Here is a 115,343-nt window from a genome sequence, read left to right as displayed (position 1 = left end):
TACCTCTAGAATCAAGAATTTGTCTTGCGTGAACTTTAATTATAATACTCATTATTTTTGTTTTTTATTAATAAATTATATTTTTTTTTCGAAATTATAAAAATATTTAATACTAAAAACGCATTCTAGTCATTAAACACCTTTATTTATTAACTACATCGTTTTAGGCTTTGCTACTTTTTATGTTCTCTACGAATTGATCAAACAAATATGACGAATCATGTGGCCCTGGACTAGCTTCTGGGTGATATTGAACTGAAAAACAATTTTTATTCTTCATTCTCATTCCCGCAACTGTACCGTCATTTAAATGAACATGAGTAATTTCCAACTCTGGGTGATTCTCTAACTGCTCTCTCTTAACCGCAAAACCGTGATTTTGAGAAGTTATCTCACCTTTACCTGTAATAATATTTTTAACAGGATGGTTAATTCCTCTGTGTCCATTAAACATTTTGTAAGTTTCAACACCATTTGCTAAACCAATTACTTGGTGCCCTAAACAGATTCCGAACAAAGGTTTATTATCCGCTAAAATTTCTTTTGCAACCTGAATTGCTCCGAACAAAGGATCTGGATCTCCAGGTCCATTCGACAAGAAATATCCATCCGGATTAAACTCAGACATATCTTTATAAGTTGAATCGAAAGGATAAACTTTAATATAGCAATCTCTTTTTGCAAGATTTCTCAAGATATTCTTTTTGATACCTAGATCTAAAGCAGAGATTTTATAAGTAGCATTTTCATCACCAACAAAGTATGGTTCCTTAGTCGATACTTTAGAAGCCAACTCCAAACCTTCCATATTTGGAACATTTGCCAATTCTTTCTTCAAATCCTCGATTGAAGTTCCATCTGTACAGATAACCGCATTCATTGCACCATTATCACGAATGTAACTTACAAGTGCACGTGTATCAACATCAGAAATACAGATTAAATTTTGTTTAGCAAAATAATCTTCTAAACTTCCAGATGCATTTGCTCTAGAATAATTAAAACTAAAGTTTTTACAAACTAAACCGGCAATTTTAATACTATCAGATTCAACTTCAGAATCATTAACGCCATAGTTTCCGATATGTGTATTTGTAGCAACCATTATTTGTCCGAAATAAGAAGGATCAGTAAAAATTTCCTGATACCCTGTCATTCCCGTATTAAAACAAACCTCACCGAAAGTTTTACCGCTAATTCCGATAGATTTTCCGTGAAAGATTGTTCCGTCACTAAGTAATAAAATGGCGCTTTGTCGTGTTGTGTATTTCATTATTTAATTTGTATTGTTTTTTAATCAAGTTATAAAACCAATATAAAGGTTTTAAGTATAATTAGATATTTTGCAAATTTACTTCTTTAAAATAGCCCTTCCAAGATTTTTTAAAACTTTCATTCGTAAAAATAAAACCTATCATTTTAAATAAGTTACATTTTTGCAGTTTCAAAAAAATCAAAAAAAAAGGATAAACTAAAAATTAGTTTATCCTTGATTTTTATAGAATGATTACTTTCATAATTATTCAGAAGCTTCTGTAGTCGATTCTGATTCAGCAGCTGGAGCTTCAGGAGCAGTTCCTTCAGCTTTTTTAGCTTTACCACCACGACGGCTTTTAGCTTTTTTAACTTCTTTTTTACCTCCGTTGTAAAGTTCATTGAAGTCAACAAGTTCGATCATCGCCATATCAGCGTTATCTCCCAAACGATTTCCAACTTTAATGATACGAGTGTATCCACCTGGACGGTCACCTACTTTAGCAGCAACATCTCTGAACAAATCAGTTACAGCGTATTTACTACGTAAGTAAGCAAAAACAATACGACGATTGTGAGTCGTATCCTCTTTTGATTTTGTGATTAAAGGCTCAACGAATTGTTTAAGCGCTTTAGCTTTAGCAACAGTAGTATTAATACGTTTGTGCTCGATAAGAGAACAAGCCATATTAGCCAACATAGCTTTTCTATGTCCAGTCTGTCTGCTTAAGTGGTTGATTTTTTTTCCGTGTCTCATGACGTGTTTTTTTTATCTTCATCTTGCTACAATCCACTATGGAGAGCAAAATATGAAGTAAATTATTCTTTATCTAATTTGTATTTAGCTAAATCCATTCCGAAAGTTAAATTCTTCACTGCAACAAGTTCATCAAGTTCAGTTAAAGATTTTTTACCGAAATTACGGAATTTCATTAGGTCATTTTTATTGAAAGATACTAAATCACCAAGTGTATCAACTTCAGCCGCTTTCAAGCAATTTAATGCTCTTACAGATAAATCCATATCAACAAGCTTAGTTTTAAGCAATTGTCTCATATGCAATGACTCTTCATCATACGATTCTGTTTGTGCAATTTCGTCAGCCTCAAGTGTAATTCTTTCGTCAGAAAACAACATGAAATGGTGAATTAAAACTTTAGCAGCTTCAGTAAGAGCATCTTTTGGATTGATTGAACCATCAGTTTTAATTTCAAAAACTAATTTTTCGTAATCTGTTTTTTGCTCTACACGGAAATTTTCGATTGCATATTTTACATTTTTTACCGGAGTAAAAATAGAATCTGTAAAAATTGTTCCAATTGCAGCATTCTGTTTTTTGTTCTCTTCAGCAGGCACGTATCCTCTACCTTTTTCAATTGTTAAATCGAAATTCAATTTGATTTTAGAATCTAAATTACAGATAACAAGGTCTGGATTCAAAACTTGAAAACCTGAAATAAATTTTTGAAAATCACCTGCTGTTAATTGATCTTTACCAGAAACAGAAATAGTAACTGATTCATTATCGATATCTTCAATCTGACGTTTGAAACGTACTTGTTTTAGATTAAGGATAATTTCGGTAACATCCTCAACAACACCTGAAATAGTAGAAAACTCATGATCTACACCTTCGATACGAACAGATGTAATTGCATAACCTTCTAACGCTGAAAGCAAAACTCTTCTAAGTGCATTACCAACTGTCAATCCATAACCAGGTTCTAAAGGTCTAAATTCGAATTTACCTTCAAAATCGGTTGAATCGATCATGATAACTTTATCGGGCTTTTGAAAATTAAATATTGCCATAAATTTCGACTAAGTCAATTATTATTTGTTGTACAACTCTACGATTAATTGTTCTTTAATGTTTTCTGGAATTTGAAGTCTCGCAGGTACAGAAACAAAAGTTCCTTCTTTAAGATCATTATTCCAAGTAATCCATTCATAAACATGACTTGAATTTGATAAAGAACGTTCGATAGCTTCTAAAGATTTAGATTTTTCACGAACTGCAACTTTATCACCAGGCTTAAGGTGGTAAGAAGGAATATTAACAACCTCTCCATTTACAGTAATGTGTCTGTGAGAAACGATTTGACGCGCACCTCTTCTAGATGGAGCAATTCCCATTCTAAAAACAACATTATCTAATCTTGCTTCGCATAATTGTAATAATACTTCACCAGTAACACCTTTAGTTGCTGATGCTTTTTCGAATAAATTTCTGAATTGTTTTTCTAAAATTCCGTAAGAATATTTAGCTTTTTGCTTTTCCATTAACTGAACAGCATACTCAGATTTTTTTCCTCTTTTTTTAGCCATCCCGTGTTGTCCAGGTGGATAATTTCTTTTTTCGAAAGATCTATCATCTCCGAAGATTGCCTCGCCAAATTTACGAGCGATTTTGGTTTTAGGACCAGTATATCTTGCCATTTTAAAAAAAATTTTAAGGTAGAAATTATGAATTCAGGTCTAATCCTTCGATAATCTATGTTCTACCTTGTTTATACTATAAAAATAAAAAATTAAACTCTACGTCTTTTTGGAGGACGACATCCGTTGTGTGGCATTGGAGTAACATCGATAATTTCAGTAACTTCAATTCCACCGTTATGAATAGAACGGATAGCAGACTCACGTCCGTTACCTGGTCCTTTTACATAAACTTTCACTTTTTTAAGTCCTGCCTCAAGTGCTACTTTAGCGCAATCTTCTGCTGCCATTTGAGCTGCATACGGAGTATTCTTTTTAGAACCTCTGAAACCCATTTTACCAGCTGAAGACCAAGAGATAACTTCACCTTTCTTATTAGTCAAAGAAATAATAATGTTATTAAAAGTGGCAGAAATATGAGCCTCACCCGTTGATTCAACGATAACTTTACGTTTTTTTGCAGTTGCTTTAGCCATATTACTTATTATTTAGTTGCTTTTTTCTTGTTAGCAACAGTTTTTCTTTTACCTTTTCTTGTTCTTGAGTTGTTTTTAGTTCTTTGCCCTCTTAAAGGAAGACCAGATCTATGACGAATACCTCTGTAACATCCAATATCCATTAAACGTTTAATGTTTAAAGAAATTTCAGAACGTAATTCTCCTTCAATTTTGTAAAATGAAACAGCATCACGAATTGCTCCGATCTCGTCATCATTCCAATCTTGAACTTTTTTATCTTGGCTTACTTGAGCTTTTTCTAAAATCTCAATAGCTCTACTTTTTCCTAATCCGAAGATGTAGGTAAGTGCAATAACACCTCTTTTGTTTTTTGGGATATCTACCCCTGCTATTCTTGCCATAATTATCCTTGTCTTTGTTTAAATCTAGGATTCTTTTTGTTTATAACGTATAGTCTCCCTTTTCTACGCACGATAATGCACTCGGCACTTCTCTTTTTTACTGATGCTCTAACTTTCATAGTAATTATCTTTTAATATCGATAAGTAATTCTTGCTTTTGACAAATCGTAAGGGCTCATTTCCAATTTCACTTTATCACCAGGTAATAATTTGATGTAATGCATTCGCATTTTACCAGAAATATGAGCAATTACAACGTGTCCATTTTCTAACTCTACACGGAACATCGCATTTGATAACGCTTCGATGATTGATCCGTCTTGTTCTATTGCTGATTGTTTTGCCATAAATAATATTAAGCTACCGCTTTTCTATTTTTACCAGTCTTCATTAAACCATCATAATGTTTGTTTAACAAGTATGAATTGATTTGTTGAATAGTGTCTATTGCAACTCCAACCATAATTATTAATGAGGTACCTCCAAAAAACATTGCCCAAGATTGTTGTACATCCATAATACTTACAACAATAGCTGGGAACACAGCAATCAAAGCAAGGAATAAAGATCCTGGGAAAGTTATTAAAGACATCACTTTATCTAGGAAGTCTGAAGTTTCAGCACCCGGACGAACTCCAGGAATAAAACCACCACTTCTTTTCAAATCATCAGCCATTTTGTTAGTAGGAACAGTAATTGCAGTATAGAAAAATGTAAATACAATAATTAAAGTTGCAAATACAAAATTATACCAAAAACCGAACATATTACTAAATGCTCCAACAATAGATTGTGATGTATCTGATTTTGATAATCCAGCTACAGCCGCAGGTATAAACATAATTGCCTGAGCAAAAATGATTGGCATAACTCCAGAAGCATTAAGCTTAAGAGGAATCCATTGTCTATTACCACCTGCCAAATCCTGCTCGTAGTCACCAGTTGTTGTACGACGTGCGTATTGAACCGGAATTCTACGTACTGCCATTGTAAGCAATACACAAGAAATAATTACTAATAACCATACAATAATCTCAATGGCCATTAACATTAAGCCTCCAGTGTTGTTTGTAACTACAGACTTAAATTCTTGCATAAAAGCTTGTGGTAAACGAGCTAAAATACCAACCATAATCAATAATGAAATTCCATTTCCAATACCTTTATCAGTAATTTTTTCACCAAGCCACATAGCAAAAATTGTACCAGTAACTAAAATGATTACAGAAGAGAATAAAAACTCAGGTGAGTTAAAGCCTAGTAGAAAAGCACTACCAGGCAATGTTCTGTATAAATTGTAGATATAAGTTGGACCTTGAACCAATGTAATAGCAATAGTTAACCAACGTGTAATTTGATTAATCTTTTTTCTACCACTCTCTCCATCATTTTGAAGTTTTTGCAAATAAGGAATCGCAATTCCCATTAACTGTACAACAATAGATGCAGAAATATAAGGCATAATTCCTAAAGCAAAAACTGAAGCTTTAGAGAAAGCACCTCCGGTGAACATGTCTAGGATAGATCCTAAACCATTTTTAGTTTGTCCTGCTAACCCCATCAATTGAGTTGCGTCAATTCCAGGAAGCGTAACGTGTGCTCCAAAACGATATACTAAAAGTAATCCTAAAGTAATTAGAATTCTATTCTTTAGTTCTTCGATTTTCCAAACATTGCTAATTGATTCAATAAATTTCTTCATACAATAGAAAAATTATATTGTTACAGCCTCTCCACCAGCAGCTTCGATAGCAGCTTTTGCAGTAGCAGTAAATTTGTGAGCAGTTACTTTTAATTTTGCTTTCAATTCTCCTCTTCCTAAAATCTTAACGATTTCATTCTTAGAAGCTAGACGGTTAGCTACGAAATCTGTCATAGAAACAGAATCAGTAATCACACCTTTGTCTACCAATAATTGAAGCGTATCTAAATTAACACCTTCGTATTCTTTACGATTGATGTTTGTGAAACCAAACTTAGGTACACGTCTTTGAAGTGGCATTTGCCCTCCTTCAAAACCAATCTTTTTTGAGTAACCAGATCGAGATTTTGCTCCTTTGTGACCTCTTGCAGCAGTGCCACCTTTTCCAGAACCTTCTCCTCTACCTAATCTTTTATTTTGATTGTGCGTTGATCCTTCAGCAGGTTGTAAGTTACTTAAATTCATAACAGTATTTGTTATTTAGCTTCTTCTACAGAAACTAAGTGTTTAACTTTGTTTATCATACCAAGGATAGCAGGATTTGAATCATGCTCCACAACTTGTCCAATTTTACGTAGACCTAAAGCCTCTAAACCTCTCTTTTGAGAAAGAGGGCAGTTGATTTTGCTTCTTACTTGTTTTACTAATAATTTAGCCATAATTTCCTTGAATTAACCTTTAAAAACTTTTTCTAAAGAAACACCTCTTTGTTTTGCAACAGTGTGAGCGCTTCTCATTTGTAATAAAGCATCAAAAGTTGCTTTCACTACGTTATGAGGATTTGATGATCCTTGAGATTTAGATAATACGTCGTGAATACCTACTGATTCAAGAACTGAACGAACAGCTCCACCAGCAATAACTCCTGTACCATGAGAAGCAGGAATTAAGAATACACGTGCACCACCAAATTTACCTTTTTGTTCGTGAGGAACAGATTGACCATTCAAAGGAATTCTCACCAAGTTTTTCTTAGCATCTTCTACTGCTTTCGCAATTGCTTCAGAAACATCTTTAGATTTTCCTAATCCGTGACCAACTACTCCATTTTCATCACCTACAACTACAATAGCAGAAAAACCGAAAGCTCTACCTCCTTTTGTAACTTTAGTAACACGATTAACACTAACTAGACGATCTTTAAGTTCAAGACCACTAGGTTTTACCAATTCTACATTTTTGTATTTAGACATAATATATTAGAATTTAAGTCCAGCGGCTCTTGCGCCTTCTGCTAATGATTTAATACGACCGTGATATAAATATCCACCTCTATCAAAAGTGATAGTATCTATCCCAGCTTTTAACGCTTTCTCTGCAACTAGTTTTCCAACAGCAGCAGCGATTTCAACGTTAGTACCTTTTCCTATTTCTTTTTCTCTTGAAGATGCAGCTAATATAGTAACTCCATTTACATCATCAATAATTTGAGCGTAAATTTCTTTATTACTTCTAAAAACAGAAAGTCTAGGTCTTGCAGCAGTACCACTAACCGATTTTCTAATTCTGAATTTAATTCTCTGTCTTCTTTCAGATTTTGTTAATGACATAATCTTATATTTTAAGCTGATTTACCTGCTTTTCTTCTTAATACTTCACCCACAAATTTAACACCTTTACCTTTATATGGCTCTGGCTTACGGAAACCTCTGATTTTCGCAGCAACTTGACCTAAAAGTTGTTTATCAAATGATGTTAATTTTACGATAGGGTTCTTACCTTTTTCAGATATTGTTTCTAAAGATACTTCTGGAGCAATTTCCAAAACAATATTGTGAGAATATCCAAGAGCTAAATCTAATTTTTGACCTTGGTTTGAAGCTCTATAACCAACTCCAACTAATTCTAGTTCTTTTGTGAAACCTTCAGATACACCAACAACCATATTACTGATCAAAGATCTGAATAATCCGTGTTTTGCTCTATGGTCTTTATGATCAGACGATCTTTCTACTAAAACTTGATCGCCTTCAACAGTTACATTTACGTCCGAAAACTCTTGTACTAGTTGACCTTTTTTTCCTTTTACTGTAATAATACCGTCTTTAACTTCTACAGTTACACCAGCAGGGATTACAATTGGGCTTTTACCTATTCTTGACATCTTATCTAGTGTTTAAAATTAGTATACGTAACAAATTACTTCACCACCTACATTTAATTGCTTAGCTTGTTTGCCAGTCATCAAACCTTTTGATGTAGAAACAATAGCAATTCCTAATCCGTTAAGGATTCTTGGTAATTTTGCAGCACCTGCGTACTTACGTAAACCAGGTTTACTAATTCTTTGGATATCTTTGATTACAGGCTCTTTAGTATCTTTATCATACTTTAAAGCAATTTTGATAGAACCTTGAACTGTGTTCTGCTCAAATTTGTAACTTAAGATATAACCTTGATCAAATAAGATCTTAGTTATCTCTTTTTTAAGATTAGATGCTGGAATTTCAACAACTTTGTGGTTTGCAGCCACAGCGTTACGAACTCTAGTCAAATAATCTGCAATAGGATCTGTATACATATGTATTTGATTGCGATTATGGTTTTCGGGAGATACTCATCTCCCGAACCTTTAATCAATTAAAAATTATTTTTTTGGTTTGCAAAAGTAATAACTTATTGCCAGATTACCAAGATGCTTTTTTCACACCAGGAATTAATCCATTGTTAGCCATTTCACGGAAAGTTACACGTGAAATACCGAATTGACGGATGTAACCTCTAGGTCTACCTGTTAATTTACAACGATTGTGTAAACGAACTGGTGAAGCATTTTTAGGCAATCTTTGTAAACCTTCGTAGTCTCCAGCTTCTAATAAAGCTTTTCTCTTCTCAGCATACTTAGCTACCGTTTTCTCTCTTTTCACCTCGCGGGCTTTCATTGATTCTTTAGCCATGTCTTAATTCTTTTTAAAAGGTAATCCTAATTCAGCCAATAATGACTTTGCTTCCTTGTCTGTTTTTGCAGTAGTAACAAAAGTAATATCCATTCCTGAAATTTTGTTTACTTTGTCAATATCAATTTCTGGGAAAATGATTTGCTCTAAAACTCCAAGATTGTAGTTACCTCTTCCGTCGAATCCAGTAGCTTTAATACCACCAAAATCTCTAACACGTGGCAAAGCAGAAGTGATAAGTCTATCTAAAAACTCATACATTCTTTCTCCACGTAAAGTAACTTTTGCTCCAATAGGCATTCCTTTTCTCAATTTGAAAGACGCAACGTCTTTTTTAGAGATTGTAGAAACTGCTTTTTGTCCAGTGATCTTTGTCAACTCATCAACTGCATAGTCAATAAGTTTTTTATCAGATACAGCTGCACCAACTCCACGGCTCAAAACGATTTTTTCAAGTTTAGGAACTTGCATCACGTTTGTATATCCGAACTCTTCTTTAAGAGCAGCGATTACTCTACTCTTATATTCTTCTTTTAGTCTAGGTGTATATGCCATTACTATAGTACTTGATTAGATTTTTTTGAAAATCTTACTTTCTTATCTCCTTCTACTCTAATACCTACTCTAGTTGTTTCCTTAGTTTTAGGATCAATTAAAGCAATGTTAGAAATTTGAATAGAAGCTTCTTTCTTAACGATACCACCTTGAGGGTTTTTAGCACTTGGTTTAGTATGTTTAGAAACCATGTTTACACCTTCAACGATCGCTTTGTTTTTTTCACGGTAAACACGTAAAACTTTACCTTCAGCACCTTTATGGTCTCCAGCAATAACTCTTACGATATCTCCTGATTTTATTTTTAGCTTTATCATCTTAAAACGAATTAAAGCACTTCTGGTGCTAATGATACAATTTTCATGAATTGTTTTTCACGAAGTTCTCTTGCTACCGGACCAAAAACACGAGTCCCTCTCATTTCACCTGCAGCGTTCAAAAGAACACATGCATTGTCATCGAAACGGATATAAGAACCATCAGCTCTTCTCACTTCTTTTTTAGTACGTACAACAACTGCAGTTGAAACAGCTCCTTTTTTCACGTTTCCGTTTGGAGTTGCATCTTTGATAGAAACTACAATTTTGTCACCAACAGAGGCATATCTTCTTTTAGTACCTCCTAAAACACGAATAGTTAAAACTTCTTTAGCTCCCGTGTTATCTGCTACTTTTAGTCTTGATTCTTGTTGTACCATAATTATTTAGCTCTTTCTAAGATTTCAACTAATCTCCAACATTTTGTTTTACTTAAAGGACGCGTTTCGCTAATTCTTACAGTATCTCCAATGTTACAGTCGTTTTTTTCGTCGTGTGCAACATATTTCTTTGTTTTCAACACGAACTTACCGTATAATGGGTGTTTTACTTTTCTTACTTCAGAAATAACGATAGATTTATCCATCTTATTTGAAGTAACAACACCTATTCTTTCTTTTCTTAAATTTCTTTTTTCTTCCATCTTTCAGCAGAATACAATTATTGTAACTCTCTTTTAGTTAACTCAGTAGCCAATCTAGCAACTGTTCTTCTTACACTTCTAATTTGAAGTGGGTTTGCAATTGGAGAAATAGCGTGAGCCATTTTCAGGTCAGCATATACTTTCTTAGTTTGACTAAGCTTTTCTTGCAACTCCGCTGCAGAAAGATCTTTTATTTCTGATTGTTTCATAATAAATATAAATTATGCTTCGAAATCTCTAGCAACGACGAACTTAGTTTTTACTGGAAGTTTTTGAGCTGCAAGACGTAAAGCCTCTTTTGCAACTGACAATGGAACCCCTCCAACTTCAAACATAATTCTTCCTGGTTTAACAACAGCAGCCCAATATTCAACTGCTCCTTTACCTTTACCCATACGTACTTCAAGAGGCTTCTTAGTGATAGGTTTGTCTGGGAAAATTTTGATCCACAATTGTCCTTCTCTCTTCATGTAACGAGTTGCAGCGATACGTGCAGCTTCGATTTGACGAGAAGTTAAGAACATTCCATCTTCATGCACAGATTTAATTCCAAACATTCCATTTGAAAGTTCATGCCCTCTTTGAGAGTTACCTTTCATTCTACCTTTTTGTACCTTACGGTATTTTGTTCTTTTAGGCTGTAACATTTTTCTTTAGTTTAAAAATTTACTTTCTTTTACGAGCATCTGGTTTACCGCCTTTGTTAAAGTTAGATTTGCCTCTAGGAGCATCTCCACCTTTACCACCACCTGTACCAGATTGTTTTTTGTCCATTCCAGCAAGCGGAGAAAGCTCTCTCTTACCGTAAACTTCACCTTTCATGATCCATACTTTGATACCCATTCTACCGTAAGTAGTGTGAGCTTCAGCCAAAGCATAATCAATGTCAGCTCTGAAAGTTGATAGAGGAATTCTACCTTCTTTGAAACCTTCTGAACGCGCCATCTCTGCACCATTCAAACGACCAGAAATCAAAACTTTGATACCTTCAGCGTTCATACGCATAGAAGCAGCAATAGCCATTTTGATTGCACGTCTGTAAGAAATACGGCTTTCGATTTGACGAGCGATGCTTGTAGCCACAAGATAAGCATCTAGCTCAGGTCTTTTAATTTCAAAGATGTTAATTTGAACCTCTTTGTCAGTAACTTTCTTAAGTTCTTCTTTCAACTTGTCTACCTCTTGTCCACCTTTTCCGATAATGATACCAGGTCTAGCAGTAGTGATAGTAACGGTTACAAGTTTCAAAGTTCTCTCGATGATTACTTTAGATACACTAGCTTTTGATAAACGAGCGTGGATATACTTTCTGATTTTGTGATCTTCAGCTAATTTATCGCCGTAATCATTTCCACCATACCAGTTTGAGTCCCATCCTCTGATGATACCAAGTCTATTTCCAATTGGATTTGTCTTTTGTCCCATGCTGCTTAAGAATTGCTTTGTGTGTTATTGATAGCTCCAAGCACGATTGTAACGTGATTAGAACGTTTTCTTATTCTGTGTGCACGACCTTGTGGAGCTGGACGAAGTCTTTTCAACATCATTCCACCATCTACTCTGATCTCTTTAACAAATAATCCAGCTTCTTCTAAATTACCTTCACTATTTTTTTGCTCCCAGTTGTTGATTGCAGATAATAATAGTTTTTCTAATTTTCTTGAAGCTTCTTTAGAACTGAATCTTAAAATGTTAAGTGCTCTTTCTACCTTCTGACCTCTTACCAAGTCCGCTACTAAGCGCATTTTTCTAGGTGAAGTAGGGCAGTTATTCAATTTTGCGAAAGCGATAGACTTATTAGCCTCTTTTCTCGCATCTGCTGTTTCTCTTTTACGAACTCCCATTGCTTCTTATTTTTTACCTTTATTTTTTGCTCCAGCATGACCTCTAAAAGATCTAGTTGGCGAAAATTCTCCTAATTTGTGACCTACCATGTTTTCTGTTACGTAAACTGGTACAAATTGACGACCGTTATGAACTGCGATAGTTTGTCCAACGAAATCTGGAGTAATCATTGAAGCTCTAGACCAAGTCTTTACTACTGAATTTTTACCACTCTCTACGTTTTCTTGAACTTTCTTATCTAATTTATAATGAACGAAAGGTCCTTTTTTTAATGAACGTGCCATATCTTATTATTTCTTTCTACGTTCTACGATATACTTGTTACTCGGGTTTTTCTTAGAACGAGTTCTGTAACCTTTAGCTGGCAATCCTTTTCTTGAACGTGGATGCCCTCCAGAAGAACGTCCTTCACCACCTCCCATAGGGTGATCAACTGGGTTCATCGCTACTGGTCTAGTTCTAGGTCTTCTTCCTAACCATCTTGTTCTACCTGCTTTTCCAGACACAACTAATTGGTGGTCAGAATTAGAAACAGCTCCAATTGTAGCCGAACATGTCAACAAGATCAATCTTGTCTCACCAGATGGCATTTTAATTGTTGCATATTTCCCGTCTCTTGCCATTAACTGAGCAAAAGTTCCAGCTGAACGAGCAATAACAGCTCCTTGTCCTGGACGTAACTCAATACAAGATATAACAGTTCCAAGAGGAATTCTGCTTAAAGGTAATGTATTACCGATTTCTGGTTGAGACTCTGGTCCAGAAACTAATTTCTGCCCAACTTTCAATCCATTTTGTGCGATAATATAAGTTTTCTCTCCATCAGCATAAGCTAATAAAGCGATAAACGCAGTACGATTTGGATCGTATTCGATTGATTTCACTGTAGCTGGAATTCCATCTTTAGTTCTTTTGAAATCAATAATACGATATCTCTGCTTGTGACCACCACCCGTATAACGCATGGTCATCTTTCCTTGACTATTTCTACCTCCAGAGTTTTTTATCGGCGCTATCAAAGAGCGTTCCGGCTTATCAGTTGTAATGGCGTCATAACCATTCACAACTCTAAATCGCTGACCTGGGGTAATAGGTTTTAATTTTCTTACTGACATTTTTCTATCTTAGATATTGTTGTAAAAATCAATTGTTTCTCCTTCTTGTACTTGAACAATTGCTTTTTTGTATGCATTTGTCTTTCCACTGATTAAACCACTTTTAGTGTATTTAGTAGATCTATCTGGTCTCACATTCATTGTGTTAACAGAAACGATAGTTACTCCATAAGCAGCTTCAACAGCTTTCTTAATCTCAACTTTGTTTGCTTTTTTGTTAACAACGAATCCGAAGCGGTTTAGAACTTCACTTTCTTTGGTTACTTTTTCTGTTACTATAGGTCTAATAATGATGCTCATATTCCTATTATTTACTTAAATTTTCTTCAATTAACTCTAAAGAACCTTCCAAAAGCACTAAATTATTAGCGTTTAATATTGCGTAAGTGCTTAATTCTGAGCTAGTTACGACATTTGAAGCCTTTAAATTACGTGACGACAAATATACATTTTTATTTGACTCGCCCAATACAAATAAAGATTTTTTATTCTCTAACCCTAAAGCTTTCAAAACGTTAATGAAATTTTTAGTGTTTGGCACTTCAAAATTAAAGTCTTCAAGAACTACAATATTTGACTCTTTTGCTTTAATTGAGAAAGCTGATTTTCTAGCCAATCTTTTCAAGTTTTTATTCAACTTAAATGAATAACTTCTTGGTCTTGGTCCGAAAACTGTTCCTCCACCTTTAAACAAAGGATTCTTAACACTTCCTGCACGAGCAGTACCAGTTCCTTTTTGTTTTTTAATCTTACGAGTACTTCCAGTTACTTCAGCTCTTTCTTTAGCTTTATGAGTACCTTGTCTTTGATTAGCAAGATATTGCTTAACATCAAGATATACTGCGTGATTGTTTGGTTCAATTGCGAATACTGAATCAGAAAGTTGAACTTTTCTTCCAGTATCTTTTCCGTTGAAATCTAATACTTTTACTTCCATTACTTCTGAATGATTACGTAAGAGTTTTTGTGTCCTGGAATACATCCTTTAACAACAAGTAGGTTCTTTTCAGCAACTACTTTTAAAACTCTAAGGTTTTGAACTTTTACATTTTCTCCTCCCATTCTTCCAGCCATACGCATTCCTTTGAATACTCTAGATGGATAAGAAGAAGCTCCTACAGAACCTGGCGCTCTTAAACGGTTGTGCTGACCATGAGTAGCTTGTCCAACACCACCAAAACCGTGACGTTTAACAACACCCTGGAAACCTTTACCTTTAGACACACCTTGTACGTCTACAAATTCTCCTTCTACAAAAATTGTAACATCAATAAGATCTCCTAATTTTTGTTCAGTTGCGAAATCTTGGAATTCAACGACTTTTTTCTTAGCAACAGTTCCAGCTTTTTTAAAGTGCCCTAAAGCAGCTTTAGTAGAATGTTTCTCGTTTTTGTCATCGAAACCAAGTTGCAACGCTTCATACCCGTCAACCTCGTTGGTTCTGACTTGGGTAACAACGCATGGTCCAGCTTCGATTACTGTACAAGGAATGTTTTTCCCGTTTTCATCAAAAATACTAGTCATGCCGATTTTCTTACCAATTAACCCAGACATAAATATTAATTATTAATTACTAAAATTCCCTTCAATTTGAAAATAACAGAAATTTCCAAACAGGGAGTGCAAAAGTAGTTATTAAAATTGAATATACCAAACAGTTACAAAAATTAAATCGCTCATAATCAAAATCCAAGCTCAAAACCGACATCAAAAACAGCCCTTTTTATTCCAAATTTTGATCTTATTTGTTCCCCTTACAAACAAACAACGCTTAACAATTAATTAATAAAATCACAACAAAAAAGTCTCGCATCACTTTAAAACAAAGGCATTTAAAGAAATTTAGAAAAAAAATTTCAAACTTAAAATCCCGCAAAAACATGCAACGAAAGGTATTTCTGCAAACAAAAAAAAGCGAGACATTTCTGACTCGCTTTTTATATAAAAAAATATAAAAAAATTATACTTTTATCTCTACTTCAACACCACTTGGCAATTCAAGTTTCATTAAAGCATCAATAGTTTTAGATGAAGATGAATAAATATCAATCAATCTCTTGTATGACATTACTTCAAATTGCTCTCTCGCTTTTTTGTTAACGTGCGGAGAACGTAATACAGTGAAAAGTTTTTTGTGAGTTGGCAACGGAATTGGACCTGTTACAACCGCTCCAGTAGTTTTTACTGTTTTTACGATCTTTTCAGCAGATTTATCTACCAACATGTGATCGTAAGATTTTAGTTTTATTCTGATTTTTTGACTCATTTTCTTAAAATTAAGCGTTACCTTTTGCTTTTTTGATTACCTCTTCTGAAATATTAGAAGGTGTCTCTGCATAGTGAGAGAACTCCATTGTTGAAGTAGCTCTACCAGAAGATAATGTTCTTAATGTAGTTACATAACCAAACATTTCTGATAAAGGCACATCAGCTTTGATAGTCTTAGCACCATTTCTATCACCCATGTCATTCACTTGACCTCTACGACGGTTCAAGTCACCTACGATATCACCCATGTTTTCTTCAGGAGTAATAACTTCGATTTTCATGATTGGCTCAAGAATAACAGCTCCAGCAGCACGTCCAGATTCTTTATAACCCATTCTAGCAGCTAATTCAAAAGAAAGAGCATCAGAATCCACAGGGTGGAAAGATCCGTCTAATAAAGTTACTTTCAAACTATCAACAGCATATCCAGCTAATGGACCTGTTTTCATAGCCTCACGGAAACCTTTTTCAACAGCAGGGATATATTCTTTAGGAACGTTACCACCTTTTACCTCATTTACGAACTGTAATCCAACTGGAACTTTACCATCAACTTCGTCAGCAGGCTCGATTCTAAATACAATATCACCGAATTTACCACGACCTCCAGATTGTTTTTTGTAAGTTTCTCTATGTTGAGCAGATTTAGTAAACGCCTCTTTGTACTCAACTTGTGGCTCACCTTGGTTAACCTCTACTTTAAACTCACGTTTCATACGATCAACTAAGATATCCAAGTGAAGCTCACCCATACCAGAAATAATAGTTTGACCTGAAGCCTCATCAGTTCTTACAGTAAATGTTGGATCCTCTTCAGCTAATTTAGCCAAAGCCATACCCATTTTATCAACGTCAGCTTTAGTTTTAGGCTCAATAGCAATACCAATTACTGGCTCTGGGAACTTCATAGATTCCAAGATAATTGGGTGCTTCTCGTCAGATAAAGTATCTCCAGTTTTGATATCTTTAAATCCTACAGCAGCTCCAATATCTCCAGCCTCAATAAATTCGATTGGATTTTGTTTGTTAGCGTGCATTTGGTAAATACGAGAAATTCTCTCTTTGTTACCAGAACGAGTATTTAAAACATAAGAACCAGCATCTAAACGCCCAGAGTAAGCACGGAAGAAAGCTAAACGACCTACGAATGGGTCAGTAGCAATTTTAAATGCTAAAGCAGCGAACGGCTCTTTTACATCTGGTCTACGAATGATCTTAGTTTGATCTTCTTCTAATAATTCAGCATCATCAGGGTGAATTCCCTCAATACCTTCTTTATCTAATGGAGATGGCAAATATTTACAAACTGCATCCAACATAAATTGAACACCTTTGTTTTTGAAAGAAGAACCAGCAAGCATAGGAATGATCGCCATATCAATAGTAGCCGCTCTTAAAGCGTTGTTGATTTCTTCTTCAGTAATAGAATTTTCATCTTCCATGTACTTATCCAAAAGATTTTCATCATAAGTTGCAATCTCTTCGATAAGAATAGAACGATAATGCTTAACATCATCAACCATATCAGCTGGGATATCTACAACGTCAAAAGTAGCTCCTTGAGTTTCATCATGCCATACGATAGCTTGATTTTTAACTAAGTCCACAATACCTTTAAAATCTGCTTCATCACCAATAGGCAAAGTAATTGCAACCGCATTTGATTTCAACATATCTTTAACCTGTCCGCATACAGCTAAAAAGTTAGCACCTTGACGGTCCATTTTATTTACGAATCCCATACGAGGAACTCTATATTGATCAGCAAGTCTCCAGTTAGTTTCTGATTGAGGCTCAACACCATCAACAGCACTAAATAAGAAAACTAAACCATCAAGTACACGTAAAGAACGGTTTACCTCTACAGTAAAGTCAACGTGTCCAGGAGTATCAATAATATTAAAGTGGTATGGTAATGATTCTGGAATAACTTTACCTTGTACAGTTGGAAAGTTCCAAGTACAAGTTGTAGCAGCAGAAGTAATTGTAATACCCCTTTCTTGCTCTTGAGCCATCCAGTCCATTGTTGCAGCACCATCGTGCACCTCACCAATTTTATGTGACTTTCCAGTATAAAAAAGAATACGCTCAGTTGTTGTTGTCTTACCAGCATCAATGTGAGCAGCGATTCCGATATTTCTTGTATATTTTAAATCTCTAGCCATTTCTTACGAATTAAAATCTAAAGTGAGAGAATGCTTTGTTAGCTTCTGCCATTTTGTGAGTATCCATTCTTTTCTTAACCGCAGCACCTTCTTCTTTAGCAGCAGCTAAACACTCTGAAGCTAAACGTTGTGCCATAGATTTTTCATTTCTTCTTCTAGAATAAAGTATTAACCACTTCATTGCCATAGAAATTTTTCTGTCTGGACGAATTTGCATTGGGATTTGGAATGTAGCTCCACCAACTCTACGGCTACGTACTTCTACGTGAGGCATAACGTTTGTTAAAGCATCTTTCCAGATCTCTAATGAAGTCTTCTCATCATTTTGCTTTTTAGTTTCAATGATATCTATAGCATCATAAAATACTTTAAAAGCTGTAGATTTCTTACCATCCCACATTAAGTTGTTCACAAAACGTGTTACTAATTGGTCGTTAAACCTTGGATCCGGTAAAAGTGGTCTTTTCTTTGCCGCTCTTTTTCTCATGTCTTTTTCTTAAAAGTTTTTAAATTACTTTTTTGCTTCTTTTGGGCGTTTAGCACCGTACTTAGATCTTCTTTGCGTTCTTCCTGCAACACCTGACGTATCAAGCGCTCCACGAACGATGTGATATCTAACACCTGGTAAATCTTTTACCCTTCCACCTCGCACTAATACTATCGAGTGCTCTTGTAGATTGTGTCCTTCTCCTGGGATGTAAGCATTCACCTCATTACCATTTGTCAAACGTACACGCGCAACTTTACGCATTGCAGAGTTTGGTTTTTTTGGCGTAGTAGTGTAAACACGCGTACAAACCCCTCTTCTTTGAGGACAAGAATCTAAAGCAACCGATTTACTCTTCTTAGTGATCTGAGTTCTTCCTGTTCTTACTAATTGTTGAATTGTTGGCATAATTAATACTAAAAATTATTATGTTTATTAAATTCCCGCTTTTTACGGGGTTGCAAATGTATAAAATATTTTTCACTATACAAACGTTAAATCATTAATTTTCAATAACATTATTTAAGCTTATGATTTTACAAACAAAGAATAGATATTTGCAATACTTTTAACAAATGAAAAACCAGCTTTTGAAACTAATTCCACAAATATTCCTTCTTTGCTTCATAAGCCTCTCCTCCCATGCCCAAAATTTTCATTTAACAATAAGAGGAAAAAACAAAGCTGAAACTCAAACAATTGACTCATTAGCCTATAAACCAAATCACATTAATGTAAAATCAATGTTTGACGAAATAAAACTGATTTCAGAAAAACTATCAAAAATCGGATATCTAGAAAACAACATTCAAAACACAATCCAAATAAACGACAGCACTTACAGCTCTGAAATTCAATTAAAACAACAAACAAAATCTATACATATATATATAGGTATAAATAATTCCTTTTTTTACGCCGAAAAAACAAAAAGCGACACCATAATCCTTCCATATATAGAACTCGAAAATTATTTGAACCAAAAAATAATTGACGCCGAAAAACAAGGTTTTGCACTAAGCAAGATCAAACTCGAAAACATCAAAAAAAAGAATTCTGTAATTTATGCAGATTTAAATTTTAAATCTGAAAAAAAACGCATCATAAATTCAATCATTCTTAATTACGCAAATCCAAAAGGGAAAGACTTTTTCCCCAAGGGACACTTAAAGCAACTCAACAAAAAATATCTGAGCAAAACATTTAACCAAGAAACCACGCAACAACTTTACGAGGACATCAACAGTTATGAATTTGTTTCTCAAACAAAATATCCAGAAATACTATTCACAACTGACTCAACCAAAATTTACACTTATATAGAAAAAAGGAAGGCAAATACTTTTGATGGATACATAGGATTTGCAAATGACAAAGATGAAAAAATGAATGTAAATGGATATGTAGACATTTCACTTTTAAACACGCTTCATGCCGGAGAACAATTTTCGCTATACTGGAAAAGCGACGGCAATCAACAAAAAACCTTCAATACAAAAGTTGAGATTCCATATATATTTCAGTCATCTTTAGGAATAAAAGCTCAATTAAACATTTTCAAACAAGACAGCACATTTCAAAACACAAAGACCGCGATTGATCTTGGCTACTTCATAAATTACAATTCCCGAATTTATGCTGGATATCAATCAACTGAGTCGAGCGATATTCAAAATGCAAACAATTCATTTATTAGTGACTTTAAAAATTCTTATTTCACTTCAAGTTTTGATTACAAGAAAACAGACCACAAAAACAATCTTGTACCGAGAAAAGCTTTAGTTAACTGGATTATTGGTTACGGGAAAAGAAGCACAAACAATGATCCTGAAACAGCCGGGACAAGTACACAATTTTATACAAATCTTAATGCATCATATAATTTTGAAATAAACGACAAGAATTTCATTAACATAAATTCACAAAATTTTTATCTCTCAAGCAAAAATTACATTTCGAATGAATTATACCGTTTTGGAGGCATGAATTCTATCCGAGGTTTTTTAGAAAACAGCCTACAATGTAACTTCAATTTTTTAATCCTAACGGAGTATCGATATAAATTTTCAAAAAACATATATATCCACACTATCACTGATTACGGCATCTATCAAGACTTAACATCTACCATCGACCCAAACAAAACAAAAAAGTTAATTGGTGTTGGTATTGGTTCTGTCCTGCAGACGCCCAATGGACTGCTGAGGATTAATCTTACAAACGGAAGTCAAGACATTCAAGAAATACAATTATATAACACTATCGTAAACATATGTTATAATGTTAAATTTTAGTGAGAACGGAAAAAAGTTTAAAGTAATATTAGGATAGTTAACAAATTATTAAGAGTTTTGCGATACTAATTCAAAATATTTAAAAATGAAACTAAAGTTCAATGGATTCTTAGTACTTTTCTTAGTACTAGTGGCGCAACTTACTTTTGCGCAAGAAAGAGCCGTTTCGGGTACTGTTTCTGACAATGCAGGAATGCCTTTACCAGGTGTTAGTGTATTAGTAAAAGGAACAAAATCAGGAACGCAAACTGATTTTGACGGTAAATTTACCATCAAAGCATCATCAAGCCAAATTTTGGTATTTAGCTACATCGGGATGAAAACCCAAGAAGTAGCTGCAAGCTCTACTTCTTTAAACGTAAAATTAGCTGCAGCCGCACAAGAACTTGAAGGAGTTGTTGTTACAACTGCATTAGGTATTAAAAGAGAGAAAAAATCTCTTGGTTATTCTGCACAAACAGTATCTGCTGAACAAGTTGGAACTGTTCCTACAGGAAACTTCACAAATAACTTATCAGGAAAAGTTGCTGGTCTTAGTGTAACTCAAGGTACTAACTTTGGAGGATCTACTAACGTGGTTCTTAGAGGTTACAAATCTCTTTTGGGTGACAACCAGGCTTTATTCGTAGTTGATGGTGTGCCAATTTTGAACAACAACGTAAACAGTAATGACCAAAAAAGTGGTAGAGGTGGTTACGATTACGGTAACGCGGCATCTGATATCAACCCTAACAACATTGCTGAGATCAACGTATTAAAAGGTGCTGCTGCAACAGCTCTTTATGGATCTAGAGCTCAAAATGGTGCGATCATCATTACAACTAAAAAAGGAAAATCTAGAACTGATTTATCAGTTGAATTTTCTTCTTCTTACACAATGTCTACAGTAGACAAAACAACTTTCCCTAAATACCAACAAGAGTACGGAGAAGGTTATTTTGGGCAAAGATTCTCTACTTACAACGGACAACCAAGATCTAGATCTGGAGATGATGCTTCTTACGGACCAAAATATGATGGTTCTTTAGTATGGCAATATGATGCTTTTACTCCAGGTTCTCCTAATTATGGAAAACAAACTCCATGGAAAGTGGCAGAAAATGGTCCAATCGAATTTTTTGATACAGGAACATCTACAATCAACAACATCTCGTTAAATGGAGGTACTGAAAAAGCTACTTACAGATTAACTTACGCAAACACAGACAGCAGAGACATTTTGCCAAACTCATTATTAAGCAAAAACAACTTTAACTTTGCTGGTAGCTACAAATTCAATGACAAATTAAGCTCTACTTTCAACGCGACTTATGTTTCACAAAACACAAGAAACAGAAACTCAACTGGATACGGAGGAAACCAATTAGCTGGTTTCAGACAATGGTGGGCTACAAACGTTGACCTTAACGAGCAAAGAGATCTTTATTTCCAAAGCCGTCAAAACTATACTTGGAATATCAAAAGTGCTGCAGACATTACTCCAGCATACTGGGATAACCCTTACTTCCAAAGATACGAGAACTACAACAACGATAGCAGACAAAGAGTTGCTGCTAACGCTAGTATTACTTACGACGTAAATAAAAACTTAAGCTTTACAGGTAGAATTGGTACTGACGGTTTCAACTTAAAAACAGAAGACAGAATTGCTCCAGGTTCAACTCCAGCAACTCTAGGCTCTAACTCAAACCTTCAAAACCTTCCTGCTCAACCATCTGGATATGCATTAGATTTGTATAACTTCAGTGAGCAAAACTATGATTTCTTAGCTACTTACAAAAAAGACTTAACTGAGGATTTGAATCTTAACTTTTTACTTGGTACAAACTACAACGTACAAAGCAGATTCATTAACCAACAAATGACTTCAGGAGGTTTATACATCCCTGGATTATACACAATCTCTAACTCAGTTTCTGCACCTGCTCTTCCTAGAATCGTAGATACTAGAAAAGAAGTATTAGGTTTATTTGCACAAGCTACGTTAGGATACAAAGGAACTTACTACTTAGAGGGTTCTGTTAGAAGAGATGAGTCTTCTGCTCTTCCAGCTGACAACAATGCATACTGGTATTCTGCAATATCTGGATCTGTTGTTTTCTCAAACTGGTTAAAAGATGTTGAGTTCATCAACTTTGGTAAATTCAGAGCTGCTTATGCTCAAGTAGGTTCTGATACAGATCCAAACCAATTATTAGACAACTATACTGCTAGAACTCCATTCGGAACTCCAGTATATTCTTTCAACACTACTGCTAAAAATCCAAACTTAAAACCACAACGATTAGACAACGTGGAGATAGGTTTGAACATGCAGTTTGCACAAAACAGACTTGGATTTGATGTTGCTTGGTTCCAAAACAAAGCTTTCGATCAAATCTTACCATTACCAGTATCAACTTCTACTGGATCAAACTTCAACACTGTTAATGCTGGTACATTAACTACAAAAGGTTTTGAGGTTACTCTTACAGGAACTCCTGTTAAAACTGACAACTTCTCTTGGGACATTAGCGTTAACTGGTCTAACCCTAACACTAAAGTTACAGAATTGGCTCCAGGTATTGAGAACATCAACATCAACTCTCTACAAGGAGGTATCAGTATCAATGCTCCATTAAACCAAGATTATGGTCAAATTTGGGGAACAACTTACGTATTAGATGATGCTGGTAACAGAATTATCGGTGCTAACGGTGCATACGAAGTTTCTACAACTACTGACAACAAATTGGGAACTTACCAAGCTGATTGGATTGGTGGTATCAACAACAAATTCAACTACAAAAACCTTTCTTTCAGTTTCTTAATTGACATGAAAAAAGGTGGAAGTGTTTTCTCACTTGACCAATACTATGGATATGGAACTGGTATCTATGCTAACTCTGTTGGAAACAACGACTTAGGAAACCCAGTAAGAAATACATTAGCTAACGGTGGTGGTGAAATTTTACAAGGTGTGATGGCAAACCCTGCTTACACTCCAACAAACGGACAACCACAATATGTTACAAATACTACAAGATTAGACAGATCTCAATCTAGCCAAGTTTTAGGTACAGACCCACCTGCTGCTGCATTTGTTTATGACGCTGGATTTGTAAAATTAAGAGAGGTTGTATTGACTTATAATCTTCCTTCAAGCATTTTAGGAAGTGCAATTAAAGGAGCTTCATTTAGCGTAATAGGAAACAACCTTTGGATCATTGACAAAAGCTTACCTTATTCTGATCCAGAAGCTGGATTGTCTTCAGGAAACACTCAAGGTTACCAATCAGGACCTATGCCGACAACAAGAAATATTTCTTTTAATGTCAAAGTTAATTTTTAAAAAAAATGAAAATGAAAAAAATCATAGCAATATTAGCAGTAGGTCTGTCGATGACAGCTTGTGTTAATGAAGATGCAAATACCGATCCAAATAGTGCTTATAGCACTGTACCAGGATCGCTAATCACTTACGCGCAAAAAGAATTAAGCGATTACACTAATACTCCAAGCGTAAATGAGAACAACTTTAGATTGACAATGCAATACTGGCAGGAAACAACTTACGTAAACGAAAGTAACTACGACTTTACGAACCGTAACGTTTCTAACCAAATTTACTCAGACAACTACGTAAACGTATTGAACAATCTTGGTAAAGCTAAAACGATCATTAGTGCTTATGAACCAACTGCAGATGAACTAGCAGCTTGGCCAGCAAACAAAAAGACTCAATTAGCTATTATTGATATCTTGCAAGTTTATACTTTTCAGCTTTTAGTAGATACGTTTGGTAATATTCCTTACACTCAAGCTGCAAACCTTGCTCAATACCCATTACCTGCTTACGATGATGGAGCAACTATTTATGCTGATTTAATTACAAGAATCAATGCTGACATCACTGCTTTAAGCAGTGGAACAGCAAATAGCTTCCCAACATTTGCTGATGGTGACAAAATTTACGGAGGAGATCCAGCTTCTTGGAAAACATTTGCAAACTCTTTAAAATTAAAACTTGCAATTGGAATCGCTGATTCAAACCCAACTTTAGCACAGACTACTGCGCTTGCAGCTATTGCTGGTGGAGTAATGACATCTCCTGCTAGTAATGCACATTTCCCATACTTACCTGCTTCACCAAACTACAACCCTTTATACGAAAACTTAGAGGCTAGTGGTAGAGAAGATTTCGTTGGAGGAAAAACTTTAGTAGATTACATGAATGCTTCTAATGACCCAAGAAGACCAGGTTACTTCACAACTGTAGGTGGCCAATATATTGGTTTACCAATTGGTGAAGGTGGTGAATTTGGAGAGTACTCTCACGCTGGAGATTATGCATACACACCTGACACTCCAGGAAACATCATCACAGCTACAGAGGTTGCTTTTTATGTTGCTGAGGCAAATGCACGTTGGAATACAGCTGCAGCACCAGCAGCTTACAATGCAGCGGTTACTGCTTCAATCTTAGAATGGGGTGGTACAGCAGCTGAAGCTACTGCTTACCTTGCGACAAAACCATACGATCCAGTTAACTGGAAAAAATCAATTGGAGAGCAAGCTTGGGTAGCGATGTACAATCAAGCTTTAGCTGGATGGAATTTCTGGAGAAGATTAGATTTCCCTGTATTACTAGCTCCTCCTACAGCAATTAACAATGCTGGCGGAAAAGTTCCAGTAAGAATGACTTACCCAGTTCTTGAGCAACAAACAAATAACACAAACTGGAAAGCTGCTTCTACAGCTATCGGTGGAGATTTGTTAACTACAAAACTTTTCTGGGATAAATTCTAATTTTAGACCAAAAAACATAATACTAAAGCCACTCTGTTCATTCAGAGTGGTTTTTTTTTATATAAACAATATACCTATATTTGCATCATGGAAAAAGAACATCAAATATTTGGAATTAGAGCCATTATAGAAGCAATTCAGGCCGGAAAAGAAGTCGACAAAGTATTTATACAAAAAGATATTTCTGGCGAATTAATGAAAGACTTAATGAAGGTAATGAAACGTGCCAACATTAATTTCTCTTACGTTCCTGTTGAAAAACTAAATCGCTTGACGCCAAATAACCATCAAGGTGCCGTGGCAACAATTTCACCAATTGGTTTTATGGAATTAGAACAATTAGTTGAATCAACAATTGAGTCTGGCGCAAAACCTTTATTTTTAATTTTGGACCAAATTTCTGATGCAAGAAACTTTGGAGCTATCATCAGAACTGCTGAATGTACGGGCGTAAATGGCATTATTATCCAAAAAGCTGGATCTGCTCCTGTAAATGGAGATACAGTGAAAACATCTGCTGGAGCTGTTTTTAACGTGCCAATCTGTAAAGTCGAGCACATCAAAGATGCTATATTTTATTTGCAAGGATCAGGAATCAAAACGGTTGCCGCTACCGAAAAAACAGATCAAAATATTTACGATATAACCTTAAATGAACCTGTCGCAATTATTATGGGTTCTGAAGATCGAGGAATAAATCCGTCGGTATTAAAAATTGTAGATGAAAAAGCAAAACTGCCAATGTTTGGTTCTATTGGATCATTGAATGTTTCTGTAGCCTGCGGTGCATTTTTATACGAAACGGTTCGCCAAAGAAGCTAAAACTATTGAGAATTAGGTTGACTCATAAACAACAGAATGAATGTCATCAAAAAATACTCATAACATCCTTAAAAGAAATTGTTTAATACTTGTAATTTTCTCAATTACAAGTATTATTCATTCACAAACTACTACTTATAATCAATTCTGGAACGAAATCCAATTTAACCGAACGATCAGTGAAAAGTGGTCTGCCGAATTAAATATTGGAAGCACATACAGCAGTACAGAATCTTCACCTAATTTATTTGAACAGAATATCCAGAGAGTACTTCGTGGCTGGGGACATTATTATTTGACTCCTAGATGGAAATTATCTAGCTTTCTTGCTTATTACAATAACAAAGATGTTCCAGAAATTGGTCAATTTAAATCTCCGGAATGGAGATTTGCTGTACAAGGAATTTATTACTTTCATAAAACCGGCTATACTTTAAGCACCCGCATGAGGCTTGAACTTCGGCATATGAAAAATCAGAACGATGATTATGACAATGTAATTCGCTATCGTCAACAAATTAAATACTTACAGCCAATTAATAGCAAAGTTTTAAGACAAGGTGTTGTTTACGCAATTGCTTCAGACGAACTATACTTCAAATCAGGGGCAAAAGTTACTGGTGAAAGTTTTTTTGATCGAAATAGATTTAATATTGGGGCGGGATATTTATTTGCAGATGATATTCAATTTGAACTAACATATGCCAATGAATTTCTTCCAAGGAGCGATGGCAATCAAACTGTAAATGCAGCATCGGTGACAGTAACTTTCAATAATCTTTTCAAAAATTTAAACAAAAAGTTATTTCACACTCACGAAGAATTGACACCCGAAGATCAATAATTATTACTTCTCCTCTTCTTTCAAAAAACAAGCTAGCTGTCTTATTATAGCTGCCTTGTGCAGTTTAAAAGTATAATCACGAACAAATTCTGTTCCTTCCATTCTAATTTCGGCAACTTGCGCTTCAAATTTAGAAAACGATTCTACATCTTTATCATCAATTAGATATAGAACCTGCATTATAGAATCGTTATTGATATACTGTGTGTCGTAATGTGTGAGCGTATATGTTTTATTATCTGCCAAGTGCATGAGTAAATCGGCCTTAATTTTTTTTCCTTCTTTTTTAGATGGAAATGGCGTTGGCTGTAATGCTATAAAATAATGTTCTTTATCAGTAACAATATTTATTTTCAAAGATTTAGACTTTGTTGTATAGAAAACTTCAGGCTCAAAATAATACATCATCGAACCATCAGCGGCTACTCTGTTTTTAATATCGCATTGAGCAATTATTTTCGTACTTACCAAAACAAGCAAGCCAATAAACACAAAACCTATCTTCTTCATAACAAGCTAAATAAAAGTTGATTTTCATACAAAAATAATCTTTTTTAAGCCAATTCAGAAAACACTGCTCATCTTTTATCCTCTGATTCAGATTTTGTTACGATATAATGCACGGGAAAACTTGAGCTAAAATAGCTATCCTTAAATTCAGATTCTTCTTCGGGTTTTTCAATATTTACAAAGTTTCCGTTTTCATCAAAATGTCTCATAAAAGGATCTTCTTCAGGATTAAAATCAGGTCTTTGCCAATCGTAAACAATAGGTTTGGCATATTCTGGCGTCTTGTAAAGTAATGAAAGCACAAATCCAGTTATCAAACCTGCCAAATGTCCTTCCCATGAAATTGCTGCATCAACATCAGGAAAAACATACCAGATCATTCCTCCATATAACAAAATCACCGAAAGTGAAAGCGCGACCAAACGATAATACCCCGTTTGAATTCCCTTGAAAAAAATAAAGCTAACTAAAACATAAATTAATCCGCTTGCGCCAATATGATAGTTTTCGCGGCCAATAATCCATGTAATTAAACCCGAAAACAAAATTCCGTAACCAATAACCGGAATACTCTGTTTTGGATAAAAATATTGCAAAGCGGCAAGCAAAACCAAAAGCGGAATCGAATTATTATACAAATGCTCCAAATTTTCGTGAATGAAAGGACTAAACAAAACGCCTTGCAAACCCGAAAAATCCCTTGGATAAATTCCGTTTTGGTAAAAATCAAAATCAAACCGAATTTGAAGCCAATAAATGATCCACAAAAAAAGGACAAAAAAAAGTGGAAGTCCAATTACAGCGGTCGAAAACTTGAAATCTTTATCATTCATACTTTTGAAAAATCTGTTCTGTTGATGTCATCAAAAAACTATCCAATTCTAATTTACTGATAATTTGTCATATTATAAAAATGTCTCAGATCGCAACAATCCTTCTCCGAATCATTTGTTTTTAACTTTTAGAGACAAAATCTAAAATTAAAAAACAGTAATTTTGTAATATGGAAGCACCTTTAGCCGAGCGTATTCGCCCACAAAAATTAGAAGATTATGTAAGTCAGAGCCATTTAGTTGGCCCTAACGGATCTTTGACACAACAAATTTCAAAAGGAATTATTCCGTCTTTAATTTTTTGGGGACCTCCCGGCACTGGAAAAACCACTTTGGCACAAATTATTGCGCAGGAGTCAAAACGTCCGTTTTATATCCTTAGCGCCATAAATTCTGGTGTAAAAGACATTCGTGATGTAATTGACAAAGCAAAGCAAAGTGGTGGCTTATTTACTGCCAAAAATCCGATTTTATTTATTGATGAGATTCATCGTTTTAGCAAATCACAGCAAGATTCGCTTTTAGCAGCAGTTGAAAAAGGCTGGATCACTTTAGTTGGCGCAACGACAGAAAATCCAAGTTTCGAAGTTATTCCGGCATTATTGTCGCGTTGTCAGGTTTACATCTTAAATGCGTTTACAAAAGAAGACCTGGAAGCGTTATTGCATCGTTCGATGAAAGTAGATACTTACCTAGCTTCCCAAAAAATAATCTTAAAGGAAACTGAAGCATTATTACGACTTTCTGGCGGAGACGGCAGAAAACTACTCAATATTTTCGAATTGGTCGTAAATGCCTCTGCAGGTGACGAAATTACAATCACAAATGATCGCGTTTTTGAACTTGTACAACAAAACACTGTTTTATATGACAAAACAGGTGAACAGCATTATGATATTATTTCGGCATTTATAAAATCGATTCGTGGAAGCGATCCTAATGGAGCCGTTTATTGGCTCGCACGAATGATTGAAGGCGGTGAAGATGTAAAATTTATTGCCAGAAGAATGTTGATTTTAGCAAGCGAAGATATTGGCAATGCTAATCCGACAGCTCTTATCATGGCCAATAATACTTTTCAAGCCGTAACAACTATTGGCTATCCTGAAAGTCGTATTATTTTGAGTCAATGTGCAATTTATTTGGCAACATCTCCCAAAAGCAATACATCTTATATGGCAATTGGAAATGCACAGCAATTGGTAAAACAGACTGGCGATCTTCCGGTTCCAATTCATTTACGAAATGCACCAACCAAACTAATGAAAGAACTGGGTTATGGCGATGATTATAAATATTCGCATGATTATGCCAATAATTTTGCCGAACAGGAATTTTTGCCTGATGCCATAAAAAAAACGGTTCTTTACAATCCGGGGAACAATTCTAGAGAGAATAGCACCCGCGAATTTTTAAAGAACCGCTGGAAAGATAAATATGGTTATTAAGCCAAATTTTATTTTTAGAATTTAACTGAAACTTTTTCAGAAACTAATTTATCGTTTTGATAGTATTCAAAAAACCATTGATTGTCTTTAGCATTCAAAGTTCCTTGAACTCCATCTTTAATCGCAATGAATGAATCTGGACGTGACGTTTTCAATAATTTCATTACCACTTTTGGTGTTTTGTCAATTAATTGAAATCCGTTATCTGTTGGCTGTGCGTAAAGCAAGTTTGGATCTGTAACATCAGGAACCGGAGTCGCGACAGTTGTCTGTACTTGTGCTTGAGCAGGCTTAGCTGCCGCCGCAACTGCAACTGGAGCTGCCGTAATCATACCTGCTTTTCCGCTAGGAGTAACTGTTTTTCCGCTATATTTATAATGAAGATTGTTGATTGAAATAAAGGCCATATTCAAACTTTCTCTATATGCTATTTCATAATCTTTTTCTTTGCTTTTTCCAACTTCAGAAGTATAAACTACTGTACCGTAACAATCTTTTAGCTCCACAAAAAGTTTAGTAACCAAAAAACCGTTATCTTTTTTTACATCCATATATAAAAGCTGGCAACGATCATTAAGTTCAGCCGGAAGTTCTTCATTGGCATAAAAAGCCTGAAAACCAGCTTTAGTCAAATTTCCTTTGCTTATTGTTGACATTCTGTATTGATTGTCTGATTTTAAGAAATCATATTTTAAAGGCACTATAACCGCTTTGTAATCATTAACAGCTTGTGAAGATTGAGCAGATTGTGCAAACCCAACAACCGAAACAAAAAGTACAGTCAACAAAAATTTAATTTTCATCATTATAAATATTTTTTAAGTTCTAATAAATGGTTTATTTGTTTAATATTTTGAGCAACATCAATTTTTTTCTCATTAAAGAAAATGGCATCCAAACCTGCATTTAATGCACCATTGACATCTGCATCTAAACAGTCGCCAATCATGATACTGTTTTCTTTTGAAGCTTGAGCCAAATTTACAGCATAATCAAAGATAATACTATTTGGTTTTTTTACACCAGCTAATTCAGAATTTGTAATGGTATCAAAATAACCCGAAAGTGATGCATTGTTTATTTTCTTATCTTGAACTTTTGCAAAGCCATTTGTAATGATATGCAATCTGTATTTGGGTTTAAGATATTCCAATACCTCGATCGCTCCATCAAAAAGATGATTGTTATCAGTCAAATATTCAATATAATCATTTGCAATTTCATTGATACTTTCATCTGAAATTTCATAATTCAATGCATCAAAAGAAAGCTTTAATCTGTTGTAACGCAATTCAACATGAGTTATTTCATCGTTTTGATATAACTTCCAACAAGACTGATTGATAGGAATATATTTTTCAATAAAATCCTCAGTTTTGATTTCTGGATATTTTGTCTTGAAAATACGATCAAAAGCCATTTCTGAGTTTTTGTCAAAATCCCAAAGTGTATGGTCTAAATCAAAAAAGATGTCGGTAATAGTGGTATTCATAATCTAAAAAATTCCTTCATCTACAAAACTATAATATTTTGATTCAGTTATGATCAAATGGTCCAAAACTTTAACATCTAAACTTTCACCTACCTGTTTTATGCGTTTGGTAATCTGTATGTCAGCTTCACTGGGAGATAAATTTCCTGACGGATGATTATGACACAAAATCAAGCTAGTAGCTCCATTTTCAAGTGCCAGTTTAAAAACCAGCCTAACATCAACAACGGTTCCTGTAATACCACCTTTACTTAATTGGGACTTTGAAATAACCTTATTAGAATTATTCAGAAAAAGTACCCAAAATTCTTCATGAGCCAATTCACCAATAATAGGAACCATCAATTCAAAAACTAATTTGCTCAATGTAATTTTAATCAACTCCGCTGCATCTTCAGCCCGACGACGACGTCCGAGCTCCATAGCTGCGATAATGGTGATCGCCTTTGCCTCGCCTATCCCTTTAAAATTCATTAATTGCGAAATCGACATTTTCCCTAAAGCGTTGAGACTTTCAGCATTCTTCAAAATTCTTTTGCTTAAATCAACAGCCGATTCATTTCGGCTTCCAGAGCCAATCAAAATTGCAATTAATTCGGCATCACTTAAAACACTTTTTCCTTTAAGCATTAATTTTTCACGAGGCCTATCGTCTTCTGACCAATTTGTAATTGGGAAATGAGCTTGTTCCATAAATTAGATAATTTTTGAAAAGCTAATATATCAAAAAGAAAGAAAAATCGCTCAAAATAAAAAAATAGAAAATATGGCAATTAGATAATTAGAAAATTTATCAATTGGAAAATTCCAAGCTCCAAAAAAAAAGCCGATTGTCTGTAACAATCGGCATATTATCTCATTGACTAATTGACAAATTATCTAATTAATCAAACCTTTAACTTCGTCAAAATTCAATCCGCCGTAATTTCCAGAACTCATTAATAAAAGTGCCGAATTATCTAAATTCAAATTGAACAAATATTCTTTGAATTCAGCTGGATTTGTATAAATAATTAAATCTTTTCTGTTGAATGCTGTAGCAATCTGATCGTAAGTCACTTCTTCTAATTGTTTGATCTTGACAGCATCTGGCGAATAAAATACCACTGCAACATCAGCATATTCTAGCGCACCTTCATACTCTTTCAAAAATGCAGCATTTAAACTGCTGTACGTATGCAATTCCAAACAAGCAACTAAAGTTCTGTTCGGATATTGTTCTTTAACCGCTTTTGTAGTTGCGGCAACTTTACTTGGTGAGTGTGCAAAATCTTTATATGCCACTTTTCCTTTTCCTTCAGCAATTTTTTCCAAACGTTTTGATGCACCTTTAAAACTAGCAATTGCTTCATAAAAATCAGCTTCGTCAACACCCATATTTTGACAAATCCATTTTGCTCCTGCTAGATTATTCAAATTGTGAGCGCCAAAAACTTCAATTGGCATATCGCCTTCGGGAGTTTCTAATAAAGTTACACCATCATTTACGCTATAATTTGGAGTTGAATAAGCCAGTTTACGAATTGGATTCGTCGCTGCTTCGGCAACACGTTTTACTTCTGGATCATTTTCATTATATACTAAAATACCACCGTTTGTAATTTTTTGAATGAAAATTTCAAACTGCTCTACATAATTTTCATAAGTTGGAAACACATTAATATGATCCCAAGCAATTCCAGAAATCAAAGCAATATTTGGCTGATATAAATGAAATTTCGGACGTCTGTCAATTGGCGAAGACAAATACTCATCACCTTCCAAAACCATAAAATCATTTTCTTCAGTAAGATGAACCATCGTGTCAAAACCTTCCAACTGCGCCCCTACCATATAATCTACAGCAATATTATGATAATGCATAACGTGCAAAATCATCGAAGTAATTGTCGTTTTACCATGAGAACCGCCAATTACAACACGCGTTTTATTTTTAGATTGTTCGTATAAAAATTCCGGATACGAATAAATTTTCAATCCCAATTCCTGCGCTTTCAGCAATTCTGGATTATCTGCTTTTGCGTGCATTCCTAAAATGATTGCATCGATATCAGCAGTAATTTTTTCTGGAAACCAGCCTAATTCAGCCGGAAGAATTCCTTTTTTTTCTAATCTTGATTTTGATGGCTCAAAAATAGCATCGTCGCTTCCTGTAACCTGATATCCTTTGTTATGCAATGCTAATGCTAAGTTGTGCATTGCACTTCCGCCTATCGCGATGAAATGTGTTTTCATTTAAAATTTCAATTTATTAAATTCCAAATTCCAATTAATTTTTCAGAATTCGGTTTTGAGATTTTTATTTTAAGCTTCGAATTTTCGTTTCAAATCCTGTGCTTTTTTTGTGTCTTTTAATTTGTTCAAATATAAATTATATAATTTTTGAAACGTGACTTTTGAATTGCCAATTTCATGTGCTTTTTTATAATTTTTTTCAGCCGAATCATATCTTTTAAAATATTCGTCGATTCGTCCTCTGGATAAATAACCGTCAACAGGTGAAAATTGGGCTAATTCATTTGAATATGCGAGTGCTTTTGATTCGCTTCCGCCAAGAATTCCAGGCAATTGCAAATAAATTTCTATCAATGCCCATCTGGCCTGAACGTGTTTCGGATTGAGTTCAATGGCTTTTTCAAAAGCTTCTTTCATATCGCCCACCATTCCAAAAGCTTTGATTCTATTCACTTCTAAAGAATGCATTGCCAAACAGCCTCCATATTTAAAAAAATAATCGGCTACAGTGGGTTTCAATTCTTTTAATTTTTTGAAATATTCTGCACCTTTCACCCAAGATTTTTGGTGCGCCGAAATTTCACCCAAATACTCCAACGTTTTTACATCTGATGGATTATTTTTTAAAATTCCTTCAAAAAGCAATTGGGCTTCACTGTATTTTTTAGACTGAAATAATTTTTCTGCTTTTTCAAAATTAGACTGTGACCAACAGCATATTGGAACAATTAAAAAGAAAATTAGCAACTTTTTCATATATCAAAAATAAGGAAATAAAAAATGCATCATTTGCTTTTGAACAGAAATTAGTAATTTGTACGAAAAATATTTTTAATCGCAAACCAACCTTTTCCACAAAACAATACTCTATACAAGAAAACCGATTTATGAAAAATATATTATTTGTATTCTTATTTCTTTCGACAGCAATTTTCGCACAACAAAACGATAAAAAATGGGATAAAGTTATTGCTCTTGAAACCGAAGGAAAAATAAGATCTGCAAATGAAATTGTCGTCGATATTTACAAAAATGCAAAAGCAAAAAAAGACGAAGAACAAATCATAAAATCCTTTTTCTACCAATCGAAATACATTCAAATTCTTGAAGAAGATGCTCAAACTAAGATTATAAACAATTTAAAACTGACTATAAGCCAAGTTTCTGTCCCTTCTAAAGCTATTCTAAAAATAGTCTACGCAAAATGTCTGAATGATTATTTCTACAAAAGCAATTATCAAATCAGAAGCCGAACTAATATTGAAACGGCCGATGCTGATTTCTTGACTTGGACTGAAAAGAACTTTAAAAATCATATAAATGAGGCAATGGCTGAAACATTGCAAAATGAAAATCTTTTAAAAAATACAATGATAAGCATATATGAAAAGATATTTGATTATACCTATTCAGAAAAATTCAAGACCGAAAATTTGTACGATTATGTTTTAGCCGAAAACATCAATTTTTACACTCAAAAATTATCTACTTGGCAAATTCCTAAAAATATTTTTATTCCTTATAAAAAAGATTTCTTTGGAAATTCTTCGGCATTTACAAAACTGAATTTAGACTTTATAAATGACCAAAATCTTCACTTGGTCATCTCACTTTATCAAAAAAAAGAAAGAGATAATCCGTCATCACAAAATCAATTTGAACGTTTGCTTTTTTGCAAAAATTATTTATTTCAGACAGATGATGATTATTTGAAAGCATTAAATAAAATTCAGAAAAATACCGATAGCAAAACTTTAATTCAAAAGATTCAACTTGAAAAGACTCAGTATTTAATTTCATCAGCATCAAAAAAACTGCATCCAGATTACAATAGTAGAGCACTTGCAACTTTAGACAGCATTATAGACGTCAACAACAATTCAAATGCACGCGAAAATGCTTTCAACCAAAAACAAAATCTACTTTCAAAATCAATTACGGTACAACTTCAAAAATACATTTACAACAATGAAAACACACGTGCCCACATTAAGTACAAAAATGTAGAAAATTTAAAAATTTCATTCTACAAAATCGACCAGAAACAAGTTTTATCTTTCACTGGTTATAGTTTTTCTAGAGATGCTTACGCCGAGGAAATCGCAAAAAACAAACAGCCCGAAATAACAGAAACTTATACCCTAAAAAATAAAAAAGACTATTTTCAGTACTCCACAGAGGTATTGTTGCCTCATTTGAAAACAGGTTCGTATCTTGTTTACTTTGAAACCACAAAAGATACAGAAGGAGAAAAAGCAACCGCTTATGAAACCTTAACTGTAACCAATTTTACAATAGCAGCATCTGAAACCAATGGAATTGAAACATATCAGGTTTTAGATCGGAAAAATGGTAACCCAATCAAAAATGCCACTTTCAAATCACCAAGATTTACTACTATAACAGATAAGAACGGCAAAGTTTCTTATCAACAAAAAAGTAATAACCGAAATTACGAAACGCTTCAAGTTGCCTCTGAAAATGATACTATTACAATTGACAATAGTTACATTAATCGAATTTATTCCTATTCAGCAAATCAGCAAGAAAACTTAAGAGCGAAAGTAGAATTTTATTTGGATCGTGCGATTTATCGTCCAGGTCAAACTGTATATTTCAAAGGAATTGCGATTCAGAAAAATAGCGATAAAACAACCATAGTTCCGAACACTGCTTTTCAAGTTCTTGTTAAAGATCCCAACTCCAATAAAATTGAAGAATTCAATATCACAACAAATGAATTTGGTTCATTTTCTGGAGAGTTCACTTTGCCAAAAACGGGATTAACTGGTTCATTTAAAATTACAGCCGAAAGACCTGCTGATTTTGAAAAAGAAAAGGAGAAATATCCATTCTGGTTAAACACTGATTTCGATTACTCACAAACAAATTTCAAGGTCGAAGAATACAAACGTCCAAAGTTTGAAGTTTTATTTGATCCTAAAAAAGAAAGTTTTCAAGTCAATCAATCCGTAAAAATTAAAGGTTCTGCAAAAGCTTTTGCTGGCAGCAATGTTTCAGATGCAACAGTAAATTACACTGTTACTCGTTATACAAACTACACGAGAAATTATTTTGGAAAAGAAGATGAAGAAGAAATTACCGAAGGCGAGGTTAAAACTGATGCTTCTGGAAAATTCACAATTGACTTTGTTGCCTTGCCTCCTGAAGATGCAAATAAAGCACAATTACCCATTTTTACTTATGAGATTGAGGTTTCTGTTACTGATATTAATGGCGAAACTCATGATTCAGGAACTTCTATAAAAGTTGGCTATCATGATTTGATTTTGGAAGCCTCATTGCCAAATAAAATTCAAACTAAAGACAAAAACAACATTCTATTAACCAGCACAAACCTAAACGGCGAATCCAAAGCTATAAAAGGCGAAGTAAAAATGTATTTTGTTCGTCCGCTTTTGAATAAGTTTAAAACTAGAGAATTAGAAAAACCTGAAATCGAAACCATTTCAGATGAAGATTTCGAAAAATTATTCCCTTTTGAAATCACAGGAAAAGAGTTCTTAGAAGATCCCGAAGAAATTTTAGTGTATTCAAAAAAAGTGGATACCGAAAAAGATAAAACGATTCTCCTGGATTTTATTTCAAATTATAAATCAGGAAGCTATAAAATTGTTTTTAGCGCAAATGACAGTTTTAAAAATTTAATTGAGGCTACAACAAATTTCGAGCTTACGCAAAGCAAAGACAAATACGATTCGAGTAAATTATTTACCATACAACAAATTAATGACGATCCAAAAAAGGATGGCTTTGTTGAATTAAAAGTAACTTCACCAATTTCTGACTTATATATTAACACTGCAGGAAATTATAAAAGCACTGTTTTTTTTGAAGAAACCTATCATCTTCAAAACAATGAACTTATAATTAGAATTCCTCTTAAATCTGAATTTGAAAAGATATTAAAACTAACATTTGAAAGTGTTTTTGAAAACCAAGTTTTTAATGACGAATTAAATGTTACACTAAAAAGTGAAATCCCAAAATTAGAATGGAAAGCGAAAAGTTTTAGAAATAAAATTGAGCCCGGGAGTAATGAAACTTGGTCGTTTCAATTAAAAGCAGAAAACTCTAAAAAAGAAGCCGAAGTTCTTGCCTCTATGTACGACAGTTCTTTGGATAAATTCACAACTAAGGAATGGATGGCGCCGGAAATAAATAGTTACAACTATAATTCTGGCAACAGGAAAACGGTCTTAGGTTTTGGTCAAATATATCAAACAATCAAAAACTTAAACAGTTATATTTCAAAAGTACAGTACACAAATGAGTCGACAAACTTAATTTGGTTTGGTTTTGATTTTAATAATCCAAACAATGCATATCAGCAAAGTCAATATTTAAAACAACTCACTAAAAAAGTACGAAAACCGTCAAACGCAAAACTGATTTCAGGCATTATAACAGACAATACGGGATTACCACTTCCTGGTGTTTCAGTAACGGTAAAAGGCACAAAAAGAACTACAATTTCAAGTTTTGACGGTTATTATGAAATTGATGCCGCTACTGGCGAAGAAATAATTTTCTCTTATATTGGAACAAAAACAACTTCAGCAAAAGTAGGCAAGACTAAAATTATAAATCAAACTTTAGAAGACGATTCTAATAGTCTAAAAGAAGTTGTCGTTACGGCTTATGGCGTTCAAAAAAAACAATCTGTTACTGGCTATGCAACACAGGTGTCAGCTGCACGTATGGTAGTTGAAGAAGATAATGCTGTTTATAATGCTTCACGCATAGATGGGGCGGTTCCAAGGGGAGTACAGATAGTTCCTGGTGATATAAACAATCCTGAATATTATTTTCAAACCAATAAAGTAAAGTTTATTCCTGGCCAAAAAATCACGAGTGGCTTAACCTCAATGGTAATAAACGCCTCAACATTATATATAATTGATGGAGAAATTTCATCTGAAGAAAATTTCAAAAAATTAAATCCAGAAGAGTTGCTTGACATCGACTTTCTAAATCCGGATAAAGCCATAAAAATCTATGGAAGCAAGGGTTCAGAAGGAGCAATACTTATTACAACCAAAAAATCACTAGAAGTATTAAGTCAAGTAAAAGCACGAAAAAATCTATCTGAGACTGCTTTCTTTTTTCCGCATTTAAAAACCGACGAAAAAGGAAATATAAGTTTCAACTTTACTTCTCCTGAGGCACTGACTGCTTGGAAACTTCGTTTATTAGCGCATAATAAAGATGCCGTTTCTGGTTATTTAGAGAAAAGTGTCGTTACTCAAAAAGAATTGATGGTTTTACCGAATTTCCCGAGATTCTTGAGAGAAAAAGATACGATTGTCATTAGTGCCAAAATTTCGAATGTAACCAACGAAATAAAAACTGGAATCGCAACTTTACAGTTTTTTGACGCCACAACCATGCAACCAATTGATGCAAAAATGTTGAATGCAAAAAACATAAAAAACTTTACAATTCCTGCTTTTGGCAACACAACCGCAAACTGGACAATTGCAATTCCTGAAGGTTTACAAGGCGTTCAATATAAAATTGTAGCAAAAGCTGGTAATTTCTCAGATGGAGAAGAAAACATAATTCCTGTTCTGACGAATAATATGCTTGTTACGGAAAGTATTCCGCTTTGGGTTCGTGAAAATTCAACTAAAGAATACACGTTTGAAAACTTAAAAAACAACACTTCAACGACTTTAAGAAATCATCAATTTACTTTGGAATACACTTCAAATCCAACTTGGATTGCCATTAAGTCGCTTCCTTATTTGATGGAATACGAACATGAATGTGCCGAACAGACTTTTGCTCGTTTTTATGCGAATGCTTTAGCATCAGAAATTATTTCGAGCAATCCGAAAATTGCTGCAATTTTTGAAACTTGGAGAAAAAACGGAAAACTGAATTCTAAATTAGAAGAAAACGAAGAATTAAAATCGATAATTCTTGCCGAAACGCCTTGGCTGAAAGATGCACAAAATGAAGATGAACAGAAGAAAAACTTGGCGCTTTTGTTTGATTTAGAAAAAATGAAAACTTCGCAAGAAGCAACTTTCGAAAAATTAAAACAGAAACAAAAAGCATCTGGAGGTTTTCCATGGTTCGATGGCTACGAAGAAAGCGAATATATTACAAGACATATTCTCGCTGGACTTGGACACTTGGCTAAGCTGAGCCAATCTGAAGATAATGAAGAAAAAATAGATGAAATTGCTAAAACTGGAATATCATTCTTAGACAATAATTTTCTAGAGTATCATAAAAATCGAAGTAAAAACCTAAAGGCAACTGACAAATTAATCTGGATCAATCCTCATTCTGATTTGCATTATTTCTATACCAGAAGTTTCTATTTAAAAAAATACCCTTTGTCTGATGAATTGAAAAAGGCTTCAAAATTATACTTAGAAATGGCTAAAAAAGATTGGTTACAATATTCTCTTTACGAAAAAGGATTGACAGCTTTGACTTTAAATCGTTTTGGTGAAAAAGAAACGGCTAAGAAAATCATCGAAAGTTTGAAAGAAACTTCCTCAAACAACGAAGATTGGGGAATGTACTGGATTGCCAATAAAGCGGGATGGTATTGGTATCAGGCGCCTATAGAAACTCAGGCTTTATTAATTGAGGCTTTCGCCGAAGTGACAAACGACACGAAATCTGTTGATGCAATGAAAGTCTGGCTTTTAAAAAACAAACAAACCAAAAATTGGCCCACAACAAAATCAACAACCGAAGCTATTTATGCTTTATTAATGCAAGGAACTGATTGGCTTTCGGTAAAAGATAATACGGTCATCAAATTAGGAGATGAAAAAATTGTAACCAAAAAATTAGCCGAAAATGAAAAAGAAGCTGAAACGGGTTACATCAAACTAAACTGGAAACCTGAAGAAATAAAAAAAGAGATGGCGTCGATCAAAATCGAAAACAAATCTAAAGTTCCAGGATTTGGTGGCGTTTACTGGCAATATTTTGAAGATTTGGATAAAATCAAAAACAATTCGGGTGCAGTTTTATCTGTTTCGAAAGAATTATACCTGGAGAAAAACACTTTAAAAGGCGACGAATTACAAAAAATCACAACTGAAAATTCTCTAAAAGTTGGTGACTTAGTTACAGTTCGTTTAATTATTACTTCTAAAGAAGATATGGAATATGTTCATTTAAAAGATATGCGTGCTTCTTGTTTTGAACCTGTAAACGTTCTTTCAGAATATCAGTATCGAGATCGATTAGGATATTATATGAGTACAAAAGACGTGGCAACACATTTCTTCTTTGACCGAATCAACAAAGGAACTTATGTTTTAGAATATGACATAAGAGTAAATAACATTGGAGAATTCTCAAATGGAATTACAACCATCCAGAGTATGTACGCTCCAGAATTTACAAGTCATACAAAAGGAATTCGAGTGAAGGTTCAATAAAAAAATCCGCCACGAATTCACGAATTTTATTTAATTAATTCGTGAATTCGTGGCGGAAAAAATTCTATAAATTGAGATTATTTAGCGATCGTCAATTCATCAATAATATTTTTAGCTCCAGCGTATTTGTCAATAATCCAAAGAACATAACGAATATCAACGTTGATTGTTCTTTGCAATTTAGAATCAAAAATAACGTCACCAGCCATAGCTTCGATGTTTCCGTCAAAAGCAATTCCGATTAATTCACCTTTTCCATTCAAAACCGGTGAACCAGAGTTTCCTCCTGTAATATCGTTATCTGTCAAGAAATTGATTGGCATATATCCTGCTTTATCAGCATATTGCCCAAAATCTTTTGCTTTGTTTAATTCTAATAAACGAGCTGGCAAGTCAAATTCCTGATCTCCCGCTTTGTATTTTTTAACCATACTCGTCATATCTGTATAGTTGTTGATTTTAGCATCGTTACGAGGATCTGCAGGCAATGCACGAACTTTTCCGTAAGTCAATCTCAAAGTTGAGTTTGCATCTGGATACTTAATTGCGTTTAATTTTGATTCTCTTAAACCTTCAACCAATTTGCGGTAAGCAATTGCAAAACCGTCGTCAGCTTTTGCTTGATCATCCGTTTTAGCACGGAACTTAGTCATTAAATCATTAGAAATAATATACAACGGATCGTGTACAATTGCCAATGGTTTTGGATCTGCTAAAAATCCTAATACTTTTTCTTTAGTAGTAAAATAACTCACCTCAGTTGCTTTTGCAACATCAGCAGTAAAGTCACCATTATTAGCAGCTTTCATTTTTGCAACTTCTGGAGCAAGTCCGTATTCCGAAGCTTTAGAAGCGTATAAGTTCAATTGTGCAGTTAAAACATCTTTTTCTAATGGCGCATAAAAATCCCCATAAATAGTTTCAACCATTGCATTGATTTTAGGAAGCATTTCAGCTTTCTTTGCTTCATTTTCTTTGTAATATGCAATTAATGCGTTTCCTAAATTAGCTGGTCCAGTTGCATAACTAGAAGTACGTAAAAGTTGTGTCAAGTAATTATCGTGACGCGCTTTTAAGTTCGTTTCTCTGTAATAATCGTTGATTGTCGGAATTACGTTTTCGTACTTATCTTTATTAGCAGGTTTGCTAGCCCACTCATAAAATTTATCTTCTTGTTCTGCTTTCGTATCTACTGTTCCAGCTTTTGTTAAAGCGTCAATCATACCTTGACGGTTTTTCCAGTAATTTGCAGTCGAAGCATATTTTGAAGCATATTTCAAACGAACAGTTGCATCTTTATCCATATACTTTTTCATGACATCCATTCCGGTTTTAGCACCTTCAACCCATGCAGGATAAGCATATTTAATATTTTGCTCAATTCCTCCAGCTGGCATCCAACGGTTTGTTCTTCCTGGATAACCTAAGATCATGGCAAAATCATTTTCTTTTACACCTTTAATGCTTACTGGCAAATAGTGTTTTGGTTTCAAAGGCACATTGTCTTTAGAATACGCAGCAGGATTTCCATCTTTATCAGCATAAACTCTAAACATAGAGAAATCTCCAGTTTGACGAGGCCATTCCCAGTTGTCTGTATCTCCACCAAATTTACCAACGCTTTCTGGCGGTGTTCCTACTAAACGAACGTCTGTGTAATCTTGGTAAACAAAATAGTAATATTCATTTCCTTGAAAGAAAGGACGAACAGAAACAGTATATTTTCCATTTTCGCTGTTTTCTTTTTCGATCAAACTGATTTCTTGCTGAATCGCTTTGTTTCTTTCCGTTTCAGTCATTTGATCGTTTACTTTAGATAAAATTCTTTTAGAGACATCATCCATACGAACGAAGAAACGAACAAACAAAGATTTTGGTTTCATTTCTTGGCTACGGTCTTTAGCCCAGAAACCATCTTTTAAATAGTTTTGTTCTGCTGATGAAAGCTCAGCAATTGCACTATATCCACAGTGGTGATTTGTAAGAACTAAACCAGTATTTGAAACGATTTCTGCAGTACATCCTCCATTGAATTGTACAATAGCATCTTTCAAGCTATGGTGATTAATGCTGTAAATTTCTTCGGCTGTTAATTGCAAGCCCATTTTTTCCATATCTCTATGGTTCAATCTTTCGATAAACATCAAAAACCACATTCCTTCATCGGCTCTCATAGGGAAAGCCACAAGGCACATGGTCAAGAATAAAATTACTTTTTTCATGTTATTTTGTTTAAGTGATGCGAATATAGCTCATTTTCGCAAAAAAAATAATCATATCATACAAAAACAAAACATAACAAATCAAAATGTAGATGATTTTGCGAAATTCACAATTTCGGCAAACAACAAAACTATCTTAAAAATCCTGTATTAATCTTCAAAAAATACTTAAAGTATGATAAATTAAATTATTCAAATTTTAAAAATCAAGATAATTTGTAATAATATACATATTATATTTAATTTTTATTATAAATTAATTCTTACAAATATAAATCTGCTAAATTTGTCATCTCATTTAAAATTTAATAAGATGAAAAAACTATTAACAGCAGTTATTATTTTAATTACAACTTTTGCAAGCGCGCAAAAAAACTCGATTTTACTTGGAGGAAACATCGGATTCTCTTCAGAGAAAATTGGTGACTCTAAACTTGAGAATTTTGAATTTTCTCCAAAAGTAGGATATCAATTTGCTGACCAATGGACTGCAGGAGTCGAAGGTGCAATTATGAATGCAAAAACTTCTGGATCTGATTCAACTGAGAGATATAAAATTGGAGGTTTTGTGCGCTATACTGTGCCACTTTCAGATTTATTTTCTGTTTTTGGAGATCTAGGAGCAGGCTACCAATCGACAAACCTAAACGATGCTAAAGGAATGTATGCAAATTTAACTCCAGCATTATTCATCAATATGAAAAGAGGATTCGGTTTAAATTTCTCTATTGGAGGATTAAACTATGATAATCTTGATGGAAAAAACGATCCAAGACAAGAACGTTTTGGATTTGATTTTGGAAAAACCTTGAAAATCGGAATTTCTAAAAACTTCGGATTATAATTTTTAGGGTTTACGCTAGAAAGTAAAAATCCTATGCTTTTTGTTTTTTCGCACAAAAAGTAAAAAACCCGACAATAGAAATTGTCGGGTTTTGTATTTTTATAACTAAACGTTTTTTTTACTCGTTAAGCATTTTCCAAAGTTTATCTTTCAAATCTGTAAGCCCTTGTTGAGCAACAGATGAAATAAACATATAAGGGACATCTTTGAAAGTAACATCTAGTTCTGCTTTCAATTCTGCTTTTAATTCGTCATCCAGCATATCGCATTTTGAAATTACTACCAAACGCTCTTTGTCTAGCATTTCAGGATTGTATTTCGTTAATTCGTTAACCAAAATATCGTATTCTGCTCTAATATCTGTAGCATCAACCGGAACTAAGAAAAGCAACGTTGAATTACGTTCAATATGACGCAAGAAATAATGACCTAAACCTTTTCCTTCAGCTGCGCCTTCAATAATTCCAGGAATATCGGCAATTACAAAAGATTGAAAATCTCTATACGCTACAATTCCTAAATTTGGTTTTAAAGTCGTAAACGGATAATCAGCGATTTTTGGCTTTGCTGAAGTTAACACAGAAAGTAATGTAGATTTTCCAGCATTTGGGAAACCAACTAAACCGACATCGGCCAAAACTTTTAATTCTAAAATTACATCCATTTCAACACCCAATAAACCTGGCTGTGCATAACGAGGCGTTTGATTTGTTGAACTTCTAAAATGCCAGTTCCCTAAACCTCCCTTTCCCCCTTTTGCAAGGATTCTTTTTTCTCCGTCTTCTGTAATTTCAAAAAGTGTTTCACCAGTTTCTTTGTCTTTTACAACAGTTCCTAGTGGCACTTCAATGATTTTGTCTTCTCCATCTGCTCCTGTACTTCTGTCAGAACCTCCGTCTCCACCGTGACCAGCTTTAATGTGACGTGCAAACTTTAAATGAAATAATGTCCAGAGTCCTTTATTTCCAACTAAATACACATGTCCTCCACGGCCACCGTCTCCACCGTCTGGACCTCCTTTTTCAATAAATTTCTCTCTATGTAAATGCGTCGAACCTTTTCCTCCCTTTCCGGAAGAAACATATATCTTAACGTAATCTACAAAATTTCCTTCTGTCATTTTTCTGAATTTCAGATTTTAGATTTTAGATTTTAGATTTCTCTAGCTTCTATTTCTAAATTCTATTTTATTTATTTTTCAGTATCAGTCTAAATTTTCAGCGCAAACTGCGACTGAAAACTGTGACTGAAAACTCTTTTTACTCTTTAAGCGCTCTCACAAGCACTTTGTCAATCTTAACACCGTCCATGTCGATGACTTCCAGAACGAATTTCTGCCAAACCAATTTTTCTCCTTCTTTTGGAATATGAGAAAGCTCGGTCATGATCATGCCACTTACGGTATTTACTTCGTAATCGTTGGTTAATTCGTCTAACTCGAAATACGTCAAGAAATCGTGCAACGAATAATGTCCGTCAACCAGCCATGAACCGTCTTCTCTTTCTATAAGCTGGAACTCGTCTTTATAAAATTCTGATGCATCGCCTACTAACGCTTCCAAAATATCATTCAACGTAATCATACCTTGAAAAACGCCATATTCATCTGAAACCAACGCATAATGTACACCCGTTTTTTTGAAATTTTCCAACGCTTTATAAGCCGTAGTTTGCTCCATCAAATAAGGTGCTTCATACATTATTGAAGCCAAATCAAAATTATCGTTTTCGATATGGGCAAAAATATTTTTTAACGTTACAACACCAACAATATCATCATAATTGTCTTTGTAAACCGGATAAACCGCATGCAAATCCTGAACTACCAATTCTTTGATTTTGATTTTGTCTGCATTTAAAGGCAACATATCTACCGATTTTCGGTGTGTCATTAATGAACTCACTTTTCGATCTCCAATGTGAAAAACACGTTCCACAATATCTTGTTCAATTTCCTGAACTTCTCCAACTTCGGTTCCTTCTTTAATGATGGCTTTAATTTCTTCTTCCGTAACTTTTCCATCGGCAGTTGGTTTTATTTGAAAAATATTCAATAAAAAATCTGTCGAAGTCGTTAAAAGCCAAATGAAAGGTGCCGTGATGATCGAAATGATTTTCATTGGCATCGCCACCATTTTTGCAATTGATTCTGGATAATTTAATCCAATTCGTTTTGGAAGTAATTCTCCCAAAACCAATGAGAAAAAAGTCAGCACTACAACTACAATCCCTACTGCAACTGAATGCGCATATGGCTTTAAAACTGCAAATCCGCCAACAAATCCTTCTACATCTAATGTAATTTTATCACCACTATAAATACCTGTTAAAATCCCAATCAAAGTAATCCCGATTTGCACTGTCGATAAAAACTTGTTTGGCGAATTTGCCAAATCGAGTGCAATTTTGGCGCTTTTATTTCCTTTTTTTGCGGCGGTTTCTAGTCTATTTTTCCTGGCCGAAATCAGTGCAATTTCAGACATAGAGAACACTCCGTTTAATAGTATTAGAAAAAATATTATTAGTATTTCCAATGTTTAGTAGATTCGTTATTTGTTTGGTTCGCTGTATTTAGATATTCTTGTTTTGGCTATTTTTTAAAAAACTAATTTTTCTAAACAAAAAACCGCATTCATTTGGAAGCTTGTTTTATGCTTAGAAAAATAGCTTTTAGGAATCCCGACAGCCATCGAGAATTTTCTACAAATTATCTATAACAGACGTTAATCTTTCTGTAATTTGTTCAATAGTTCCAATACCATCTACGGCATAAAACTTACCTTGTTCTTTATAGTATCCAATAAGAGGAGCTGTTTTCTCATTATATTCCTGATATCTTACACGAATTTTTTCTTCGTCTTGATCGTCAGCTCTTCCACTTGTTTTTCCTCTTTCCAACAAACGTTTTACCAAAATTTCGTCATCAGCTTCTAAAGCGATTGTTGCCGTTACGCTTGATCCAATTGTTGGCAAAAACTTATCTAAAGCTTGTGCTTGATCTAAAGTTCTTGGATATCCGTCGAACAAAAATCCTGCACTTTCTGGGTGTTTTTTTACTTCATCAATTAACATTGCAGTTGTTACTTCGCAAGGAACCAATTCTCCATTGTCCATAAAAACTCTTGCTTTTTTCCCTAGCTCAGTATCATTTTTTAAATTGAAACGAAAAATATCTCCTGTTGAAAGGTGCGTTAAATTGTATTTTTCTTTTAAAAATTCTGCCTGCGTTCCTTTTCCTGCACCAGGCTTTCCAAATAAAACGATGTTAATCATAATTGAAATGAGTGTTGTACTTCTTTTTTCAGAAGTCTTTAAATGAATATTTAGTTGTGTTTGTTTTTAATTATTCTGCTAATTTGTAAACTTCAGTAAGGTTTCTTCCCAAACCGTCGTAATCTAATCCGTAACCGACAATAAATTTATTCGGGATTCTGATTCCGATATAATCTATTTTCATGTCTTTTTTATACGCTTCAGGCTTAAAGAACAATGTTGCGACTTTAAAATGTTTTACATTTTGCGCTTTAAACAAATGCTTTAATTCTTCGATCGTATTTCCGGTATCGACAATATCTTCAATAATGACAACGGTTCTGCCTGACAAATCCTGATTAATTCCGATTAATTCTTTAACCGAATTTGTAGTTTCTGTACCTTCATACGAAGCCATTTTGATAAATGAAACCTCGCATGGTTTTTTATACTTTTTCAAAAAATCGGCAACAACCATAAAGGCTCCGTTCAAAACTCCAATAAAAATTGGTGTATCATCTCCAAAATCATCTTCTACCTGAGCCACTAATTTAGTTAAAGCAAAATCAATTTCTTTAGCCGAAATAAACGGAACAAATTGTTTATCGTGAAGTTGTATCATTATTTTTAAATTTAAAATAATGGACAAAGATACAGAATTACAACTTAACTGTAAATATCAAAATAAACTGTCTGAGCATTTTTAAATACTTTAAGTACATCTTTTCGGAAAAAAACTTTTTAATTTTAGTAAATTGTGGCCTTCAAAACTTTAATACGAACCCTAATGAAAACCACAATACAAATTTTTTCGGCTTTTTTAATTCTTACAGCATGTCACGGACAGGTAAGTAAAGAAGAAAAAGAAGCCCTTTCGAAACAACCTGCAAATGTTGTAAAAACTGCTATTGGAGATATTACACTTCCTCCGCCCTACGCAACCGAATCTAGCCGAAACAACAGTAAGATAATTGGCTGGCCAGAAGGAAAAACACCAATTGCGCCAGAAGGTTTTACGGTTACAAAATTTGCTGACGGTTTTAGCAATCCGCGTTGGAGCTATATTGGTCCAAACAATGATATTTTTGTTGTTGAAAGTGGCACAAGAACAAGCAAAAACCAAATTATAGTTTTGCGCGACAAGGATAAAGATGGAAAATATGAAACTCGCGAAGTTTTTATTTCAGGATTAAACAGACCTTTAGGAATGCTGATTCTTAAAGACTTTTTTTACATTGCAAATACCGACGGACTTTACCGTTATCCTTATAAAAATGCTCCTTTAAAATTAGAAACCCAAGGCACCAAAATTGTTGAACTTCCTGCTGGCGGATATAACAATCACTGGACAAGAAGTTTGCTTGCGAATCCTGAAGGAACAAAAATTTATATTGGTGTTGGTTCAGGAAGCAACGTTGGCGAAAACGGAATGGATAAAGAAATTCGTCGCGCAGCAATTTTAGAAATCAACCCTGACGGAACTGGTGAAAAAATTTATGCTGACGGACTTAGAAATCCAATGGGAATGGATTGGAATCCCGCCAACAAAAAAGAACTTTGGACAGCGGTAAATGAAAGAGATGAACTAGGCGATGATTTGGTTCCAGATTATATTACGAGTGTAAAAAGAGGCGGTTTTTACGGATGGCCGTATTCTTATTTTGGAAGTATTCCTGATCCAAGATGGAAAGGCGAACGAAAAGATTTGGTCAAAAAAGCAATTGTTCCAGATGTTCCGGTTGGTCCACACACTGCTTCTTTGGGATTGGCTTTTTATACAAAAGATGCTTTTCCGGCAAAATACAGAAATGGTGCTTTTGTTGGTCAGCATGGTTCTTGGAACCGATCTGTAATTTCGGGTTATAAAGTTTTATTTGTTCCTTTTAAAGATGGAAAACCTTCGGGAAAACCAGAAGATTTTTTAACTGGTTTTATTTCTGATAATGATAAAGCGGAAGTTTACGGGCGTCCGGTTGCGGTTACAGTTATGAATGATGGATCGCTTTTAGTTAATGACGATAGCGGAAATACGCTTTGGAAAGTTACAGCGAAATAAAATTGTATTTAACCACAAATTGCACCAATTTTTGCAAATTAATTTGTGTGAATCTGCGGAATTTGTGGTTAAAATTTTCATTTTTAAATTTCATTTTTATGATTTTCAAAAAATATTTTCTTCTTCTTTTTGCATTTACTATCATCCAAAATCTAACAGCACAAGAAAAAGAAGTCCAAAATATTGATTCTGTTAAAACTCAAAAACTGAATGAAGTTTTAATAAGTCCATTACATATTAATCGAGATTTACAGAATAGTCCAGCTTCAATTGGCATTTTATCTGAAAAAGAATTACTTCGAAATAATACCACAGACATAAGTAATGTCATTAATACGATTCCTGGTGTTTTTATGCAATCGTCGAATATTACCACAACCCGAATCTCGATTCGCGGAATTGGCGCGAGAACTCCTTATGGGACGAATAAAATCAGAGCTTTTTATGGAAATATTCCGCTGACATCCGGAAACAGCGAAACCATAATTGACGATATCGATCTTCAAAATATCAATCAGTTTGAAGTGATAAAAGGTCCGCTTTCGAGTATTTACGGCGCGGGTTTGGGCGGAGCAATTTTGATTTCGCCTGAAACATTTAATAGAGGAACTTATCAAGCCGAAATCAGTTCTGTTTTTGGCTCTTTTGGATTATTGAAAAACAGAATTGGTTTTAATTTGAATGAAAAAAATGCTTCTTTAAATCTGAGTTATCACAATTTAAAAACCGATGGCTGGCGTGAAAACAGCGCTTACAATCGCGAAGGAATTACGCTTTCTGGAGAATTATTTCGAAAGAAAAATAGTAAACTGACTTACTTTTCTAATTATACCTATCTAAAAGCATACATTCCGAGTTCGATTAACAAAACTACTTTCGACAATAATCCGCAAGCGGGCGCGCCAACTTGGGTTGCTTCAAAAGGATTCAAAGAATACAAATCGACTTTGGCAGGATTGGCTTATGATTTTAAATTAAACGATAATCTTCAAAATTCAACTTCCGTTTTTATCAATTATAAAGACAGTAACGAACCTCGCCCTTTTGATATTTTGCGTCAATATACTTTTGCTTCGGGCGCTAGAACACAATTTTCGGGAGATTTTAAAATCGGAAAAATCAAAAATCAATTTATTGCTGGATTGGAATATTTCAGAGATAATTACAGCGGAAATACTTTTCAAAATCTTTATCAGCAAAATAACGGAAATGGAAGTTTACAAGGCGATCAACTTACAGCAACAGATCAAAAAAGAGATTTTTACAATATTTTTTCGCAGATCAGGACTTTGCTTTCTGAACATTTTGAAATTCAGGCGGGTTTAAATTATAACAAAACCAAATTTGAATTGCAGAATAATTTTCCCCCTTCCGCGAATAATCCGAAAGAGAAATATAATTATGATGGGATTTTTTCGCCACAATTTTCTTTTTTATTTAAACCGAATGAAATCCGAACTTTTTACTTTTCTGTAAGTCGAGGATTTTCTCTTCCTGCAACCGAAGAAACTTTAACGGCAGCAGGAAATATCAATTCTGACATTAAACCCGAAACAGGTTACAATTTCGAATTGGGCGGAAAACTGCATTTTTTCAATAAAAAACTCTACACCGAAATTGCCATTTACCGAATGGAAATTAAAGATTTATTGGTTGCCAAAAGAATCGGAGACGATCAATACGAAGGTGTAAATGCCGGAAAAACGTTTCATGAAGGAATTGAGATTTCGTTAAATCATAATTGGGCAATAAATCGAATTTTCAATTTAAACTCTTACGTAGGTGCTTCAATAGGAAATTATGAATTCAAAGAATTTGTCGATAACGGAAATGATTATTCTGGAAACAAATTAACCGGAGTTCCAGCGAATACGGCAAGTGCAGGTTTTAATTTAAATACTAATTCAGGCTTTTACTTTTCAGCCGATTTCCAGTTTACAGATAAAATCCCAATGAACGATTCTAATGCAGATTATTCTGATTCTTATTCGCTTTTGAATTTAAAAACAGGCTATCAATTTGAGATTTTATATGGATTAAACGCACATTTAGACGCAGGCATAAATAATGTCTGGAACGAAAAATACGCTTCAATGATTTTGACCAATGCAACAGGAGTTGGAAATGCACAGCCAAGATTCTATTATCCAGGTCTACCAATAAACTATTACGGAATTATCTCATTAAATTACTTATTTTAGCGACGTATTAAACATCAAAAACAATGCTTTCCGAACTGCAGAAAAAACTGGATTATGTCAATGCTTATCGAGAAAATCGTCTCAAAACGGCACAGGATGTTTTAGAAAATCCTTCACTTTTTAGCGAGTTGGTTTCGATTTGCTTTTCACCCGAAGACAAAAACAATCATAAAGCCTGTTGGATTTTAGAATTTGTTTCTTACGAAGAATTAAATTGGCTTCAACCTCATCTTGATTTTTTCTGTTCCAATCTGAAAATTTTAAAAGACGAGAGTTCCATGCGTCCTATTGCAAAAGTCGTTCAGCTTTTGGTAAAATCGCATTACAAGAAAAACGAAAACGGGATTCAACTTTCAGAAGAAAACTTGCAAGACTGCATCGAAGCCTCTTTCGACTGGCTGATCAATGATACCAAAGTTGCCACAAAAGCCTATTCTATCAGAACCTTATACATTCTCGGAAATTATTACGACTGGATTCATCCCGAACTCAAAGTGATTATTGATAAAGATTTCGGAGACCATTCACCCGCCTACAAAGCCGTCGCCAAAGAAGTTTTGAAGAAAATCAAATAGTTTTTCAGCCACAAATTACACCAATTTACACGAATTTTTCTTTGACTCGATTTTAAAAATTAATTAGTGAAAATTGGTGTAATTCGTGGCAAACAAAAAAAATCCTTTCTAATCCTTTTATCCCGATAGCTATCGGGAGTGGCAGAAAAACTAAATTTTGGCTAAAAAAAGATTAAAAAGTATCTTTGCAAAAACACAACACAAAATGAATTATTTTTCTTCTGATTTTAAATTAGGAATATTAGGTGGCGGACAATTAGGCAAAATGCTTTTGTTTGACACCCGAAAATTTGATATACAAACTTACGTTCTCGATCCAAGCGACGAAGCGCCTAGTAAAATTGCATGCAACAAGTTTTTTCAAGGCGATCTAATGGATTATGAAACGGTTTACAATTTCGGAAAACAAGTCGATGTTTTGACTTTCGAAATCGAATTGGTAAATCTTGAAGCTTTAACGCAACTAGAAAACGAAGGCTTAAAAGTATATCCATCTCCAAAAACCTTAAAAGGAATTCAGAATAAAGGTGTTCAAAAAGATTTTTACGCTAAAAATAATATCCCAACTGCACCTTTCAAAAGATTTGAGAACCTTGAAAATCTAAAATCAGAAATCGTTAATCAACAATCAACAATCAAATTGCCATTTGTTTGGAAATGCACCGAATTTGGTTACGATGGAAACGGAGTAAAAATAGTTCGCCAGATTTCAGATTTAGATACATTGCCAAATGTAGAATGCATTGCAGAAACTATGGTTCCGTTCAAAAACGAATTGGCGGTAATTGTAGTTAGAAATCCATCAGGCGAAATGAAAACGTATCCAGTTGTAGAAATGGAATTTCATCCTGAAGCAAACCAAGTTGAATATGTAATCTGCCCAGCAAGAATTGATGATAAAGTAGCAGAAAAAGCGAGAGCAGTTGCCTTAAAAGTTTCAGAGAATTTTAATCATGTTGGTCTTTTAGCAGTTGAAATGTTCCAGACTCAAGATGATGAAATTTTAGTTAATGAAGTTGCTCCTCGTCCGCACAATTCTGGGCATTATTCAATTGAAGCAAGTTATACTTCACAATTCGAAAATCATTTACGTGCTATCTTAGATCTTCCCCTAGGAAACACAGACAGCAAAGTTGCCGGAATTATGGTAAATTTAGTCGGTGCCGAAGGTCATTCTGGAAATGTTGTGTATGAAAACATCGAAACCATTTTAGGATGGGATGGTGTTACACCTCATATTTACGGAAAGAAACAAACTCGTCCTTTCAGAAAAATGGGTCATGTTACGATCGTAAATGAAAATATGGCTGAGGCAAGAAGAATTGCACAGGAAGTTAAAGAAACTATTAAAGTGATTTCAGAATAATTAAAAAATTTAAAGATTGAAAAATTTAAAGATTGATGTACTAATTTTTAAATCTTTCAATCATTTAATCTTTAAATAAAAAAAATGAGCAAAGTAGCTATTATAATGGGAAGCATCTCCGACATGCCAGTTATGCAGGATGCAATCGACATATTAAAACAATTTAATGTAGAAGTTGAAGTAGATATCGTTTCGGCACACAGAACGCCGGAGAAATTATTCGATTTCAGCAAAAATGCACACAATCGCAGTATTTCGGTAATTATTGCTGGTGCGGGCGGTGCAGCACATTTACCAGGAATGGTGGCTTCAATGTCTCCGCTTCCAGTAATTGGAGTTCCAGTAAAATCAAGCAATTCTATTGATGGTTGGGATTCTGTTTTATCAATTCTGCAAATGCCAGGTGGCGTTCCTGTTGCAACTGTAGCTTTAAACGGAGCAAAAAATGCTGGAATCTTAGCAGCACAAATCATCGGAAGCCACGATAAAAAAGTTTTAGATACTATTATTTCTTATAAAGAAGAATTGAAAGCAGCAGTTAATAAAGCGGCTGAAGGTTTAAAAAAGTAATTTCACAGAGATACACAAAGAAGACACAGAGGAACGCAAAATTTTGTGAATCTCTGTGTTTTTTTCTTGGTGCAACTTTGCGAAATAGCTCATTCCAAGAATTAACTAATCCTTATAAAAATTTCTAAAAGAAAAACTTAACTTTGAGAAAAAAGCAAAATGAACATTCAAACTTCTAAAATAGAGCTGGCTAAAATTGTTTTAGACATTGATAATCCTGATTTAATTCAGGAAATTGTCGAGTTCATTCAATCTAAAGAAAGTCTTTCAGAAGAACAAAAAAGCAAAATAAATGAGGCTATTTATTCTTTAGATAATAATGAAGGAATTTCACATGATGTTGTTATGGAAGAAACCAAAAATCGTTATTCAAAATATTTTAAATAATGAATGTAATTTGGTCTCCACAAGCTAAACAAGACTTTTGGAACAACATCGATTATTTGGAAGCCGAATGGTCTGAAAAAGTTGCTCAAAATTTCATTGAGAAAGTAAATACCACAATTGCACTTTTAAAAAATGACAATGTTTTATTTCTGAAAACAAATTATAAAAATGTTTACAAAACTGTCATTACAAAACACATTTCACTTTACTACCGTATCGAAAATACTAATTTAGAATTGCTTCGTTTTTGGAATACTTTTCAGGATACGAAGAAATTTAAATTATGATTTTCTAATTTTATATTTTTAAACAGCATAAATAATATGAGTGTATTAACCCAATATTTCAACACCAAACATAACACAGCGCCTTTTTCGCAAATAAAAATCGAAGATTACGTTCCGGCTTTTCAGGAAGGAATTGCTTTGGCTAAAGCCGAAATTGATGCGATTGTAAATAATCCAGATGCTCCAACTTTTGAAAACACGATTGTAGCAATGGATTTTTCAGGCGATATTTTGGATCGTCTTTCTAGTGTTTTCTTCAATTTGAATTCGGCTGAAACGAATGACGAAATGCAGAAAATTGCTCAGGAAGTTTCGCCTTGGCTTTCAGAATTAGGAAATGACATTCGTTTGAATGCGGAATTGTTTGCAAAAGTAAAAGCCGTTTACGATCAAAAAGAAAGTTTGAATCTGAATCCAGAACAAACGACTTTATTAGACAAAAAATACAAAAGTTTTTCGAGAAACGGAGCTAATTTGCCAGAAGACAAGAAAAATCAATTAAGAGAAATCGACAAAGAATTATCGAAATTGAGTTTACAGTTTGGCGAAAATGTTTTGGCCGAAACCAACAACTTCGAATTGCATTTAACCGATGAGAAAGATTTGTCTGGTTTGCCAGAAGGAACAATCGAAGCGGCAAGATTATTAGCTAAAAATCAGGAAAAAGAAGGCTGGATCTTTACTTTAGATCATCCAAGTTATGTTCCGTTTTTGACTTATGCTGACAATCGCGAACTGCGTAAAAAAATGGCGATTGCTTTTGGTGCGAAAGGTTTTCAAAAGAATGAATTCAACAATGAAGAAAATGTTCTGAAAATCGCTAAACTTCGTCACGAAAGAGCTAATTTATTAGGTTACAAAACGCATGCGCATTTTGTTCTAGAAGAAAGAATGGCCGAAAGTCCAGAAAAAGTATTCTCTTTCTTAAATGATTTATTGTCTAAAGCAAAACCAGCAGCTCAAAAAGAATTTGCAGAATTAACTGCTTTCGCAAAAGAATTGGACGGAATCGAACAATTAGAAAAATGGGACGGCGCTTATTATTCTGAAAAATTAAAACAACAGCTTTTTAATTTAGATGATGAAAAGCTTAAACCTTATTTTCAATTAGAAAAAGTTTTAGACGGGGCGTTTACCGTTGCCAAAAAATTATACGGCTTAACTTTTACGGAAGTTTTTGATATCGATAAATACCACGAAGAAGTTACAACTTACGAAGTAAAAGATAATGATGGAAATTTAGTATCGATTTTCTACGCCGATTTCTTCCCAAGAAAAGGAAAAAGAAATGGCGCGTGGATGACTTCATTCAAATCTCAATATGTAAAAGATGGCGTAAACGAAAGACCACATGTTTCGAACGTTTGTAATTTTACAAAACCAACAGAAACAAAGCCTTCGTTATTAACTTTTAATGAAGTAACAACATTATTCCACGAATTCGGACACGGATTACACGGAATGTTGGCAGATACAGTCTACCCAAGTTTGTCTGGAACTTCGGTTTACTGGGATTTCGTAGAATTACCAAGTCAAATTATGGAGAACTGGTGTTATGAGCCAGAAGCTTTGGCTTTGTTTGCGAATCACTATGAAACTGGAGAAATTATTCCGATTGAATATGTTCAGAAAATTAAAGAAAGCGCAAGTTTCCAAGAAGGTTTGGCAACATTGCGCCAGTTAAGTTTTGGACTTTTAGACATGGCTTGGCACGGACAAGATCCAACTGCTATTTCGGATTTAAAAACTTTCGAAACAGAACAATTTGCCAACACGCAATTGTATCCAGACGTAAAAGAAAACGCGATGAGTACCGCTTTTTCACATATTTTCCAAGGTGGATATTCTTCTGGATATTACAGCTACAAATGGGCTGAAGTTCTAGATGCTGATGCTTTTGAATTTTTCCATGAAAATGGAATTTTCAATGCAGAAGTAGCGAAGAAATTCAAAGATAATGTACTTTCAAAAGGAGGAACAGAACATCCAATGACTTTATACAAACGTTTCAGAGGCCAGGAACCAAAACCTGAAGCTTTATTGAAAAGAGCAGGATTGTTGTAAAGATTCTAAGATACTAAGGTTCTAAGTTGCTAAGCTTCTTAGAGAACCGAATTTTGAAACCGAAGCAAAAAAGCTTCGGTTTTTTTATTTGATTTTTCTTAGAAATAAATTTACTTATCTTCGTCTTTTAAATCTTAATCTTACAAATACAAGCCGTGAAAAAATATTTTAAAATAGCGCTTTATCTTGCCATTATCGGATTGATTTCGATTGTTGCGATAAATTATTATGTAAAATCTTCTACTAAAAAGAACGTTTATTATTCAATAAAAAAGTTTCCTAAAAATGATGTCGGAATTATTTTTGGTGCAGGCATTAATGGAAATCAGCCAAGCAAATATTTAAAAGATCGCCTAGACGCCGGAATTATGCTTTGGAAAGCAAAACGCATCAATAAAATTTTACTTTCGGGAGATAATGGCCGTGATGAATATGATGAATTAACAGTAATGAAGAACTACTGTTACAATCACGGCGTTGATACAACCAAAATATTTATTGATTATGCTGGTTTTGATACTTACTCAACAATGTATCGTGCAAAACACATTTTCAAAATTAAAAAAGCAACTTTAATTTCTCAGGAATATCATTTAAACCGAGCGATTTATATTGGGCAAAAACTTGGCATTAAATCTTCCGGATATTCTGCCAATAAAGGAGAATATCTTGGATATAATTATGTTCGCTTTAGAGAATATGGTTCAGTTTTTAAATCTTTTTTTGATGTTTTGAGAAACCGAGAACCTCGTTTTTTAGGCGGAGAAATTAGTATTAATGGAGAATCCAACTTTTCTAAAGAAGATAAACGATAAAAGAAAATCCGAAACAGAAATGCTTCGGATTTTTTAGTTTAAAACTTCTTCATGTTTGACCACATAAGACAAAGCCTCTTTTACAACTTCATTTAAATTCAATCCTTTTCTAGAAGCCAAAAGGGCTATTTTTTGATGTAATTCTTGCGAAACTCTCACATTAAAAGATCCTCTATAAGTTTTATCTGGAGTCTTATTCAATAATTTACATGTTTCTAAATAATCGTCAACAGCTTCTTTAAAAGATTCTTCCAATTCTGTAACCGAAGAACCTTCAAAAGTTATTAAATCGTTTATACCATGAATTTTTCCAAAGAATATTTTATCATCTGCAGAAAATTCTAATGTACCAATGTATCCGTTATATTCTAAATAGTTTTTCATCTTACATTTCCAAATGTTCAATAATAATATCAAGCTGATATCCCTTCAAAACTTTCTGTGGATGCGGTTCATGCAAACTTATAATTTGTTTGTTTTCATTTACAAATTTTCTTCTTGAACCACCAGTCTTTCCCTGTGAAATTTGTTCGTAACCAAAATGCTTTAAAATTTTCAACATTTCATCCCAAGAAAAATCTTTTGGTTTTGATTTTAATCTTTCAACAAGCTTATCAATCTTACTCATACAAATTTATCATTAAATCTTCAATTTGCAACTAAATTTTAGTCGCAACCCGAATCAGAAATTAAAAATAAGAAAAATCTTTCAGGCAAAACATATCTTACTAAAATATCAAAACAAAAAAGATCATAAAAAAAGATCTACAAATATTCTTGCAGATCTTTTTTCAAATAGGCTAAAAATAAAATCTTTAATCTTGGTTCTATATTCTATTTTCTCTACTCCTTCTCCAAAACTCTTTTAGCTAATTTCCCAACAGTAAGCCCTTGTACTACAATTGAAAATAAAACGACTATATAAGTCACCTCTAAAAGCAAGTTTTTATATTCACTTTCAGGCATAGAGAGTACAAGTGCAATAGAAACTCCACCTCGAATTCCTCCCCAAACCAAAACCATCAACGAACCTTTGTTGTAGGCCGATTTTATTCCGAAAAATTTGAATATGTCGAAGAATTTCCACGGTAAAACGATCGACGTTAATCTTGAAAACAACACAATAAAAATGGCAATAACCCCTGTCAATAACTGTTTGTCTAAATTTGGAAGCAATAATAATTCGAAACCAATAAATAAGAACAAAACAGCATTCAAAATCTCATCGATAAGTTCCCAAAACTTGCCAAGATAATCTTTCGTTACTTCGCTCATCGCAACTTTTTTACCATAATTTCCAATAATCAATCCAGAAACCACCATTGCAAGCGGACTAGAAACATGCAACGCTTGAGCAACTAAAAACCCTCCTGTCACGATAGAAAGGGTAATTAAAACCGAAACCTTATAATCATCGATTTTTTTCATGACTCTTGAAGCTGTAAATCCGAAAACAGCTCCTAATAAAAGTCCGCCAATTCCTTCCTTGATAAATAACCAACTAATTGAACCAAAAGTAGCATCAAATGTTGGATCGGTTGCCATTTTTAAAACAACAGCAAACATTACTACCGCTACTCCGTCATTAAATAATGATTCACCAACAATCTTGGTTTCGATTCTTTTTGGAACTTTTGCTTCTTTTAAAACTCCTAAAACCACAATTGGATCAGTTGGAGAAATTAATGTTCCGAAAACCAAACAAAATATATAAGGAATAGTAATTCCGAGAAGCGGTGCTATATAATATAGCAGAACAGAAATAATTAAGGCTGATAAAACGACACTGACTGTCGAATAAATCATAATGGGTACTTTTTGCTCTTTAAGGTCAAACATGTTTACGTGTAAAGCTCCCGCGAATAAAAGGAAATTCAACATCGCTCCCATAAGGATTTCGTTGAAATCAAATTCTTTTATCAGATCAAAAAAATGCTTTGTCGTTGCAGGAAAATAAGAATCTCCCAAAAGACGAATTCCGACTGAAACCAGCATAGCAATAATCATGATTCCTATGGTTCCAGGAAGTTTTAAAAATCTTAAATTTAAATAGGCGAAGAAAGATGCCAATACAATCAGCACCGAAAATGTGTAGTATAATTCCATAAAATGTGATTTTTACAAAAATAATTTTCTCATTACTTAATCAACAATTACGGGACTTGAATTAACATAACTTTATAAGTTGATAAATAAGTTTCAATTATTTTTGAAAGTTTAAAAACTTTTACTTACATTTGATCTATGGAATTCAAAGAAGCAAAAAATAAGTTTGTACAAACCTGGGGAGCATTAGGTTCTCAATGGGGAATTAATAAAACGATGGCACAGATCCACGCTTTATTAATGGTTTCGAACGAGCCTGTTTCTATGGAAGACATTATGGAAGAATTGCAGATTTCGCGCGGAAACGCCAGCATGAACCTAAGAGCTTTAATGGATTGGGGAATTGTCTATAAAGAATTCAAAGCCGGAGAAAGAAAAGAATTCTTTACAGCTGAAAAAGATTTAGACGAACTGGCATCAAAAATTTCCAGAGAAAGAAGCAAAAGAGAAATCAAACCAGCTCTTAAAATCTTAAAAGAAGTTTCGACAATCGAAGCAAAAGATTCTGCAGAAGAAAAACACTTTGTTGATCAGACAACGAAACTGTATGATTTCGTTTTAAAAGCAGATAATATGCTAGACAAAATGACTGAATTTAATGAAAATTGGTTAGGAAAATTGGTTATAAAAATGATGAAGTAAATCTTCAAACTAAAAAAATTTAATTCAAACTTTCAATTATTTCTGAAAGTTTAAAACAATCAATAACTATGAAAAACATTAATTACTTCAATTATTTTTTTGTTGGATTCCCATTATTCTTTTGTTTGCTCGCAACATTTAACATTGGCTTTATATCAATTGCAATGCTTGCACTAATACCTACTGGAATATTTCAAGTAATTATTGGGATAAAAATGTTAGTTGATGAACCTCAAGATAAAAATCTTAAAATATATGTAGTAAGTGTTTTTCTTTTCTTCATTTCCCTTGTAGTGATTTCTAAATTGGAGTTATACAATTTTTTAAACTATATACTATTCGGAGTACCTCCAATACTAGCCTTTTATCTATCAATATTAATCTATAAAAAAGCAAACCAATGAACTTCTTAAAAGCAGAATGGAAAAATTTAGCACTTTTCAATTATGAAGTTGATGCTAATGTATTAGAAAAATATCTTCCAGCAGGTACTGAAATAGACATTTGGAACAACAAATGTTATGTGAGTTTGGTTGGGTTTATGTTTAAAAACACTAAAGTTTTAGGATTGAAAGTTCCTTTTCATGTTGATTTTGAAGAAGTGAATTTGAGATTTTATGTAAAACGTTTTGAAAACGGCGAATGGAAACGCGGAGTAGTTTTCATTAAAGAAATTGTTCCTAAAAAAGCCATCACTTTTATTGCCAATACTTTGTATCAGGAACATTATGAAACTCAGAAAATGAAACATAAAATCATTGAAAACGAAAACGGCAATACTTTCATTTATCAATGGAAAAATGATACAAAATGGAATACTATTGAACTAGAAACTAGAAATGTTCCAACAGAAATTGAAGTTAATTCTGAAGCTGAATTCATCACAGAACATTATTTCGGATACACCAAAATCGATGAAGAAACGACTTTTGAATATGAAGTGACACACCCAAGATGGGAACAATTGGAAGTTTTAAATCATCGAGTTGCTATTGATTTCGAGAAAAATTATGGAAGTGATTTTAGATTTCTTCAAACTCAAAAACCAACTTCTGTTTTTCTGGCTAAAGGATCAAAAATTACAGTTAAGAATAAAAGAAAACTTCAGCTGATTCCTGTCGAAGAAAAGTTATATGCATAAAACTATTCAACTTTAAAACCAAAAATCATGAAAACTTTAGAAAACCAAACTTTACTTTATGATGAAGATTGTCCGCTTTGCAATTTATATACAACTGGATTTGTAAAAAGCGGAATGCTTGATGAAAACGGAAGAAAATCATATTGTCAATTATCTGAAGAAGAGCAAAATTTTGTGGACTTGAAACGAGCTCCAAATGAAATTGCATTGGTAGATAATAAAACCAAAACCGTTACTTACGGAATTGATAGTTTGATAAAAGTTGTTGGTTTTTCTTTTCCTTTAATTGAAAAAATTGCAACCATAAAACCAATTCATTTCATTCTGAAAAAAATGTATTCTTTTGTTTCTTATAACCGAAAAGTCATTATTCCGGGAAATTTAAAAGAAGGAAACAAATTGCAATGCACGCCTGATTTCAATTATAAATACCGATTTCTGTTTATCGGATTTGCATTAACCGTGACTACTTTTATTCTTTTTGGTTATTCTAATTTGATTACGAGTTTGCCAAAAAGCAATATTATAAGAGAAATCATTTTAGCTTTTGGACAAATTGTTTTTCAAAGTTTATTTCTTTTAAAATTTGGCAAACAAACGATTCTAAATTATGCTGGAAATATCATGACAATTTCTTTGATGGGAAGTTTAATTTTAAGTCCAATATTGATTTTGAGTAATTTTATTCAACTTCCGGAAATGATTATTTTGGGTTGGTTTGGAGTAACGGTTTTCATCATGTTTCTGGAACATTTTAGAAGAGTAAAAATTTTAAAACTTCCTTTTTACCTATCTTTCACTTGGATTCTTTATCGAATTCTTGCTTTGATTTTAATATTAAATGTATAAAAATGGGTTGCCATGAATTACACAAATTTTCACGAATTTATTTTTATAATTTTTGCCACAGATTGAAGTGATTATTCGGATTTATAAATTGGGCAAAAAATCATTAAAATCCTTTTAATCTGTGGCATCAAAAATTTGTGAAAATTTGTGCAATTCGTGGCTATAAAAAATCACACCAATGAACAAACTCGTAATCGCATCTGGAACCGGTTTTCTTGGACAAGTTTTAGTAAATCACTTCAAAAATAAATTTGAAGAAATTGTAATTCTGACCCGAGGAAAATCTCAAACAATTGACGGGATAAAATATGTAAACTGGAATGCGAGAACTTTTACTGGCTGGGAAAAAAAATTAGAAAACGCAACAATTTTAATTAATCTTGCCGGAAAATCTGTTGATTGCCGTTACACCAAAAAGAATAAAAAAGAGATTCTTTGGTCAAGAATTGACAGTACAAAAATTTTAAACAAAGCCGTTTTAAATTGTAAAAATCCGCCGAAACATTGGCTGAATTCTTCAACAGCAACTATTTACCGTTTTTCATTAGACAAACAAATGGATGAAATTGACGGTGAAATCGGAAATGACTTTTCTATAAATGTAGCTTTATCTTGGGAAAAAGCGTTCTTTAAAACTGAAACTCCAAATACTTTAAAAACAGCATTGCGAACTTCAATTGTTTTAGGGAAAAATGGAGGCGCTTTAATTCCTTTAAAAACTTTGGCTAAAATTGGTTTTGGAGGAAAACAAGGAAATGGAAATCAGTTTGTGAGCTGGATTCATGAAAAAGATTTTGCTAATGCAGTTGATTTTATAATTGAAAAAGAAATTACAGGAATTATAAATATTGTTTCTCAGACTCCAATTCGAAATGCTGATTTTATGCAGAAACTTCGAAAAGCTGTCGGTTTTCCATTTGGAATACCGCTTAACAAATTCTTTTTGGAAATTGGATCTTTTTTTATTCGTACCGAAACGGAATTGGTTTTGAAAAGTAGGAATGTGATTCCGAAACGGCTTTTAGAAAATGGGTTTCAGTTTAAGTTTGGAGAGATTGATAGGGCTTTTAAAAATTTATTACACAAATGAAAACAGAAAATACAAATTGGAATTACTTTTTGAAACATTGTATTTCAACATTATTACTGGCTCCTTTCATCTCACAAGCATTCTTTTATATATTTCCCAATTCTCATCAGATAATTGGTCTTTTAGAAATTTATCCTCTGACATTATTTATGAGCTTAATTTTCTCTAGCCCAACTTATATTTTAAATGCTTACTTGTATCAGATTTTATCTAAAAAGGCAATTTCAGCTTTATATTCAAAAGTAATTCTGATTTCAATGTCAATTATTGGCATTTTTATTACAATGTATTTAATAATAGGCTACATGTGGTTAGATTTTGCTATTTCATATTCTCTATCTTCTCTAATTACAGGTATGTTTTTTAAATTAAATTTTGAAAAAAAAGAGCCCCAATCATGACAAAAATAAACCTCACAACCAAAATAAAAGCTCCAAAACAAATCGTTTTTGATGCTTCAAGAAACATAGAAATTCACCAGCAATCTGCAAGTCCTTCAAAAGAGAAAGCAATTGATGGAGTAACTTCTGGTTTAATAAGTTTGGGTGAAACGGTGACTTGGCGAGGAAAACATTTTGGGTTTTATTTCACTCATAAAAGCAGAATTACAGAAATGATTTTCTACGATTATTTTATAGATGAAATGGAAAAAGGCAAATTCAAATCCTTCAAACATGAACATTTTTTTGAAGAAGAAAATGGCTTTACAATTATGAAAGACAAATTGCAATATGAAACTCCGTTTGGGATTTTTGGAAAATTATTCGATGTTTTGTTTTTGAAAAGACATTTGACAAATTTTCTTTTGGAAAGGAATAAGGTTTTAAAAGAGATTTCTGAGAAAACCAATTGATATTTTCTTGATTTATTTCACGCAGATTCAAACAAATTTTAGCAGATTTAGCAGAAAAAAAATCAGATTCAGTTGCCTCCAGTTTTAACTGGAGGTGAATTTAGGATTGAATATTCTTGGCTTTAGCCAAACTTTGTTATTTGGCTAAAGCCCTTATTGATGATATTTCTTTAACCTCCAGCTAAATCTGGAGGCAATTTATTTAAATAAAAATATTAAATTTTGAAAATGAATCTTCTCGTTTTACGTTTTGCGTGAGGGATAGCAGTGGAAAGCCCACAGCCTGACGAAGGAAGAGCGAGGACTTGTAACGGATAGCCCGACCCGGAGGGACACGCCCAAAGTATTTTTATAAAAAAACTACCATTAGCCACCAAAATATCGGCACAGCTTCTACCCAAAAAGAAGTATAATATTTGGAACGATTTGGGTTGGCAAAAACTATAAATAACATCAGCGTGATAACCATTATCAAATTGATGAAAACATCATGATAATTAAATGTCGAAATAAAAAACTCCAAAACCCAAAACGGGACCAGAAGCGAAAGCCCTAAAATCTTGGTTCGCTTTACGCCAATAGTTTGCGGAACAGTTTGCAAATGCGGATCGTCATTGACTAAATCGATGATTTCGAAAACCAATATCAAAACAAAAACCAATACAAAACGCTGAATGCATTTGATGAAAAAAGTAAATGTAAACGACATTTCGGCATTTATAAGCGGTAAAACTAAAGTAGTGCCAACCCAACAAAGTGCTACTATATAAATTTTTACACCTGCCCAGTTTCGGGCGTTTTTCCGGTTTGGGAAAAAGGGCAAAGTATAAAGTGCAGTAATCAGAAAAATTACGACAGAAACAATTTGAGTAATCCGCTTTAAATGGAAAAAATAATAGCCAACCAAAATCACTGAAATAAAACTCAAAACAGCGATAATTTTTAATTGTGTCCCGATAGGATTTTTCTTTACGCGAACCAAAGCGTCATATTTTACGAAATTATATCCTACAATAGTTCCGAAAAAAGTAAACAATGCCATTGGCTCATCGTACTGAATATGAAATACATGAAACGTAATTCGGACTAAAGCATAACACGACAAAGCCACGTGAATACTGCTGTTCAAATAAAAATCGAAAATTTGTTTTAGAAGTTTCATATCTCAAATCTAATCATTTATTAACAAATCATATCAATAGTTAGAAATTTGATAAAAAATGAAGTTAAAAATACCCATTAAATTATTAATAATACTTAATTTTGCGCCACAAAAAAACAACACATTTACTTTTAAATGTGATTCGTATGTCAAAATGGTGTACGAACACATTAATTTAAAAAATTTAGATAGCTACATGAAAACAGATGCTTTTGCTTTAAGACACATTGGTCCAAGAGAAACTGATCTTCAGCACATGCTGAAAACTATTGGAGTTGACTCAATCGAACAACTTGTTTATGAAACCCTTCCGGACGATATTCGTTTAAAAGCGCCTTTGAATTTAGATCCTGCTATGACAGAATTCGAATTTGCAAATCATATTCGCGAATTAGGAAAGAAAAACAAAACATTTAAATCATACATTGGTTTGGGTTATCACCCAACTATCGTTCCGGCTCCAATTCAAAGAAATATCTTCGAAAACCCAGGATGGTACACAGCTTACACACCTTATCAGGCAGAAATTGCTCAAGGTCGTTTGGAAGCTATTTTGAATTTCCAGACTACTGTTATCGAATTAACAGGAATGGAAATTGCCAATGCATCTTTACTTGATGAAGGAACTGCTGCTGCAGAAGCTATGGCTTTATTATTTGATGTTCGTACAAGAGATCAAAAGAAAAACAATACACACAAATTCTTCGTTTCTGAAGAAATTTTACCTCAAACTTTATCTGTACTTCAAACACGTTCAACTCCAATTGGAATTGAATTAGTGGTTGGAAACCACGAAACATTTGATTTTTCAAATGAGTTCTTCGGAGCAATTTTACAATATCCAGGAAAATACGGTCAAGTAAACGATTACAGTGCTTTTGTTGCTAAAGCAAAAGAAAACGAAATCAAAGTTGCCTTTGCTGCTGATATTTTATCACTTGCAACTTTAACTTCTCCGGGAGAAATGGGAGCTGCTGTAGTTGTTGGAACAACACAACGTTTTGGTGTGCCAATGGGTTACGGTGGTCCTCACGCTGCTTACTTTGCAACTAAAGACGAGTACAAACGTTCTATGCCAGGTCGTATCATTGGAGTTTCTGTTGACACAAACGGAAACCGTGCTTTACGTATGGCTTTAGGAACTCGCGAACAACACATTAAACGTGAAAAAGCGACTTCTAACATTTGTACTGCTCAGGTTTTATTGGCTGTTATGGCTGGAATGTATGCGGTTTACCACGGTCCAGAAGGATTAAAATATATTGCAAACAAAGTTCACGCCTCTGCAGTTACTACTGCTGAAGCTTTAAATAAATTAGGAGTTTACCAAACAAACACGGCTTACTTTGATACCATTTTAGTAAAAGCTGATGCTCAAAAAGTAAAAGCAGTTGCAGAAAACAACAAAGTAAACTTCTTCTATCCTGATGCTGATTCAGTTTCAATTTCATTAAACGAAACAACTTCTGTTGCAGACATCAACCAAATCGTTGCGATTTTTGCTGAAGCTTTAGGAAAAGAAACGGTTTCTGTTTCTGAATTAACTTCTGCAAGCCAATTACCAGCTTCATTAGAAAGAACTTCATCTTTCTTGACGCATGATGTTTTCAACAATCATCATTCAGAAAGCCAGTTGATGCGTTATATCAAAAAATTAGAGCGTAAAGATTTATCATTGAATCACTCGATGATTTCATTAGGTTCTTGTACAATGAAATTAAACGCAGCTTCTGAAATGTTGCCTCTTTCAATGCCAAACTGGAACAGCATTCACCCGTTTGCACCAGTTGACCAAGTAGAAGGTTACCTTACAATGCTTAAAAAATTAGAGCAACAATTAAATGTAATTACTGGATTTGCTGGAACAACTTTACAGCCAAACTCAGGTGCTCAAGGAGAATATGCTGGATTAATGGCGATTCGTGCTTACCACATGTCAAGAAACGAAGGTCACCGTAATGTATGTTTAATTCCTTCATCGGCACACGGAACAAATCCTGCTTCTGCCGCGATGGCCGGAATGAAAATCATTGTTACTAAAACGACTCCAGAAGGAAATATTGACGTAGAAGATTTAAGAGAAAAAGCAATTGAACACAAAGATGATTTATCTTGCTTAATGGTAACGTATCCTTCTACTCACGGAGTTTACGAATCTTCAATTATCGAAATCACAAAATTAATCCACGAAAACGGCGGGTTAGTATATATGGATGGTGCAAACATGAACGCTCAAGTTGGATTAACAAATCCTGCTACAATTGGCGCTGACGTTTGTCACTTAAACTTACACAAAACATTCGCTATTCCTCATGGTGGTGGTGGACCTGGAGTTGGACCAATTTGTGTGAACGAAAAATTAGTTCCATTCTTGCCAACAAACCCAATCTTAAATGTTGGCGGCGAGCAAGCAATTACGGCTATTTCATCTGCACCTTACGGATCTGCTTTAGTATGTTTAATCTCTTACGGTTACATCACTATGATGGGCGCTGAAGGATTAAAAAGTGCTACAGAGCACGCGATCTTGAACGCAAACTATATGAAAGCACGTTTCGAAGGACACTACCCAATTCTTTATACTGGAGAATGCGGAAGAGCGGCTCACGAAATGATTTTAGATTGCCGTGCATTTAAAGAAAACGGAATCGAAGTTGGTGATATCGCAAAACGTTTAATGGATTACGGTTTCCACGCTCCAACGGTTTCTTTCCCAGTTGCTGGAACTTTAATGATCGAACCAACAGAATCTGAAGATTTAGCTGAGTTAGATCGTTTCTGTGATGCACTTATTTCAATCAGAAAAGAAATCGAAGCTGCAACTGCTGATGACAAAAACAACGTATTGAAAAATGCACCACACACATTAGCAATGTTAACAACTGATAACTGGGATTTCCCTTATACTAGAGAAAAAGCAGCTTATCCATTAGATTACATCGCTGATAATAAATTCTGGCCATCTGTTCGTCGTGTAGATGACGCTTATGGTGACAGAAACTTAGTTTGTAGCTGTGCTCCTATCGAAGCTTACATGGAAAACTAAGAAATTAGTTTTCTTTACATATTATTCCAAACCCGACAGGTTTTAAAAACCTGTCGGGTTTATTTTTTGGTTTCAGTTTTCAGTTTTCAAGTTTCAGTTTTCAACATAACGTGAAACCTGAAACTTGAAACAAAAAAACAACACTTTCTCTTTTTATAACATTCCTTCTGGTTTTGCTTGTTTTTATAACATTTCAAAATAAAACAGCGAAATAAAAATTGGCTCCTTAATCAATCTCAAACGTTTGAAATCTCGGAAAAATTAAAAAATCATTAGAAAATAATCAGTTTATCATTGAAAAATCTTTTATTTCACAATTATATGCGTGCATAGTATTTTTTATGATAGTTATCATTATTTTATTTCTATTTTAGCACCAAATTTATCGGATAATTACGGGAAAAATGAAAATAAAAATTATTGGTATTGGGAGCTATATTCCTAATTTAGAAGTAAAAAACACAGATTTTGACAAACATGTTTTTTTAAATGAAGATGGAACTCCTTTTGGTTATCCGAACGAAGTTGTTATTAAAAAATTCAAAGGCATCACCGGAATTCAAAACCGTCGTTATGCCGAACCTCAATATACCGCTTCTGACTTAGCATTTTTTGCAGCACAAAAAGCAATTGCAAACGCGGGAATTGATGCCGAAACTTTAGACTATATTATCATTGCCCATAATTTTGGAGATGTAAAAATCGGAACTACACAATCTGACATGTTGCCAAGTTTGGCAACGCGCGTTAAAAACAAATTAGGAATTAAAAATCCAAAGTGTGTCGCTTACGATATTATCTTCGGATGCCCTGGATGGATTGAAGGTGTTTTACAAGCCAATGCTTTCATTAAATCTGGAATGGCAAAAAGAGTTTTAGTAATTGGAGCCGAAACTTTATCAAGAGTTGTTGACGATCACGATCGTGATTCGATGATTTATTCTGATGGCGCAGGCGCTTCAATCTTAGAAGCTTCAACTGACGAAAGTGGATTGTTAGCTTACGAAAGTGCCACTTTTGCAACTGATGAAGCTGGCTTCCTTTTCTTTGGAAAATCATACAATCCAGATTTAGATCCGGATACAAAATACATCAAAATGTACGGACGTAAAATCTATGAATTTGCTTTAAGCAATGTTCCGTGCGCCATGAAAAGCTGTCTAGACAAGAGCGGTATTGATATCAGCGAAGTCAAAAAAATCCTTATTCATCAGGCAAACGAAAAAATGGACGAAGCAATTATTGATCGTTTTTACAAATTATACGATAAAACTGCGCCTAAAGACATTATGCCAATGAGCATCCATGATTTAGGAAACAGCAGTGTTGCAACTGTCCCAACGTTATACGATTTAATCCTTCAGGGAAAAATCGAAAATCAAGAAATAAATAAAGGAGATGTTTTAATTTTTGCTTCTGTTGGAGCGGGAATGAATATTAATGCTTTTGTTTATAGATATTAATTTATAAAACACCAGTCCCAGAGGGACGCCATATTTATAGAACAAATAATCTGGATTCAAAAAAGCTCCATCGGAGCGACATGATTATACAAACAAAAAGATTTCGCTCCTATGGAGCTTCTTTATGAGAACTAAATTGGCTATAAATATTACGCTTCTACGAAGCTATCTTTAAAATCATATAAAAACTTATAAAAGTCCGTATTTAAAAATAATATTTTAAATGCGGACTTTCATTTTCCTTCCAATTAAAAAACATAAAAAAGAAGATAACTTTGTATATTTGCGACCTAATTAAAATCAAGAACGAGAGATTGATTCGTTCGCAATGACTATGTACGAAAAAACGTTTCCTAATAAAAGATTCAAACTTACTTTAGAATTTTTACAAAAACACGTAAATACTTCAGAGACTATTTTTGATTTTGGTGTACCAAATCCATTTTCTAAAATAATGGAAGAAAACGGTTATACTGTAAAAAATACAAAAGGAGAAGATTTAGATAACGATCATACTGCTTTACAAACAGAAGAATACACTGTTTTTACAGCATTTGAAATTTTCGAACATTTACTTAATCCGTACACGGTTTTAGAAAACGTAAAATGCGACAAATTGTTAATTTCAATTCCATTGCGTTTATGGTTTTCTCCGGCGTATCGTTCTAAAACGGATATGTGGGACAGACATTACCACGAATTTGAAGACTGGCAATTAGACTGGCTTTTAGAAAAAACAGGCTGGAAAATTACAGATCGTATTCAATTTACACATCCGGTGAAAAAATTTGGTTTAAGACCTTTACTAAGATATTTCACTCCGAGATATTATCTTGTTGTAGCTGAAAAAGTAAAGAAATAAGATTGCAGATTAACGATTTTAAATTTTTGATTTTTAGATGACTTCCATACAATCTAAAATCTAAAATCTAAAATCTAAAATTCTTAAAATGAAATATTACATCGTCATTCCCGCGCATAACGAGCAAGATCTTATTGGCTTGACTTTACAATCTTTGGTTTCACAAACCGTTTTGCCTTCAAAAGTTGTGGTTGTAAATGACAATTCTACAGATAAAACAGAAGAAGTTGTATTAAGTTTTGCAAAAGAAAATCCATACATATCTGTCGTAAACAAAACTTCAGACGCAATTCATTTGCCAGGAAGCAAAGTCATTCAGGCTTTTCAGAAAGGTTTTGAAACTTTAGATTCCAATTACGATATTATTGTAAAAATTGATGGCGATTTGATTTTTCCTCCAAATTATTTTGAAACCATAATTAAACATTTTAATTCAGATTCAAGAATTGGAATGGCTGGCGGATTTTGCTACATTGACAAAAATGGAGAATGGGTTTTAGAAAACCTGACAGATAAAGATCATATTCGAGGCGCTTTAAAAGCATATCGAAAAGAAACTTTTCAGCAAATTGGAGGTTTACGTCCTGCAATGGGTTGGGATACCGTTGATGAATTACTTTGCAAATATTATGATTGGAAAGTGGTTACCGATGAATCTTTACACGTAAAACATTTAAAACCAACCGGCGCAAATTACAACAAAACAGCTCGCTACAAGCAAGGCGAAGCCTTTTATACTTTAGGTTATGGTTTTTGGATTACCGCAATTGCTTCTGCAAAATTAGCGATGATGAAGAAAAAACCGTTCCTATTTTTAGATTACATCAAAGGATTTTTAAAAGCTAAAAAAGCCAAAACTCCTTTATTAGTGACCCCAGAACAAGCTAAATTTATTAGAAATTATCGTTTACAAAAAATGAAAGAGAAGCTTTTTTAATCTTAAAAAAAATTAAAAAACTGCAAACTGAAACTGTAAACTGTAAACTAATCCTTAATTTAGCCAATATTTGTAAAACTTATGATGCTAATTCGTTATTTATCCCAAATAGGAAAATATTTTTTAATGCTGAAAGAAATTTTCAATAAACAGACCAAATGGCCTGTTATGAAAAATTTAATTTTCAAAGAAATCGACGATTTAATTATCGACTCACTTGGGATTGTTTGCTTTATCTCTTTTTTCATCGGAGGAGTTGTTGCCATCCAGACCGCGCTAAACCTAACTAACCCTTTAATTCCAAAATATTTAATTGGTTTCGCTACACGTCAATCTGTAGTCTTAGAATTTGCACCTACTTTTATTTCGGTAATTATGGCCGGAAAAATGGGATCTTACATTACTTCTAGTATTGGAACAATGCGCGTTACAGAGCAAATTGATGCCTTAGAAGTTATGGGAGTTAATTCCGTAAATTATCTTGTTTTCCCAAAAATTATAGCATTATTAATGTATCCATTTGTAATTGGGATTAGTATGTTTTTAGGAATTTTTGGAGGATGGCTTGCATGTGCTTACGGAGGATTTTCAACAGGAGCCGATTTTATTATGGGAGCGCAAAAAGATTTCATACCCTTTCATATTACGTATGCCTTTATCAAAACTTTAATTTTTGCCATGTTATTAGCAACAATTCCATCTTTTCATGGATATTATATGAAAGGTGGCGCATTAGAAGTTGGTAAGGCTAGTACAACATCATTTGTATGGACATCTGTTACTATTATTCTCCTAAATTATATATTAACTCAATTATTACTAGGATAATGATAGAAGTAAAAAACATAGAAAAATCATTTGGTGACAGCAAAGTTTTAAAAGGCGTTTCAACGGTATTTGAAACTGGAAAAACCAATTTGATTATTGGACAAAGTGGATCTGGCAAAACAGTTTTATTGAAAACGTTATTAGGAATTCACACGCCAGACTCAGGAACAATTGAATTTGACGGAAGAGTTTATTCTGATTTAGACAAAGATGAAAAACGTGAGTTAAGAACTGAAATCGGAATGGTATTTCAAGGAAGTGCCTTATTTGACTCAATGACCGTTGAAGAAAATGTAGCATTCCCGCTAAGGATGTTTACTAGCAAAAACAAAGCTCAAATTCAAGAACGAGTTGATTTTGTTTTAGAAAGAGTAAATCTGATAGATGCGCATAAAAAATTACCTTCTGAAATTTCTGGAGGTATGCAGAAACGTGTTGCCATTGCACGTGCTATTGTAAACAATCCGAAGTATTTGTTTTGCGATGAACCAAACTCTGGTCTTGATCCAAATACTTCAACTTTGATCGATAACTTAATTCAGGAAATCACTAGAGAATACAACATTACAACCGTTATCAACACACACGATATGAACTCTGTAATGGAAATTGGTGAAAATATCGTTTTTCTAAAAAAAGGCTTGAAAGCATGGCAGGGTAATAAAGAAGAAATCTTTAGAACTGACAATAAAGATATCGTGAAGTTTGTCTATTCTTCAAACCTATTTAAGAAAGTAAGAGAAGCTTATTTGAAAGGTTAAACGCCTTTTAAATTTCAATATTTAAATTCCCAAATTCCAAGCTATGCAAATTGGAATTTGGGAATTTTTTTAAAAAATTTGACAACTTATTAATTCACATTTTTAAAATCAGTTTCTTCGACTGTTATTGTTTGATATGTTGTATCCTCAACATTACTAGCTGGAAATTCATAAGATGCTTTCTGTAAAACTCCATTTTTGGTTCTATAAAAATCAACAATCTGCTTATTGTATTTATCAATATATAATGTTTGTTTTGATTCACCATTTGCAGTGATATTATACGTTGTATAAGTAAGATTATGACTTGGACCTGTAGGAAATGTTGTAACATTATTAACCTTAAAAGTTACCTCACATGGATATAATAGAATTAAATTTTTGGAATTAAATTCGAATTGCTTACCAATGTATTTTAAATCATTTGCGTCTTCGGTAATATTAACAGTGAATGGTCGCCATAAAACCTGTGGCTCCTTGTCTTTAGCCTCTTTACCAAAGGATAGTTGATAGAAATTCCCTTTACCAGTTGTTTTAAAAACAAAATCATAATTTCCATTATTATCCGTAAAAGTAGAATCAACCCATTTTATAAATTCATGATCCTCATAAGACACAAGATAAGATCCAGTGGTTGTCACTTTATATTCCCCAACTTTTACAATTAAATTTGAAATTGGCACATCATGATCATCTGTAATTTTACCGTTGACTTTAGTTTCAATTCCAGATTGAATTAATACAGGATCCTTGTCGCAACTAGCTAGTACAAATAGAAAAAACAAAAGCAATATTTTTCTCATAAAAAAGTGTTTTGTCAAAGCTGCAATTTTTTTCTCAAAACACAAAGAAACACACATTAAACTTTTGTAAACAAGTAGATTAAATAAAAAAATCAAAATCCAAATCCCAATCTTACATAAAATTGGAATTTGGAATTTTCTATTTTGAAATATTAAAATCTTTAATCTATCAGCTCAACTTCAGCATTTGGATTAAAAAGATAAGTTTTTCCTGTGCTTATTTCGAGGCATTCGAAACGTTTTGTTCTAACGGCAATTTTTTTAAATACTTTGCCATTTTTTATTCTGAAAACACTTCCGTAAGGAATTTCGAAAACATAATTTTTATCACTGTTTGAATCATATTGTTTTAATGCCAATGACAAAGTAGTATCTGTATCACTGCTCGCCGATGGATTTTTAAAATGTCTCGCCAGCAAAGGTAATATCATACTAGGAAATATTTCTGGACGAATAAACGGAACCATCAAACGTTGAAAAGTGTATTTCCACTCATTCCCATGCGGTTTTATATTTCGTCCGAATTTTTCGAATGCAACCAAATGCGAAATTTCATGAATGAGTGTAATTAAAAAACGATATTTATTCAAACTTGCATTAACCGTGATTTCATGTTTTCCACTCGGTCCTCTCCGATAATCGCCATGACGCGTCTGGCGCTCATTTACGATTTTCAAATGAACCTGATTGGAAACAATCAAATCAAAAACAGGCTTTACTGCATGCTCCGGAATGTATTTTGCTAAAGTTTCGTTCAATTTAATTATGAATTATGAGTTTTTAGTTATGAGTTATGAGTTTCTTCTTTGACGTTATGATTATACTTTTTATGATTTTTAGCACTTCCTCACATTGATTTTGCATCGATTCAAATTCAGCTTTAGAAATATAATTCGTTGCAATTAATATTTCCAGCAAATACATTGACTCATCACATTCTTTTTGAGAAATTGATAATTTATGAATAAAATCAGCTTTACTTTGAGCATTCACAGCTTCCCGAACATTTGCACCAACCGATGTAATTGAATGCAAAAACTGCTTACTCATTACAAATTCTTTCTTTTCAGCAACTAACCATTTATAAAAATTAACTCCTCTTATAGCTAATTCAAAACTTTTGGTTTTCACAATACTTTCACTCATAATTCATAACTCATAATTCATAATTAATTAAGGATTAGTAGAAGAAACCTCTAAAACCTTCCCATTAAAATACTTATTTCCATTAAGAGTAAAATCATAAATATAAGTTGCCATTCCTTCTGCCGAAATTGGCGCTTGATATCCTGGGAAAGCCTCGTTCAACATTTCTGTCTGAACTGAGCCTAGCGCAAGAACATTAAACGAAATTCCTTTCTCTTTATATTCTTCGGCTAATAATTCGGTTAAAGTAATTACAGCGCCTTTGCTTGAACTATAAGCGGCTAATCCGGCAAATTTCAAACTTCCTCTTACACCGCCAATCGAACTGATAGTCACAACATGACTTCCTTTTCCTAAATAAGGAAGACAAATTCTGGTAAGATTTGCCACTGCAAAAACATTTACTTTATAAATATTTTCAAAATCGGCTTGGGTAGTTTCTGCAAAAGGCTTCCAAATTAAAGCTCCCGCGTTATGAACCACCGCGTCAACTTTTTTCCAAGTCGACGACAGAAAATGCTCTACTTCACTTAAAGCACTTTCATCTGCCAAATCAATTGAAAGACAAGTAACATTTTGATGCTCTAATAAAGATTGCGGTATTTTTCTAGAAATTGCCAAAACCTGATGGCCAGCATTTGCAAATTGTAATGCCAATTCATATCCAATTCCTCGGCTGGTTCCTGTAACGATAATATTTTTCATGTTGCAAAAATAAACAAAACCAATAAAAAGCTGTGTTATTAATTCATTGTAATTTCCTTCGTTGGAGTAATCGTTATCTGAGTCACCGCCGGCAATAATTCTTGCACAAATGCAGTAATATGCGGAATATTCATTACTTTGAATTCATCTGAAACATGGTGGTAAAACTCAAAATTCTCAAAATCAAAAGTACTTATCGATTGGCAAGGTTTTCCGAAAGCCTCAAAAAAGGAATAATTATCAGATCTATAAAACAATTTGTATTCTGCTTCTTTCGGCAAAAACCCAATGGTGTTTTTACCGGTATATTCGTTGATTTTCTGTGCCATATTCGATTTATCAAAACCAGTAACGTAGGCCAAAAAATCGCGCTTCATCGGCACGCCAATCATTTCAATATTCAATTGCGTATATAAATTAAAATCTCTCTTTTTTAATTTTGGAACTAGACTTTTAGAGCCTAGCAATCCTTTTTCTTCTCCAGCAAAAAACACAATAAGAATACTGCGTTTATTCGATTTTGTTTTCGCAAAATATTCCGCCATCTGAGCAACAGCTGTCACACCCGAAGCATCATCATTCGCACCATTATTTATGACATCGGCTTGCTGTTTTTTCTCTTTTCCAATATGATCGTAATGTGCACTCAAAACCACAAATTCTTTTTTCAAAACAGGATCTGTCCCTTCTAAAACTCCGACAATATTGTACGCTGGCAATTTAAAATTAGTTAGTGTATCGCGATACGAAGCAAAATAAGGTTTAACATTATTCTTTTTTAAGAAATCTTCTAAAAAAACCGCTGCTTTTTCAATTCCTTTTGTCCCTGTTTCGCGTCCTTCCAATTCATCCGAAGAAAGATATTTCAAGAAATCTGAAACTTCAGATTCACTTACTTTATAATTGATTTCTATTTTTTTTGAACTTGAATCTGTTGTCTCAGTTACAACAGAAGGATTTGTTTTACAGCATAACAAAACCAGCGAAACAAAAAGAAAGTATATTTTTTTCATAAAAAATGATTGTTTGATTTAATAGAAAAACAAAGTTTTTTAAGGATTAAGTTGCTGAAAAATAGCAAAAAAAAATCAAAAAACCCTTTCGAAGCTCAAAAAGCTGAAAGGGTTCATGTTACTATTTTATTTGAAATCTAAATTTATCCTGCGATAACTGATCTTGAAATTACAATTTTCTGAATTTCAGAAGTTCCTTCATAAATCTGAGTGATTTTTGCGTCACGCATCATACGCTCCACATGATATTCTTTTACATATCCGTTTCCTCCGTGAATTTGAACCGCTTCAACAGCAGTATCCATAGCTACTTGCGAAGCAAACAATTTTGCCATTGCACCGCTCACATCGTAGTTTTTATGCTGATCTTTATCCCAAGCCGCTTTCATACACAAATGACGTGCTGCTTCGATGTTTACAGCCATATCCGCCAATTTGAAAGCAATTGCCTGATGATTGCAGATTTCAGTTCCGAAAGCTTTTCTTTCTTTAGAATATTTCAATGCCAATTCATAAGCTCCAGAAGCGATTCCTAAAGCTTGAGAAGCAATTCCTATTCTTCCTCCAGCCAAAGTTTTCATTGCAAATTTGAATCCGAAACCATCTTCTCCAATTCTGTTTTCTTTTGGCACTTTTACATCACTGAACATTAATGAATGTGTATCAGAACCACGGATTCCCATTTTTTGTTCTTTTGGACCAATAGAAAAACCTGGCATATCTTTCGTCATGATCAAAGCATTGATTCCTTTGTGTTTCAATTCAGGATGCGTTTGAGCAATTACTAAATATACTGAAGCCGTATTTCCGTTAGTAATCCAGTTTTTTGTTCCGTTTACCAAATAGTGATCTCCCATATCAACAGCAGTTGTTTTTTGAGAAGTTGCATCACTTCCAGCTTCTGGCTCACTTAAGCAAAATGCTCCGTGAATTTGTCCTGAAGCCAAACCTGGCAAATATTTTTGTTTTTGCTCTTCGGTTCCAAATTCCTGAAGTCCCCAGCAAACTAATGAATTGTTAACAGACATTACCACAGAAGCAGATGCATCAACTTTAGAGATTTCTTCCATAGCAATTACGTATGAAATAGCATCCAGTCCGCTTCCGCCGTATTTTGGGTCAACCATCATTCCCATAAATCCAAGCTCACCCATTTTTTTGATTTGCTCAGTTGGAAAAATTTGTTTTTCGTCACGTTCAATAACTCCAGGCAATAATTCGTTTTGAGCAAAATCTCTTGCTGCTTGCTGAATCATCAAATGCTCTTCGGTAAGATTAAAATCCATAATGTAGTTAGTTTATTGTTTTTCTAAATCCAAAATCTCATTGGCGAAAATGGAAATAATTTGTTTTTGTATTTTTTTGTTTTTTGCTCAAAAAGGCTTCCAAAGATAATTTTTAAAACCCAAATTAACAATGCGTGCATACAAAATTAATAGATAATCAATAATCACGATAACGTTTTCGTAATAATTCTGATTTTTGAGCACACAAGCATCAATTGTGCAACATTTTCTTTAAAATTCAAGAATATAATTTCATGAAAAAAAGCCATTTTTTTAAAGTTTTAAAAAATTACTTACTAAAAAATGCGCAACCGGTTTTGGAACAGGTAAATGTACGTAAAGCAAGTCTTACTAAATTGATTATGAAAGAAATACATTTTAAAAAAATGTTATACTTTAATAAAAAACATGTATTTTTAGAGAGCAAAATTTAGAAATTAAAAGTATTTTTGCCAAAAAACAAAAATTATCGATAGAAGTATGAAAAAGATTTTACTATTATTTGTATTCCTTTTAAGTGTACAATTTTTTACTGTTTCTGCCCAAACTCAATTAGAAGTAAACGGTGTTACGGTTCCAAGAAAAATTGAAGTACAAAATAAAACGATGCAGTTAAACGGTGCCGGCGGAAGATCAAAAATGTGGTTGGAAGTTTATGTTCAGGCACTTTATTTATCTCAACTAAGCCAAGACCCAAAATTCATTATCGATAGCGATACTGAAATGGCGATCAGAATTGAAATTACCTCATCTATGGTATCTTCAAACAAGTTGACAAAAGCGATGAATACAGGTTTTGAAAAATCTGCAGGAAGTAATCTTGAGGCTTTACGTCCAAGAATTGAGCAGTTCAAAACATTTTTAAGTGACGCAATTACAGAAAAAGACGTTTTTATTTTGTTTTACAATCCGCTTGATCAAACAATTAACGTAATCAAAAACGATGTTCCAAAAGGAAAAATTCAAGGATTTGATTTCAAACAAGCATTATTCGGAATCTGGCTTTCAGACAAACCAGTTGACGAAACTTTGAAAAAACACTTATTAGGAATATAATCCTGAATTTCTTAAAAATATTCGAATTCCGAAAGCCGAAAACCTTATAGTTTTCGGCTTTCTTTTTTTTCTTTCATTAAATTTGCCATAAAATACATTATTCGCATTATTCTATTTTATACTTTTACGCAAAATAAACATATCTCAACAAAATGAAAGATTTATTACAACAATTTGAAAACAAGGCACCTGAAATTGTTTTCAATTGGAAAGATTCAGAAACAGAAGCCGAAGGGTGGACTGTAATTAATTCACTTCGCGGAGGAGCTGCAGGTGGAGGAACAAGAATGAGAAAAGGCTTAGATATGAACGAAGTTTTATCATTAGCTAAAACAATGGAAGTTAAATTCTCAGTTTCTGGTCCCGCAATTGGCGGCGCTAAATCCGGAATAAATTTTGACCCAAACGATCCTCGCAAAAAAGGAGTTTTACAACGCTGGTACAAAGCGGTTTCTCCTTTATTGAAAAGCTATTATGGGACTGGAGGAGATTTGAATGTTGATGAGATTCACGAAGTAATTCCAATGACCGAAGAATGTGGTGTTTGGCATCCTCAGGAAGGTGTTTTCAACGGGCACTTCAAACCAACCGAAGCAGATAAAATCAACAGAATTGGCCAATTGCGCCAAGGTGTAATCAAAGTAATCGAAAACCCGAAATTCTCACCAGACGTCACTAGAAAATATACCGTTGCCGATATGATTACAGGTTATGGCGTTGCCGAAGCGGTTCGTCATTTCTATTCTATTTATGGAGGTGACATTAAAGGCAAAAAAGCAATCGTTCAAGGTTTTGGAAATGTTGGATCTGCAGCTGCTTTTTATCTAGCTGAAATGGGTGCAAAAGTTATCGGGATTATTGACCGTGACGGAGGATTAATCAAAGAAGAAGGTTTTTCTTTCGAAGAAATCAGAACGTTGTTTTTAAATAAAGATGGAAATAAATTAGTTGCCGATAATATGATTCCGTTTGAAGAAATCAATTCTAAAATCTGGACAATTGGTGCTGAGATTTTCACACCTTGTGCGGCTTCAAGATTGGTAACGCAAGCACAAATTGACAACTTAATTGCAAACGGACTTGAAGTAATTTCATGCGGTGCAAACGTTCCTTTTGCTGACAAAGAAATTTTCTTCGGATCAATTATGGAAGAAGTAGATCACAAAGTGAGCTTGATTCCAGATTTTATTTCAAACTGCGGAATGGCAAGAGTTTTTGCTTATTTCATGGAGAAAAAAGTTCAAATGACTGACGAAGCTATTTTTAATGATACTTCAGAAATTATAAAAAATGCGATTGTTAAAGCACATGCTTTGAATTCTTCAAAAACAAATATTAGTGCAACTGCTTTTGAAATTGCATTGAAACAATTAGTGTAATTTTTTTTATACTTCATTTATAAAGCGGGCTAAATTATTTAGCTCGTTTTTTTTTGCCACAGATTATTGAATTAGAAAGATTCTATTCTAACCATGAAATTTCGCGCAGATTTAAAACAGATTTAAGCAGATTAGCGCAGATCCATTTTAAAAATTAAACTCTGCTTAAATCTGCCAAATCTGCGTGCAAAAAAAAAACGCCTGCAAAATCCAAGCTACATGCAAACTGGACTAAAGTCCAGCTCTACAATATAATTTGTTCCATCGGAACTGGAACTAAGCCACGTTTAAAGCATTATGTCGTTCAAAATTAAAACTTTGCGTTTCTTTGCGCAGGCCTTAGCGTGCCTTGCGGTTAAATAGCATTCCGCTCTTTCACTTTAAACAATTTTTACTACTTTTAAACGTTTTTAAAATAATACATTACAAAATTCAGAATTAAATGAGTTCCCCTATTTCTTCAGACCAAAAGAAATCGTTACTATACACAACGGCTATATATGCAGTAATAATTGTATTATTGTTTTTTATCCGTTTTTGGCCACCATACAATCCAGAAAACAATGTTGCACTTGCTGATGGCGGAGGTGGCGGAGGCGGTGTAACAGTAAATTTTGGCGATAGCGATTTAGGTTCTGGAGCGAATTACAAAAGCGAAGTTCTGGATGTCAAAAACAATGTAAAACAAGCTCCCGCAAAAGCAACTCCTGAAGAAGAGGCTATAATTAGCCAGGAAAATACAACTGCAGATAATGACGTCGTTATTCCAACAAAGGAAAAACCTAAAAAACCTGTTCCTGTTGAAAAACCGGTACAAAAACCTGTTCCTGAAAAACCAAAAGTATCCAACTCAACAAATGATGCATTAGCAAGCATTATGAAAGGATCTAACAGAGGCGGCGACGGCGACGATAAAACAGCAGGAAATAAAGGAAAAGCTAACGGAAGTTTAGGTTCTAATGGCTATTACGGTTCTGGAGGCTCTGGCGGAGGAACCGGAGGCGGTAACGGAACTGGAAATGGAATTGGCACAGGAAGCGGGTATGGAGCCGGAAGTGGCGGTGGTTCTGGTGGCGGATCTGGATATTCTTTAGGAAACCGAAAAGCTTTATCTAAACCTGCTCCAAAATATAATTGCAATGAAGAAGGAAAAGTTGTAGTTGAAGTTACCGTTGATCAAAATGGAAAAACAATAAGTGCAACGGCTGGAATTAAAGGAACTACAAATACAGCAAGCTGTTTATTAGATCAAGCGAGAATTGCTGCGATGAATACAAAATGGGAATCGGATAGTGATGCTCCTGTTAAACAAGTTGGAAAGATTATTTATAATTTTAGTTTGAATTAAAACACGGATTTCACAGATTTACACTAAATCTGTTATTATATAAAAAAGGCTTTCAGAAAACTGAAAGCCTTTTTTTATCGTCTAGTTTGTCATTTCGACTGAAAGGAGAAATCACACTCAAAGATCGACAAAGATTGGCGATTTTGCTTGCGGAGTTTCTAGTGTGATTTCTCCTTTCAGTCGAAATGACAAGATTGTGTTTTTTGCTTCTCCAATTAGACCTGACAGGTTTTAAAAACCTGTCAGGTCTAAATAAATTAGTAATTCGCGTGAGGGATAGAAGCTGGCTACCGAAGTAGCGCGGATAGCCCGGTCCCGTTAAGATAAGTGGGCGAATATTGATAAAGAATGTTTGCCCACTTATCTTAACGGGATCACGCCCTAATGATTATTTTTACTTTGGACTTGTAGCAATAACGAACTTCAAGTTGTTCTTCACTCCTATTTGCAAGACATCTACTAAATCTTGAACTTGCAAATTAAACGGAATTCGGACTACAACTGTTTGTTCTTTGTCTGTTCCAATTTTTGACATTAAACTGGTTTCTAGATTTTCAAAATCAACTGGTTCTTTGTCAATGTAGAATTTTTTATCTTCTGTAACTGATAAACTGATTAACTGTTTATTCGTTTTTTCATTTGCTTTGGCTTTCGGCAAAGTCATTTTAATCACATTAGGGTTTGCCAGTGTTGAGATAATTAAGAAAAACAACAACAAGAAAAACATAATGTCGCTTAATGACGATGTTGCTACCTCAGCATGAAATCTTCTTTTTCTTTTGATTGACATACCTTATGCTCTTTGTATTATATTGACAAATTCTAAAATTTGTTTCTGAATTTTTAAGGCGAAATTATCAATTTTTCCGTTTAATAAGTGGTAAGCAGAATAAGCGATAATACCCACAATTAATCCTGAACCTGAACTGATCATTTTTTCATATAAACCTCCAGATATATTCCCGATACTGATGTTTTCTGTAACCGAAATGCTGTAGAAAATTTTAATAACTCCAGAAATTGTTCCAATGAAACCAAGAGTTGGCGCAATACCAGCTATAAGTCCAAGATGACCTAAATGTTTTTCCATTTCTCCAATTTCGATATCAGCGGCACGGTCCATATTTGACTCGATTTCTGCAATTGGCCTTCCAATTACTAGAACTCCTTCTTTCAAAATATTTCCTGCTGCGGTGTTACTTCTTTCTACAATTGTTCTTGCCAATTCAATATTTCCAGCATTCAATTTATCTCCAACATCTTGCATCAATCGGCTGTCGATTTTTGAAGCTTTGCTGATATACATATAGCGCTCAAAAATAATATATATAGTGTAAAACAATAAAATAGCGATTGGAATAAGGAAAACTCCTCCTTTCATGATGAACCCAAACATTGAAATTTCGTGTTCTGGAGCAATTTTTTCGATAACTACGTTAGATGCTGCGTTTGCAATTGTATCTGTTTGTAATTGAATGAAGCTAAACATATTTTAATTCTGGTTTTTATGATTAATTCTAAAAATTATTTGAAATTTGCACTAAAGATAATTTTCGCTGTAATATTAAACTACAAAAATCGAAATTTATTTCAATCAACCACTATTTTATCTGAATAAATGAACTATCAAGAGACCACAAATTGGATGTTTAATCAACTTCCAATGTACCAGACGCAGGGTGCTTCGGCATATAAAGAAGATTTGACCAATATTAAATTATTGGCAGCGCATCTTGATAATCCAGAAACCAAGTTAAAATGTATTCATGTTGCTGGAACAAACGGAAAAGGCTCAACTTCACATATGCTTGCATCCGTTTTACATGAAGCCGGATATAAAGTTGGATTGTACACTTCGCCACATTTAAAAGATTTTAGAGAACGAATCAGAATAAACGGCGAGGAAATTTCAGAAGATTTTGTAATTGAATTTATCGGAAAGCATAAAACCTTTTTTGAAGCCAATGATATGAGTTTCTTTGAAATGTCTGTTGGTTTGGCTTTTGATTATTTTGCTTCCGAAAAAGTTGATATTGCCATTATCGAAGTTGGTTTAGGCGGAAGATTAGACGCTACCAATATTATTACACCTTTAGTTTCGGTAATTACAAATATTGGTTTGGATCACACTCAATTTTTAGGAAATACGCTTGAAGCAATTGCGGGTGAAAAAGCTGGAATTATAAAACCAAATGTTCCGGTTGTTATTGGTGAATATACCAATGAAACACAGCCTGTATTTTTAGCGAAAGCCGAAGAAAATAAAGCACCTATATATTTTGCTTCTGATTTAATTTCAGAAGTTTTTCCATCTGATTTAATTGGCAATTATCAATTTCATAATAAGAAAACGGTACAGCAGACGATTCAGATTTTAAATGAAACAAGCCATTTTGAAGTTTCAGAAGAAAGTCTGAAATCAGGATTATTGAAAGTTGTAAAAAATACGGGGCTTCAAGGCAGATGGCAACAACTTGGCGAAAATCCGAAAATTATTTGTGACACAGCACATAACAAACACGGTCTTGCTGTTGTTATGAATCAGCTTCAAAAGGAAACTTATGAAAATTTGCATATCGTTTTAGGCGTTGTAAACGACAAAGATCTGGATTCAATTTTGCCACTCTTCCCTAAAAAAGCTAAATATTATTTCTGCAGACCCGATTCTCCGAGGGGATTAAGCACTGAAATTCTGCAAGATACAGCTAAAAAGTATGATTTAATAGGTGAAAAATACGATTCTGTGGAAAATGCTTTTTCGGCAGCGAAGAAAAAGGCTGCAAAAAGCGATTTTATATATGCTGGTGGCAGTACTTTTGTAGTCGCAGAGTTGCCGTTAAACATAAAAATTTAACGTTTATCGATAAAACACCACTTTTACAACTACCTGTTTATTAATGAGTTAAATTTGTTTACTTTTTTTTTTAACCAAACAAATTTAATCATGAAAACAAGAAGTACACTTCTAGGGCCCGTCCTATGGATGGCCTTATGGTGCGTAGCCACGTACGCACAAGACAAAGCCCCCGAAAAAGAAAAACCAGTCTTTATCACCATGACAACCCTGCATCGCAGTTTGGATGGAAAAGCTAAAGACTGGAAGGCCACTGAACAGGAATATTTTGACAAAATCACCAGCAAAAATGATCTTATTATCGGTTCAGAGCTTTTAACTCATTATTACACGGACGACAATACTGAAGTTATTTTAGTCAGTGTTTACAAAAATTGGGAAGATATCGAAAAAGCCAATGCTATTAGTGATGAACTCGCCAAAAATGCTTGGCCAGATGAAAAGGCTAGAAAAGCATTTTTTGAAAAATACGATGCTTTTTACACCCAAAAACATTCTGATGAAATTTATCAGAGCATCACTTCTATCGGTGAAAAAGCCTATAAAGATGTTACAAAAAAACCAATGATTATTTACATTCGAAAATCAGAAATGAGTGGAAAAGGAAAAGGACAGAATCTTAAAGAATTTAATGACAAAATCACTTTTAAGGATCCTTATATAAAAGCATATTATCCGTTTCGTCATTCTTGGGGTTCCAGCAGCACTGATTTTATGGAAGCCTTTTTTTACGATTCTTTAGCCGATATGGAGAAATCAAGTGAAAAAATAGATGAACTCATTAAATCAACTTGGCCAAATGAAAAAGATGCCGATGCTTTTTTTGATGAATTAGAAAAATCTTTCACCGGAAAACACAGTGATTACATCTACAGAAACGTTCCGACGCTTTCAAAGTAAAAAATAGCTAAAGAATTTATGCTTATAACATTTTCTGCCTCAACAAGATAGAAAACACATTAAAAAAAGTTTAAATTTTTAGTGTGTTTTCTTTGCAGAACTCAAAAACTAGCGTATATTTGCACTCGCAATCACGAAATGATAGCAACCTAGTAAAATAGGGCGATTAGCTCAGCTGGTTCAGAGCACCTCGTTTACACCGAGGGGGTCGGGGGTTCGAACCCCTCATCGCCCACAAAACTCCTTAAGAAATTAAGGAGTTTTTTTTACGCTTTTCCGAGCGTTTATGGGGAGATACTCAAGCGGCCAACGAGGGCAGACTGTAAATCTGCTGTGTGAACTTCGCAGGTTCGAATCCTGCTCTCCCCACAAAAATTCAAAAAACCTGTAAATCGAAAGATTCACAGGTTTTTTGTTTTAAAGTACTTTCAATTAGATGTTCTTCCCAAAAAATTGATCTATTTTCTGTAAAATCAAGTGTTCATCTTCTTTGTCTATTTCTAATACTTGTTGTTTTAATTTTCTAATTTCAAGCTTATACAAATCTCTTGTTTCATTTTCCAAATGAAATGCTTCATGAAATATTCTATCAAAAGTGGACCAAATAAAATCTAATAAATCTTCAGAATAAAAATTATTAGACAAAGCGACATTCACATTTTTAATAAATTCCAGAAAATATTCTGAAAAAAATGAAGCCTCAGATTGATCAAAAGTTTCCTCTAAAGCCATTAAAGAATTATAGTAATCCCAATTAAACGACTCTCTTTTTAAATCATTGCTGAATTCTAAAAAATAACTTTCGACTATGGTTAACCTATTTGTCTGATACAATAAATAAATTTCAGGATCAAAATCCTTAAACGCTATAATCTTCGAGTTTTTTTTGAATTCAATCGAAAATTGGTTCCAATATTCTTTTTGAACTTCAATAAAATTGGTTTGTTCTATGAATTCTTTGTGAGTCATATTTTTTTTAAAATTAATAATTCCGTTTCTCTTTAAAAACACAATAACAAAGCAACAATGAATTCAATTGAAATAAAAACATTCCGTATCTGAATTGTCCAAATGGAATTGTGATGCACAATAGAACAAAAGCAATAAAAGAGAGGAATGTATTTAAAAATGCAAGCATCGATATTTCGAAATTCCGTAAAGTAAAAACCCAAATAATAAAATTTAGAAACATAATTACTGTAAAGATCGACAACACCGAAATTTCAAAATCTAACGCCAAATCATAACCCGTTAAAGACGCTCTGTTTTTATCTTTTTCAAAAGCTTCATTTTTCTTCAATGGATCTTGAGCATCTGAATGCGTTCTAAAAATTTCAGATGGCGATTTAACAGAATCATGTGAACACATCTGAAAAAAAAGGAAGAAAGAAAATCAAAATTCCGAATGTAGATAAAACTCTTTTTATGTCTTTATAGCTCATTTCAGATTTTAATTGTTTACTATTCTATAACTTCCAAAAAAACATGTTTACAGCAAAAAACATTCCGCATTAATCTGAAGGCTAATATTGTTTGTATTTATCAATAACATATTTATGAAGCACTTCATTAAATCTCGGATCTATTCCGAAAGTATTTTTTTTAGGTAGACCGAATTTTATTTTAAAATCTTTTTCCGGATAAGTATAAACGCGATCACAACCAAAAGAAGAAAATTTATCCCAAAACCAGAATCCGTAGATTCTTTTATTATTTAAAACCATTACTACTGGCATACCAGGGAGAGGGATTTTTATTTTTTTTAATTTCTTTTTTCCAGATTCATTGAGAAAAATTTGCTGGTCTTTCCAATTAAAATCTTTAATATCATCTTCATCAAAAATTGGATTTTGATTTAAAATCACGGAATTCTCGTCGAAACAATAATAACAGTTTTTAATTGATGTTTTGAAATTTCCTTTGATTGTGTAAATTTCTATTCCAGATTTACTATTCTCAACCGAAAAACCAAAACCAATAAATATCAAAATTATACTTAGATATTTTGCATTCTTATAATCTATCATATGCTTCGTTTTCGAAAGTTTATAATCAATTTTCTAGTTGAAATATATAAAATCAGTATACCTATTAATATTGTATTTCATTTTAAATTTCTGTAATTCTGTATAATCCAATTGCGATATAATTATGCTTTCATTTTTAATTCTTTTGGATTCATATAATTTTGGCAAAATTATTTTTTCGAAATAATCCCACAAAAAATTGAACTCTTTAGGCTTTTCTACATAAAAACGATGCTTCTGAATTATATTTTGAAAAGTAAATACAATGTGATTTTCTATTCCGTTATATTTACCTTCTTCATCCTTCCATTTACCTTTAAATGCAATTAAATTAATTTCTATATTTTCTAATTGGTTCCAATCATATAAATCACATTCATCATTTTCTAAAATTTTCAGTCCGTTTTGATCAAAAGATATAAATTTATTTTTTTGAATTATTTGTAATGTCGTGAATTTATAATCTGTAAAATGATTAAATGTCAGGATTCCAAAAAAGCCAAGTGGCAAACTTAAACAGTACACTCCTTGATGGGTAAAAACACCATAAGAAAAAGGAACAAAAATAAAAACGATTAAAAACAAACTTAAAAAAACTCTAGTTTTGTCGGTGTTGGATGAATTGCAATTGGAAAAGTTAAGTTATCATTCATTAAACCGTGTAATAATTTAGTACTTATTATAGCGAATATAAGAATATTGATTCAATGATTTCATTCAAGTTTCACTTTGAATCAAATAAAAAAACTCCTTAATTTCTTAAAGAGTTTGTTTTACGTTTTATTTATTTCAAAACAGTATCATAAATTACATTCAACAAATCTTGTCTCATTTTTGAATTTCTTTGGTCTAAAAGTATAATTATACCCCAATTTTTAGCTCTGTTATAACAAATAATTGAAGATTGTCCCATCGAATCACCAGATTTCATATAAATGGTGTTTTTATCATCGGTAACAATATTTGTGCCTAATCCCATTTCTCTTTTTTCATCTTTATAAAAGGTTTTCTCCGTAATAATTGCAGCTTTTCCTACTTGAGTTTTATCGTTTAAAACGGCTTTTAAATAGACAACCATATCCGCTGCATCCGATTTTATCAAACCTGCTGGTGCAGTGATATTCCATTTAAAGAATTCTTGAATACCGCCTTCAGGATTGTGAGCAGTTGTACTATTTTTTACATTAAAATCTTTAGTTAGTGTATTTTTCATTTTTAAGGGTACAATTATTTTTTCTCTAATAATTTGATCATAATTCTTGTTATACACTTTTTCCAATATTTGCCCAAGCAAAGTATATCCTATTGTAGAATATCGATATTTACCATAATCTTTTAATTCACTGCAAGTATTGATTATTTCAGCCAATGTTTCTTGAGTTACATTGCTTACAGGTTGTTGTGGATTTAATTTTATTAATTTTCCAAAATCGATATCAGGCAAACCCGATTGATGAGATGCCAGATCTGAAACTTTTATTTTGTTTTGAATATTTTTTTGCAATACATATTCCTTCGGAAGATAATTGTCTATATAATCATCTACTTTTATTTTATTCTCGATAACGGCTTGCGCAATCAAATTTGAAGTCAAAATTTTAGTGATTGATGCGATCTCGAAAATTGAATTTTTATTGATTTGAATTTGACTTTCGGAATTCAAATTGCCATAAGCCGTAAAAAATTCGTCATTATCTTTAATAAAGCCAACACTAACCCCAACGTTCGGATTTTTTTGATAATTATTTTTTATTATAGAATCTATCTTTTTAGTAACATCTTGTCCAAAAGAAAAATTGGTTATTACTAATAGTACTGCTAAAAATTTTACTGAAGTTTTCATTGTATCGTGTTTTAGGTTAAAAATTTATTTCGATACAAATTTGAAAAAGAAGCAAGAACTACACGACCGAATAAAAAAAGTCGTACTCATTTCTTTAAAAAAAATAGTACGACTTTTTTATCCTTATAAGTACGAATAATCACAAAACACTGTTTTTAAAAATTTTACACAAATAAATATCAAAAAGAAATTTCAGGATTATCTAAAAATATTTAAGACTTTTTTTTCTTCACATAACTACCTCTCGGCTTATCTCCTTCGTAAAGTACAATATCAGAATGAAGGAATTCTGCAGCGGCGGCAGAATCTTTTACTTTTACGGCGCTGCGTTTTAGCATTTCGGCTTCAAATTCATTTAAGACACTTTCGCGCAATCCCACTTTTTTCCAATGCGATAATGATTTGCAGCCGTTTGTAATCGCTCTAGCAAGCGACAGCGCATCTAGCAAAGCCTGATTTGCTCCTTGACCTTTAAACGGACTCATTGGATGTGCTGCGTCACCAATTAGCGTTACGTTTCCTCCTTTTTTTAATATTTCGGCGTTGAGCAATTCACGGTCGTAAACAGGATAACCGGAAATTTGAGTTTCTTGTGTTGCTTTTAAAATTTGAGGAATTGGCTCGTGCCATTGTGTTCTCTTGATTGCTTCTTCTTTTAAAGCCTGAGTTCCTTTTGCGCTTAAATCTTTCGCCTCATTTTCTGGCATCAGAAAACTTAATTGCCACATTACAGAATCTGATTTATAAGGCATAATGTAAATACGCTCATTTCCATTTGCAGTTTGAAATACTGTAGCCGAATCCAATAATGAGTTGTCAACCCCTTCAAGCGCACTCAAAGAACAGATGCCTAAAATTACAATACAATCCAAATAACGTAAAGGAGCAATATCTTCGCCAAACCATAATTTTCGGACTGAACTTCGAATACCATCTGCTCCTACAACAAGAGTAGTTTTTTCACTTTTTATTTCGTCATTTACAGAAAAATTCAGCATAAAACTTTGATCATCGTTTTGTTGAAAATCTATTAATTGATGTCCCCATTTTATATTTTCATTTTCTCCAAGCTGATTCAGCAGTTCCAAACGCAAAGATTGGCGGGCGATATGAATATTAGAACGTTTTTTAAATGTTTTGGCTTCAGCTGGAATCCATTTTCTTACTCCCCATTCGCCAATTACTTTTCCATCGGTTGTATGAACCAAATGCCTAGTTGAAACAACGCCATCTTTTAAATCTAAAATTCCTAAGCCCGCGATCGCTTTGCTGGCTTGTTGCAAAGTAAGTCCATATCCTTGCGAACGTGCTTCGAAGTTTTGGTCGCGTTCATAAAGTGTAAAAGGAATACCGCGATGAAGACAAGCTACAGCCAAAGCCACACCTCCAATTCCGCCACCGATAATGGCAACATGAGGATATTTTTCGGCATCAGCCACAGGAAAAAAAGCAGACGGAATTATTCCTGTTCCGCCACAATTGGAACATATAATTTTGTGGGCTTTTGGTCGAATGGGAGCATTTCCTTCTCCATTAGATCTTTCAAATTGTTCTAATTCGAATTGGTATTGAAGCTTTACTTTTTTACTAAGTCGCTGGCTTTTTTTGCCACGCCCTTCGCATACCTCACAAATTGTCCAGTTTGTTGCTTCGTTTTTCACTTTTCCTTTATTTCGTGTATTTTTTGCATCTTTTAGCAATCGTACAAAATTAAGGCAAAACTTTACAATTTCATTAAAAGTATTAAACCATTAATTTGTTTAACTTAGTTTATTAACTATTCTAAAAACTAAAGTTTATGAAAACGAAAATGATATGGGCCAACTTGGTTTCACACGATTTGCAAAAAACAATAAAATTTTATTCGGAGCTTGGATTCAAGCAAAATGGGAAAGAAACAGAAGAATTAGTAAGTTTTACTTATGGAGAAAACAACTTTGTGATCAACTTTTTTATTCCAAAAAGATTTGACAATGCCATGAGAGGAAAAGTGGCTGATGCTAAAAATGAAAATGAAATTATCTTTTCCTTATCTGCAGAAAGCCGAGAAAATGTAGATAAATGGTATGAAATCGTAAAAAAAGCGGGAGCAAAAATATTTTCAGAACCAGAAAATTTTCAGCAAGGTTATACTTTCGGATTTACTGATCCTGACGGACATAAATTCAATTTTTTATATTGGCCCGGAATGTAAACACTGTACTTAATTAAAAGCTTCATTAGAAATAATGGAGCTTTATTTTTATATGGCCTTTTGGAATGTATTATTAAATATTTAAATCTCGTCGGTTTTAAAAAAAAATTAAGAAACCTTATTTTTCAAATTAGTATATTTGGCGCAATTTGAACAATAATATATCCTAGATTTAAGGAATAAAAACTTTATAAATCTGCCCCGCTGAAAATGAAACCTGCAAAGTTCATATATATCGTTTTGCTATCGCTGCTCTCTTTCTTCAGAGGCGCCGAAACGGTTCAGCAATCCATTCCTTTTTCTAATTGTATTACATTGGATAGTGTTGCCGCAGACGACTCACTTTCCTCTTCTGATTTTTCTTCTTCAAAAAATCTAGAAGTCCATTATATCATTAAGAAGAAAATAAAATCCAGAGCTACAATTTCGCAACAAAGCACAATCAAGGCTCCGTATTTTAGCAACTTAATAAACTTCAAGCTTTATAAAAAAAGCTTAATATATGGTATCGCTTCAATATACCAGGTTCAAAGGCATACTTATTTGCATTTGTACCAACTTTTCTAAACTTCAAAATTTCGTTGTTTTTTCAGTTTCAGAGGTATTTCTGGAATAATTTTTCATGTCTTTATGGTACATGAATAGCTCTTGCTGGAAAAACATTTTCTGAATCGGCACTTTTCAAAAAAGAAAAGCATCCGAATATATTCCTATTTTTTAATTCCAAATTCATACTCCCTACATTCAAGTAGCAAGGGAGAAGATCTATTTATTCAAAAATTAAAACCTAATGATTAATATCTATAAAAATCCATTTCTTTTATTCACCTTGGCTTTATTCGTTTTAGTCTCGTGCGGCGATAAATCAAAAAAAGATTCAAACAACATAAAAACGGTTCCTGTTTATAAGGTAACTCTAAAAGACACCATAGTTTCGAGCAAATTTGTTGCCGATGTACATGCTAAAAACAATGTAGAAATTCACGTTCGTATTCCTGGTCTGTTAGACAAAGTTTACGTTAGCGAAGGGCAAAAAGTAAAAAAAGGGCAAATCCTTTTCAAAATAAGCGATGTTGAACTTCAGATTCAACTTCTAAAAGCCGAAGCCGTTTTCAAAAGTGCAAAAGCCGATTTAAGAATCGCAACTGTAGAATTGGAACAGGCTCAAACTCTTTTCAACAAAAAAGTAATTGCAGATAAAGAATTAGAACTATCAAAAGCAAAATACGAAGCTGCTTCTGCAAAAGTAGCTCATGCGATTGCAGAAAAAAAAGCAATCAACCAACAGATTAGTTTTACAACAATTCTTGCTCCTTTTGATGGAACGGTAGATAGAATTCCGTTTAAAGAAGGAAGCCTCATTGAAAATGGTTCATTACTGACAACTATTTCTCAGCTAGATGATGTATATGCTTATTTCTCAATTCCTGAAGACACTTATTTCCAAATGATGGAAGACAAAACCTTAAACACGCAAGGCGACATCAAGTTGGTATTGCCAAACGGAATGGTTTACGATCAAAAAGGAGAACTAAGAACTGCCGATGGAGAAATCAACAGAGAAACTGGTTCTATTCAATACAAAGCAAAATTTCATAATCCGCAAGGGTTTATCAAACACGGAACTTCTGGTAAACTGATTATTTCAGAACCAAAAACCAATGCAATTTTAATTCCGCAGAAAGCTGTTTTTTCTATTCAAGACAAACAATACGTTTTCCGCGTGAACAAAGATGGAGTAGTTAAAATGACAAATGTTACAATCGAAACGACTCTAGATGATGTTTATATCTTGAACGAAGGTCTTAAAAGCGACGACCTAATCGTACAAGAAGGCACGCAATCATTGAGAGACGGCGATAAAATCAACATGAAACAAATGTAGATTATCGATCTGTAAAACAGTTATTTAATTATTTATCTAAAACATTTAAAATGATAGAGTTATTTATCAGAAGGAAAATATTGTCATTAATCATCTCGGTTATGATAGTCCTTCTGGGATTGCTGGCGTTGTTTCAGCTTCCTATTACCCAATTCCCAGATATTGTACCACCGTCTGTAACCGTTACAGCAAAATATACAGGAGCAAACGCAGAGGTTTCGGCCAATGCCGTCGCCCTTCCGTTAGAAAGAGCTATTAATGGTGTGCCTGGAATGACATATATGTCAACCGTAACTTCCAATGATGGTTTGACCTTAATTCAAGTTTTCTTTGAAGTAGGAACCGATCCCGATCTGGCTGCCGTAAACGTGCAAAACCGTGTAACGACAATTCTAGATGAACTTCCAGAAGAGGTAATTCGCGCCGGAGTTACAACCGAAAAAGAGGTGAACAGTATGTTGATGTACTTGAACATTACAAGTACTGATAAAACTCAGGACGAGCAGTTTATCTTCAACTTTACCGATATTAATATTCTACAGGAATTAAAACGTATTGATGGTGTCGGACGTGCCGAAATCATGGGTCAGAAAGAATATTCGATGCGTGTCTGGCTGGATCCAGAAAAGATGCTTTCGTATAATATTTCGGCAAATGAAGTCATAAATTCACTTCAAAAACAAAACATTTCTGCCGCGCCAGGTAAAGTGGGCGAAGGTTCAGGACAAATGAACAATCAGCTGCAATATGTAATTAAATATGGTGGAAAATTCTTCGAGCCAAAACAATATGAGGAAATTCCGTTAAGAGCCAATCCAGACGGAACGATTTTAAGATTGAAAGACATTTCGAAAATTGAATTTGGTGCGATGAGTTACGGAATGGTTTCTAAAACCGATGGAAAACCTTCTGCTTCGATCATGTTGAAACAGCGTCCGGGTTCGAATGCTTCTGAGGTTATTGCTAGCGTAAAAGAAAAAATGGCAGAATTGAAAGTTTCTTCTTTTCCTCCAGGAATGGAATTTAATATTGCTTACGACGTTTCGCGTTTCCTTGACGCTTCGATTCATGAAGTATTGAGAACTTTGGTTGAAGCCTTTATTTTGGTAGCATTCGTCGTTTTCCTTTTCCTTCAAGATTGGAGATCGACTTTGATTCCTGTATTGGCAGTTCCTGTGGCACTTATTGGTTCGTTTACCTTTATGTCGATGATGGGATTCTCGATCAACTTATTAACGCTTTTCGCGTTAGTACTTTCTATAGGAATTGTGGTCGATAATGCGATTGTCGTAGTCGAAGCCGTTCACGTAAAAATCTCCGAAGAACATATGTCGCCAATGGAAGCTACCATTAGCGCGATGAAAGAAATTACAGGTGCCGTTATCGCAATTACGATTGTAATGGCTGCCGTGTTTATTCCGGTTGCTTTCTTGAGTGGTCCAGTCGGAGTTTTCTACAGGCAGTTCTCATTGACAATGGCAATAAGTATCGTAATTTCGGGTATTAACGCTCTTACCCTTACTCCTGCCCTTTGTGCGATTATGTTAAAAGCGCACGATCCGAACAAAGAGAAAAAATCATTATTAGATAGATTCTTCCACAGATTCAACCATTGGTTTGATAATATTACTTCAAAATACATCAAAGTATTAGTAAAATTTGCTGATCGCAATACCGTTACTGTTGGTTTATTAGTACTGTTTTGCGTATTGACTTGGGGAACTACAAAATTCTTAGCGTCAGGATTTATCCCAACCGAAGATCAGGGAATGGTTTACGTAAGTGTTACAACGCCACAAGGAGCAACTGTAGAACGTACTGAAAAAGCTTTGGATGAAGTAACGAAAATTGCCCAAGGAATTAAAGGTGTAGACAACGTAACGACTCTTGCGGGATACAGTATTGTAACCGAAATCGCAGGAGCTTCATACGGAATGGGAATGATCAACTTAAAAGACTGGAGCGAACGTGATATTTCGGTAACCGAATTTATGGCAGAACTTACAGAAAAAACCAAAAACATTTCCGACGCACAAATCGAGATTTTTGCACCGCCAACTGTTCCTGGTTTTGGTAACACGAGTGGTTTTGAGCTTCGTTTGCTAGATAAATCTGGAGGAAGTATTACCAATACCGATAAAGTGACCAAAGAATTTATAAAAGAACTAAATGCTTCGCCAGAAATTCAGAACTCTTTCTCGAGTTTTGATGCCACTTTCCCGCAGTATTTAATTCATATTGATTACGATTTGGCGGCCAAAAAAGGAATATCGGTAGACAATGCCATGTCAACTTTGCAAACCATGTTAGGTTCTTTTTATGCAACCAATTTTATCCGTTTTTCTCAAATGTATAAAGTGATGGTTCAGGCAAGTCCGCAATTCCGTCAAAACCCAGAAAGTATTTTGGATATGTATTTGAAGAATGAAGCAGGCGAAATGGTTCCGTTTTCTACTTTCATCAAATTAGAAAGAGTTTATGGTCCAGAAGTTCTAACACGTTACAACATGTACATGTCCGCTATGATAAACGGTGAACCTGCTGAAGGTTACAGCTCTGGAGATGCTATTGCCGCTGTTGAAAAAATTGCTGCAGAAAAATTGCCAAGCCGTTTCGAATTGGAATGGTCGGGTATGACGCGTGAAGAGATTTTATCAGGAAACCAAACCATCTACATTTTTGCGCTTTGTATACTTTTTGTATACTTATTATTGGCCGCGCAATACGAAAGTTTATTGCTTCCGTTCCCAGTATTGTTAAGTCTTCCGGTTGGAGTTTTTGGTTCTTATATCGCACTTGTAATGGTCGGACTTGACAATAATATTTATGCCCAAGTAGCACTCGTCATGCTGATCGGTCTGCTCGCCAAGAACGCCATTCTGATTGTAGAGTTTGCGATGGCACAAAATAAACTCGGACGAGATATTGTCGAAGCAGCAATTGAAGGAGCAAGACTTCGTTTCCGTCCAATTTTGATGACCTCATTTGCTTTTATTTCAGGATTGATTCCGTTGTGTATCGCTTCTGGTGCGGGTGCAATTGGTAACCGTTCTATCGGAACAGCAGCTGCGGGTGGAATGTTAATCGGAACTGTGTTTGGTCTTTTAATCATTCCTGGACTTTACATACTGTTTGCAAAATTGGAAAAACGAATGAATAAATCTTAATGTGTAATTTTTTAAACACATAGAATCATAGGATTTGGAAAGCGTTTAAAGGCGTTTCACTTAACTTAAATAAACATAGTTGTATGGTAATCACCAGATCCCAAAGTTGAAACTTTGGACTATGTTCATTCAGCTATGTGTTAGAAACTAGTTTCTTTCAACTCCCTTTTGAGAATAAAAAATCTATGTTTCTATGTGTTAAAATAAAAATTTAGACAAAAGATTGAACAAATAAAATTAAACAATGAAAGACATATTAAATCAATATAAAAATGCTGATGTACAGTTTCTAAGGACAACTAAAAGTGCCGTTGTAATAACCGGAATTTTACTTTTGACAGCTTGTTCTGCACCAAAAGTCAGTACTAAACTAGACGCTGCAAAGCTTCCAGAAAATTTTGATGCACAAAGAAAAGAAGCATCAAACGAGACTTTTATTCCATTAAAAACAGAAACCTTTTTTAAAGACCCGAAACTAGAAGCTTTATTAAAGAAAGCTATTGCCAAAAATCCTGACTATTTAATCATGCAGGAAAGAATCTTAATTGCCAATTCGCATTTAAAAGTGGCAAAACTGGCGCTTCTTCCCTCTTTAGATTTTGTTGCCGATGCTTCGGGAACACATTACGGAAAATATACGATGGAAGGCGTTGGTAACTTTGACACTAACTTTTCTCAGAATATTACAGACAAACAAAGAATCAACGAGGATGTAACTCCTAACTTTTTTCTAGGAGCAAAAGTTTCTTGGGAAGCTGATATCTGGGGAAAACTGAGCAATCGAAAAAAAGCAGCTCAACAACGATTTTTTGCTTCACAACAAGGAATGCGATTGTTGCAAACTCGCCTTTTAAGTGATGTTGCCGACTTATATTTCAAACTGATTGCATTAGACAAACAAAAGTCGATTTATGATAACAACTTAAAAACTCAGGAAAAAGCGTTAGATATTGTTTCAGCACAAAGATCTGTTGGAAAAGCTACAGAATTAGCTGTACAACAGTTCAATGCACAAAACAATAACATTCATGCCGAAGCTTCAGAACTAAAATTAAGTATCGATCAGACTGAAAAAGCTTTATTGACTCTTTTGGGGGAATATGGCGGAAAAATTGACCGAAGTAGCGATTTCCTAGCAGGACATCTAGAGGTTTTAAATCAAAAAATAAGCGTAGATTCTATCATTCACAAAAGACCAGATGTTTCTGAAGCCTACTTCGAATTATTAGCAAGCAATGCAGATGCTAAATCAGCTCGAGCTGCCTTTTTCCCAACGGTAAATCTAGGCGGTTATGCAGGTTTCAATTCCTTTTCGTTCAACACTTTTTTTGATGCTGGTTCTTTCGCTTGGCAATTATTGGGCGGATTAACGGCTCCTGTTTTCAATAAAGGTCAGATTAAACAGGAATTTTATGTTTCAAACAGAAGACAGGAAATCTCATTTCTTCAATATCAAAATGCAGTGACGACAGCGTTCAACGAATTGAGCGCTTTACTGCATAGAAACGAAGCTTACGAAGATGTTTTGAAATACAAACTAAACGAAATCGATCACCTCGAAATTGCCGTAAATGTCTCAAACGATTTGTATTTGAGCGGTTATGCCAATTATCTGGAAATCATCAACGCACAAAAAAATAAATTGCAGGCCGAATTGGATTTTGTAGATATCCAACTTCGAAATGCAAACTCACAAGTATTGCTTTACAAAGCTTTAGGCGGAGGAATAAATTAGTTTAATTTTTGGTCAAAAATCGCTTCTGTTTATAATAGCTCATCGCAGAGGTTGTTTTATATCCCATTTCAAAAAATGAAATGGGATTTTTTTATTAAAACTTCGCTCATTTCCCGTTTACTTTTTACCTTTATTCTAAAATACTAAAATTCCATTTATGGATATTTTCAAAATCCTTGATCTTATTTATGAAATTCCTGAACAGTCAAAATTGGCTTTGCGAAACAATGTCTCCGAAATTGCCTTTTCAAAAGGACATATTTTATTAAAAGCAAATAAAATTGAATCTAATATTTATTTTATAAAAAAAGGATTGGTAAGAGCTTTTGTAGAAAGAGATAATGAAGTCACATTTTGGTTTGGAAAAGAAGGCGAAACCGTAATTTCAATGAAAAGTTATGTGGAAGACCAACCGGGATATGAAAATATCGAACTTCTGGAAGATTGTGAATTATATGAACTCAAAACTGAAAATCTTAGAAAACTCTTTAATGAAGATGTTCATATTGCAAACTGGGGTCGGAAATTCGCTGAAAAGGAATTAATCAAAACCGAAGAACGTCTAATTTCTAAGCAATTCAAAAATGCCTCTGAAAGATATTCAGAATTAATGAAAGATCATCCTGAATTATTGCAAAGAGTACAATTAGGACATATTGCTTCTTACTTAGGAATTACTCAAGTCAGTTTAAGCAGAATTCGGGCAGAATTAAAATAACCTTTTTAAGAGATTTTTTGCAATTTCACCCATTAGATTATATTTAAATCTGAGCAAATCTGCTATAATCTGTATGAATCTGCGTGAAAAAAATTCAACGCAAAAAGTATTTCACGCAGATTATAAAAGATTTTAGCAGATTAAATTAGATTTTCCTTGTTGAACGAAACGGTAAAAATAATTTCATTTTTTATCATTTGTTAAATTTTTTCCGATTTTCATAAAGGAACTTTGCAGCACAAAATTTAACTATATGAACTGGATTATTTTAATCATTGCAGGTCTATTTGAAGTAGCCTTCGCATCATGTCTCGGAAAAGCAAAAACAACAACTGGAACAGAAATGTACTATTGGTACATTGGCTTCTTTATATCTTTAACTGTAAGTATGCTTTTATTAATGAAAGCGACTGAAACACTACCTCTTGGAACTGCTTACGCAGTTTGGACAGGAATTGGCGCAGTCGGAACTGTATTGGTTGGAATCTTTATTTTTAAAGAACCTGCTGCTTTCTGGAGATTATTCTTTTTAGCAACTTTGGTTGGTTCCATTGTGGGTTTAAAAGCGGTTTCTCACTAAAAAAATATATATTTTTGTTTCAAGTTTCAGGTTTCACGTTACTTAACTTAACGTGAAACTTGAAACCTGAAATTAGTTCTTAGAGATTTCCAATAAAGCTATAAAAACAAAAAACTCCTTAAGAAATTAAGGAGTTTTTTGTTTTAGAGAATATTTTTTACAATCCTCTGCTTTTTTTCTCTTTCTGCAAATTTTTTAAATTGTTTGCATTTGCCAATGCGATTATTCCTAATGATAGTGGAACAACTGTTAAAGCGCTAAATTTATGTTGTACGATCGTCAGCCAAATTCCCGCCGCAAACAAGATCAAGGCGAAAAATATCAACATGTAAAGCATCGTTTTTATTAGTTTTTCATTTTTAAGCAATTCTTCATTGCTCATTTCTTCTGGTTTCTTAGCAGCCATAATTTGGTCGTGGTTTTAGGATTAAATTTTAAATTTAGTTATACAAATAAAATCAAAACTTTAACCTAATGCAATAATTAGTAAATAAATAACTATAAAAATGCGACCTTATTTAATCTGCAAATCGCCTAAAAGAAAAATTTTTTTCGCGCATCATCAATTCATTTTTGCGGGTTTCAATTTGCGCTTCTTTGGCATAAACAAACATTCTTTGTTCATAATCTGCAATTGCGGTTTCAATACTGTCAAATTTTCCATTCAAAAGATTTTCTGCCAAAATCATTGCATCAACCAAACCAATATTCGCTCCTTGTCCAGCAAAAGGAGGCATTAAATGTGCTGCGTCGCCAATAAGCGTTATAGGCAAAATGCGATTTTTTTTCCATTCTTTTTCTAATGAAATTTTGCGCGTTGGCAATCCAACAAAAAATGATGTTGCACAGAATAACTGTTTATACGTTTCACTCCATTCTGAGAAACGATTTGTCAAAAATGAACTTATACTTTGGGCATCTTTAAAATTTAATTCATTTTCGGAAATCCAGTTTAAGGGCGTTTTGAAAATGACATTATAACTCAAAGATGCTGCATTTTTTGGATTTGCCACTAATAAATTTCCGTTATGCGACGTCATTAAAATATTGCCATCACACAACTCAAAAAAATCTTTGCAATTTATTTCGGCTTGAGAAACTTCACCTTGAATCATATAAGTTCCGGTTTCTTCTACTTCCGCATCCGTAATATATTTTCTTATTGCCGACATTCCGCCATTTGCTCCAATGACAAAATCTACAATTTCAATTTTGTTGTTTTCAAAATGCAAAACCCATTTTTCATCTTTTGCTTCAAGATCAGTTACTTTACTGTTCCAGATAACTGTGTTTTCTTTTAAGCTTTCGAGCAATAAAATTCGCAAATCATTTCTGTTGATTTCGGGATTGTCTTGAGCTTCTTCTGCAGTAACTTTTCTAGAATTTAAAATCATCCCTTTCTCATCAGCAATTGTTCTTCCCATTGGAATTGCCAATTCATAATAACGTTCCAAAAGTCCAGCTTTTTTCATTGCTTCTTGTCCCGAGCCTTTATGTAAATCTAAAGTTCCGCCCCAAATTCTGGTTTGTGCATCTTCGTCTCTTTCGTAAACGGAAACATCGATTCCTTTTTGTTGTAATAATATTGCCATGGTTAAACCAACTGGCCCAGCACCAATAATGGCTATTTTTTTATTTTGAAGTAACATATTTTGTATCGTTTAATGTGATACAAAATTGCGAAGAAAGCAGTTGCTGAAATAGTAAAAATCAGTCGTTTTGTGGAGGCAGTTTTTTAATCGCTAAAATATCCATGAAACGTTCATCGGTATTTTTGCTGAGTTCTTTTGGCGTAACGCCCGAGTATTTTTTGATTTCTTTGATAAAATGATTTTGATCTGTGAAATTTAATTCGGGATAAAGTTTGCCTTCGCTTAAATCTTTAAACGAAGATCCAAAACGCAAAATTTTACAATATTCTTTAAGCGAAATTCCGAATTGCTGATTAAAATATCTATTAATCTGACGACTGCTCCAAAACACTTTTTCAGAAAGTTCATTTACTGTAATTGTTCCGTGCGAAACATAAATCAATTCAAACAGTTTTTTCTTTCTGTCATCTATTGGTTTTATGGAAATTGAATTGATCTTCCGAGTTACTTTTTTCTGAAAATTTTCCAAACTTTCTGTATCAATTTCATCAAATTGCCAAAAATCATTCGGAATCGTTTTTCCACCGTTCAAAACCTCTTTTATAGAATCTCCAAATAAATATTCTACTGCCAAAAGTTTAAATCCAACAGAAAATATTCGCACATCTTTAGCAATATTAACTTGACTCGGAACTGTATCCAATCCGCGAATTGAAATTTCCAAATCTTCTGAATTCATTTTCATCAACGTCATATCGGCCATTCCGTTTGGAAGAATCGTCCCAGGAATATCCTTTCCCGATTTGTTTTCCACCATCCAAAAGCTATGAACAAAATGCGAAATAGAAGCGTCTGGTAAAAGGGATTGAATGAGCAATTTCATTATTTATAATTATTTGAAGAAAATCTAAACAGCTTAATCTCCGCCACAGCCACCACAGGAACTGCCACAAGAGCTTCCACACGAACTACTGCAGGAACTCCCGCACGAACTTCCACAACTGGAACCATTTCCAGAAGAACTAAAATTATGATTAATATGTGTCGCGAGAGGAATAAATGAAAATGCAAGCCCACCATACAAAAAATACCTCCACTGCCAATCTAATATTTCGTTACTATCCTTTTTTTCGTTTTTGAAGCTTGAAAGAACTGCTTTTTCAAACAAAAAATTCGTCATTTTCTTGAAACAATAATTTGAAATCGACAGCAACAAAATCATCACAACAGTAATGTTTTCGACTGATTTCTCTCTTGAAATTCCGATAATTATTCTACTGAAACCAATACTCAAAAGAAATCCAAAAACAAACAATACGACTTTTATACTCCACAAAAATTGTTTCGAATTAATGATTTCATCTCTAATTTTTTCAACTGATTTTTTCAACTGAGCAAATATTGGCTTGTTTTTGAGCGCTTGATTTAATTGCCAATACGGCATCAAATCATATTCTTTCATAATTTCGATAACACAATTTTCATATAGATTATCGCTTAATTTTTCATCAGTCAGTTTTAAATATTTGCCTAAAACCTCTACTTTTTTGTTTTCAATTAAGTTATTTACAACTCCGTGAATAACAAAATCTAATCGGTTTTTTTGAAAAAAGACTAATTCAAAAGGAATGAGATTCTTAATAAGCACTGTGGCTTTCAAATTCTGAATCAATTTCTCTGCATGTTTTTTTACATACTGCATTAACAAGATCGTTCCAATAGCAAATAAAAAAACATAATACCAGGCAAAATCTGGATTTCCAATTTGAACTAAAACAGGTTTGAGCAATAACGAAATTGGAAAAATTAAAAGCAACATGCATCCCAAAAAAATTATTTTCAGTATAGATAGATCCAGATTGGAAATATCTAATTTCAATGATTGGAGCGAATTATCATAATCCCAGAATTCTTTTGGCTGTTCTCCAAAATTTAGCTCGTATAATTTTTTAGTTGTCTCTTTTGCCTTCTTAAATTTTTCAAATTCGGCTTTATTGTGTGTTGACGGAATATGTTCAATTCTTTTGGATAAAATTGCACAAAGATCGGAATATGATTTAGTAAAGATTAAATGCTGATGCCAAACAATATCAACAATTTCTGAAGGCGAAACCATTTCATTTGAAGTTGCGGCCAAATACATGAATTTTTTATATTCGAGAATAGCCGTTTTTGTAAAATAGATTGTCCAACTGTTTTCAAATGCTAATCTGGTCGAAAATCCGTATTCTTCATTTGGATTATCTAAATCGAAATTTTCAATTTCTGCCCAAAGGGTTCTATCCATAAATATTTCAAAGTTCTTTTGTTAACCTGTCCATTTCTTTCAACAAAGTCGGAATTCGAAATTCGCCCGCCATACTTTCAATTTTCTGAAAAGCATCTTCCAAATCAATTCCGATAGAAGTCACAAACAAAGGTTTTTTGCTGTCACCTCTAAATAACGCTTTTTTATCTTTTTCGATGCTGGCAAAATTCGTTTTAGCGACGCCAATAATTGGAATTTTCTTATCTAGCTTTTCATATAAATGGCCACCTAAACCATATTTTTCATCATCATCTAAATATACAAAACCGTCGACAATAATTACATCAACTAACTTTAAATCAATATTATTTAATAGACTTAAAATACAAGGTAATTCTCTTTTATAAAACTCGCCGGGAATATATTCTGAGACATTATCAATGATTTCGGTGTGAATTTTAAAATCTTTTTCTTGATTCCATTCTGTAAATTCTAAGCAGACTGTTTTGGCTTTATTGTCGTAATAATAAGTATCGAAGGCTAAAATCATAAAGGAATTGGTTTTATGCTAATATAAATTTATTGGCCTCAAAAATAGTTCAAAACTATTTACTGCATTTAGCTTTCAGCTTCTAAAAACCACAAATTACGCAAATTCACACAAATTAATTCGTGAAAATTTGTGTAATTTGCGGTTAAATTTAAGCTCCAACTTGCAAGCTTTCAGCCTGTTTATTAAATCTATGAACATTCAATCCATAACGCGGTTTAGTTGAGTAAAAATAAATCAATCTCCAATCAAACAAATTTCAAAAACCGTTTTTCCATTTTCATTTTTATAATTGATATAACCGCCGTGTGCTTCGATAATATTTTTGGATAAAGTCAAACCAATTCCTGCGCCTTCATTTCTGGTGGTGAAAAACGGAAGGAAAATTTTGTTTTCGATTTCTTTTTCAATTCCGTTTCCAGTGTCTGCAATTTTGATGAAAGTTCTGTTTTCTTTGGCTTCCGCTGAAATGAAAATCTGTTTTTGATTTGTCTTTTTAAGCGCATTTATCGAATTCGTCAAAAGATTAATTAAAACTTGTTCGATTTGCTGGGCATCAACCGTAATGGAATAATGACGCGAAATTGAGTTTACAATTTCGATATTTTCCTTTTTAAACATTGGCTCCATAATATCGAGGCTATTATTCACCAAATCTTTCAATTCTAATTTTTGCTTTTTTGGCGAAGGAAGCATCGCCAATTTTCGATAACCTTCAACAAATTTCTGCAAATGATCGCTTCGTCTGAGCATTGTTTCAACGCTGTTTTTGATGTCTTCTAAATCTTCATTTGATAAAGAATCTTGCTCAACCAAATCTTGCAAATTTTGACAAATGGAACGAATTGGAGTTATTGAATTCAGGAGTTCATGCGAAATCACTTTCATCAAATTAATCCAGGCATCTTTCTCTTTTTTCTCGACAACATTCTGAATCGAATCCAGCAAAACAATAAAATAATCATTCTCAAAAATCTCCGTTCGCGATGCCTGTAAAACAAAAGTCTGCGAATTTTGCTGATTAATACTGATTTCGATTGACGTTTTTATTTCCTGAAAATCATCTTTTTCGATAATCTCACATAATGAAGGTAAATGACTTTTCAGATATTTCCATTTTGAGAATTTCGGAACATTAAAATGAGTCGAAAAATAATCGTTCATCAAAAAAACGTTCCAATCTTTTTCCTGTTTTTGCAGAATAATAATTCCGGTTTCAATATTATTTAAAATCGAAGTATATATAATGTCTTTCGAAACCTGCTCGTTTTGCTTGTTTTTTAAAATATCATACAACTGAAACAAATCATTTTTTTCCGATTTATGTTTCGAAAAATCAGAACTAAAATCGTTTTGAATAATTGAAGAAATCGTTTTATCATAAAGCAAAATGATGCTTTTTATATAATTATATAATTCAACAATCAACAGAAAAACGACCAAAAAGCCAAAAATGGGCGCAAATACATAATTGATTTTTTGCAGATAAATAGAAAATTCGATTCCTGCCAAAATCAAAATTAACCGCAGAAAAAGAAGCTGATATGTTTTTAAAGATTTAAGCATACTAATTGGTGCTGATATTATATTTCTCCAAACGACGATACAAAGAACCTCTAGACAAACCCAATTCTTCAGCAGTTTTACTGATATTATTATTGTGTTTCAAAAGTGCTCTTTCAACCGTAGCTTTTTCAACCGAAGAAAGCTGAATATCATCTGGATTTTCATATTCGGTGATTTGTTCCAAATCTAAATCGGAAACTGTTATTTTATTGTTTTCGCAGAGAATAATAGCGCGCTCGATTTTATTTTCCATTTCGCGGATATTTCCGTTCCAAGCGTGTTTTTCGATTTGTTCCAAAACTTTTTTGTCAAAAGTAATTTGGCTTCGTCCATATTTTTCACTGATTTTGTCTAGCAGATATTCGGCTAACGGAATTTTATCTTCGATTCTTTCGCGAAGCGGAGGCAAAATAATTTCCATTGTATTAATTCGGTAATACAAATCTTCACGGAAATTTTTGTCGGCAACTTCGAGTTTTAAATTCAGATTAGTTGCCGTAATAATTCTAACATTTAGTGGTCGCGGTTTAGTTTCGCCCAATCTTGTTACCGTTTTGGTTTGAATTACCTGTAATAATTTTGATTGCAAATGAAGCGGAACATTCCCAATTTCATCCAAAAAAATAGTTCCGTTTTGCGCCATCTCAAAACGTCCCGGCGTATCGGTTTTTGCATCTGTAAAGGCGCCTTTTGCATAACCGAATAATTCGCTTTCAAAAATATTTGAATTCAAAGCGCCCAAATCAACATTTATAAAAGGCTGATTTTTTCTTTCGGACTGTGAAAAAATATGATGCGCCAAAACGAATTTCCCAGTTCCATTTTCACCAAGAATCAAAACATTTGCATCCGTTTTTGCAACTTTATCTGCCAACGAATAGGCTTTTTTTATAATTTCAGAATTTCCAATAAAAAAGTCATCAGCAATTTCTGGACTTTTAATTTTCTTTTGTTCTTTTCTCGCTTTATCAACTGCTTGTTTTACCGATTCTAACAATTTTTTATTTTCCCAAGGTTTCAAAATATAATCAAAAGCACCCGATTTTAAACCTTCAACCGCTGTTTCCACTTTTCCAAAAGCTGTCATTAAAATCACAACTGTTTTTGGCGAAAGCGTTTTTATTTCTTTCAATAAATACAAACCTTCTCTTCCGTCTTCAAAACCAATTCTGTAATTCATATCCAACAAAACAACATCAATGGTATTTTTTGCCAATAATTCGACAATATTTTTCGGATTATTGAGTGTATAAATATTCTCAAAATACTTTTTCAGATAGACTTTCGACGCAAAAAGGATGTCTTCCTGATCGTCGATAATTAAAATTGAAGCGTTTGTCTTTTTCATTTTTGTTCGGTTTTGGACGAAAGGTGTCCACTTATGGACAGTGAAGCTTTTTTTCTTAAAATAAAATCTTAAAAATAAGGCATTTACAAGGTTTAAATTTTTGGCATGAAAATCATAATTGTACTGATAAATCATTAATTATTAAGCCCTTTCGAAAGTAAAAATAACAAAAAATCGCATTGTTAATTATCTTAATTTTCCGATGCATTTCTTTTACTTCAAAAGGGAAAATATTTTAAAAAGAAAATCAATCAAAACTAAAAACATCAATTATGATTACGATCAGCAAACTTTCAAAAGTATTTAGAACTGAGGAATTAGAAACCAGAGCATTAAGCGAAATTTCATTAACTATAAATCAAGGCGATTTTATTTCGATCATGGGACCATCTGGAAGCGGAAAATCAACTTTATTAAATATCATCGGGCTTTTGGACAGCGCTTCAGATGGAAGTTATCATTTGCTTGATCAGGAAATGGTTGGCTTGAAAGAAAAATCAAGAGCAAAAGCGAGAAAAGAAAACATTGGTTTCATCTTCCAAAACTTCAATTTAATTGATGAATTGTCTGTTTATGACAACATCGAGTTGCCTTTGATTTACAATAATGTTCCTTCTTCTGAAAGAAAACAAAAAGTAAGCGAGATGGCAAAAATTTTAGGAATCTCTCACCGATTAAAACATTTTCCGCAACAGCTTTCAGGCGGACAACAGCAACGTGTGGCGGTTGCAAGAGCTTTAATCAATAATCCGAAAATTATTTTGGCCGATGAGCCAACTGGAAACTTAGACAGTAAAAACGGAAATGAAGTAATGGAACTATTGACTGATCTTCATGCCAGCGGTTCCACAATTTTGATGGTAACGCACTCTGATTATGATGCTTCTTTTTCGCAAAAAACGATTTTAATGAAAGACGGTGTTATTCTTTCTGAAAAATTAAATCATAGAAATGTCGATGTTTTGGTAACTTCTAAAAACTAGGGTCATGCTAAAAAATTGGATTAGTATTTTTATTTTTCAGGTAAAAAACAACAAGCTTTTTACAGCTTTGAATGTTTTGGGGTTGAGTATAGGAATTGCCGGATTGATTTTTGCCATTCTGTATTGGAATGATGAGCAAAGTTATGACCAATGGAATCCTAATAAAGACAATGTTTTTATGGTTGCCAATCAAATGGATCCTACTACATATTGGGCTTCAAGTTCGGCACCAATTGGTTCAACGATAAAAAACACAAGTCCTGAAGTTGAATCGTTTTGTTATGTAAACGGAAGTTATGATAACGAAATTATTCGTTACAATGGTAAAAAAATACAGTCTGGAAAAATTGTTGTAGCACAAAAAAACTTTTTTGACTATTTCCCGTATCAATTTATCGAAGGAAATGCAAAAACCGGTTTACCCGATGGCAATAGTATTTGTTTGTCTGAAGATCTTGCAATACAACTTTTTGGAAGTGAAAGTGCATTTGGCAAAAAAATAGTTTTGCAAAATCAGGTTTTAGTTGTCAGAGGTGTTTATAAACTGGATAAAAAATCGGTTTTTAATCCTGCGTGCGTGGTCAATTTTATGGATTTAAGAATAAAAAACACTATTCAGCAATGGGGAAATTTTCAGTTTATACTTTTATTAAAATTGAAAAATCCAACTGATGCAGGATTAGTAACAAAAAGCCTTGCTAAAATTTATTATGATAATATGACGGTGCCACGCGCCAAACTTCAGGGGGTGACTCCAGAAGAGTTTATTAAAAAATTTGGAGAAGTAAAACCTCATTTAGAACCTTTGTCCTCAATTCGTTTGCATACCAAAACAGGCGGTCTTATAGAAAGCAACGGAAATTATCAGCTTTTGCTAATTTTTATGGGGCTTTCAATCTTGATCCTGATATTATCTATCGTAAATTATGTTAATTCAGCAACGGCAAATGCTGTAAAAAGAGCGAAAGAAATAGGAGTTCGAAAAGTTATTGGCGCTTCTAAAACCAATATAATTCTGCAATTTATTTTTGAGACTGCGATCATTTTATTGTTTTCCATCTTGGTTTCTCTTGTTATTGTCGAACTTTCGATTCCTTATTACAATGCTTTTTTAGAAAAAGATTTTGTACTGCTAAGCTGGCAATTGTATTTACAATTAGGCGCTATTTTTATTATAACGGTAATTGTAGCAGGAATATTTCCGGCGATTTATGTTTCGAATTTTGAGGTTTTAAAAGTATTGAGAGGAAATTTTATTCGAAGCAAAAGTGGCGTATGGCTTCGTAACGGGATGTTGATTTTTCAATTTGCTGTGGCCGCTTTCTTTATAATCGGTTCTTATATTGTATATCAACAAATTGATTACATGAATTCTAAGGATTTAGGTTTTAACGGAGATCAAATTTTAAACATCTCTTATCGAAATATCTATGGCGAAAAAATTACCGATAAAGATCAATTTGGCAAATACAATAACATCAAAAATCAACTGCTTCGCATAAAAGGAGTTCAGCAAGTCGCTGGCGGTGGCTTTGTGATGGGTAACGGTGCAAGATCTGTAATTTCTTATCATTATAAAGACATTAATATTGATGGAAACAATGTTCCTGTAGATTTTGGGCTTCTTGAAATGATGAAAATAAAATTAGTCAAAGGCCGCTATTTTAGTCCGAAATATGCTCAGGATACAATCAATTCGATGTTGATCAATGAAACTGCGTTAAAATTATTGAATGAAAAAGATCCTATTGGGAAAAAAATAAACTGGGACGGAAAAAAAGCCATTATCGTAGGAGTTATAAAAGATTTTAACATCGGGAATCCGGGCGAAGCTATACCGCCAATATCAATATTCCATTTTAAAAGCGTGCCTTGGTTTAATAGTCTTTTGAATAATATTTATGTAACCGCAGATCCCAAAACGATGCAACAAACTATTGCTGCTATAGAAAGTTTATGGGTAAAGAAAATAGATTCAGAATATCCATTTTCATATGATTTTGTAGATAAGGAATACAAAAGATCATATAGCAGTTATGTAAAACAAAAAAATCTTTTTTCGTTGCTAAACTTCATAGTTATTATAATAGCTCTTATTGGTTTGTTTGCACTGGCTTCTTATTCTATCGAAAGACGTATGAAAGAAATTGCAATTAGAAAAACACTTGGTGCCGAAACGAACGTTTTATTGAAGGAACTTTGCAAACAATATATCCTTTTTAGTATAATAGGATTTGTGATCGCTTTATTTCCTGCTTATTATTTATTAAACAAATGGTTAGAGAATTTTGCCTATCGTGTTTCTATTTCAATTTCTCCGTTTATAATTGGTTTTTCGGCTTTATTACTGCTAACGCTTGCGGTAGTTCTTTCACGAGCTTATCAGGCAACAAAAGTTGATATTTTAAAATATTTAAAATACGAATAAGATGCTAAAAAACTATATCAACATATTTATTTACCGCTTAAAGCACAACAAGCTTTTCTCTTTCCTTAATATTTTAGGATTATCAATAGGAATTGCTGGGCTGATTTTTGCCCTGCTTTATTGGAACGACGAACAAAGTTACAATTCCTGGAATCCTGAAAAAGGAAAAGTATACCAGGTTTTGATTCAAGTGACCGATATGCCCGTCTGGTCCGATTGTGCCTTATTTCTGAAACCGGCTTTAGACAAAGATCCTAATATTGAATCTACACTCTATGCAGATTACTGGTATCAAAAGGATAAAATTATTTACAAAGGAAAAAAGGAATTTGTAGATAAAATTATCAATGTCGAACAAAATTTCTTTTCTTTTTTTCCTTTCGAAATTATTCAGGGCGATGCAATTTCAGCTATAAAAGATGATTCGAGTATTGCTATTTCAGATATTACGGCTAAAAGGATTTTTGGAAATGAAAACCCTATTGGAAAACAAATAAAATGTTTTGACCAGCTGTTTTCTGTAAGGGCCGTGTATCATATTCCAGGAAATTCATCGATTGCGCCGAATGTCATCATCAATAAAATGAAGGAACTGACAACTTCCGGATTGATGAATCCGTTTATTTTAAAATTGTTATTAAAAGTAAAAGACCCGACAAAAATTGATTTAACAAGACAGAAACTCGAAAGACTTTACAACCACGATTTTATTACGCGACTTGCCAAAGAAGCAGGTTTTACACCTGAAGTTATGGCCAAAAAAGTAGGTCATTTTACGGTTATTCTTGAACCTTTATCAAAAGCCAGGTTACATTCGGTAACCGATGGTTATCCTGAAACGCGAGGAAATTATCAGTTTTTGATGATCATGATGGGTTTGTCACTTTTGATTCTCATTTTGTCGATTGTTAACTATATCAATCTCGCCACTGCAGACGCGATAAAGCGAGCAAAAGAAGTTGGAGTGCGTAAAATTTCGGGAGCTTCTAAAGGCGATATTATTATTCAGTTTCTTTGTGAAACAATTTTAACGACAAGTTTTTCTATTTTACTGGCGTTGGTCATTGTAGAACTCGTTTTGCCTTATTACAACAACTTTTTAAACAAGAATATTGTACTTCTCGCCAATCAATTTTATATACAATTGCTTCTGATTTTCATCATTACGGTTTTGACAGCTGGATTATTACCGGCAATTTACATCTCCAATTTTAAACCTTTTAAAGTTTTGAAAGGAAATTTCGAAAGAAGCAAAAATGGTATTTGGTTGCGTAATGGAATGCTTATTCTTCAATTTGCAATTGCTGCTTTTTTTATTATTGGCTCTAATATTGTATATCAGCAAATTAAATATTTGCAAAATAAAGATCTTGGATTTAAAGGCGATCAGGTAATTTCAGTTTGTTTAAATTTTCCATCAATTGAACATCAGTCAGAAAATGCAGAACAAATTATTTACAATAAATACACCATCTTAAAACAACAACTGTATAAAATTAAAGGCGTTCAAAAAGTTTCGACTGGTCTTATTTCTTTTGATGGTTCAGATAATTCTATTTCTGCGGTTCTGTATAATAATGAGCTTTTTAAGGAAAGAGTAATCAATTTAGATTACGGCATGTTTGAAATGCTGAATATTAAATTTTTAAAAGGCAGAGATTTTGATAAAAAAATTGCCTCTGACACCGTTAATTCAGTTATAATAAATGAAACGGCTGCAAAACTAATGAATCTTAAATCACCTCTTGGGAAAGAACTTGTGATACGGGAGCAAAAATTAAAAATCATTGGTATTGTCAAAGATTTTAACTTATTGAGCCCAGAATTAAAAGTGCCGCCAATTGCTTTTCATCATATTAAGACCTTTGATATGGCGCATAATATAGATAAAGTTTTCATAAAACTAAATGCTGACAATTTGGAAAATACGATCACCAATATCGAAAAATTATGGTCGAAAGTCGATACCGAATATCCGTTTCAATATGATTTTGTAGACAAGCAATATGCGAGAACTTATGAAACTTACTCCAAACAAAAAAGCTTATTTTCATTGCTTAATGTTATTGTAATTCTAATTGCTCTTTTTGGATTATTTGCCTTAGCATCTTATTCTATACAACGACGCATGAAAGAAATTGCCATTCGAAAAACATTAGGTGCCGAAACCAATGTTTTACTCAAAGAATTATCGAAACAGTATGTTTTGTATTGTATTATAGGATTTTTAATTGCACTATTTCCTGTTTACTTTCTCTTGAATAAATGGCTTCAAAATTTTGCATTTAAAATTGACATTACCATAATGCCGTTCGTTGCAGGATTTATTGTCTTGTTGCTTCTGACTTTACTGATTGTTTTGTGGCGAGCTTATTACGCAACTAAAGCAAATGTCTTAGAATACCTGAAATATGAATAGAACTCTAATTAAGGGATTTTTCATCTAACTTTAATTCACATAAAAGAAGCCTCCAATACAAAACATTGGAGGCTTCTTTTATTCTTTAATTCCTTTTACAATTCCACGTTTTGATACTTTAATAAAATTTAAAATTTCATCTCTCTCAAAAGTCGGTTCAAAATTCTGTTCAATTAATTCTAATGCACTTTTAGTATTTCTCTTTTCCTGAAAAATAATTCTATAAATTGCTTTGATCTCTTCAATTTTCTCAGAAGAAAAACCTCTCCTTCTCAAACCAACAATATTTAATCCAGCAAATCGTAAAGGTTCATGCGCGACAGTTATGTAAGGCGGAATATCTTTCACAATTCTGCTCAATCCACTAATCATACTATGACTTCCGATTCGGGAAAATTGATGCACTGCAGTAAGTCCGCTTACATTAACAAAATCGCCAGTAACTACTTCACCCGCCATACCGACACCAAAACCAATAATACAATTATTCCCAACAAAACAATCATGCCCAATGTGAGCATTTGCCATAATCAAATTCGAATTTCCTATATGAGTTATTCCCTTTGACTCTGTTCCCCGATTTATAGTAACATTTTCTCTGATGATGTTATTATCACCAATTTCAAGCAAGGTATATTCATCCTTAAACTTTAAATCCTGCGGAATTCCACCTATTATAGCTCCTGAATGAATTTGGCAGTTACTACCTATTCTCGAGCCACTTAAAATAGTAACATTATTACCTATCCACGAATTATCACCAATAATTACATCACTCTCAATTGTAGAAAAATTTCCAAAGCGAACGTTTCTTCCAACAATTGTACTTTTATCTATTACACTATTTTTCAATATCCCATAATTTAATAACAAGCAAATATTAGAAAATAAAAAATGCATTTTATTGACCTAACATCAAATAATTGAAGCTCTAATTCGGCTTAAAGTTTCTTGACTTACTCCAATTAATGAAGCAATATGCTTCAATTTAGCTTTTTGAATAATTTGAGGAAAAAATTCTAATAGAAATAAATACTTTTTCTCTGCTGTCATTACACGAAACAGATGATGGAATTCATTTATTTTAGAAAGATAATGTCGAAGTTGATTAAGATGAAATTTTAAAAATAAAGGATATTCTAATAATAGCTGTTCATCAGAATATGTTAAAGAATAGGCAACTGTTTCTTCGCAAGCCTGAAATATTTCAAAAGAAGGTTTTTGATCAAAAAAGCTACTCATGGAAGTTACAAATTGATTATCTGTATAAATCCATTTCGTAACTTCTTCATCATTTTCAAAACAAAATCTTCGAACAGCACCAGAACTGATGAAATAAATCTTATCACATATTTTATGCTCTTGGATTATAAACTCATTCTTTCTAAACTTTTCTTCAACAAAAAAACTCCGAATCGCATTTTCAGTGTCAGCATCTATCTTTTGAAAGCTATTTATAACGGTAATTAGTTCGTTCATACTGGTAACTTATAAGGAGACAAATTTATCATTATATTTTGAAGAAGAGAATTTAAAGATAGCATAGCCAAATGAAAAGGTTTCAAAAACTTAAATAAGCACTTCTAAACGACAAAATATAAAAAATCAAGCTTGAGATTGTTCCAAAAAAAAAACTTCAATTAGCAAAAGCCAATTGAAGTTTTAGTACTCAGAGCGGGACTTGAACCCGCACGAACATTGCTGTTCACTGGATTTTAAGTCCAGCGTGTCTACCAATTTCACCATCCGAGCATTATGTGGTACCTCCAGGGATCGAACCAGGGACACATGGATTTTCAGTCCATTGCTCTACCATCTGAGCTAAGGTACCTTATTGCTAATAAGCAAAATTTAGAATAAAAAACCCTGTAACTTACGAAACAGGGTTTTCAAAAGAAAGGCGACGACATACTCTCCCACAATAATGCAGTACCATCTGCGCAGGC

The 115,343-nt window shown here is 33.6% G+C and carries 118 protein-coding genes and 4 tRNA genes (1 of these 122 running past the window's edge); 47 read left to right on the top strand and 75 right to left on the bottom strand.

The features are described from left to right. The 34 genes from eno to rpsL form a co-directional block, all read right to left on the bottom strand. Positions 1 to 52, bottom strand: the 5' portion of a protein-coding gene (eno, locus tag EYY60_RS09495) for a phosphopyruvate hydratase (protein ID WP_132989113.1). 1,241 nt of this gene lie to the left of the window's left edge; 52 of the gene's 1,293 nt are visible here — the first part of the coding sequence; the start codon lies at positions 50 to 52; the stop codon falls past the left edge of the window. Positions 53 to 163: 111 nt separating this feature from the next. Further along, positions 164 to 1,273: a glutamine-hydrolyzing carbamoyl-phosphate synthase small subunit gene (carA, locus tag EYY60_RS09490; protein WP_132989112.1), complete on the bottom strand. Its 1,110-nt coding sequence runs from the start codon at positions 1,271 to 1,273 to the stop codon at positions 164 to 166. A 246-nt stretch (positions 1,274 to 1,519) separates the two neighbouring features. Next, complete coding sequence (gene rplQ / locus EYY60_RS09485) at positions 1,520 to 2,011, bottom strand: 50S ribosomal protein L17 (protein WP_012022476.1); 492 nt, start codon at positions 2,009 to 2,011, stop codon at positions 1,520 to 1,522. Between the two features lie 62 nt (positions 2,012 to 2,073). After that, a complete protein-coding gene (locus EYY60_RS09480) occupies positions 2,074 to 3,066 on the bottom strand; it encodes a DNA-directed RNA polymerase subunit alpha (RefSeq protein ID WP_008464329.1) in 993 nt (330 codons plus the stop codon). A gap of 21 nt (positions 3,067 to 3,087) precedes the next feature. After that, positions 3,088 to 3,693, bottom strand: coding sequence for a 30S ribosomal protein S4 (gene rpsD / locus EYY60_RS09475; RefSeq protein WP_111364450.1), 606 nt, complete (start codon positions 3,691 to 3,693; stop codon positions 3,088 to 3,090). A gap of 92 nt (positions 3,694 to 3,785) precedes the next feature. Further along, positions 3,786 to 4,169: a 30S ribosomal protein S11 gene (rpsK, locus tag EYY60_RS09470; RefSeq protein WP_026727866.1), complete on the bottom strand. Its 384-nt coding sequence runs from the start codon at positions 4,167 to 4,169 to the stop codon at positions 3,786 to 3,788. A gap of 8 nt (positions 4,170 to 4,177) precedes the next feature. Further along, complete coding sequence (rpsM, locus tag EYY60_RS09465) at positions 4,178 to 4,552, bottom strand: 30S ribosomal protein S13 (protein WP_026727867.1); 375 nt, start codon at positions 4,550 to 4,552, stop codon at positions 4,178 to 4,180. A 2-nt stretch (positions 4,553 to 4,554) separates the two neighbouring features. Then, on the bottom strand, positions 4,555 to 4,671 hold the full coding sequence (gene ykgO / locus EYY60_RS09460) for a type B 50S ribosomal protein L36 (RefSeq protein ID WP_002987490.1): 117 nt from the start codon (positions 4,669 to 4,671) through the stop codon (positions 4,555 to 4,557). A gap of 12 nt (positions 4,672 to 4,683) precedes the next feature. Further along, positions 4,684 to 4,899: a translation initiation factor IF-1 gene (gene infA / locus EYY60_RS09455; protein ID WP_026714631.1), complete on the bottom strand. Its 216-nt coding sequence runs from the start codon at positions 4,897 to 4,899 to the stop codon at positions 4,684 to 4,686. An 8-nt stretch (positions 4,900 to 4,907) separates the two neighbouring features. Next, positions 4,908 to 6,254 carry a preprotein translocase subunit SecY gene (secY, locus tag EYY60_RS09450; RefSeq protein WP_029272054.1) on the bottom strand — a complete coding sequence of 449 codons (1,347 nt, stop codon included), beginning with the start codon at positions 6,252 to 6,254 and terminating at the stop codon, positions 4,908 to 4,910. A 12-nt stretch (positions 6,255 to 6,266) separates the two neighbouring features. Continuing rightward, positions 6,267 to 6,719, bottom strand: coding sequence for a 50S ribosomal protein L15 (gene rplO, locus EYY60_RS09445; protein WP_026727869.1), 453 nt, complete (start codon positions 6,717 to 6,719; stop codon positions 6,267 to 6,269). 11 nt (positions 6,720 to 6,730) lie between these two features. After that, positions 6,731 to 6,913 carry a 50S ribosomal protein L30 gene (gene rpmD, locus EYY60_RS09440; RefSeq protein WP_026727870.1) on the bottom strand — a complete coding sequence of 61 codons (183 nt, stop codon included), beginning with the start codon at positions 6,911 to 6,913 and terminating at the stop codon, positions 6,731 to 6,733. Positions 6,914 to 6,925: 12 nt separating this feature from the next. Next, positions 6,926 to 7,450, bottom strand: coding sequence for a 30S ribosomal protein S5 (gene rpsE / locus EYY60_RS09435; protein ID WP_085949269.1), 525 nt, complete (start codon positions 7,448 to 7,450; stop codon positions 6,926 to 6,928). 3 nt (positions 7,451 to 7,453) lie between these two features. Beyond that, the gene (gene rplR, locus EYY60_RS09430; RefSeq protein ID WP_026727871.1) at positions 7,454 to 7,804 is read right to left on the bottom strand and encodes a 50S ribosomal protein L18; all 351 of its coding nucleotides are present in this window, start codon (positions 7,802 to 7,804) and stop codon (positions 7,454 to 7,456) included. A gap of 11 nt (positions 7,805 to 7,815) precedes the next feature. Further along, positions 7,816 to 8,358, bottom strand: coding sequence for a 50S ribosomal protein L6 (gene rplF / locus EYY60_RS09425; RefSeq protein WP_012022483.1), 543 nt, complete (start codon positions 8,356 to 8,358; stop codon positions 7,816 to 7,818). Positions 8,359 to 8,376: 18 nt separating this feature from the next. After that, entirely contained in the window at positions 8,377 to 8,775 is a 399-nt protein-coding gene (gene rpsH, locus EYY60_RS09420) for a 30S ribosomal protein S8 (RefSeq protein ID WP_008464306.1), read from the bottom strand. Positions 8,776 to 8,881: 106 nt separating this feature from the next. Further along, the gene (gene rpsN / locus EYY60_RS09415) at positions 8,882 to 9,151 is read right to left on the bottom strand and encodes a 30S ribosomal protein S14 (RefSeq protein ID WP_008464305.1); all 270 of its coding nucleotides are present in this window, start codon (positions 9,149 to 9,151) and stop codon (positions 8,882 to 8,884) included. Between the two features lie 3 nt (positions 9,152 to 9,154). Further along, positions 9,155 to 9,706, bottom strand: coding sequence for a 50S ribosomal protein L5 (gene rplE / locus EYY60_RS09410; protein WP_073418353.1), 552 nt, complete (start codon positions 9,704 to 9,706; stop codon positions 9,155 to 9,157). 2 nt (positions 9,707 to 9,708) lie between these two features. Continuing rightward, positions 9,709 to 10,023, bottom strand: coding sequence for a 50S ribosomal protein L24 (rplX, locus tag EYY60_RS09405; protein ID WP_026727873.1), 315 nt, complete (start codon positions 10,021 to 10,023; stop codon positions 9,709 to 9,711). 11 nt (positions 10,024 to 10,034) lie between these two features. Continuing rightward, positions 10,035 to 10,403: a 50S ribosomal protein L14 gene (gene rplN / locus EYY60_RS09400; protein ID WP_007803649.1), complete on the bottom strand. Its 369-nt coding sequence runs from the start codon at positions 10,401 to 10,403 to the stop codon at positions 10,035 to 10,037. A 2-nt stretch (positions 10,404 to 10,405) separates the two neighbouring features. Continuing rightward, positions 10,406 to 10,666 (bottom strand): 30S ribosomal protein S17, encoded by a 261-nt coding sequence (rpsQ, locus tag EYY60_RS09395; protein ID WP_008464298.1) that lies wholly within the window; start codon positions 10,664 to 10,666, stop codon positions 10,406 to 10,408. A gap of 17 nt (positions 10,667 to 10,683) precedes the next feature. Further along, complete coding sequence (gene rpmC / locus EYY60_RS09390; protein ID WP_008464297.1) at positions 10,684 to 10,875, bottom strand: 50S ribosomal protein L29; 192 nt, start codon at positions 10,873 to 10,875, stop codon at positions 10,684 to 10,686. A 12-nt stretch (positions 10,876 to 10,887) separates the two neighbouring features. Further along, positions 10,888 to 11,313 (bottom strand): 50S ribosomal protein L16, encoded by a 426-nt coding sequence (gene rplP / locus EYY60_RS09385; protein ID WP_008464295.1) that lies wholly within the window; start codon positions 11,311 to 11,313, stop codon positions 10,888 to 10,890. Positions 11,314 to 11,332: 19 nt separating this feature from the next. Beyond that, positions 11,333 to 12,091, bottom strand: a complete 759-nt coding sequence (rpsC, locus tag EYY60_RS09380; protein WP_008464292.1) for a 30S ribosomal protein S3 — start codon at positions 12,089 to 12,091, stop codon at positions 11,333 to 11,335. Between the two features lie 5 nt (positions 12,092 to 12,096). After that, positions 12,097 to 12,510, bottom strand: a complete 414-nt coding sequence (gene rplV / locus EYY60_RS09375) for a 50S ribosomal protein L22 (protein WP_007803631.1) — start codon at positions 12,508 to 12,510, stop codon at positions 12,097 to 12,099. 6 nt (positions 12,511 to 12,516) lie between these two features. Beyond that, the gene (gene rpsS / locus EYY60_RS09370) at positions 12,517 to 12,795 is read right to left on the bottom strand and encodes a 30S ribosomal protein S19 (RefSeq protein ID WP_012022488.1); all 279 of its coding nucleotides are present in this window, start codon (positions 12,793 to 12,795) and stop codon (positions 12,517 to 12,519) included. A gap of 6 nt (positions 12,796 to 12,801) precedes the next feature. Further along, entirely contained in the window at positions 12,802 to 13,626 is an 825-nt protein-coding gene (gene rplB / locus EYY60_RS09365; protein ID WP_091496650.1) for a 50S ribosomal protein L2, read from the bottom strand. Positions 13,627 to 13,635: 9 nt separating this feature from the next. After that, the gene (gene rplW, locus EYY60_RS09360) at positions 13,636 to 13,926 is read right to left on the bottom strand and encodes a 50S ribosomal protein L23 (RefSeq protein ID WP_008464286.1); all 291 of its coding nucleotides are present in this window, start codon (positions 13,924 to 13,926) and stop codon (positions 13,636 to 13,638) included. A 7-nt stretch (positions 13,927 to 13,933) separates the two neighbouring features. Next, positions 13,934 to 14,563, bottom strand: coding sequence for a 50S ribosomal protein L4 (rplD, locus tag EYY60_RS09355; RefSeq protein ID WP_132989111.1), 630 nt, complete (start codon positions 14,561 to 14,563; stop codon positions 13,934 to 13,936). Next, on the bottom strand, positions 14,563 to 15,180 hold the full coding sequence (gene rplC, locus EYY60_RS09350; protein WP_132989110.1) for a 50S ribosomal protein L3: 618 nt from the start codon (positions 15,178 to 15,180) through the stop codon (positions 14,563 to 14,565). Before rplC ends, rplD begins: the two co-directional genes overlap by 1 nt. A gap of 406 nt (positions 15,181 to 15,586) precedes the next feature. Further along, entirely contained in the window at positions 15,587 to 15,892 is a 306-nt protein-coding gene (rpsJ, locus tag EYY60_RS09345) for a 30S ribosomal protein S10 (protein ID WP_007803605.1), read from the bottom strand. Positions 15,893 to 15,902: 10 nt separating this feature from the next. After that, the gene (fusA, locus tag EYY60_RS09340; protein ID WP_026727878.1) at positions 15,903 to 18,059 is read right to left on the bottom strand and encodes an elongation factor G; all 2,157 of its coding nucleotides are present in this window, start codon (positions 18,057 to 18,059) and stop codon (positions 15,903 to 15,905) included. 10 nt (positions 18,060 to 18,069) lie between these two features. After that, positions 18,070 to 18,546: a 30S ribosomal protein S7 gene (rpsG, locus tag EYY60_RS09335; RefSeq protein ID WP_026727879.1), complete on the bottom strand. Its 477-nt coding sequence runs from the start codon at positions 18,544 to 18,546 to the stop codon at positions 18,070 to 18,072. Positions 18,547 to 18,570: 24 nt separating this feature from the next. Next, positions 18,571 to 18,954, bottom strand: a complete 384-nt coding sequence (gene rpsL / locus EYY60_RS09330) for a 30S ribosomal protein S12 (RefSeq protein ID WP_007136570.1) — start codon at positions 18,952 to 18,954, stop codon at positions 18,571 to 18,573. Between the two features lie 167 nt (positions 18,955 to 19,121). On the opposite strand from rpsL, the gene EYY60_RS09325 reads away from it, so the two are divergent. The 5 genes from EYY60_RS09325 to EYY60_RS09305 all read left to right on the top strand — a co-directional run bounded on the left by EYY60_RS09325 (position 19,122) and on the right by EYY60_RS09305 (position 27,294). Continuing rightward, the gene (locus EYY60_RS09325; protein WP_132989109.1) at positions 19,122 to 20,840 is read left to right on the top strand and encodes a BamA/TamA family outer membrane protein; all 1,719 of its coding nucleotides are present in this window, start codon (positions 19,122 to 19,124) and stop codon (positions 20,838 to 20,840) included. Positions 20,841 to 20,925: 85 nt separating this feature from the next. Then, complete coding sequence (locus EYY60_RS09320; protein WP_132989108.1) at positions 20,926 to 24,171, top strand: SusC/RagA family TonB-linked outer membrane protein; 3,246 nt, start codon at positions 20,926 to 20,928, stop codon at positions 24,169 to 24,171. Positions 24,172 to 24,182: 11 nt separating this feature from the next. Further along, positions 24,183 to 25,628, top strand: coding sequence for a SusD/RagB family nutrient-binding outer membrane lipoprotein (locus EYY60_RS09315; RefSeq protein WP_132989107.1), 1,446 nt, complete (start codon positions 24,183 to 24,185; stop codon positions 25,626 to 25,628). 87 nt (positions 25,629 to 25,715) lie between these two features. Next, positions 25,716 to 26,450: a 23S rRNA (guanosine(2251)-2'-O)-methyltransferase RlmB gene (gene rlmB, locus EYY60_RS09310; RefSeq protein ID WP_132989106.1), complete on the top strand. Its 735-nt coding sequence runs from the start codon at positions 25,716 to 25,718 to the stop codon at positions 26,448 to 26,450. Positions 26,451 to 26,490: 40 nt separating this feature from the next. Then, positions 26,491 to 27,294 (top strand): DUF2490 domain-containing protein, encoded by an 804-nt coding sequence (locus tag EYY60_RS09305; RefSeq protein ID WP_132989105.1) that lies wholly within the window; start codon positions 26,491 to 26,493, stop codon positions 27,292 to 27,294. A 3-nt stretch (positions 27,295 to 27,297) separates the two neighbouring features. On the opposite strand, the gene EYY60_RS09300 is transcribed toward EYY60_RS09305, so the two are convergent. Both EYY60_RS09300 and EYY60_RS09295 read right to left on the bottom strand, forming a co-directional pair. Continuing rightward, on the bottom strand, positions 27,298 to 27,804 hold the full coding sequence (locus tag EYY60_RS09300) for a hypothetical protein (protein ID WP_132989104.1): 507 nt from the start codon (positions 27,802 to 27,804) through the stop codon (positions 27,298 to 27,300). Positions 27,805 to 27,872: 68 nt separating this feature from the next. Next, a complete protein-coding gene (locus tag EYY60_RS09295) occupies positions 27,873 to 28,637 on the bottom strand; it encodes a rhomboid family intramembrane serine protease (protein WP_132989103.1) in 765 nt (254 codons plus the stop codon). A 170-nt stretch (positions 28,638 to 28,807) separates the two neighbouring features. Between EYY60_RS09295 and EYY60_RS09290 the strand changes: the two genes are divergently transcribed. Continuing rightward, positions 28,808 to 30,085 carry a replication-associated recombination protein A gene (locus tag EYY60_RS09290; RefSeq protein WP_132989102.1) on the top strand — a complete coding sequence of 426 codons (1,278 nt, stop codon included), beginning with the start codon at positions 28,808 to 28,810 and terminating at the stop codon, positions 30,083 to 30,085. Positions 30,086 to 30,099: 14 nt separating this feature from the next. Here EYY60_RS09290 and EYY60_RS09285 read toward each other — a convergent pair whose 3' ends face one another. From EYY60_RS09285 to EYY60_RS09265, 5 genes are all read right to left on the bottom strand, one after another. Next, complete coding sequence (locus tag EYY60_RS09285) at positions 30,100 to 30,888, bottom strand: hypothetical protein (RefSeq protein WP_132989262.1); 789 nt, start codon at positions 30,886 to 30,888, stop codon at positions 30,100 to 30,102. A gap of 2 nt (positions 30,889 to 30,890) precedes the next feature. Continuing rightward, on the bottom strand, positions 30,891 to 31,577 hold the full coding sequence (locus EYY60_RS09280) for a YjjG family noncanonical pyrimidine nucleotidase (protein ID WP_132989101.1): 687 nt from the start codon (positions 31,575 to 31,577) through the stop codon (positions 30,891 to 30,893). 3 nt (positions 31,578 to 31,580) lie between these two features. Further along, positions 31,581 to 32,270, bottom strand: a complete 690-nt coding sequence (gene radC, locus EYY60_RS09275) for a RadC family protein (RefSeq protein WP_132989100.1) — start codon at positions 32,268 to 32,270, stop codon at positions 31,581 to 31,583. Between the two features lie 186 nt (positions 32,271 to 32,456). Continuing rightward, a complete protein-coding gene (locus EYY60_RS09270; protein ID WP_132989099.1) occupies positions 32,457 to 33,812 on the bottom strand; it encodes a UDP-N-acetylmuramate--L-alanine ligase in 1,356 nt (451 codons plus the stop codon). A 69-nt stretch (positions 33,813 to 33,881) separates the two neighbouring features. After that, positions 33,882 to 34,568: a tetratricopeptide repeat protein gene (locus tag EYY60_RS09265; RefSeq protein WP_132989098.1), complete on the bottom strand. Its 687-nt coding sequence runs from the start codon at positions 34,566 to 34,568 to the stop codon at positions 33,882 to 33,884. 131 nt (positions 34,569 to 34,699) lie between these two features. On the opposite strand from EYY60_RS09265, the gene EYY60_RS09260 reads away from it, so the two are divergent. Continuing rightward, positions 34,700 to 41,245 carry an alpha-2-macroglobulin family protein gene (locus EYY60_RS09260; RefSeq protein ID WP_132989097.1) on the top strand — a complete coding sequence of 2,182 codons (6,546 nt, stop codon included), beginning with the start codon at positions 34,700 to 34,702 and terminating at the stop codon, positions 41,243 to 41,245. Between the two features lie 77 nt (positions 41,246 to 41,322). On the opposite strand, the gene EYY60_RS09255 is transcribed toward EYY60_RS09260, so the two are convergent. After that, the gene (locus tag EYY60_RS09255) at positions 41,323 to 43,467 is read right to left on the bottom strand and encodes a S46 family peptidase (RefSeq protein WP_132989096.1); all 2,145 of its coding nucleotides are present in this window, start codon (positions 43,465 to 43,467) and stop codon (positions 41,323 to 41,325) included. 313 nt (positions 43,468 to 43,780) lie between these two features. Between EYY60_RS09255 and EYY60_RS09250 the strand changes: the two genes are divergently transcribed. After that, the gene (locus EYY60_RS09250; RefSeq protein ID WP_132989095.1) at positions 43,781 to 44,311 is read left to right on the top strand and encodes an outer membrane beta-barrel protein; all 531 of its coding nucleotides are present in this window, start codon (positions 43,781 to 43,783) and stop codon (positions 44,309 to 44,311) included. A gap of 118 nt (positions 44,312 to 44,429) precedes the next feature. On the opposite strand, the gene obgE is transcribed toward EYY60_RS09250, so the two are convergent. The 4 genes from obgE to hpt form a co-directional block, all read right to left on the bottom strand. Beyond that, positions 44,430 to 45,431: a GTPase ObgE gene (gene obgE, locus EYY60_RS09245; RefSeq protein WP_132989094.1), complete on the bottom strand. Its 1,002-nt coding sequence runs from the start codon at positions 45,429 to 45,431 to the stop codon at positions 44,430 to 44,432. A 139-nt stretch (positions 45,432 to 45,570) separates the two neighbouring features. Next, positions 45,571 to 46,845, bottom strand: coding sequence for a hemolysin family protein (locus tag EYY60_RS09240; RefSeq protein ID WP_132989093.1), 1,275 nt, complete (start codon positions 46,843 to 46,845; stop codon positions 45,571 to 45,573). 166 nt (positions 46,846 to 47,011) lie between these two features. Then, entirely contained in the window at positions 47,012 to 47,584 is a 573-nt protein-coding gene (locus EYY60_RS09235) for an adenylate kinase (RefSeq protein WP_132989092.1), read from the bottom strand. A gap of 70 nt (positions 47,585 to 47,654) precedes the next feature. Continuing rightward, complete coding sequence (hpt, locus tag EYY60_RS09230) at positions 47,655 to 48,185, bottom strand: hypoxanthine phosphoribosyltransferase (RefSeq protein WP_132989091.1); 531 nt, start codon at positions 48,183 to 48,185, stop codon at positions 47,655 to 47,657. A 165-nt stretch (positions 48,186 to 48,350) separates the two neighbouring features. Between hpt and EYY60_RS09225 the strand changes: the two genes are divergently transcribed. The 9 genes from EYY60_RS09225 to EYY60_RS09185 all read left to right on the top strand — a co-directional run bounded on the left by EYY60_RS09225 (position 48,351) and on the right by EYY60_RS09185 (position 57,884). Next, on the top strand, positions 48,351 to 49,619 hold the full coding sequence (locus EYY60_RS09225) for a PQQ-dependent sugar dehydrogenase (protein ID WP_132989090.1): 1,269 nt from the start codon (positions 48,351 to 48,353) through the stop codon (positions 49,617 to 49,619). Positions 49,620 to 49,717: 98 nt separating this feature from the next. After that, positions 49,718 to 51,820 carry a TonB-dependent receptor gene (locus tag EYY60_RS09220; RefSeq protein WP_132989089.1) on the top strand — a complete coding sequence of 701 codons (2,103 nt, stop codon included), beginning with the start codon at positions 49,718 to 49,720 and terminating at the stop codon, positions 51,818 to 51,820. A 23-nt stretch (positions 51,821 to 51,843) separates the two neighbouring features. Beyond that, positions 51,844 to 52,395 (top strand): hypothetical protein, encoded by a 552-nt coding sequence (locus EYY60_RS09215; RefSeq protein ID WP_132989088.1) that lies wholly within the window; start codon positions 51,844 to 51,846, stop codon positions 52,393 to 52,395. A 205-nt stretch (positions 52,396 to 52,600) separates the two neighbouring features. Beyond that, positions 52,601 to 53,761 (top strand): 5-(carboxyamino)imidazole ribonucleotide synthase, encoded by a 1,161-nt coding sequence (locus tag EYY60_RS09210; RefSeq protein ID WP_132989087.1) that lies wholly within the window; start codon positions 52,601 to 52,603, stop codon positions 53,759 to 53,761. An 84-nt stretch (positions 53,762 to 53,845) separates the two neighbouring features. Further along, positions 53,846 to 54,331 (top strand): 5-(carboxyamino)imidazole ribonucleotide mutase, encoded by a 486-nt coding sequence (gene purE / locus EYY60_RS09205; protein ID WP_132989086.1) that lies wholly within the window; start codon positions 53,846 to 53,848, stop codon positions 54,329 to 54,331. Between the two features lie 159 nt (positions 54,332 to 54,490). Beyond that, positions 54,491 to 54,718 carry a hypothetical protein gene (locus EYY60_RS09200; RefSeq protein ID WP_132989085.1) on the top strand — a complete coding sequence of 76 codons (228 nt, stop codon included), beginning with the start codon at positions 54,491 to 54,493 and terminating at the stop codon, positions 54,716 to 54,718. Then, positions 54,718 to 55,005 (top strand): type II toxin-antitoxin system RelE/ParE family toxin, encoded by a 288-nt coding sequence (locus EYY60_RS09195; RefSeq protein WP_132989084.1) that lies wholly within the window; start codon positions 54,718 to 54,720, stop codon positions 55,003 to 55,005. The genes EYY60_RS09200 and EYY60_RS09195 overlap by 1 nt, the downstream gene beginning before the upstream one ends. Before the next feature lie 36 nt (positions 55,006 to 55,041). After that, a complete protein-coding gene (locus tag EYY60_RS09190; RefSeq protein WP_132989083.1) occupies positions 55,042 to 57,069 on the top strand; it encodes a M3 family metallopeptidase in 2,028 nt (675 codons plus the stop codon). Positions 57,070 to 57,224: 155 nt separating this feature from the next. Further along, the gene (locus EYY60_RS09185) at positions 57,225 to 57,884 is read left to right on the top strand and encodes a SanA/YdcF family protein (protein WP_132989082.1); all 660 of its coding nucleotides are present in this window, start codon (positions 57,225 to 57,227) and stop codon (positions 57,882 to 57,884) included. Positions 57,885 to 57,917: 33 nt separating this feature from the next. On the opposite strand, the gene EYY60_RS09180 is transcribed toward EYY60_RS09185, so the two are convergent. The 3 genes from EYY60_RS09180 to EYY60_RS09170 all read right to left on the bottom strand — a co-directional run bounded on the left by EYY60_RS09180 (position 57,918) and on the right by EYY60_RS09170 (position 59,990). Further along, entirely contained in the window at positions 57,918 to 58,268 is a 351-nt protein-coding gene (locus tag EYY60_RS09180) for a type II toxin-antitoxin system HicB family antitoxin (RefSeq protein ID WP_132989081.1), read from the bottom strand. A 1-nt stretch (position 58,269) separates the two neighbouring features. Beyond that, a complete protein-coding gene (locus EYY60_RS09175) occupies positions 58,270 to 58,512 on the bottom strand; it encodes a type II toxin-antitoxin system HicA family toxin (protein ID WP_132989080.1) in 243 nt (80 codons plus the stop codon). Positions 58,513 to 58,727: 215 nt separating this feature from the next. Next, the gene (locus tag EYY60_RS09170; protein WP_132989079.1) at positions 58,728 to 59,990 is read right to left on the bottom strand and encodes a cation:proton antiporter; all 1,263 of its coding nucleotides are present in this window, start codon (positions 59,988 to 59,990) and stop codon (positions 58,728 to 58,730) included. A 138-nt stretch (positions 59,991 to 60,128) separates the two neighbouring features. On the opposite strand from EYY60_RS09170, the gene EYY60_RS09165 reads away from it, so the two are divergent. The 7 genes from EYY60_RS09165 (at position 60,129) to EYY60_RS09135 (ending at position 64,565) form a co-directional block, all read left to right on the top strand. Continuing rightward, entirely contained in the window at positions 60,129 to 60,632 is a 504-nt protein-coding gene (locus EYY60_RS09165; protein WP_132989078.1) for a GbsR/MarR family transcriptional regulator, read from the top strand. Between the two features lie 68 nt (positions 60,633 to 60,700). Further along, entirely contained in the window at positions 60,701 to 61,036 is a 336-nt protein-coding gene (locus EYY60_RS09160; protein WP_132989077.1) for a hypothetical protein, read from the top strand. Further along, entirely contained in the window at positions 61,033 to 61,773 is a 741-nt protein-coding gene (locus EYY60_RS09155) for a YqjF family protein (RefSeq protein ID WP_132989076.1), read from the top strand. Before EYY60_RS09160 ends, EYY60_RS09155 begins: the two co-directional genes overlap by 4 nt. A 27-nt stretch (positions 61,774 to 61,800) precedes the next feature. Beyond that, the gene (locus EYY60_RS09150) at positions 61,801 to 62,622 is read left to right on the top strand and encodes a thiol-disulfide oxidoreductase DCC family protein (RefSeq protein ID WP_132989075.1); all 822 of its coding nucleotides are present in this window, start codon (positions 61,801 to 61,803) and stop codon (positions 62,620 to 62,622) included. A 178-nt stretch (positions 62,623 to 62,800) separates the two neighbouring features. Beyond that, positions 62,801 to 63,712: a TIGR01777 family oxidoreductase gene (locus EYY60_RS09145; RefSeq protein ID WP_132989074.1), complete on the top strand. Its 912-nt coding sequence runs from the start codon at positions 62,801 to 62,803 to the stop codon at positions 63,710 to 63,712. Then, a complete protein-coding gene (locus EYY60_RS09140) occupies positions 63,709 to 64,113 on the top strand; it encodes a hypothetical protein (protein WP_132989073.1) in 405 nt (134 codons plus the stop codon). Before EYY60_RS09145 ends, EYY60_RS09140 begins: the two co-directional genes overlap by 4 nt. Further along, positions 64,110 to 64,565: an SRPBCC family protein gene (locus EYY60_RS09135; RefSeq protein ID WP_132989072.1), complete on the top strand. Its 456-nt coding sequence runs from the start codon at positions 64,110 to 64,112 to the stop codon at positions 64,563 to 64,565. The genes EYY60_RS09140 and EYY60_RS09135 overlap by 4 nt, the downstream gene beginning before the upstream one ends. A gap of 349 nt (positions 64,566 to 64,914) precedes the next feature. Here the strand turns inward: EYY60_RS09135 and EYY60_RS09130 are convergent, their stop codons facing one another. Further along, the gene (locus EYY60_RS09130) at positions 64,915 to 65,727 is read right to left on the bottom strand and encodes a UbiA prenyltransferase family protein (RefSeq protein ID WP_132989071.1); all 813 of its coding nucleotides are present in this window, start codon (positions 65,725 to 65,727) and stop codon (positions 64,915 to 64,917) included. A 196-nt stretch (positions 65,728 to 65,923) separates the two neighbouring features. Here EYY60_RS09130 and gcvP point away from each other — a divergent pair, with 196 nt between their 5' ends. From gcvP to EYY60_RS09100, 6 genes are all read left to right on the top strand, one after another. After that, positions 65,924 to 68,773: an aminomethyl-transferring glycine dehydrogenase gene (gcvP, locus tag EYY60_RS09125; RefSeq protein WP_132989261.1), complete on the top strand. Its 2,850-nt coding sequence runs from the start codon at positions 65,924 to 65,926 to the stop codon at positions 68,771 to 68,773. Positions 68,774 to 69,177: 404 nt separating this feature from the next. Continuing rightward, positions 69,178 to 70,236 (top strand): 3-oxoacyl-ACP synthase III family protein, encoded by a 1,059-nt coding sequence (locus EYY60_RS09120; RefSeq protein ID WP_132989070.1) that lies wholly within the window; start codon positions 69,178 to 69,180, stop codon positions 70,234 to 70,236. 334 nt (positions 70,237 to 70,570) lie between these two features. Continuing rightward, positions 70,571 to 71,098 carry a methyltransferase gene (locus tag EYY60_RS09115; protein ID WP_132989260.1) on the top strand — a complete coding sequence of 176 codons (528 nt, stop codon included), beginning with the start codon at positions 70,571 to 70,573 and terminating at the stop codon, positions 71,096 to 71,098. Positions 71,099 to 71,186: 88 nt separating this feature from the next. Further along, positions 71,187 to 72,035 carry a glycosyltransferase gene (locus tag EYY60_RS09110; protein ID WP_132989069.1) on the top strand — a complete coding sequence of 283 codons (849 nt, stop codon included), beginning with the start codon at positions 71,187 to 71,189 and terminating at the stop codon, positions 72,033 to 72,035. A gap of 81 nt (positions 72,036 to 72,116) precedes the next feature. Next, a complete protein-coding gene (locus EYY60_RS09105; protein ID WP_012022541.1) occupies positions 72,117 to 72,863 on the top strand; it encodes an MlaE family ABC transporter permease in 747 nt (248 codons plus the stop codon). Further along, the gene (locus tag EYY60_RS09100; RefSeq protein WP_132989068.1) at positions 72,863 to 73,624 is read left to right on the top strand and encodes an ABC transporter ATP-binding protein; all 762 of its coding nucleotides are present in this window, start codon (positions 72,863 to 72,865) and stop codon (positions 73,622 to 73,624) included. The genes EYY60_RS09105 and EYY60_RS09100 overlap by 1 nt, the downstream gene beginning before the upstream one ends. 89 nt (positions 73,625 to 73,713) lie before the next feature. Here the strand turns inward: EYY60_RS09100 and EYY60_RS09095 are convergent, their stop codons facing one another. The 6 genes from EYY60_RS09095 to EYY60_RS09070 all read right to left on the bottom strand — a co-directional run bounded on the left by EYY60_RS09095 (position 73,714) and on the right by EYY60_RS09070 (position 78,577). Further along, positions 73,714 to 74,427 (bottom strand): peptidase associated/transthyretin-like domain-containing protein, encoded by a 714-nt coding sequence (locus EYY60_RS09095; protein ID WP_132989067.1) that lies wholly within the window; start codon positions 74,425 to 74,427, stop codon positions 73,714 to 73,716. A 161-nt stretch (positions 74,428 to 74,588) separates the two neighbouring features. After that, the gene (locus EYY60_RS09090; RefSeq protein WP_132989066.1) at positions 74,589 to 75,185 is read right to left on the bottom strand and encodes a SprT-like domain-containing protein; all 597 of its coding nucleotides are present in this window, start codon (positions 75,183 to 75,185) and stop codon (positions 74,589 to 74,591) included. Between the two features lie 22 nt (positions 75,186 to 75,207). Further along, the gene (locus tag EYY60_RS09085) at positions 75,208 to 75,573 is read right to left on the bottom strand and encodes a four helix bundle protein (protein WP_132989065.1); all 366 of its coding nucleotides are present in this window, start codon (positions 75,571 to 75,573) and stop codon (positions 75,208 to 75,210) included. A 27-nt stretch (positions 75,574 to 75,600) separates the two neighbouring features. Further along, positions 75,601 to 76,278, bottom strand: a complete 678-nt coding sequence (locus tag EYY60_RS09080; RefSeq protein ID WP_132989064.1) for an SDR family NAD(P)-dependent oxidoreductase — start codon at positions 76,276 to 76,278, stop codon at positions 75,601 to 75,603. 38 nt (positions 76,279 to 76,316) lie between these two features. Further along, the gene (locus tag EYY60_RS09075; protein ID WP_132989063.1) at positions 76,317 to 77,291 is read right to left on the bottom strand and encodes a M20/M25/M40 family metallo-hydrolase; all 975 of its coding nucleotides are present in this window, start codon (positions 77,289 to 77,291) and stop codon (positions 76,317 to 76,319) included. 143 nt (positions 77,292 to 77,434) lie between these two features. After that, positions 77,435 to 78,577 carry an acyl-CoA dehydrogenase gene (locus EYY60_RS09070; RefSeq protein ID WP_132989062.1) on the bottom strand — a complete coding sequence of 381 codons (1,143 nt, stop codon included), beginning with the start codon at positions 78,575 to 78,577 and terminating at the stop codon, positions 77,435 to 77,437. Between the two features lie 480 nt (positions 78,578 to 79,057). On the opposite strand from EYY60_RS09070, the gene EYY60_RS09065 reads away from it, so the two are divergent. From EYY60_RS09065 to EYY60_RS09055, 3 genes are all read left to right on the top strand, one after another. Continuing rightward, on the top strand, positions 79,058 to 79,633 hold the full coding sequence (locus EYY60_RS09065) for a chalcone isomerase family protein (protein ID WP_132989061.1): 576 nt from the start codon (positions 79,058 to 79,060) through the stop codon (positions 79,631 to 79,633). A 152-nt stretch (positions 79,634 to 79,785) separates the two neighbouring features. After that, positions 79,786 to 81,012: a Glu/Leu/Phe/Val dehydrogenase dimerization domain-containing protein gene (locus tag EYY60_RS09060; RefSeq protein ID WP_132989060.1), complete on the top strand. Its 1,227-nt coding sequence runs from the start codon at positions 79,786 to 79,788 to the stop codon at positions 81,010 to 81,012. A 442-nt stretch (positions 81,013 to 81,454) separates the two neighbouring features. After that, positions 81,455 to 82,360, top strand: a complete 906-nt coding sequence (locus EYY60_RS09055) for an energy transducer TonB (RefSeq protein ID WP_132989059.1) — start codon at positions 81,455 to 81,457, stop codon at positions 82,358 to 82,360. A gap of 394 nt (positions 82,361 to 82,754) precedes the next feature. Here EYY60_RS09055 and EYY60_RS09050 read toward each other — a convergent pair whose 3' ends face one another. Together EYY60_RS09050 and EYY60_RS09045 are read right to left on the bottom strand one after the other, a co-directional pair. Further along, on the bottom strand, positions 82,755 to 83,150 hold the full coding sequence (locus tag EYY60_RS09050; RefSeq protein ID WP_026728937.1) for an ExbD/TolR family protein: 396 nt from the start codon (positions 83,148 to 83,150) through the stop codon (positions 82,755 to 82,757). A 3-nt stretch (positions 83,151 to 83,153) separates the two neighbouring features. Continuing rightward, entirely contained in the window at positions 83,154 to 83,849 is a 696-nt protein-coding gene (locus EYY60_RS09045; RefSeq protein ID WP_026728936.1) for a MotA/TolQ/ExbB proton channel family protein, read from the bottom strand. A gap of 129 nt (positions 83,850 to 83,978) precedes the next feature. Here EYY60_RS09045 and EYY60_RS09040 point away from each other — a divergent pair, with 129 nt between their 5' ends. The 4 genes from EYY60_RS09040 (at position 83,979) to EYY60_RS09025 (ending at position 86,483) form a co-directional block, all read left to right on the top strand. Next, on the top strand, positions 83,979 to 85,214 hold the full coding sequence (locus EYY60_RS09040) for a bifunctional folylpolyglutamate synthase/dihydrofolate synthase (RefSeq protein WP_132989058.1): 1,236 nt from the start codon (positions 83,979 to 83,981) through the stop codon (positions 85,212 to 85,214). Between the two features lie 90 nt (positions 85,215 to 85,304). Beyond that, positions 85,305 to 86,114, top strand: a complete 810-nt coding sequence (locus EYY60_RS09035) for a hypothetical protein (RefSeq protein ID WP_132989057.1) — start codon at positions 85,305 to 85,307, stop codon at positions 86,112 to 86,114. 160 nt (positions 86,115 to 86,274) lie between these two features. Next, a tRNA-Val gene (locus EYY60_RS09030) sits at positions 86,275 to 86,349 on the top strand. Positions 86,350 to 86,402: 53 nt separating this feature from the next. Continuing rightward, a tRNA-Tyr gene (locus EYY60_RS09025) sits at positions 86,403 to 86,483 on the top strand. Between the two features lie 63 nt (positions 86,484 to 86,546). On the opposite strand, the gene EYY60_RS09020 is transcribed toward EYY60_RS09025, so the two are convergent. The 6 genes from EYY60_RS09020 to EYY60_RS08995 form a co-directional block, all read right to left on the bottom strand. After that, positions 86,547 to 87,083: a hypothetical protein gene (locus EYY60_RS09020; RefSeq protein WP_132989056.1), complete on the bottom strand. Its 537-nt coding sequence runs from the start codon at positions 87,081 to 87,083 to the stop codon at positions 86,547 to 86,549. A gap of 13 nt (positions 87,084 to 87,096) precedes the next feature. Beyond that, the gene (locus tag EYY60_RS09015) at positions 87,097 to 87,483 is read right to left on the bottom strand and encodes a hypothetical protein (protein WP_132989055.1); all 387 of its coding nucleotides are present in this window, start codon (positions 87,481 to 87,483) and stop codon (positions 87,097 to 87,099) included. 154 nt (positions 87,484 to 87,637) lie between these two features. Next, entirely contained in the window at positions 87,638 to 88,141 is a 504-nt protein-coding gene (locus EYY60_RS09010; RefSeq protein WP_132989054.1) for a hypothetical protein, read from the bottom strand. A gap of 33 nt (positions 88,142 to 88,174) precedes the next feature. Continuing rightward, positions 88,175 to 88,726 (bottom strand): hypothetical protein, encoded by a 552-nt coding sequence (locus EYY60_RS09005; protein ID WP_132989053.1) that lies wholly within the window; start codon positions 88,724 to 88,726, stop codon positions 88,175 to 88,177. A gap of 199 nt (positions 88,727 to 88,925) precedes the next feature. After that, positions 88,926 to 89,984 carry a serine hydrolase domain-containing protein gene (locus EYY60_RS09000; RefSeq protein ID WP_132989052.1) on the bottom strand — a complete coding sequence of 353 codons (1,059 nt, stop codon included), beginning with the start codon at positions 89,982 to 89,984 and terminating at the stop codon, positions 88,926 to 88,928. Between the two features lie 212 nt (positions 89,985 to 90,196). Next, a complete protein-coding gene (locus EYY60_RS08995) occupies positions 90,197 to 91,645 on the bottom strand; it encodes an FAD-dependent oxidoreductase (protein ID WP_132989051.1) in 1,449 nt (482 codons plus the stop codon). A 137-nt stretch (positions 91,646 to 91,782) separates the two neighbouring features. Between EYY60_RS08995 and EYY60_RS08990 the strand changes: the two genes are divergently transcribed. From EYY60_RS08990 to EYY60_RS08960, 7 genes are all read left to right on the top strand, one after another. Continuing rightward, positions 91,783 to 92,178 (top strand): VOC family protein, encoded by a 396-nt coding sequence (locus EYY60_RS08990; RefSeq protein ID WP_132989050.1) that lies wholly within the window; start codon positions 91,783 to 91,785, stop codon positions 92,176 to 92,178. Positions 92,179 to 92,388: 210 nt separating this feature from the next. After that, positions 92,389 to 92,745, top strand: coding sequence for a hypothetical protein (locus EYY60_RS08985; RefSeq protein WP_132989049.1), 357 nt, complete (start codon positions 92,389 to 92,391; stop codon positions 92,743 to 92,745). 223 nt (positions 92,746 to 92,968) lie between these two features. Continuing rightward, a complete protein-coding gene (locus tag EYY60_RS08980) occupies positions 92,969 to 94,063 on the top strand; it encodes an efflux RND transporter periplasmic adaptor subunit (RefSeq protein ID WP_132989048.1) in 1,095 nt (364 codons plus the stop codon). 50 nt (positions 94,064 to 94,113) lie between these two features. Beyond that, positions 94,114 to 97,230, top strand: a complete 3,117-nt coding sequence (locus EYY60_RS08975) for an efflux RND transporter permease subunit (protein WP_132989047.1) — start codon at positions 94,114 to 94,116, stop codon at positions 97,228 to 97,230. Between the two features lie 244 nt (positions 97,231 to 97,474). Continuing rightward, on the top strand, positions 97,475 to 98,965 hold the full coding sequence (locus tag EYY60_RS08970; protein ID WP_132989046.1) for a TolC family protein: 1,491 nt from the start codon (positions 97,475 to 97,477) through the stop codon (positions 98,963 to 98,965). A gap of 157 nt (positions 98,966 to 99,122) precedes the next feature. Beyond that, positions 99,123 to 99,683, top strand: a complete 561-nt coding sequence (locus EYY60_RS08965; protein WP_132989045.1) for a Crp/Fnr family transcriptional regulator — start codon at positions 99,123 to 99,125, stop codon at positions 99,681 to 99,683. Between the two features lie 253 nt (positions 99,684 to 99,936). After that, positions 99,937 to 100,263 carry a DMT family transporter gene (locus tag EYY60_RS08960; RefSeq protein WP_109193059.1) on the top strand — a complete coding sequence of 109 codons (327 nt, stop codon included), beginning with the start codon at positions 99,937 to 99,939 and terminating at the stop codon, positions 100,261 to 100,263. A gap of 157 nt (positions 100,264 to 100,420) precedes the next feature. Here the strand turns inward: EYY60_RS08960 and EYY60_RS08955 are convergent, their stop codons facing one another. From EYY60_RS08955 to EYY60_RS08925, 7 genes are all read right to left on the bottom strand, one after another. Next, complete coding sequence (locus tag EYY60_RS08955; RefSeq protein ID WP_132989044.1) at positions 100,421 to 100,669, bottom strand: hypothetical protein; 249 nt, start codon at positions 100,667 to 100,669, stop codon at positions 100,421 to 100,423. Between the two features lie 112 nt (positions 100,670 to 100,781). Beyond that, positions 100,782 to 101,912, bottom strand: coding sequence for an FAD-dependent oxidoreductase (locus EYY60_RS08950; RefSeq protein ID WP_132989043.1), 1,131 nt, complete (start codon positions 101,910 to 101,912; stop codon positions 100,782 to 100,784). A gap of 61 nt (positions 101,913 to 101,973) precedes the next feature. Next, complete coding sequence (locus EYY60_RS08945) at positions 101,974 to 102,738, bottom strand: helix-turn-helix domain-containing protein (protein ID WP_132989042.1); 765 nt, start codon at positions 102,736 to 102,738, stop codon at positions 101,974 to 101,976. A gap of 33 nt (positions 102,739 to 102,771) precedes the next feature. Beyond that, a complete protein-coding gene (locus tag EYY60_RS08940) occupies positions 102,772 to 104,142 on the bottom strand; it encodes a hypothetical protein (RefSeq protein ID WP_132989041.1) in 1,371 nt (456 codons plus the stop codon). Positions 104,143 to 104,149: 7 nt separating this feature from the next. Next, complete coding sequence (locus EYY60_RS08935) at positions 104,150 to 104,653, bottom strand: endonuclease V (RefSeq protein WP_132989040.1); 504 nt, start codon at positions 104,651 to 104,653, stop codon at positions 104,150 to 104,152. A 237-nt stretch (positions 104,654 to 104,890) separates the two neighbouring features. Then, on the bottom strand, positions 104,891 to 106,219 hold the full coding sequence (locus EYY60_RS08930) for a sensor histidine kinase (RefSeq protein WP_132989039.1): 1,329 nt from the start codon (positions 106,217 to 106,219) through the stop codon (positions 104,891 to 104,893). Position 106,220: 1 nt separating this feature from the next. Continuing rightward, the gene (locus EYY60_RS08925) at positions 106,221 to 107,567 is read right to left on the bottom strand and encodes a sigma-54-dependent transcriptional regulator (protein WP_132989038.1); all 1,347 of its coding nucleotides are present in this window, start codon (positions 107,565 to 107,567) and stop codon (positions 106,221 to 106,223) included. A gap of 272 nt (positions 107,568 to 107,839) precedes the next feature. Here EYY60_RS08925 and EYY60_RS08920 point away from each other — a divergent pair, with 272 nt between their 5' ends. Genes EYY60_RS08920 through EYY60_RS08910 form a run of 3 tightly spaced genes read left to right on the top strand, consistent with a single transcriptional unit; the run spans position 107,840 to position 113,397 of the window. After that, the gene (locus EYY60_RS08920) at positions 107,840 to 108,550 is read left to right on the top strand and encodes an ABC transporter ATP-binding protein (RefSeq protein ID WP_132989037.1); all 711 of its coding nucleotides are present in this window, start codon (positions 107,840 to 107,842) and stop codon (positions 108,548 to 108,550) included. 4 nt (positions 108,551 to 108,554) lie between these two features. Beyond that, positions 108,555 to 110,978 carry an ABC transporter permease gene (locus EYY60_RS08915; protein WP_132989036.1) on the top strand — a complete coding sequence of 808 codons (2,424 nt, stop codon included), beginning with the start codon at positions 108,555 to 108,557 and terminating at the stop codon, positions 110,976 to 110,978. A gap of 1 nt (position 110,979) precedes the next feature. Continuing rightward, positions 110,980 to 113,397 (top strand): ABC transporter permease, encoded by a 2,418-nt coding sequence (locus EYY60_RS08910; protein WP_132989035.1) that lies wholly within the window; start codon positions 110,980 to 110,982, stop codon positions 113,395 to 113,397. A gap of 78 nt (positions 113,398 to 113,475) precedes the next feature. Here EYY60_RS08910 and lpxA read toward each other — a convergent pair whose 3' ends face one another. The 4 genes from lpxA to EYY60_RS08890 form a co-directional block, all read right to left on the bottom strand. Next, positions 113,476 to 114,249, bottom strand: a complete 774-nt coding sequence (gene lpxA, locus EYY60_RS08905) for an acyl-ACP--UDP-N-acetylglucosamine O-acyltransferase (RefSeq protein WP_132989034.1) — start codon at positions 114,247 to 114,249, stop codon at positions 113,476 to 113,478. A gap of 63 nt (positions 114,250 to 114,312) precedes the next feature. Beyond that, positions 114,313 to 114,876 (bottom strand): Crp/Fnr family transcriptional regulator, encoded by a 564-nt coding sequence (locus tag EYY60_RS08900; RefSeq protein ID WP_132989033.1) that lies wholly within the window; start codon positions 114,874 to 114,876, stop codon positions 114,313 to 114,315. 187 nt (positions 114,877 to 115,063) lie between these two features. Next, a tRNA-Leu gene (locus EYY60_RS08895) sits at positions 115,064 to 115,149 on the bottom strand. Positions 115,150 to 115,155: 6 nt separating this feature from the next. Beyond that, positions 115,156 to 115,228, bottom strand: a tRNA-Phe gene (locus EYY60_RS08890). Positions 115,229 to 115,343: the final 115 nt, after the last annotated feature.

The sequence above is a fragment of the Flavobacterium zhairuonense genome (assembly GCF_004352915.1).
Taxonomy (GTDB): domain Bacteria; phylum Bacteroidota; class Bacteroidia; order Flavobacteriales; family Flavobacteriaceae; genus Flavobacterium; species Flavobacterium zhairuonense.
Note: the sequence above shows the minus strand (reverse complement) of the source record. Positions and strands in the feature narration are given on the sequence as shown.

Excerpts from the sequence above, each read along its gene's own strand:
- carA (WP_132989112.1), bottom strand. The coding sequence starts at position 1,273 with ATGAAATACACAACACGACAAAGCGCCATTTTATTACTTAGTGACGGA.
- rplQ (WP_012022476.1), bottom strand. The coding sequence starts at position 2,011 with ATGAGACACGGAAAAAAAATCAACCACTTAAGCAGACAGACTGGACAT.
- EYY60_RS09480 (WP_008464329.1), bottom strand. The coding sequence starts at position 3,066 with ATGGCAATATTTAATTTTCAAAAGCCCGATAAAGTTATCATGATCGAT.
- rpsD (WP_111364450.1), bottom strand. The coding sequence starts at position 3,693 with ATGGCAAGATATACTGGTCCTAAAACCAAAATCGCTCGTAAATTTGGC.
- rpsK (WP_026727866.1), bottom strand. The coding sequence starts at position 4,169 with ATGGCTAAAGCAACTGCAAAAAAACGTAAAGTTATCGTTGAATCAACG.
- rpsM (WP_026727867.1), bottom strand. The coding sequence starts at position 4,552 with ATGGCAAGAATAGCAGGGGTAGATATCCCAAAAAACAAAAGAGGTGTT.
- ykgO (WP_002987490.1), bottom strand. The coding sequence starts at position 4,671 with ATGAAAGTTAGAGCATCAGTAAAAAAGAGAAGTGCCGAGTGCATTATC.
- infA (WP_026714631.1), bottom strand. The coding sequence starts at position 4,899 with ATGGCAAAACAATCAGCAATAGAACAAGACGGATCAATCATCGAAGCG.
- secY (WP_029272054.1), bottom strand. The coding sequence starts at position 6,254 with ATGAAGAAATTTATTGAATCAATTAGCAATGTTTGGAAAATCGAAGAA.
- rplO (WP_026727869.1), bottom strand. The coding sequence starts at position 6,719 with ATGAATTTAAGTAACTTACAACCTGCTGAAGGATCAACGCACAATCAA.
- rpmD (WP_026727870.1), bottom strand. The coding sequence starts at position 6,913 with ATGGCTAAATTATTAGTAAAACAAGTAAGAAGCAAAATCAACTGCCCT.
- rplR (WP_026727871.1), bottom strand. The coding sequence starts at position 7,804 with ATGTCATTAACAAAATCTGAAAGAAGACAGAGAATTAAATTCAGAATT.
- rplF (WP_012022483.1), bottom strand. The coding sequence starts at position 8,358 with ATGTCAAGAATAGGTAAAAGCCCAATTGTAATCCCTGCTGGTGTAACT.
- rpsH (WP_008464306.1), bottom strand. The coding sequence starts at position 8,775 with ATGTATACAGATCCTATTGCAGATTATTTGACTAGAGTTCGTAACGCT.
- rpsN (WP_008464305.1), bottom strand. The coding sequence starts at position 9,151 with ATGGCTAAAGAATCAATGAAAGCCCGCGAGGTGAAAAGAGAGAAAACG.
- rplE (WP_073418353.1), bottom strand. The coding sequence starts at position 9,706 with ATGGCATATACACCTAGACTAAAAGAAGAATATAAGAGTAGAGTAATC.
- rplX (WP_026727873.1), bottom strand. The coding sequence starts at position 10,023 with ATGATAAAGCTAAAAATAAAATCAGGAGATATCGTAAGAGTTATTGCT.
- rplN (WP_007803649.1), bottom strand. The coding sequence starts at position 10,403 with ATGGTACAACAAGAATCAAGACTAAAAGTAGCAGATAACACGGGAGCT.
- rpsQ (WP_008464298.1), bottom strand. The coding sequence starts at position 10,666 with ATGGAAGAAAAAAGAAATTTAAGAAAAGAAAGAATAGGTGTTGTTACT.
- rpmC (WP_008464297.1), bottom strand. The coding sequence starts at position 10,875 with ATGAAACAATCAGAAATAAAAGATCTTTCTGCAGCGGAGTTGCAAGAA.
- rplP (WP_008464295.1), bottom strand. The coding sequence starts at position 11,313 with ATGTTACAGCCTAAAAGAACAAAATACCGTAAGGTACAAAAAGGTAGA.
- rpsC (WP_008464292.1), bottom strand. The coding sequence starts at position 12,091 with ATGGGACAAAAGACAAATCCAATTGGAAATAGACTTGGTATCATCAGA.
- rplV (WP_007803631.1), bottom strand. The coding sequence starts at position 12,510 with ATGGGAGTTCGTAAAAGAGAAACAGCAGATGCGAGAAAAGAGGCTAAT.
- rpsS (WP_012022488.1), bottom strand. The coding sequence starts at position 12,795 with ATGGCACGTTCATTAAAAAAAGGACCTTTCGTTCATTATAAATTAGAT.
- rplB (WP_091496650.1), bottom strand. The coding sequence starts at position 13,626 with ATGTCAGTAAGAAAATTAAAACCTATTACCCCAGGTCAGCGATTTAGA.
- rplW (WP_008464286.1), bottom strand. The coding sequence starts at position 13,926 with ATGAGCATCATTATTAGACCTATAGTAACAGAAAAAGTAACCAAAGAA.
- rplD (WP_132989111.1), bottom strand. The coding sequence starts at position 14,563 with ATGGAAGTAAAAGTATTAGATTTCAACGGAAAAGATACTGGAAGAAAA.
- rplC (WP_132989110.1), bottom strand. The coding sequence starts at position 15,180 with ATGTCTGGGTTAATTGGTAAGAAAATCGGCATGACTAGTATTTTTGAT.
- rpsJ (WP_007803605.1), bottom strand. The coding sequence starts at position 15,892 with ATGAGTCAAAAAATCAGAATAAAACTAAAATCTTACGATCACATGTTG.
- fusA (WP_026727878.1), bottom strand. The coding sequence starts at position 18,059 with ATGGCTAGAGATTTAAAATATACAAGAAATATCGGAATCGCTGCTCAC.
- rpsG (WP_026727879.1), bottom strand. The coding sequence starts at position 18,546 with ATGAGAAAAAGAGCGGCAAAGAAAAGACCACTTTTACCGGATCCAAGG.
- rpsL (WP_007136570.1), bottom strand. The coding sequence starts at position 18,954 with ATGCCAACAATTCAACAATTAGTAAGAACAGGAAGAACTCAGATCACT.
- EYY60_RS09325 (WP_132989109.1), top strand. The coding sequence starts at position 19,122 with ATGAAAAACCAGCTTTTGAAACTAATTCCACAAATATTCCTTCTTTGC.
- EYY60_RS09320 (WP_132989108.1), top strand. The coding sequence starts at position 20,926 with ATGAAACTAAAGTTCAATGGATTCTTAGTACTTTTCTTAGTACTAGTG.
- EYY60_RS09315 (WP_132989107.1), top strand. The coding sequence starts at position 24,183 with ATGAAAAAAATCATAGCAATATTAGCAGTAGGTCTGTCGATGACAGCT.
- rlmB (WP_132989106.1), top strand. The coding sequence starts at position 25,716 with ATGGAAAAAGAACATCAAATATTTGGAATTAGAGCCATTATAGAAGCA.
- EYY60_RS09305 (WP_132989105.1), top strand. The coding sequence starts at position 26,491 with ATGTCATCAAAAAATACTCATAACATCCTTAAAAGAAATTGTTTAATA.
- EYY60_RS09300 (WP_132989104.1), bottom strand. The coding sequence starts at position 27,804 with ATGAAGAAGATAGGTTTTGTGTTTATTGGCTTGCTTGTTTTGGTAAGT.
- EYY60_RS09295 (WP_132989103.1), bottom strand. The coding sequence starts at position 28,637 with ATGAATGATAAAGATTTCAAGTTTTCGACCGCTGTAATTGGACTTCCA.
- EYY60_RS09290 (WP_132989102.1), top strand. The coding sequence starts at position 28,808 with ATGGAAGCACCTTTAGCCGAGCGTATTCGCCCACAAAAATTAGAAGAT.
- EYY60_RS09285 (WP_132989262.1), bottom strand. The coding sequence starts at position 30,888 with ATGAAAATTAAATTTTTGTTGACTGTACTTTTTGTTTCGGTTGTTGGG.
- EYY60_RS09280 (WP_132989101.1), bottom strand. The coding sequence starts at position 31,577 with ATGAATACCACTATTACCGACATCTTTTTTGATTTAGACCATACACTT.
- radC (WP_132989100.1), bottom strand. The coding sequence starts at position 32,270 with ATGGAACAAGCTCATTTCCCAATTACAAATTGGTCAGAAGACGATAGG.
- EYY60_RS09270 (WP_132989099.1), bottom strand. The coding sequence starts at position 33,812 with ATGAAAACACATTTCATCGCGATAGGCGGAAGTGCAATGCACAACTTA.
- EYY60_RS09265 (WP_132989098.1), bottom strand. The coding sequence starts at position 34,568 with ATGAAAAAGTTGCTAATTTTCTTTTTAATTGTTCCAATATGCTGTTGG.
- EYY60_RS09260 (WP_132989097.1), top strand. The coding sequence starts at position 34,700 with ATGAAAAATATATTATTTGTATTCTTATTTCTTTCGACAGCAATTTTC.
- EYY60_RS09255 (WP_132989096.1), bottom strand. The coding sequence starts at position 43,467 with ATGAAAAAAGTAATTTTATTCTTGACCATGTGCCTTGTGGCTTTCCCT.
- EYY60_RS09250 (WP_132989095.1), top strand. The coding sequence starts at position 43,781 with ATGAAAAAACTATTAACAGCAGTTATTATTTTAATTACAACTTTTGCA.
- obgE (WP_132989094.1), bottom strand. The coding sequence starts at position 45,431 with ATGACAGAAGGAAATTTTGTAGATTACGTTAAGATATATGTTTCTTCC.
- EYY60_RS09235 (WP_132989092.1), bottom strand. The coding sequence starts at position 47,584 with ATGATTAACATCGTTTTATTTGGAAAGCCTGGTGCAGGAAAAGGAACG.
- hpt (WP_132989091.1), bottom strand. The coding sequence starts at position 48,185 with ATGATACAACTTCACGATAAACAATTTGTTCCGTTTATTTCGGCTAAA.
- EYY60_RS09225 (WP_132989090.1), top strand. The coding sequence starts at position 48,351 with ATGAAAACCACAATACAAATTTTTTCGGCTTTTTTAATTCTTACAGCA.
- EYY60_RS09220 (WP_132989089.1), top strand. The coding sequence starts at position 49,718 with ATGATTTTCAAAAAATATTTTCTTCTTCTTTTTGCATTTACTATCATC.
- EYY60_RS09215 (WP_132989088.1), top strand. The coding sequence starts at position 51,844 with ATGCTTTCCGAACTGCAGAAAAAACTGGATTATGTCAATGCTTATCGA.
- EYY60_RS09210 (WP_132989087.1), top strand. The coding sequence starts at position 52,601 with ATGAATTATTTTTCTTCTGATTTTAAATTAGGAATATTAGGTGGCGGA.
- purE (WP_132989086.1), top strand. The coding sequence starts at position 53,846 with ATGAGCAAAGTAGCTATTATAATGGGAAGCATCTCCGACATGCCAGTT.
- EYY60_RS09200 (WP_132989085.1), top strand. The coding sequence starts at position 54,491 with ATGAACATTCAAACTTCTAAAATAGAGCTGGCTAAAATTGTTTTAGAC.
- EYY60_RS09195 (WP_132989084.1), top strand. The coding sequence starts at position 54,718 with ATGAATGTAATTTGGTCTCCACAAGCTAAACAAGACTTTTGGAACAAC.
- EYY60_RS09190 (WP_132989083.1), top strand. The coding sequence starts at position 55,042 with ATGAGTGTATTAACCCAATATTTCAACACCAAACATAACACAGCGCCT.
- EYY60_RS09180 (WP_132989081.1), bottom strand. The coding sequence starts at position 58,268 with ATGAAAAACTATTTAGAATATAACGGATACATTGGTACATTAGAATTT.
- EYY60_RS09175 (WP_132989080.1), bottom strand. The coding sequence starts at position 58,512 with ATGAGTAAGATTGATAAGCTTGTTGAAAGATTAAAATCAAAACCAAAA.
- EYY60_RS09170 (WP_132989079.1), bottom strand. The coding sequence starts at position 59,990 with ATGGAATTATACTACACATTTTCGGTGCTGATTGTATTGGCATCTTTC.
- EYY60_RS09165 (WP_132989078.1), top strand. The coding sequence starts at position 60,129 with ATGGAATTCAAAGAAGCAAAAAATAAGTTTGTACAAACCTGGGGAGCA.
- EYY60_RS09160 (WP_132989077.1), top strand. The coding sequence starts at position 60,701 with ATGAAAAACATTAATTACTTCAATTATTTTTTTGTTGGATTCCCATTA.
- EYY60_RS09155 (WP_132989076.1), top strand. The coding sequence starts at position 61,033 with ATGAACTTCTTAAAAGCAGAATGGAAAAATTTAGCACTTTTCAATTAT.
- EYY60_RS09150 (WP_132989075.1), top strand. The coding sequence starts at position 61,801 with ATGAAAACTTTAGAAAACCAAACTTTACTTTATGATGAAGATTGTCCG.
- EYY60_RS09145 (WP_132989074.1), top strand. The coding sequence starts at position 62,801 with ATGAACAAACTCGTAATCGCATCTGGAACCGGTTTTCTTGGACAAGTT.
- EYY60_RS09140 (WP_132989073.1), top strand. The coding sequence starts at position 63,709 with ATGAAAACAGAAAATACAAATTGGAATTACTTTTTGAAACATTGTATT.
- EYY60_RS09135 (WP_132989072.1), top strand. The coding sequence starts at position 64,110 with ATGACAAAAATAAACCTCACAACCAAAATAAAAGCTCCAAAACAAATC.
- EYY60_RS09130 (WP_132989071.1), bottom strand. The coding sequence starts at position 65,727 with ATGAAACTTCTAAAACAAATTTTCGATTTTTATTTGAACAGCAGTATT.
- gcvP (WP_132989261.1), top strand. The coding sequence starts at position 65,924 with ATGAAAACAGATGCTTTTGCTTTAAGACACATTGGTCCAAGAGAAACT.
- EYY60_RS09120 (WP_132989070.1), top strand. The coding sequence starts at position 69,178 with ATGAAAATAAAAATTATTGGTATTGGGAGCTATATTCCTAATTTAGAA.
- EYY60_RS09115 (WP_132989260.1), top strand. The coding sequence starts at position 70,571 with ATGTACGAAAAAACGTTTCCTAATAAAAGATTCAAACTTACTTTAGAA.
- EYY60_RS09110 (WP_132989069.1), top strand. The coding sequence starts at position 71,187 with ATGAAATATTACATCGTCATTCCCGCGCATAACGAGCAAGATCTTATT.
- EYY60_RS09105 (WP_012022541.1), top strand. The coding sequence starts at position 72,117 with ATGATGCTAATTCGTTATTTATCCCAAATAGGAAAATATTTTTTAATG.
- EYY60_RS09100 (WP_132989068.1), top strand. The coding sequence starts at position 72,863 with ATGATAGAAGTAAAAAACATAGAAAAATCATTTGGTGACAGCAAAGTT.
- EYY60_RS09095 (WP_132989067.1), bottom strand. The coding sequence starts at position 74,427 with ATGAGAAAAATATTGCTTTTGTTTTTTCTATTTGTACTAGCTAGTTGC.
- EYY60_RS09085 (WP_132989065.1), bottom strand. The coding sequence starts at position 75,573 with ATGAGTGAAAGTATTGTGAAAACCAAAAGTTTTGAATTAGCTATAAGA.
- EYY60_RS09080 (WP_132989064.1), bottom strand. The coding sequence starts at position 76,278 with ATGAAAAATATTATCGTTACAGGAACCAGCCGAGGAATTGGATATGAA.
- EYY60_RS09075 (WP_132989063.1), bottom strand. The coding sequence starts at position 77,291 with ATGAAAAAAATATACTTTCTTTTTGTTTCGCTGGTTTTGTTATGCTGT.
- EYY60_RS09070 (WP_132989062.1), bottom strand. The coding sequence starts at position 78,577 with ATGGATTTTAATCTTACCGAAGAGCATTTGATGATTCAGCAAGCAGCA.
- EYY60_RS09065 (WP_132989061.1), top strand. The coding sequence starts at position 79,058 with ATGAAAAAGATTTTACTATTATTTGTATTCCTTTTAAGTGTACAATTT.
- EYY60_RS09060 (WP_132989060.1), top strand. The coding sequence starts at position 79,786 with ATGAAAGATTTATTACAACAATTTGAAAACAAGGCACCTGAAATTGTT.
- EYY60_RS09055 (WP_132989059.1), top strand. The coding sequence starts at position 81,455 with ATGAGTTCCCCTATTTCTTCAGACCAAAAGAAATCGTTACTATACACA.
- EYY60_RS09050 (WP_026728937.1), bottom strand. The coding sequence starts at position 83,150 with ATGTCAATCAAAAGAAAAAGAAGATTTCATGCTGAGGTAGCAACATCG.
- EYY60_RS09045 (WP_026728936.1), bottom strand. The coding sequence starts at position 83,849 with ATGTTTAGCTTCATTCAATTACAAACAGATACAATTGCAAACGCAGCA.
- EYY60_RS09040 (WP_132989058.1), top strand. The coding sequence starts at position 83,979 with ATGAACTATCAAGAGACCACAAATTGGATGTTTAATCAACTTCCAATG.
- EYY60_RS09035 (WP_132989057.1), top strand. The coding sequence starts at position 85,305 with ATGAAAACAAGAAGTACACTTCTAGGGCCCGTCCTATGGATGGCCTTA.
- EYY60_RS09020 (WP_132989056.1), bottom strand. The coding sequence starts at position 87,083 with ATGACTCACAAAGAATTCATAGAACAAACCAATTTTATTGAAGTTCAA.
- EYY60_RS09015 (WP_132989055.1), bottom strand. The coding sequence starts at position 87,483 with ATGTGTTCACATGATTCTGTTAAATCGCCATCTGAAATTTTTAGAACG.
- EYY60_RS09010 (WP_132989054.1), bottom strand. The coding sequence starts at position 88,141 with ATGATAGATTATAAGAATGCAAAATATCTAAGTATAATTTTGATATTT.
- EYY60_RS09000 (WP_132989052.1), bottom strand. The coding sequence starts at position 89,984 with ATGAAAACTTCAGTAAAATTTTTAGCAGTACTATTAGTAATAACCAAT.
- EYY60_RS08990 (WP_132989050.1), top strand. The coding sequence starts at position 91,783 with ATGAAAACGAAAATGATATGGGCCAACTTGGTTTCACACGATTTGCAA.
- EYY60_RS08985 (WP_132989049.1), top strand. The coding sequence starts at position 92,389 with ATGAAACCTGCAAAGTTCATATATATCGTTTTGCTATCGCTGCTCTCT.
- EYY60_RS08980 (WP_132989048.1), top strand. The coding sequence starts at position 92,969 with ATGATTAATATCTATAAAAATCCATTTCTTTTATTCACCTTGGCTTTA.
- EYY60_RS08975 (WP_132989047.1), top strand. The coding sequence starts at position 94,114 with ATGATAGAGTTATTTATCAGAAGGAAAATATTGTCATTAATCATCTCG.
- EYY60_RS08970 (WP_132989046.1), top strand. The coding sequence starts at position 97,475 with ATGAAAGACATATTAAATCAATATAAAAATGCTGATGTACAGTTTCTA.
- EYY60_RS08965 (WP_132989045.1), top strand. The coding sequence starts at position 99,123 with ATGGATATTTTCAAAATCCTTGATCTTATTTATGAAATTCCTGAACAG.
- EYY60_RS08960 (WP_109193059.1), top strand. The coding sequence starts at position 99,937 with ATGAACTGGATTATTTTAATCATTGCAGGTCTATTTGAAGTAGCCTTC.
- EYY60_RS08955 (WP_132989044.1), bottom strand. The coding sequence starts at position 100,669 with ATGGCTGCTAAGAAACCAGAAGAAATGAGCAATGAAGAATTGCTTAAA.
- EYY60_RS08950 (WP_132989043.1), bottom strand. The coding sequence starts at position 101,912 with ATGTTACTTCAAAATAAAAAAATAGCCATTATTGGTGCTGGGCCAGTT.
- EYY60_RS08945 (WP_132989042.1), bottom strand. The coding sequence starts at position 102,738 with ATGAAATTGCTCATTCAATCCCTTTTACCAGACGCTTCTATTTCGCAT.
- EYY60_RS08940 (WP_132989041.1), bottom strand. The coding sequence starts at position 104,142 with ATGGATAGAACCCTTTGGGCAGAAATTGAAAATTTCGATTTAGATAAT.
- EYY60_RS08935 (WP_132989040.1), bottom strand. The coding sequence starts at position 104,653 with ATGATTTTAGCCTTCGATACTTATTATTACGACAATAAAGCCAAAACA.
- EYY60_RS08930 (WP_132989039.1), bottom strand. The coding sequence starts at position 106,219 with ATGCTTAAATCTTTAAAAACATATCAGCTTCTTTTTCTGCGGTTAATT.
- EYY60_RS08925 (WP_132989038.1), bottom strand. The coding sequence starts at position 107,567 with ATGAAAAAGACAAACGCTTCAATTTTAATTATCGACGATCAGGAAGAC.
- EYY60_RS08920 (WP_132989037.1), top strand. The coding sequence starts at position 107,840 with ATGATTACGATCAGCAAACTTTCAAAAGTATTTAGAACTGAGGAATTA.
- EYY60_RS08915 (WP_132989036.1), top strand. The coding sequence starts at position 108,555 with ATGCTAAAAAATTGGATTAGTATTTTTATTTTTCAGGTAAAAAACAAC.
- EYY60_RS08910 (WP_132989035.1), top strand. The coding sequence starts at position 110,980 with ATGCTAAAAAACTATATCAACATATTTATTTACCGCTTAAAGCACAAC.
- EYY60_RS08900 (WP_132989033.1), bottom strand. The coding sequence starts at position 114,876 with ATGAACGAACTAATTACCGTTATAAATAGCTTTCAAAAGATAGATGCT.